This window comes from Labrys okinawensis (genome assembly GCF_002982075.1).
Taxonomy (GTDB): Bacteria; Pseudomonadota; Alphaproteobacteria; order Rhizobiales; family Labraceae; genus Labrys; species Labrys okinawensis_A.
Genome location: NZ_PUEJ01000002.1, coordinates 171,685 through 283,978 on the forward strand (window position 1 = coordinate 171,685; position 112,294 = coordinate 283,978).

A 112,294-nucleotide genomic window follows, 5' to 3' on the forward strand; every position below is an offset into this window, starting at 1 on the left:
GCCGAGGCCCTTGTAGCGCTGGAGCGACAGGCCCTTGCGGGCAGCGTTGGTCAGCGTCTCGAACAAGGCAACGGGGCCGTGGATCTCGGTCTCCTCGCCGCGGCGGGTAAGGCTGGCAGGAACCCCATAGACCTCGCGCTGCGCCGTTGCACGCTCATCGAGAAGGCGGGCATCGACGGTGGCGAGCAATTGGGCATCGAGCGTATGGGCTTCCTTGACGCCGCGCACCATGCGCTCGAAGACGTAGCCACCCTTGTCGACCCGGCCGGTCCAGCCGCGTTCGAATTCCTCGGCGATGGCATCGAGGCGCCGCGCCGTCTCCTCGGCGGCCTGCTGGGCCTGCTCGGGATCGGCGACCACTCCGATATTCAGTGCGCCGGCGATGGCTGCCTGTTCCACGACCACGCGATCATAGCGGCTGTGGAGCTGCCCCAGCAGCGTACGGATGGCGCGGGCATCGGTGATGACGGCGCGCAGGTCCTGGCCGGCGCGTTCCTCGCCGCCGCCGAGCCGGAGGACAGCACCCTCGACGCCGGTATCGATCAGATAGTCCTCGAGTGCCCGCTCGTCCTTGAGATATTGCTCGGACTTGCCACGCGATACCTTATAGAGCGGCGGCTGGGCGATATAGACGTGGCCGCGATCGATGATCTCGCGCATCTGGCGGAAGAAGAAGGTCAGCAACAGCGTGCGGATATGGCTGCCGTCGACGTCGGCGTCCGTCATGATAATGATCTTGTGGTAGCGCAGCTTGTCCGGATTGAACTCCTCCGAGCCGATGCCGGTGCCGAGCGCGGTGATCAGCGTGCCGATCTGTTCCGACGACAGCATCTTGTCGAAGCGGGCGCGCTCGACATTGAGGATCTTGCCGCGCAGCGGCAGCACGGCCTGGTATTCGCGGGCACGGCCCTGCTTGGCCGAGCCGCCGGCGGAGTCACCCTCGACGATGAAGAGCTCGGCCTTGGCCGGATCGCGCTCCTGGCAATCGGCGAGCTTGCCGGGCAGGGAGGCGACGTCGAGCACGCCCTTGCGGCGGGTGAGTTCGCGGGCGCGGCGCGCCGCTTCGCGGGCGGCGGCGGCTTCGGCCACCTTGCCCACGATGGTCTTGGCTTCGGCCGGATGCTCCTCGAACCAGGTCGACAGCGCTTCGTTCATGGCGCTCTCGACCACCGGGCGCACCTCGGAGGAGACCAGCTTGTCCTTGGTCTGCGACGAGAATTTCGGATCGGGCACCTTCACCGAGAGCACGCAAGTCAGGCCCTCGCGGCAATCGTCGCCCGTCATCTCCACCTTCTCCTTCTTGGAGATGCCGGAGGATTGGGCATAGGAGGTGACCTGGCGGGTCAGCGCGGCGCGCAGCCCGGCGAGATGGGTGCCGCCGTCGCGCTGGGGGATGTTGTTGGTGAAGCACAGCACCGTCTCGTGATAGCTGTCGTTCCACCACATCGCCGCCTCGACGCCGATGCCGTCGCGCTCGACCTTCACATAGATCGGCGCCGGCACCAGGGCGGTCTTGGAGCGGTCGAGATAGCGCACGAAGGCGTCGAGGCCGCCTTCATACATCAGCTCCTCGCTCTTCTCCCCGCCATGGCGGCGATCCGTCAGCACGATGCGCACGCCGGAATTGAGAAAGGCGAGCTCGCGCAGGCGCCGCTCCAGCGTGGCATAGTCGAATTCGGTCTTGGTGAAGGTTTCGGTCGACGGCAGGAAGGTCACCTCCGTGCCGCGCTTGTCGCCGGCCGGTCCCACCATCTTGAGCGGCGCATCGGCATCGCCATGGCTGAAACTCATGACGTGCTCGCCGCCGTCGCGCCAGATGCGCAAGGTGAGCTTGGAGGAGAGCGCGTTGACCACGGATACGCCGACGCCATGCAGGCCGCCCGAGACCTTGTAGGAATTCTGGTCGAACTTTCCGCCGGCATGAAGCTGGGTCATGATCACTTCGGCCGCCGACACCCCCTCTTCGGGATGGATGGCGGTGGGGATGCCGCGGCCATTGTCGGTGACGGTGACCGAGCCATCGGGGTTCAGCGTCACCGTGACGATGTCGGCATGGCCGGCCAGCGCCTCGTCGATGGCATTGTCGACGACCTCATAGACCATGTGATGCAGGCCCGAGCCGTCATCCGTGTCGCCGATATACATGCCGGGGCGCTTGCGCACGGCATCCAGGCCCTTGAGCACCTTGATGCTGTCGGCGCCGTAGTCATTTTCGGGCGTTTCGGACAAAGCGGGTTCAGCCATTGAGCAACTCATTCCTTGATTCGGAAGGAAATATAGGGATTCCCGTGCCGAATTTCATGCCAAAACGGCACATTTTTGTGATTTATCAGATATTTATCGGTGGATGACGGCGATCTTTCATCGCGTGGCGATCGTCACCGCCGTGCCGGCGATGATGGTGCCGCAACTCCTTGCCAGAAGCCGCATGGCACGCGGGCTGGTCAACAGGGAGCGAGCCCGGCCGGCCAGGACGATGTAGAAGCCGAACACGGAGGCGAGCACCGCTTCGGTGACGATGGCAAGCTCGACGAAGCTTGCCGGGGAGAGACGGCCGAGGTCGATCAGGTTGGGCAGAAGGGCGGTGTAGAACACCATCACCTTGGGATTGCCGAGCGTGATCGACAGGCCGCCGAGGAAACTGCGCCAGCCGCCTTCGCGGCTTGCATCGCGCTCGACGACCTGGGCGAGGTTCGCCGTCGTCCATAATTTCCAGGCCAGATAGAGCAGATAGGCAACGCCCGCATATTTGATCGCCAGGAAGACGCCCGAAAAGCTCTGCGCCAGCACGGCCAGGCCCGCCGCGGCGAAACCGAGCCAGACCAGATCGCCAAGGGCGATACCGACGGCAAAGCCCAGGCTCTCCCGCACGCCCCTGCCGAGCACGCGCGCCACCAGCGCCGCGACGCCCGGCCCCGGCAGAGCCGCGGCCACGAACAGCGCGCCGGCATAGACGGCGAGAGCGGCGGGATCGAGCATGGAAAGGCTCCGGTGGGAGGCCTTTATAGCCGGTCGCGGCCAGAGTGGGAAGCTTTGCGCGCACTGTCCCTGCATGCTGGCCTCGACAGGCTAATGGCCACAAGATTGCTTGAAAGGTACTATACGTCGTATATACGTTGTATAGTATCGTTTAGATATCGAGAGGTCCGGCATGTCGAAGGAGACCATGTTCACGCTGAAGCTGGAGCCCGAGCTTCGCAACGCCTTCATGGCCGAGGCTGAAGCCGCCCATCGTCCGGCCTCGCAGGTCGTTCGCGAATTGATGCGCGAGTTCATTGAGCGTCAGCAGCAGGCCCGAGAGCATGACGCTTGGTTTCGCTCCGAGGTGGCGCAAGCCATGCGAGAGGCGGACGACCCGAGCGTGGCACGCATCTCGCAGGACGAGGTATCGAACAACTGGCGGCGCCAGCGAGCGCAATTAGTCGAGCGCGCCGGTGGAAAATCCCGATGAGAATAGAATGGCTGCCGATTGCGGAGCAAAATCGAGAAAGCCAATTGGCTTTCATCGCCGAACGCAATCTTTGGGCCGCCATTGACATGGGCGATGCCATCGAAGTTGCTGTTCTGCGGCTCGCTGATCACCCTCGCCTGGGAAGGCCGGGTCGCGTCCCCGGTACTCGGGAATTGGTGGTGGGCGGCACGCCCTTTATCGCTGCCTACAGAATCGAAGGCGATGTCGTTGTCATTCTCCGCCTTCTCCATGGCGCGCAGCGCTGGCCTTCCGCTCTTTGACAGGATTGCCTTTACCCTGCGCGTTTTCCGGAATGGGCTTATTCGACCATCGACTGTGCGATCTTGGTTTCGGCTTCTCCCACCGCTTCAGGCGTGCCGACATGCAGCCAGATGCCGTCGAGGCGGCGGCCGAACAGCCGCCCCTTGGTCTCGGCCGCATCGAACAGGCGGTTCAGGGAGAAGATCTCGCGGGTCCCCTCGAACAATTCCGGCTTGATCAGCAGCACGCCGGCATAGGCGAAGGGCGCGGTCTCGTTCTCCCGCCGGCGGGAGAGCAGGCCGGCGCTGTCGAGATGATAATCGCCCCGCCCGTCGAAGCCGACGCTGGTGGCCGTCGCGGCCACCAGCATGAGGATGTCCATGCGTTCGGGATCCCAGGCCGCCTCGAGGGCCTCGAGATTGTTCTGCGGGCCCTCGATCCAGAAGCTGTCGCAATTGCAGACGATGAAGGGCGCCTTGCCGAGCAGGGGCAGGGCCTTGCGCGCGCCGCCGCCGGAATCCAGCAGGCCCGCCCGCTCGTCGGAGATCAGGATCTTCGGGTGCTGCCGACCGGCAAGATGGGCTTCCATCTGCTCGGCGAGATAGTGAACGTTCACCACGGCCTTTTCGACGCCGGACGCGGCAAGACGGTCGAGCACATGATCGATCAGCGGCTTGCCGGCGATCTCGATCAGCGGCTTGGGGCGGATATCCGTGAGGGGACGCATGCGCTTGCCAAGGCCGGCGGCCAGCAGCATGGCGGTCGAAAAGGGGCGGCTCATGATACTCTGGCTTCCATCGCGAAGACGAAGGTCTCGAACCATTCCCTGAGGTCGGCCAGGGTGGGATGGGCCAAAGCGCGATCGAGATAGGCGCGAATGCGCGGAATATGCTTGAGATAAGCAGGCTTGCCGTCGCGCTTGTCGAGCCGGGCGAACAGGCCGAGCAGCTTGGTGTTGCGCTGGGCCGCCATCACCGCATAGGCCCGCGCGAAGCCGGCGGGATCGAAGGCGGCATCGGCGCTGCGGCGGGCCTTCACATAGCGCGTCAGGAGCTGGAGTTCGAGTTCCTGATCCACCGTCACCCGCGCATCGAGGCAGAGCGAGGCCACGTCATAGGCCGGCGGACCGATCATCGCGTCCTGGAAGTCAAGCAGGCCGATGCGCTTGATGCCCTCGCGCTGGGGCAGCCACATCAGGTTCGGCGAGTGGACGTCACGCAGCAGCCAGCTCTGCTCACCCTTGACGACGGGCGCGAGCGCCGCGCGCCAGAGCGCGGTGAAATGGTCGCGATTGCGCTGCGACAGTTGAGGCGCGCCGATCATCGGCATGTACCATTCGATCAGCAGCTCGACCTCGATATCGAGGGCGCCATGGTCGAAGGGCGGGATCTTGTGATTGATGGCGGAAGCCACGGGCAGCGTATCCGGCAGATCCATGCCGTGCAGGCGGGCGAGCAGGTCGATGGCCACGCCGTAGCGCTCGGGCACCGGCTTGCCGCCCTCGGCGATGAAGTCCGTGCCGAAATCCTCCAGCAGCAGCAGGCCGTGCAGCAGATCTTCCTTGAGGATCTGCGGCGCCGAGAAGCCGCGTTCCGACAGGCCCTTCGCCATCGCCACGAAGGGCTTCACATCCTGGGAGATATGGGCGATCTGGCTGTAGGTCTTGCCGTAGCGCACCGGTGTGCGGTCGGTACGGGCCGGCGAATTCATCAGGATCACGGTGTTCTGCCCGCGCCTCAACCGGGCATAGGAGCGGGTCGAGGCATCGCCCTGGACATGCTCGCGCGATGCATCCTGCCAGCCGGCATGGCGCAGGAAATCGCCGGTCTGGGAAAAGCGGCGCAGGCGGGACGACCAGTCGCCCGTCCCCGTCAGCGTCGCACGCCGCGCGGTCTCGCTGCGGCCGGCATGCACGAAACGGATGTCGAGCCGGTCGGCCGGAAGCGTCTCGCCCGCCTTCTCCGGCCATTCGACCAGCACCAGCGCGCCGTCGGGCGCCTCGTCCCAGCCCAATTCGTCGAGCTCGCTGGCATGGCCGATGCGATAGAGATCGGCATGCACGATCGGAAAAGTCGGCGTGTCATAGAGCTGGATCAGCGTGAAGGTGGGGCTGGAGACTTCCAGCTCCGGATCCTCGGCGATCTCGCGGATCAGGGCGCGGGCAAAGGCGGTCTTGCCGGCACCGAGATCGCCCGAGAGGGTAACGAGATCACCGGCCCGCAGCGTAGCCGCCAAGTCACGGGCCAGCAGCTCGGTCGCCGCTTCGCTCGGCAGGTCGACGGTCCATTGGTGGGTCAGGAGATCGGTCAATGGGCTGGGCCTTCAGATCGTCGGAGCTTAATCTTGGGGGGCGGAGGGCGATCCATGCCGACAGGCAGGCTTTTCGTCATTCCGCCGCCTCCCTGTGAACGGATGCGTCGACCGGGAAGCGGCAGGTCACGATGGTGCCGCGGCCTTCCTCGGAGACCAGCTCGACCGTGCCGCCATGCAGTTCCACGAAGGAGCGCACGATGGACAGGCCGAGGCCGACGCCGCGGTGGCCGCTCGAGCCGCCATGCGATTCGAAACGGTCGAAGACGCGGTCGATCACGGCCTGGGAAATGCCGCGGCCGCGATCCTCGACGCGGAAGACGATCTCCTGGCCCTTGCGCAGGGCCGAGAGCGTCACGGTGCCGCCGGCCTGCGAGAAACCGATGGCGTTGGAGAGCAGGTTGAACAGCACCTGGCGCACGCGCTGGCCGTCGGCCTCGAAATTGCCGATCGCCTGGCTCGCCTTCATCTCCAGCCTGACGCCGGTCTCGGCCAGACGCGGCTGCACCGCCTCCGCCACGCCTTGCATGGCTTCGCGGATGTCGACCTTGCCGAGGTCCAGCGTCATGGCGCCGGCATCGATGGTGGCGAGATCGAGGATGTTGTTGATGATGGCATAGAGCGCATCGGACGAGGTCTTGATGTAGCCGGCATATTGGCGCTGCTTCTCGTTCAGCGGCCCGGCGGCGCCATCGGCCATCAGCTGCACGAAACCGATGATGTTGGTGAGGGGAGAACGCAGTTCGTAGGAGACGTGATGCACGAAGTCGTTCTTGAGGCGGGCAGCTTCCTCCAGCGCCTCGTTCTTCTCGACCAGGGCGTTCTCGAAATTCACCGAATCGGTGACGTCGGTGAAGGTGGCCAGCGTGCCGCCGTCCGGCAGCGGCACGGTGGCGACGTCGATGACGGTGCCGTCCACCCGCATCATGCGCTGGTCGGTGGAATGGCGGGCATCGCCGAAGGAGGTGATCACGCCCTTGAGCGCCTGCCACACCGCCTCGTCGCGGAACAGGATCGAGCAACGCGACACCACGTCGTCGATATGGGGGCGCTGCTCCAGCATCTCCTGCGGCAGCCGCCAGATCGCGGCGAAGGCGGGATTGGACAGGCGCAGCCTGCCATCGGATCCGAAGGCGGCGACGCCCTCCTTCAGGTTTTCCAGCGTCTCGCCCTGGACGCGCGACAAGGCCTTGTAGCGGGCCTCCAGATCGATGCGCTCGGTGACGTCCTCGAACAGATAGGTGACGCCGCCGGCCGGGTTGGGCGTGGTGACCACCCGCGAGGTGCGGCCGTCGGGCAAATGCCACCAATGTTCGGCGGGTTCGAAGGCCCGGTATGCCTCGTGCAGCTTCGATTTCCAGGCCCTGAAGTCGGCCTGCTCGGGCAGGCGGCGCTGGGCGCGCAGGCGGTCGAGGATCTCGCTGTCGGTGGGCTTGCCGTCGAGGAAGGCCGCGTCGAGCTGCCAGAGCGCGGCGAAGGCAGCATTATAGAAGGTCAGATGCTGGTCGGCGTCGAAGATCGCCACGGCGGTGGCGAGCTGATCGAGCGTGCGGACATGCGCCTCGATCTGGCGGCCGATATCGGCCCGCATCGTCTCGACTTCCGACACGTCGATCGCCATGCCGGCCGAACCGCGGGAGGAGGGAATGTCGATCACATCGAGCGTGCGCCTGGCACCGCCGACCACTGCCGGCACGCGCTTGAGGAAGGGCTTGCCTTCGAGACGCGCGGCATTGGCTTCCTCGCGGGCCGGCCGGTCGAGCAGCTCGACGTCGCCGCTGAGGACGTCGTTCTCGTCCTGGGCGTCGACCGCCCTGGCATAGGCCTTGTTGACCCAGACCAGCTTGCCATTGGCATTGCGCAGCCAGAGCGGCACCGGCGCCTCGTCGAGCAGTGAGCGAATCGCCTCGATCTCCTCGCTGGCGCGGCGATGCCGGTCAGCCAGACGGGCGAGTTCAAGGCGATCGCCGGTGACGTCGCGCAGTCTGAGCACCGCGCGTCCGCCAATGGCGCGGCCATCCGCCTCGACATAGCCGCCATGGCGCGAGCGCGCCACCATATGGAAGCTCTCACCGCGCCCGCGCAGTGCCGCGATATGCTCTTCCAGCGTGCGGGTATCGTGATAATCGAGCCAGCCGGTTCCGATCAGGCCGCGGCGGGAGGGCGAGATGGTGACCCCCGGCAACTCTCCGGAAAGCAGTGGCAGGTCCTCGGTGCCGGACCAGACCGCGATCAGCTGCGGTTCGGACATCAGCAGCGCTTCGGCGCGTTCGGCGCGCGCGGCAAGCGCCTGCGCTTCGGCCTTGGCCGCGCGGTCGCGCTTGAGCCAGGCATTGCGGGCGCGCAGATAGAACACGGCAAGACCCGTCGCCAGGATCAGCAGGCCGGCGAACAGGGCCAGCATGGCGAGGATGCGGCGGTCGGCGCTGGTGAGATTGCCGAACAGGCCCGATGCTGCCGGCACGGTGTCGGCGGCCAGTGCGGCGGAAACCGGCAGGACGACGGCCAGGAAAATGCCGACGTATAGGCGGGCCGGCAGCCGGGGCCACCTCGGCAATTCCCTTTCCTTGCGCCTGCCTTGCCGTCTGTCCTGTCGCATCTTGTTTCGACGAATCCCTTCGGTACCGGACAGGCGCCGGCGAATGACGTTCCGCTCACCCTGAAACGCAACGCGACGTTGGCAGGACCGCTGCGGCCTTCGCCCCTCCTCGGGATGGGCGGAAACCACCAGGCTGCTGCGACCCCGTCTGCCAGGGGCGCGAGCACCGACATGCCACGCCCTCGCACATCTGCGGGCAGCGCGGACCGAATGAAGACCGGTCCTGCCCGCAAAGGGTACCGGTCGTCACTGCGAATGACGTCCGGCCTTGCGCGGAAGCCCGGCTTCGCGGCCATGATGACCGTGAACCCGTCCTCCGAATCAGTTCACTTTACCCTCCCCTTGACTCCCGCCGGAAGAGGTCATTCGGCGGCATGCAAGGAAATTTGCGGGTGCAGGCTCCCCACAGGGGAGCCAGACATGACGAAGCGACCCGTCATCTTGGCACCGATCATGGTTACCACGGGCTTAACAAGCCTCGATTACCGGCGGAAATCGCCGAGGGAACAGGGATCGGCCCGCCAACAAAAAAGCCGCCCCGAGGAACGGGGCGGCGTGCCATATCGCTTCACTATGATGTGGTGGAAAAGAACCTCTTTTTACACCTTGGTGAATGAAATCCGGCGCGAACGGCCTCAATAGGCCTCGCTATTGCGCAGCCGGTGCGCCCCGTGCCGGACGGCATTCACCTTGCGGGGCCGGACTGCGCTATCGTTCTTGCCAGCCTGATGGTCATTCTCACCCATCTGCTGAGTTGTCGCGGGTGCGCCATAGAGTTCAGGCCCGGTAACCAGATGGCCATGGGCATTCGCGGCCGTAGTAGCAACAACAATACCAAACGCCGCAATCGTAGAAATCGTAAAGATCTTCATGATCATCTCCTTGAAAATTCACAGCAAGGTGAACAAGTAATGATCCTAATCTACGAGGCGATGTCCTGACGTGCAATTCACGAGAAGCATACGATGCGTGAATTATTCGTGATGGCGAATTGACGGATAGGGATAGACCAGAAACACGTCAGAAATACTTGTGGCAATTCCATGGTCAGCAGAAAGCCTTCGTTCTGGTAACGGCGGTTTCAGAAGTCGGAGGCGATGCCCTTCACTTCCCAGTCGCCATAGCGCACGGGTTCGGGACCGTCGCGGCCGTTGATCTCGCGCGGACGCTCGGCCGGCTTCTCCGACTTGCGGCGCTCGGCCGCCTCGATGAGGGCGCGCTTGGCCGCTTCGCTCAAGACCTTGCCGGGCGCAGCATGGGGAGGCGTATCGGATTCAGAAGCGGACATGGGTTCTCCATCGCAAATATGCTATGTTCGATCAAGCACTTCTGCGAAAATCGGCTCGATTTCGCCCGCGGCGTCGAACAATGCCCCGCCCGCTCACACCGGCCATGAGGCTTGACCTTCGGGAACCGAGGTCCACGATGCCGGGGAGGGCAAATGCGCACCGCAGGCTTCCATAGATGGGAGCGCGAATCAAAAAAACGAAGAGCCGACTTGTCATGGCGGCAGGTGAGATTATAGTCAGGAAATAAATATTATCCGCAGTGAAGTCTGCGGGGCTTGGAAGCATGCCGTAAAGCCTCTTTCATCCGGCGGATGCGAGCAAGCCCCATCAGGCCAAGGGCGGCCAATAGCGCTGCGCCGGCTTCGGAGGAGGCGGGCGCAGCGTCAACAAGTACGAAATCCAGACGCTCAAACCAACCGCCATAACGGCAGAGGGGAAGAATATATGACAAGAGTAGCCGTCATCGGTGCCGGTCCCTCGGGCTTGGCTCAGCTCCGCGCCTTCCAATCGGCGGCCCGCAAGGGTGCTGCCATTCCCGAAGTCGTCTGCTTCGAGAAGCAGTCGGACTGGGGCGGGCTGTGGAACTACACCTGGCGCACGGGCCTCGACGAATATGGCGAGCCGGTGCATGGCAGCATGTACCGTTATCTTTGGTCGAACGGCCCCAAGGAATGCCTGGAATTCGCCGACTACTCCTTCGAGGAGCATTTCGGCAAGCCGATCCCATCCTACCCGCCGCGCGCCGTGCTCTGGGACTACATCAAGGGCCGTGTCGAGAAGGCGGATGTGCGCAAATGGGTGCGCTTCAACACCCCGGTGCGCATGGTACGCTACGACAAGGCCACCAGGAAGTTCACGGTGACCGCGCATGAGCGCACCGAAGACCGCATGTATGACGAGGAGTTCGACTATGTCGTGGTGGCCTCCGGCCATTTCTCGACGCCGAACGTACCCTATTTCGAGGGTGTGAAGAGCTTCAACGGCCGCGTGCTGCATGCCCATGACTTCCGCGACGCTCTGGAGTTCAAGGGCAAGGACATCCTGATCGTCGGCCGAAGCTATTCGGCCGAAGACATCGGTTCGCAATGCTGGAAATACGGCGCGAAGTCGGTCACCACCAGCTACCGCTCCAAGCCGATGGGCTTCAAATGGCCCGAAAATTTCGAGGAGCGTCCGCTGCTGCAGCGCCTGGAGAACCGCACGGCCTATTTCGCCGACGGCTCCAGCAAGGAGGTCGACGCCCTCATCCTATGCACGGGCTATCAGCATCACTTCCCGTTCCTGCCCGACGACCTGCGCCTGAAGACCGCCAACAGGCTATGGGCCGACCATCTCTACAAGGGGGTGATCTTCGATCAGAATCCGCAGCTCTTCTATATCGGCATGCAGGACCAGTTCTACACCTTCAACATGTTCGACGTGCAAGCCTGGTGGGCCCGCGACGTGATGATGGGCCGCATCGAGCTGCCGCCTGAAGCCGAGCTCAAGGCCAATTTCGACAAATGGCGGGCCCGCGAGGAAAGCCTTGAGAATGCCGAGCAGATGATCTGGTACCAGGGCGACTATGTGAAGGAGCTGCTGGCCGAGACGGACTATCCGCAATTCGACATCGAGGCCACCAACAAGACCTTCATGGAGTGGGAGCACCACAAGATGGAGGACATCATGGGCTTCCGCGACCATGGCTACCGCTCGCTGATGACCGGCACCATGGCCCCCAAACACCATACGCGCTGGGTGGAGGCGCTCGACGACAGCCTGGAGACCTATCTGCGCACCGAGCCGGCGGAGGCCACCAAGGTAGCGTAAAGCATTCGTAGTTGAAATTCAGGACGCCGGCCCCGTCTCGTGCAGGGCCGGCGTCGTGTTTTCCGGGGGGCTGCCGGCTAAAAGCCGGCGATCCCAGGGGTTCAGTGCCCCGCTCCCCCGATTCTTTCAGCCAGGAAATCCACGAAGGCGCGGATACGGGCGGCCAGGTGATCGTGGCCGACGAACACGGCATGGATCAGCTCGACGTCGAGCGGGTTGTGGTCCTCCAGCAGCGGCACCAGCAGGCCGGCATCGATGTCGGGCTGGACATGAAACCGGCCGAGGCGCACCAGGCCGAGGCCGTCCAGGCAGAGCTTGCGCATGGTCGGCCCATTATTGGCCTTGAGATTGCCGGCAACCTGCACGTGTCGTACGGAAGCCGAACCGGGATCGCGGAAGGGCCAGCTGTCGAGGCCGCGCCGGAAGTTGAACAGCAGACAATTATGCCGCTCGAGATCCTCGGGCCTGGCGGGCATGCCGTGACGGGCGAGATAGCCGGGCGAAGCGGTGATCACTCGGCGGCTCTCCAGGATCTTGCGCGCCTTCAGCGTCGAATCGCGCAGGGGTCCTGAGCGGATGGCGATGTCGGCCTTCTCCTCGACGAGGTCGATGACTTCGTCGGTGAGGGAAAGGTCGAGCTCGACCTTGGGATAGCGCGCCAGGAAGTCGGGCAGCACCGGCACGACGCAACGCGCCCCGAAGCCCACCGAGGCGCTGACGCGCAGCCGCCCCGATGGCACGACCTGCCCCCCGCTCGAGATCATCCGTTCCGTTTCGGCGATGTCGGCCAGAATGGCCTGGGCGCGGCCAAGATAGGTTTCTCCCTCGGGGGTGAGCTGCAGGGTTCGCGTCGTGCGCACCAGCAGGCGGGCACCGAGCCGGTCCTCGATGCGGGTGACGAGTTTGCTGACTGCCGAGGGCGAGAGATGCAGCTTGCGCCCCGCCGCCGAGAAGCTGCGCAATTCGGCCGCGGTGACGAACACTTCCATTTCGCCGGCCCGGTTGTCCATGGCAGCCTCTTATGAATTTAATTCAAAGCTATTCACCCATTATGCCTGATTATCGTGGCAATGCGTAGCGATCATATTGGCCCGACAAGCATTCACCCTTTTCGGGACCATTTTCATGCCCCTCGCCCTCCTTGCCCTCACGATCGCCGCTTATGCGATCGGCACTACGGAATTCGTGATCGTCGGGCTGCTGCCGACGGTCGCCGCCGATCTCGGCATCACTCTGCCGCTCGCCGGCCTGATCGTCAGCGTCTACGCCCTCGGCGTGACCTTCGGCGCTCCCATCCTCACCGCCCTCACCGGGCGTCTCGGCCGCAAGGGCCTGCTGCTCGGCCTGATGGCGCTGTTCATCGCCGGCAACAGCGCCGCGGCGCTCAGCCCCAGCTATGAATTGCTGCTGGTCGCGCGCGTGCTCTCGGCCTTCGCCCATGGCGTGTTCTTCTCGGTCGGCGCTACCATCGCGGCCGATCTTGTCGCGCCCGATCGCCGCGCCTCGGCCATCGCCATGATGTTCATGGGCCTGACGGTGGCGATCGTCACCGGCGTGCCGCTCGGCACCTTCATCGGCCAGAGCTTCGGCTGGCGCGCCACCTTCTGGGGCGTCGCGGGCCTCGGCCTGGTCGCCTTCATCGCCATCGCCGTGCTGCTGCCGGCCACGCTCCGCAAGGCCCCCCCGGCCAGGCTGATCGACCAGGTCCGGGTTCTCGGCAGCGGCCGCCTGCTGCTGGTCTTCGCCATGACGGCCCTCGGCTATGGCGGCACCTTCGTCGCCTTCACCTATCTCGCCTCGATCCTGGAGAAGATCACCGGCTTTGCCGCCGGCAGCGTCAGCCTCATCCTGGTGCTCTATGGCGCGGCAATCGCCGTGGGCAACCTCGTGGGTGGCCGCATCGCCGACCGCAATCCCGCCAAGGCGCTGATCGGCCTGTTCGCCCTGCAGGCCGCGGTGCTGGCCGCCTTCGCCTTCACCGCGACCTCACCCGTGCTGACCCTGGTGACGCTGGCCGCCCTCGGCTTCCTGTCCTTCGCCAATGTGCCCGGCCTGCAACTCTATGTGGTGCAGCTCGCCAAGATCCATCGACCGGCCGCCGTCGACGTCGCCTCGGCCCTCAACATCGCCGCCTTCAATCTCGGCATCGCCCTGGGCGCCTGGGTCGGCGGGCTGGTGGTCGCCTCCCCGCTCGGCCTCGGGCTGACACCCCTGGTCGGCGCCGCCTTGGTCGTTGCAGCCCTCCTGCTGACGCTGTGGAGCGCCGCCCTCGACCGCCATCCGGAACCGATCGGCCAGTCGGTTTGATCCTGCTGCGTTTTTCGAAAGGACATCACCATGGACTATCGTCGTCTCGGCTTATCCGGCCTGAAAGTGCCGGTCCTCAGTTTCGGTGCCGGTACTTTCGGCGGTTCGGGGCCCCTGTTCGGCGCCTGGGGCAGCACGGATGAGAAGGAGGCGCGCCGCCTTCTCGACATCTGTCTGGAGGCTGGCGTGACCCTGTTCGACACCGCCGACGTCTATTCCAACGGCGCCTCCGAGGAAGTTCTCGGCGCCGCCATCAAGGGCCGGCGCAGCGAGGTGCTGATCTCGACCAAGACTGCCCTGCCGATGGGCGACGGGCCCGGCGACTACGGCACCTCGCGGGAACGCCTCATCCGTTCCGTCGAGGCGGCACTGCGCCGCCTCGGCACCGACCATATCGATCTCCTGCAGCTGCACGCCTTCGATGCGGGCACGCCGATCGAGGAGGTGCTCTCGACGCTGGACGGCCTCGTCCGTGCCGGCAAGGTGCGCTATCTCGGTGTTTCCAACTTTTCCGGCTGGCAGATCATGAAGTCGCTCGCCATCGCCGACCGGCATGGCTGGACGCGCTATGTCGCCAACCAGGCCTATTACTCCTTGATCGGCCGCGACTATGAGTGGGAGCTGATGCCCCTGGGCCTCGACCAGGGTGTCGGCGCCCTGGTCTGGAGCCCGCTCGGCTGGGGCCGCCTCACCGGCAAGCTCCAGCGCGGCCAGGCCCTGCCGGCAGGAAGCCGGCTGCACCAGACCGCCGATTTCGGCCCGCCGGTGGATGATGAACGCCTGTTCCGCGTCATCGACGCCCTGAACGAGGTGGCCGGGGAAACCGGCAAGAGCGTGCCGCAGATCGCCATCAATTGGCTCACCAGCCGACCCACCGTATCCTCGGTGATCATCGGCGCCCGCAACGAGGACCAGCTCAGGCAGAACCTCGGCGCCATCGGCTGGAGCCTGACGCCCGAGCAGCGGCAGAAGCTCGACGCCGCCAGCAGCGTGGAAGCGGCCTATCCCTACTTCCCCTATCGCCGCCAGGAAGGCTTCGCCCGCCTGAACCCGCCGGCGGTGTAAGGGGGCGCGTTACCGCCAATAACCGCAAGCACCTCGCTGTCCCGGCGAGGCGCTTTTCCTGGGATCGCCAGCATCCTGCTGGCTCTTCGTCGGCAGCGAATACCCGCAAAGGTCGCATTTGCGGGAAAGCAGAGCCAGCAGGATGCTGGCGGTCCCAGAGGACACCTCCCCTATCCCTTCACCCGCTCCATCCTGGGGTCATAAAGCGGCTCGAGGAACACCCGCGCCTTTACCCGCTCCGTCGCGACTTCGAGTTCGTAATTCCCGGAAAGCACATAGTCGGCATCGACGCCGGCGGGATCGCGGACATAGCCGTAGCCGATATTCTTGCCCACCGTGTAGCCATAGCCGGCGGAGGCCAGCCAGCCGCAGCGCTTGCCGTCGCGATAGATGGTCTCGCGCCCCAGCAGGATCACGGCGGGATCGTCGACGGTAAAACCCGCCAGCAGGCGGGGCAGCGGCTTGGCGGCCTGCTCGATCAGGGCCTCGCGACCGAGGAAGGGAATGTCCTTCTTCAGTTTCGCTGCCCAGCCGAGCCCGGCCACCAGGGGCGAATGGTCCGGCCCGATCTCGCCACCCCAGGCCCGGTAGCCTTTTTCCAGGCGCAGCGATTCGATGGCGCGATAACCGGCATTGACGAGGCCGAACGGGGCTCCGGCGGCCATCAGCGCGTCATAGACCGTCAGCGCGAATTCCATCGGCACATGCAGTTCCCAGCCGAGCTCGCCGACATAGGTCACCCGCAGGGCCAGAACGCGTGCCCCGGCGATGTGAAGCGGCCTTGCGCTGCCGAAGGGCGCGGCGGCATTGGAGAGATCCTCGCCGGTGAGCTGGCCGAGGATCTCGCGCGCCTTCGGGCCCATCAGCACCAGCACAGCAAATTGCGAGGTGACGTCCTCGACCTGGACATCGAGCCCGGCCGGGACATTGCGCCGGATCCAGTCGAGGTCATGGGTGGCAAAGCCGGTGCCGGTGACGAGGTAATAGCTGCCGTCGCCGAGCCTGGCCACAGTGAGATCGGTCTCGATGCCGCCCTTGCGGTTGAGCATCTGGGTATAGGTGAGGCTGCCCGGCTTCTTGACCACGTCGTTGGCGCAGAGCCAGGACAAAGCCTTGTCGGCATCGCGCCCCTTCACCGTGAACTTGGCGAAGGAGGTCTGGTCGAACACTACGGCGGCCTCGCGGCAGGCCCTGTGCTCGCGGCCGACGGCCTCGAACCAGTTCTGGCGGCCATAGCTATAGACGTCCTTGGCCTCCTCGCCTGCAGCAGCGAACCAGTTGGGCCGCTCCCAGCCGAGCTTTTCGCCGAACACCGCCCCCTGGGCTTTCAGCCGGTCATAGAGCGGCGAGCGGCGCAGGCGACGGCCGGACTGATACTCCTCGAAGGGCCAGGCCATGGTGTAGTGCTTGGCATAGGCCTCCATGGTGCGCTGGCGCACCCAGCCGGTATCGAGCGTATTCTTGCCGAAGCGGCGGATGTCGACCGCCCAGAGGTCATAGGGCGGTTCGCCCCTCGCCACCCATTCGGCCAGGGCCATGCCGGCGCCGCCGCCCGAGGCGATGCCGAAGGCGTTGAAGCCGCAGCCGACATAGATGCCCTTGGTCTCGGGCGCGGCGCCGAGGATGAAATTGCCGTCCGGCGTGAAGCTCTCGGGACCGTTGATGAACTGCTTGATGCCGGCATTTTCCATGGCGGGCACGCGGCCGATGGCGAGCTCCATCAGCGGCTCGAAATGGTCGAGATCGTTATCCAGGAGCTGGAACTCGAACTTTTCGGTCGCCCCGGTATTGGCCCACGGCTTGGGGTTGGGTTCGTAGCCGCCCATCACCAGGCCGCCGACCTCCTCCTTCCAGTAGGTCAGGCGATCGGGATCGCGCAAGGTCGGCAGATTGGAGGTGACGCCCTCGATCCGCTCGGTGATCAGATATTGATGCTGCATCGACACCAGGGGTATGTTGACCCCGGCCATGCGGCCGATCTCGCGCGACCATTGGCCGGCGCAAACAACGATTTTCTCGGCCTGGATGCGGCCCTGGTCGGTCAAGACAGCCTTGGCGACGCCGCCCTCGACCTCGATGCCGGAGACGGTGACGCCCTCGCGGAAGGTGACGCCGCCCATGCGCGCGCCCTTGGCGAGCGACTGGGTGATATCGGAGGGCGAGGCCTGCCCGTCCGTCGGCAGGAAGGCGGCGCCGACCACGTCGTCCACCTGCATCAGCGGCCACAGATCCTGGGCTTCCTTCGGGCTGAGCAGCTGCATTTCCAGGCCGAAGGAGGTCGCGGTGGTGGCCTGGCGCTTCACCTCGGTCCAGCGCTCCTGGTTACAGGCGAGTCTGAGGCCGCCATTGCGCTTCCAGCCGGTGGCAAGGCCCGTCTCCTGCTCCAGCCGGTCATAGAGGGCGACGGAATAGCCGAGCAGCTGGGTGATGTTGGCATTGGTCCTGAGCTGGCCCACCAGCCCGGCCGCATGCCAGGTCGAGCCGGAGGTGAGCTTGCCGCGTTCGAGCACCAGCACATCCGTCAGCCCCATCCTGGCGAGATGATAGGCGGTGGAGCAGCCGATGATGCCGCCACCGATGATGACGATTTTCGCGGAAGAGGGCAGGTCGGACATGGAGATCTCCTGGGAGCGCGGACCTACCTAGGTTCAGCGCACCAATCATGGTGTGCCGATCTCCAGATCGGCATTCTGGGAAACGCTTCGTTCGTCGTAAAAGGACACCGATCTGGAGATCGGCACGCCGGGCGGATCTTACCCATCCTGCCACGCCCGATACGCCGCCTCGTAGCGCCTGAGATTCTCGGCCGTATAGGCGGCGTAGTCGAAATCGAGGGTGGAGTGGATTTCCGACACCATGCTCCACATCGTCTCGCGCAGCAGCGAGGCCGCCGTCATGGCGGCCAGGCGGCGGCGCAACCCGTCGTCGAGCGGACGCTCGAAATAGGCCTCTGCCAGACTGTCCTGCGCGGCCACATCGAGCTCGGAATTGGAAGCGAGGCCGCCGAGATCGAACAAGGGCGAATTGAATCCGGCATAGTCCCAATCGACGAGCCAGAGCCTTTTGCCGTCGTCGAGGAAATTGGCGGCCAGCAGGTCGTTGTGGCCGAAGACGATGTCGACGGGACCGACGCCTTTCTCCAGGCGCTCGCTCTCGGCCAGCAGGCGCGGCAACAGCGCCAGGTGCCGGCTGGCCCCTTCCCTGAGCGTATGGCCATAGTCGCGCAGGACCTGGAACACCCAGAAGATCGCTGCCGGCCCCCGGAAGAAACGAGGCATTTCGCGGTGGCAGCGCCTGATGAGCTCGATCATGGCCTGATGGTTGCGGGGATCGCGCACGTCCTGCGGCGTGAAGGTACGCCCCTCGATGAAGCGCAGCACCAGCGCGCCCGGCTCGTGATGCACCACTTCCGGCGAGATGCCGGCGGCGAAAGCGGCCTTGCTGGCGGCCAGTTCGTTGGCGCGGCTGATCTGATGGAGAGGGATGTCGTCACCGATCCGCACGACATATTTGCCGTCGCCGTCCACCACGGTGAAATTGGTGTTGGTGATGCCGCCGCCGAGCGGCTGCGGCTCGACCTTGCCGCGCCAGCAGGCCAAGGCCGCCGCCTTCTCGCGGGGGCTGTGAAGCGGCACCGTGGGCATGGCGGCTCCGGATGGTTTATTCAATGTTACGGCAACCTAACCCGATCGGGATCAAATCGTCCAGACGGCATGCCCGAAATGGCCGGGGTGACGAAGCCCCGGCGGCGTCTTCCAAGCCGGCACCTGCCAATTCCAGGAACGTCTAAGCCTTGGCTTTTCGCGCCGTATGCGACAAAAGGGACCGGGGGCGACGTATTGCGGCAATGCAGTCGCCCGCTTGCGAATGTTTGGAAAGAGCCCTTCGGGTGCAAGACATCGGAGTTACGGTCGACCTGAAGGGAGACTTCAGGGAAGATTCGCAATCTCCATTGATGAAATGACGCTGCGGTAAGGCCGGAGTTCTTTTGTGATTCGAGTGCAACGGTAATATGGCGACCGGCCGGACAGATCGGGTGATCACCCCGACGACGCGAAGTGCCACCCAGATCATGGAGTGCCACGATTGCGGGCTGCTGCATGACGTGCCGCCGCTTCAGGACGGCATGCGGGCGCGCTGTTCCCGCTGCGGCGCCACGCTGGAACATTTCCGCGCCATCTCGCTGAGCCATGCCTATGCCTATAGCCTGGCCGGGGCCATCTGCTTCGCCATGGCCAATTTCCTGCCCTTCATCCGGCTGGAGATTTCCGGTCGCGCGCAGGTGGCCAGCCTCGTCACCGGCATCAAGGCGCTCTACGACCAGGGCCTTTGGGAACTGGCCATCGTCGTCGCCTTCACCATGCTGGTGGCGCCCGGCCTGCAGATCCTCGCCCGCCTCACCGTCCTGGCCGGTTTGAGGATGAGGCGCCCGCCGCGCTGGCTGCCGCTCGTTCATCGCGGCGCCTCTTTCGTCGGCCGCTGGGCGATGATCGAAGTCTACATGCTCGGCCTTCTCGTGGCCTATGTGAAGCTGATCGATCTCGCGCATGTCGATCTCGGCCCCGCCGTGTTCGCCGTGGTGGCACTCATGCTGGTCACGGTGGCGACCGGCGCGCTCCTGGACGACGAAACCATCTGGCGCAGCTTTGCGCGCAAGGGGCTGGCCCCGCCGCCGCCCAAAGTGGACCCCAGGCGGCCGACCGCCCTGTGCGAAGCCTGCTGGCTCGTTTCCAACCTGCCCGCTTCAGGGCATGGGACCTGTCCGCGTTGCTCGGCCCCCCTGCATCAACGCAAGCCCAACAGCCTGACCCGAACCTGGGCCCTGCTGATCACCGCCGCCATCCTCTACATCCCGGCCAATCTCTTCCCGATCATGACGGTGATCTCGCTCGGACATGGCGAGCCCGATACCATCATCAGCGGTGTCATCGCCCTGGCGGATGCCGGCTTGTGGCCGCTGGCCGCGCTGGTCTTCTTCGCCTCGATCCTGGTTCCCGTGCTCAAACTGGTGGGCCTGATGGTGCTGCTGATCACAACCCAGCGCGGCTCGACCTGGCGCCTGCAGGATCGGACGGTGCTCTACCGGATCATCGAGTTCGTCGGGCGCTGGTCCATGATCGACATCTTCATGATCTCGATCCTGGTGGCGCTGGTGCAACTGGGCGAGATCGCCACCATCGAGCCCGGCATCGGCGCAATCGCCTTTGCCAGCGTGGTCATCATCACCATGATCGCCTCCGAATCATTCGACCCACGGCTGATGTGGGATGTGTTGAACCGCCACGATGCGTCGGGCCGCGACACAGGAAAGAAGGGCCATTGACCGACTCTGACACCTCCAAGAACGGCAGCGACACGGCCACGCCGGATCTCGATCCGCCGCGCCGTCGCCGCCTGTCCGCGATCTGGCTCATCCCGATCGTGGCGGCCGCCATCGCGCTCTATCTGGGCTGGGTCACGCTGTCGGAGAAGGGGCCGGAGATCACCATCACCATGCGCACGGCCGAGGGGCTGGAGCCGGGCAAGACCCAGATCCGCTACAAGGCCATCGTCTTCGGCACGGTGAAGAGCATCGCCCTTGCGCCGGATGGCAGCCACGTCATCGTCACCGCCGACATGACCAAGCAGGCCGAACCGCTGATGCGCGAGGGCACGCTGTTCTGGGTCGTCAGGCCGCGCCTGTCGGCCAGTTCCGGCATTTCCGGCCTGTCGACCATCATCTCCGGCGTCTATATCGAGTTCGATCCGGGCAAAGCCGGCACGACGGCCGACACCTTCGCCGGCCTGGAGCTTCCCCCGGTCATTCCGACCGACGCGCCCGGCACCGAGTTTTCCCTGAAGACCACCCAGATCGGCTCGATCAGCGCGGGATCGCCGATCTTCCATCGTGGCCTCGAGGTCGGCCAGGTGCTCGGTTACGATTCCTCCAACCTCGCCGACGGCATCACGATCCGCGCCTTCGTGCGGGACCCCTACGACAAGGAAGTGCGCACCAGCACCAATTTCTGGAACGCATCCGGTGTCTCCCTCACCACGGGTCCCCAGGGCTTCCGGCTTCAGCTCGATTCCATCCAGGCCCTGCTGGCGGGCGGCATCGCCTTCGACACGCCCATCGACATGCCCTCGAACGAGCGCGCGCCTCCCAAGGCGACGTTCACGCTCTACCGGGACCAAGCGAGCGCCGACGAAGCCAAATATACCGTGCGTCTGCGCTACCTCGTCTACTTCGATTCCTCCGTGGGCGGGCTTGTCCCCGGCTCCAACGTGGAGTGGCACGGCCTCAAGATCGGGCAGGTCGTCAATGTCAGCCTGCAATATGACGTCGGCAAGAACGCTCCGCGCGCGCCGGTGCTGATCGAGATCGAGCCGCAGCGGATCCAGCTCGTCGGCGCGGACGGCCCGATCAATCCCGAAACCGTGCTGAAATCGCTGGTCGCCAAGGGTCTGCGCGCCGAGATCAAGACCAGCAACTATCTCACCGGGCAGAGCGTGGTGTCGCTCGACATCGACCCCAAGGCCGGACCGGCAGAACTGGGCACCGGCGATACCTATCCGGTCATCCCGACCAGCCCGAACCAGTTCGATTCCGCCCTGCGTTCGGTCAACGACATCCTCGACCGCATCTCGAAACTGCCCCTGGACAAGCTGGTGATCCAGGCCAACGACACCATGAAGTCGTTCCAGGATCTGGCCGCCGGGCCGGAGATCAAGGAATCGCTGCGCTCGCTCGCCGCGGCCCTCACCTCCGCGCGCGAGCTGATCGACAAGGCCAAGACCGATCTCGCGCCGGCGATGCAAAGGCTGCAGCCGGTGCTCGACACCGCCCAGCAGTCGATGAAGCGCATCAATTCCACGCTGGGCTCCTTCGACCAGGGCTATGGCGGTTCGTCCGCCTTCAAGCGCGACCTGACCCGCCTGATGTCGCAGGTCGACGATGCCGTGCGTTCCATCCGCGTGCTCACCGACTATATGCAGCAGCACCCCGAATCCCTGATCCGGGGCAAGACCAGAGGAAGCAACTGATGCCGTTCGTCTCCTCCCGCCGCCCTGGACGCGTCGCGGCCCTCGCGGGCCTCGGCCTGGCTCTCGCTCTGCTTGCGGCCTGCGCATCGCCGGAAGCCAAGATCTACACCCTGGCCGCCCAAAGCGGGCAAAGGGTGACGGGCCGGCCGGTCTCGCTGTCGATCGAGACGGTGGACGTCGCCAAATATCTCGACCGGCCGCAGCTGGTGCGGCGCTCCGGCGACGTGCAGCTCGGCGTCTCCGAATTCGAGCGCTGGGGTGAGCCGCTGGGTTCCATGGTGCAGCGCGTGCTGGCCGAGGATCTGCGCCGGCGCCTGCCCGCCGGCTCGCTGGTGACCACCAGCCAGACCCTGTCGGGCAAGGAATCGGCCACGCTGGAACTCTCGGTGAGCCGTTTCGACACCAATGCCCAGGGCGTGGTGGTGCTGCAGGCCCAATGGCGGCTGCATTACCGCAATGGGGGACGCAGTGCGGCGGCCCAGGCCAATATCGCCGTTCCCCCGGCCGATACCGGAGCGCCCGCCCAGGTCGAGGCGATGAGTTCGGCCCTCGACCAGCTCGCCGGACACATCGCCGCCAAGCTGCGCTGAGGCGCGCGCGGGTCGCACGCAAGAATCTTGCGTCGCCCATACACATCATTGTGAGCCGCCAAACTCCGGATCAGCGTAACGCTTGTTCTTTCCGAACGAAGTGCTTTGCGAGGAACGCGCATCTGCGTGCCCTCGCAATCAATATGCCTAAAAGGAAAGAAGTGACCCGCATGAATACATTCTTCCATATCTCTGAAAACGGAAGAGGTTCTTATCGTTTTCTGGCCATTCTGCGTTGGGTCATGGTCGTAATCTTCGTGTCGTTCGGCATGCAAAAATTCACGTTGCAGTCGGCTCAGGGCATTGCCCAGTTCATCAGCAACAGCCCCTTCATCTCATGGTTGTCGCTGCTGGGTCTGCGGGGCGAGGCGTATTTTCTCGGTGTTGCCGAGTTCGTCATTGCGGCGCTGCTTGCGGCGGGTGCTTTCAGCCCGATCCTGTCGGCCGCCGGTTCCCTGATGGGCATCGTCACCTTCGCGATCACATGGTCGTTCTTCTTCACGACGCCCGGGGTCGTGCAATGGAGCCTGTCGACCGACCCGATGGCCTGGAATCTGACCGGCGAATTCCTATTCAAGGATATCGTCCTGCTTTGTGTCTGCGTGGTTCTGTTTCTGGCCTCTTTGCCGCGGCCGCTCGCAGGGCCACCGACGGCTTGAATCACCTGCCGGAAGCACCAATCGGCTTTTCGGCCGAGACAGCGTTTCAAAACAAGCGGTTATAGCGGTTAGCGATCCGTCCGATCGCAACTTCCGGCGCGCAATGCGCTTGTTCGGAAGTCTGTCTCAAGAAAATTTAGCCGCCATGTCACAGCGGCGGAGGCTGGCTCGTCATGTCTGCGCAAACCGATCAGGAGGACATGATCATGAAAGCCAGATTGAACCCCTTCGCCGCCTCTCCCGCCATCATGAAGCAGTGGCTCGACTTCTCGACCGGCATCGACGGGCTGGAGGTGAGCCTGATGGAACTGGTCAAGATGCGCGCCTCGCAGATCAATGGCTGCGGCTTCTGCCTGCATATGCACGCCCTCGACGCCCGCAAGCTTGGCGAGAGCGAGGAACGGCTCTATCTGCTCGACGCCTGGCGCGAATCGCCGCTCTATAACGACCGCGAACGCGCGGCCCTGGCCTGGACCGAAGCCCTCACGCTGGTTGCCGACAAGCGCGCGCCCGACGATGTCTATGAGCAGGTGAAGGCGCAGTTCACCGAGGAGGAACAGGTGAAGCTGACTTTGCTGATCGTCGCCATCAATGGCTGGAACCGGGTCAATGTCGGTTTCAACGCCGTGCATCCGGTGCGCGCGAAAGCGGCGGCCTGATGCCGGGCGCCAGCCAGGCCGATGCGGCCGCGAGCTTCGATCCCTTGCGGCCGCGCCTGATCCGCATCGCCTATCGCATGCTGGGATCGGTCGCCGACGCCGAGGACGTGGTGCAGGATGCCTTCCTGCGCTGGCTCGACACCGACCGTGCCGAGGTGCGCGAGCCCCTGGCCTTCCTCACCCGCGTGGTCACGCGCCTGTGCCTGGACGTGCTCAAATCGGCCCGGCGCCAGCGCGAGACCTATGTCGGCCCCTGGCTGCCCGAGCCGGTGCTGGAGGAGGGCGAGGACGAGGTCGAGGACGTCACCTTGCCTCTCTTGCTGGCACTTGAGCGGCTCTCGCCGCTGGAGCGCGCCGCTTTCCTGCTGCACGACGTCTTCGGCGTCTCCTTCGACGAGATCGCCGAGACCATTGGGCGCGATGCCGCCGCCTGCCGCCAGCTCGCCAGCCGGGCACGCACCCATGTGCGTGCCTCCCGGCCGCGTTTCGACATGCCGAAGGAGCGGGGGCTGGAGATCGCCCACGCCTTTTTTGCGGCCTCGCGCAGCGGCGACATGACGGCCCTGCAGGCCCTGCTGGCCGCCGATGTCGCCGTGCATTCCGACGGTGGCGGCAAGAAGCCGGCTGCGATGAAGCCGATCTTCGGCATCGAGGACGTGATGAAGCTGCAGGCCGGCCTGGCGCATTACTTCGCCGAGACCATGTCGAAGCTGGTGCGTTTCGCCTATATCAACGGCCTCCCGGGCTTCATCACCATCGAGCGCGACGACACGCTGCAGACCACGGCCCTCGACATCCGCGACGGCCAGATCGTCGGCATCTACGTCACCCGCAATCCCGACAAGCTCAGGCATATCGAGGAGGCGTCCCTGCATTGAGGAAGAGGTGGCAGCCGGCTTGGTTTGAGTAGCGCTGCCCCTCACCCTTACCCTCTCCCCGTAAGGACGGGGCGAGGGGCGTCAGGCGTTGCGCCTCGATGCGAGACAGGGCGCCTGCTGGATAGGGCGGGACATGGAAGTCCCCCTCGCCCTGTCCTTACGGGGAGAGGGTAAGGGTGAGGGGCAGCACAATTCTCGAAAATCTACCCCCTACCCCCGCGTCGGGATCTTCAGCCCGCCGAACATCACGTTGCGTGTCAGCGGGCGATTGAGGAAGTCGTGCGGGAAGCCGAGTTCGATGGCGCTAGCCGCCTCCAGCCGGGCACGCTGCTCGTCCGAGAACGTCACCTCGAGCGCGCCGAGATTGTCCTCCAGTTGGGCCAGGGTGCGGGCGCCGATGAGGGGTGAGGCAACCGCTGGGTTAAGCAGCGTCCAGGCCAAAGCCACCTGCGAGGGCGTATGCCCGGTCTCGCCGGCGACGGCCTTGACCGCCTCGGCGATATCGAGACCGCGTTCGGTGAGCGCGCCATTCCCGAGCGCGACGTTGCGGCGGGTGCCGGAGGCTTCGGCCGAGCCACCGCTGTCGTCGAGATCCGCCCGGCTATATTTGCCGGCGAGCACGCCGCTGGCCAGCGGCGACCAGGGAATGACGCCGAGCCCCATTTCCCTTGCCATCGGCATCAGCTCACGCTCGATGGTGCGCTCGATCAGATTGTACTCGACCTGCAGGGCGATCAGCGGCGCCCAGCCGCGGAGATCGGCGATGGTCTGCATGCGGGCGATCTGCCAGGCCGGCGCATCCGAAATGCCGGCATAGACGATCTTGCCGGCCCGCACGAGATCGTCGAGGCCGCGCAGCACTTCCTCCACCGGCGTGGTGAAGTCCCAGGCATGCAGATAGAGCAGGTCGATATAGTCGGTGCCGAGCCGCTTCAGGCTCTCTTCCACCGAGCGCACCATGCTCCTGCGGTGGTTGCCGCCGGAATTGGGATCGCCGGGACGGGAGGGCAGCGTGTATTTGGTAGCGATCACCAGCCGGTCGCGGCGATCGGCGGCGAAGGCGCCGACAAAGCGCTCCGAGGTGCCGTTGGTGTATTGGTTGGCGGTGTCGATGAAATTGCCGCCGCGATCGACATAGGCGTCGAAGATGCGGCGGGCCTCGGCCTCGTCGGCACCCCAGCCCCAATCCGTCCCGAAGGTCATCGTGCCCAGCGACAGGGGCGATACCCGCAGGCCGGAGCGGCCGAGCAGGCGATAGTCGTCCAAAGCGAGAGTCATGGTCGTCATCCTTCGTTGCGATGCTGGGCGGAAGATGGCGGCTGACGACTGCTGCGTTAATGGTGTAGAATTCGCATGGGTTATGAAGAAGGGCCTGTATAATGCGCGGCAGCGACCATGCGGAACTGCGGGCTTTCGTCGCCGTGGTCGAGCATGGCAGCTTCGTGAAGGCGGCCGCTCATCTCGGGCTTTCTCCCTCCGCCCTCAGCCAGACCATCCGCTCGCTGGAGGAAAGGCTCGGCGTGCGCCTCCTCAACCGCACCACCCGCAGCGTGGCGCCGAGCCAGGCCGGCGAGCGCTTCCTCGCCCGGCTGCGTCCGGCCTTGTCCGATCTCGACGCCGCCGTCGCCGATCTCAGGAGCCTGCGCGACAGCCCTTCCGGCCTGCTGCGCATCAATGCCACGCGCATCGCCGCCATCCATGTCATCGGGCCGCTGATCGGCCCCTTCCTCGAAGCCTATCCCGACATCACGCTCGATCTCGTCAGCGAGGACAGGCTGATCGACATCGTGGCCAACCGCTTCGATGCCGGCGTGCGCCTCGGCGAGATGGTGGAGAAGGACATGATCGCCGTGCGGCTCGGCGGCGAGCTCCGGCTGATGGCCGTCGCCGCCCCGGCGTATCTGGCGCGCCACGGCACGCCCGCGACGCCGCACGATCTCGCCCGCCATCGCTGCATCAATTTCCGCTGGCCGACCGACCTCAGCCTCTATCACTGGGAATTCGAGCGCGAAGGGCGCCCGCTCGAAGCGGCCGTCGAAGGGCCCCTGATCGTCAACGAACCGGAGGTCGCCTGCCAAGCGGCGCTGGCCGGCGTCGGCATCGCCTATCTGTTCGAGCACCAGGTCCGCCCCGGGCTCGACTCGGGCCAACTCGTCCACCTGCTAGCGGACTGGTCGCCGCCCTTTCCAGGCTTCCACCTCTATTATCCCAGCCGCCGCCAGATGGCGCCGCCGCTGCGGGCCTTCCTCGACTTCGTTGCGGCGAGATCCAGACAAGCTTAATGTTGCACGATATCGTCGAGGAGTGACGTCATATGCATCTACGAGCGGATTCCGGTTCTGCGTCCAAGAATGATCCTCATCGATCCTATATTTATCTAAAAGATCAATCTGAGAATTATTGTTTCTCCCTTATGCGTTTTAAGGGACAGGACATGATTGAAATCATGGTTTCTGACCAGGTTAACTACAAAGTTATCGACTTAAATATAATATTATCTAATAATGAATTAACCGCAAATCTTGGAGCGGATCTCGCTTATAAACTCCACGGGCATGAAACTTATATTATTGATCTCGGTGAAGATAAAGAATTTATCCTGCATTTAATAACGGTTCTTCGAGAGATTTTTGATGGGAAACAAGGTTTAGTTATCGGAGAGGATTATAAAAATGTAAATTTCTTAACTGAACCAAAATGAAAACCACGAAGTAAGACTGCCTGCTCTAAACTAATCCAGGCGCATATGCAGCAGCGGATAAGGGCGTCCGTCGCCATCGAGCGCGGAGCGGCCTGTCTCGACGAAGCCGAGATGGCGGTAGAAGCCGACGGCCTGGGTGTTCTGCTCATTGACGTCGACGGTCAACGACCCCTCGCTTTGCTCCCTGGCATGGCGCACCAGCAAGGTGCCGATGCCCTGGCCACGCTTGGCGGGATCGATGAACAGCGAATCGATATGGCGATCGGACATGCCCATGAAGGCGAGCGGCCGGTCGTCGCCATCAACGGCAACATGCAGGGGAGCAGCCGGCAGGTAATCGTTGGCGACCAGCTTGTCGATCGCCTCGAAATCGCCGGGCAACAGGAAATCATGCGTCACCTTGACGGACCCGCGCCAGATCTCGAGCAGATGGGGCACGTCCGTAGGACGCGAGGAGCGAAGGGTGATCATGACAAGCAAGTCCAAATAAAGTGACATTCATGCCGGCAGGATGTCGAGCAGACGGCGGAGATCCGTGATGGTAGCGCCCTCTCGCCCCGCCCGGCCCACGCCGCAGCGATCGAGGTGTAGAGCCTGCAGACCCGCCCCTCTAGCGCCCTCATAGTCGCTTCGCCAGCTATCGCCAACCATCAGAATTTCTGCTGGCACACAGTCCAGCTGGAGGCATAGGGCCCGATAAAAAGCAGGATCGGGCTTTGCAGCGCCGATCTCGAATGAGAAGCAGGCACAGTCCAACAGATCAGCGAAGAGAGCCTCCAGCGGAGCTGCATAGGGTTGCGCAAGATTAGAGGCAAGGGCGACGCGATAGCCCGCCCGACGCAGTGCGATAAGAACCTCACGGCTTTCCGCAAAAGCGCGGATGGAGGCCAATTCCGCTTCGAGATCGGCCTTCCATTCGAGGCTCGGCTGCACGCCGCACAGATCGGCAAATGCGGCGAGATCGAGCGGCCGCGTGATTGACGAGGCCAAAACGCCAGCCCGCGGGCCCCGCGCGATCTGCACATAGGGCCGGCGCTCGTCTACGATCTCGACCACCGTGCCGAACGCGTCGAAAGCAACGGCCTTGATGGCACGAGTCCGGTTCATCTGGCGGCTCAGCTATCAGCCCTTATAGCCACCCATGGCGCAGACGATCTGCCATTCCTCGTCCGTCACCGGCTGCACGGACAGGCGCGACAGCTTCACCAGCGCCATGTTGGCGAGCTTGGGCTCGGCCTTGACGTCGGCCAAAGTCACCGGCTTGGGGAAGGGCGCCACCGCCTTGAAATCCACTAGCACCCAGGGCTGGCCGGGCGTGGCCGGGTCCGGATAGTGCTCGCGCACCACCTCGGCGACGCCGACCACGGCCTTGCCTTCATTGGAATGGTAGAAGAAGGCCTTGTCGCCCTTCTTCATCGCCATCAGGTTGAGTTTGGCGGCATGGTTGCGCACGCCGTCCCAGGGCGTACCCTTGTCGCCGGCGGCGACCTGCTGGTCCCAGCTCCACACTTCGGGTTCGGACTTGATCAGCCATTGGGCCATGTCGATTGCCCCGCCGCGATCAGAGGCCGGCCGGGGGCTTGATGCCCCAGCGCCAGCGGCGGATGCTCGTAGAGGCGAACAGGCCGGCCTTGGCGTAAGGATCGTTTTCGGCGAAGGTCCGGGCCTCGGCCTCGCTGGGGAAATCCACGATCAGCAGCGAGCCCACCATCTTCTCCTCGGCGTCCAGGAACGGGCCGGCGCCGAGGATATGAGCATCCTGCGTCTTCAGATAATCGAGGTGAGCCGGGCGCGTCGCCTGCCTGAGTTCGAGACCGTTGGGAATGTCCTCGCATTGGATGACGAATAGCATGGCGGCGCCTTTCCTGATGTCGGTGTCCTCGCGTAGCGATTCCGGGAGACGATGTCGAGAGGCATGCCAGGCTCGATTCCGGCCGGCGCCTACGCTTGCCGATCGCCATCGCCACGATCCCGGCCGCGCAGCATGCCGCCGAGGACTCCGTCGCGCAGCACGATCGCGTGGAACAAGGCCGCCAGCGCATGCAATGCGACGAGGGCGACGAGAGCCCAGGTCAGCAGGGCATGCAGGCTCAGCATCGTGCGCGGCGATATTCCCTCCAGCCCCGTCAGCACGGGCATGGGCAGCAGGCCAAAAGCGAGCGGGGGTGGCATGAACGGCGCGGGACGATAGCCAAGCCAGCCCGTCAGCGGCACGAGGAGGAGCAAAGCGTAGAGGCCCGCATGGCCGAGGGATGTCACGATTGCGACAAGCGGCAAGCGCAGGCGGCGTGGTGCGCGGTCGAATATCCGCGAGCCGAAGCGAAGCAGGGTCAGCGCGAGGATGACGAGGCCCAGCGACAGATGGATCGTCAGCCAGACATTGCCCGCCATGGCCATGCCGTCGAGGAGGAAAAGACCGATGGCCCATTGTGCGGTGATCGCGATGGCCGTGAGCCAGTGGAACAGCCGGGCCCTCAGGCTCCACCCCATCCCCGCCCCCGGCCTAGACGATGCGATAGGGCACGATTTCGCGCCGGTCGTGGTTCACCGCCAGATGGGCCTTCAAGGGCGGCATGGCGCGCTGGTGGCAATGCGGGCGCTCGCAGATGCGGCAGGAGATGCCGATCGGATCGAAATCCGCCCGATTGGAAAGATCCAGGCCGTCGGCGTAGACGAAGTCCCTGGCATAGGCGATTTCGCAGCCCAGCGTGATGGCATAGCGCCGCTGGGCTGCATTGAAGCCGCCGCCGCCCTTGGCGACCTCGGTGGCGACGCTGAGATAGCGCTCCCCGTCGGGCGTCTCGGCGAGCTGGCGGATGATGCGGCCCGGCGCCTCGAAGGCCTGGTGCACGTTCCAGAGCGGGCAGGCGGAACCGAAGCGGGCGAATTGCAGCTTGGCCGCGCTGTGGCGCTTGGTGATGTTGCCGGCCCGGTCGATGCGGGCGAAGAACACCGGCACACCCTTGAAGCCCGGCCGCTGCAGGGTGGAAAGGCGATGGGCCACCTGTTCCAGGCTTGCGCCGAAGCGCGCGGCCAGGAGTTCGAGGTCATGGCGCAGTTCCCGCGCGGCGGCATGGAAGGCCCGGTAGGGCAGGGTCAGCGCACCGGCGAAATAATTGGTGAGGCCGATGCGGGCAATTTCCACCGCCTCGGTGCTGCGCCAGTCTGCCCCGGCCAGGATGGCAGCGATCTCGGCTTCCGCCTCCAGGGCGGCGATCTGGAAGGCGAGCTGGAAATGCCGGGTGGCGGCGGGTGAATAGGGGTGCAGGCGCAGCACCCGCGCCTCCTTGTCGAAGCCGCGGATGATGCCTTCCTCGGCCGGCGCCTGCATCACCCTGACCTGATGGCGGCTTTCGAGATGAGCGGTGAAGGCGGCGCCGGGCTCGCGGCGGGGCAGCCCCAGGCGCTCGGCCAGGGCCTCGGCGGCGGTGTCGAGCTCATGCACGTAATTGTCGAGGAAGTGGAAGAAATCGCGCACCTCCTCATAGGGCGTCGGCTCCGACAGGCCTCCCGCCAGCCGCCCGTCCAGGCTGGCCAGCTGTTCGGAGTTGCGCCTGTAGGCCTGGTGCGCGGTGATCAGGGCATGGGCGAAGCTCGGCGCATTCTGGGTGACCAGCTTCAATTCCTGCAGGCTCGGCGCCAGCGCGTCGAAGAGCGGATCGGCCAGGGCCTCGTTCAGGGCCGAGAGCAGGCGGTCGCCGTCGCTCTGCGCGATGGTGGCGATGTCGATGTCGAAACGCTCGGCCAGGGCCAGCAGGACCGCGGCCGAAAGCGGGCGCTGATTGTTCTCCATCTGGTTGAGATAGGAGGTGGAGATGCCGAGCCGTTGGGCGAACGCCGCCTGGGTAGCATGGGCAGCCTCGCGAATGGCCCTGAGGCGGGCGCCGATGAAGAGTTTGCCGGCCATGTTCGCAATTTCGCAATTTGCAATTGCGGGTAGCATAAATCATGCATTCGCACTCTTTCAAGCAGGAAGGAGCGGCCGGGAAAAGCTAAGGGTCTGTCCATGAAAAGGATCGAATTGGCTCGACCTTGTCGTTGCCGGGCTTGACCCGGCAATCCAGCCCTTCTCGAGACACGAAGCGGGAGTTGCTGGATGCCCGGGTCAGGCCCGGGCATGACAAAGGCCGCGTTTTCATGCCGCCACGGGCACTGCCTGCAGCGGGGGATATCGATCCGAGCGATGTCGAACCGTATGGAGCAAACCCGATGCGCGCCGTCCTCGAACAATTGGAAAGCCGCCGCGAGGAGGCGAGGCTCGGCGGCGGCACCAGGCGTATCGAAGCCCAGCATGCCAAGGGCAAGCTGACGGCGCGCGAACGCCTGGAAGTGCTGCTCGACGAGGGCTCCTTCGAGGAGTTCGACATGTATGTCACCCATCGCGCCGTGGATTTCGGCATGGCGAACCAGAAGGTCGCCGGCGATGGCGTGGTCACCGGCTGGGGCACCATCAATGGCCGCCTCGTCTATGTGTTCAGCCAGGACTTCACCGTGCTCGGCGGCTCGCTGTCGGAGACCCACGCCCAGAAGATCTGCAAGATCATGGATATGGCCTTGCGCAACGGCGCGCCGGTGATCGGCCTCAACGATTCCGGCGGTGCCCGCATCCAGGAAGGCGTCGCCTCGCTGGCCGGCTATGCCGACGTCTTCAAGCGCAATGTCGAGGCTTCGGGCGTGGTGCCGCAGATCTCGGTGATCATGGGGCCCTGTGCCGGCGGCGCGGTCTATTCGCCGGCGATGACTGACTTCATCTTCATGGTGCGCGACACCTCCTACATGTTCGTCACCGGGCCCGACGTGGTGAAGACGGTCACCAACGAGGTGGTCAGCGCCGAGGAACTCGGCGGCGCCCGCACCCACACCCAGAAATCCTCGGTGGCGGACGGCGCCTTCGACAATGATGTCGAGGCCCTGGAGGAGATCCGGCGCCTGTTCGATTTCCTGCCGCTCAACAATCACGACAAGCCGCCGGTGCGCCCTTTCCACGACGATCCGTCCCGGCTGGAGATGCGCCTGGATACGCTGGTGCCCGACAGCTCCACCAAGCCCTACGACATGAAGGAGCTGATCCTGGCCGTCGCCGACGAAGGCGATTTCTTCGAGGTCGGCGAGGCCTTCGCCCGCAACCTCGTCACTGGCTTCATCCGCATCGAGGGCCGCACCGTCGGCGTGGTCGCCAACCAGCCTCTGGTGCTGGCCGGCTGCCTCGACATCGATTCCTCGCGCAAGGGCGCGCGCTTCGTGCGCTTCTGCGACGCCTTCTCGATCCCGATCCTGACTTTGGTCGACGTGCCCGGCTTCCTGCCGGGCACCGGCCAGGAATATGGCGGGGTGATCAAGCATGGCGCCAAGCTGCTCTTCGCCTATTCCCAGGCCACCGTGCCGATGGTGACGCTGATCACGCGCAAGGCCTATGGCGGCGCCTATGACGTCATGGCTTCCAAGCATATCGGCGCCGACGTCAATTATGCCTGGCCGACGGCCGAGATCGCGGTGATGGGCGCCAAGGGCGCGGCCGAGATCCTGCACCGGGCCGAACTCGGCGATCCCGACAAGATCGCCGAGCGCACCCGGGACTACGAGGCCCGTTTCGCCAATCCCTTCATCGCGGCCGAGCGCGGCTTCATCGATGAGGTGATCATGCCGCACACCTCGCGCAAGCGTATCGCCCGGGCCTTCGCGGCGCTGCGCCGCAAGGCGGCCGAGACGCGCTGGCGCAAGCACGACACCATGCCGCTATGAGGGTGGGATGAGGGTGATGGTGAGAACGACAAGGACGTATCGCTTTACCCTCCCCTCGATGGGGAGGGTCGGCCTGAAAGGCCGGGGTGGGGTGGGATGCACCCGTGGCGATGATGAATGTCATACGCTTCTGCGAGCGGGTCACCCCACCCCGACGCTTCGCGTCGACCCTCCCCATCGAGGGGAGCGTAAGGAACCGTGCTACGCAAACCCTGATTGGCGCCCATGAACACGAATCCCCCCCTGCTCAAGAAGATCCTGATCGCCAATCGCGGCGAGATCGCCTGCCGCGTCATCCGCAGCGCCCGCAGGCTCGGCATCGCCACCGTTGCGGTCTATTCCGATGCCGACCGTGACGCGGTGCATGTACGCGAGGCCGACGAAGCCGTGCGCATCGGCCCGCCGCCCTCTTCCCAATCCTATCTGGTGATCGACGCCATTCTCGCCGCGGTCCGCCAGACGGGTGCCGACGCGGTGCATCCGGGTTATGGCTTCCTGTCGGAGAACGCCGCCTTCGCCCAGGCGCTCGCCGAGGAGGGCGTCGCCTTCATCGGCCCGCCCCCCAGGGCGATCGAGGCGATGGGCGACAAGATCACGTCGAAGAAGCTGGCGGCCGAAGCCGGCGTGTCGACGGTGCCCGGCCATATGGGCCTGATCGAGGACGCCGCCGAAGCCGCCCGCATCGCAGCCGAGATCGGCTATCCCGTGATGATCAAGGCCTCCGCCGGCGGCGGCGGCAAGGGCATGCGCATCGCCTGGAACGACGCCGAGGCCCGCGAGGGCTTCCGCGCCTCGCGCTCGGAGGCCAAGTCCTCCTTCGGCGACGACCGCATCTTCATCGAGAAATTCGTCACCGAGCCGCGCCATATCGAGATCCAGGTACTGGGCGACCGCCACGGCAATCTGATCTATCTGGGCGAGCGCGAATGCTCGATCCAGCGCCGCAATCAGAAGGTCATCGAGGAAGCGCCCTCCTCCTTCCTCGACGAGGCAACGCGGCGCGCCATGGGCGAGCAGGCCGTGGCCCTCTCCCGGGCGGTCGGGTACCACTCCGCCGGCACGGTGGAATTCATCGTCGACAAGAACCGCAATTTCTACTTCCTGGAGATGAACACGCGCCTTCAGGTCGAGCATCCCGTGACCGAGCTGGTTACCGGCATCGACCTGGTGGAGGCGATGATCCGCGTCGCCGCCGGCGAGCGCCTGCCGATCCGCCAGGACGAGGTTCGCCTCTCCGGCTGGGCGATGGAAGCGCGCGTCTATGCCGAGGATCCCTATCGCAACTTCCTGCCCTCGATCGGGCGCCTGACCCGCTATCGTCCGCCGGCCGAAGGGCCGGATGGCGAAGGCGGCCTGGTGCGGGTGGATGCCGGCGTGCAGGAAGGCGGCGAGATCTCGATCCATTACGACCCGATGATCGCCAAGCTGTGCACCCATGCGCCGACCCGCCTGGAGGCCATAGACGCCCTTGCCCGCGCCCTCGACCGGGTCGAGCTGGAGGGTATCGGCCATAACCTGCCCTTCCTGGCGGCCCTCGCCGATCACGAGCGTTTCCGCGCCGGGCGGCTGACCACCGCCTTCATCGCGGAGGAATATGTGGGCGGGTTCACGGGTGTGACGCCGACGGAGGCCGACCTGCCGCGCCTGGCGGCCGTAGCCGCCGTGGTGAGCCATATCCGCCAGCACCGCGACAGCGCCATCTCCGGCGCCATGGACAATCACCGCCGCGCCATCGGCCGCGACTTCGTCGCCACCCTGGCGGGGCAGGCCCTGCCCTTCACCATCGATGCCGTCGATGGCGGCTACCATGTCGTCTTCGCCGACGGCCCGCTGCTCGCCGTCAGCAGCCGATGGACGCCGGGCCAGCCCCTTGGCCAGTTCAGCGTCGGCGGCGAGGCCATGGCCGTGAAGGTTGGCGTCACTCCCGGCGGGCTGCGCCTGCGCTGGCATGGCCGCGACGTCCTCGTGCAGGTGCGCAGCCCCCGCGTCGCCGAGCTCGCCCGCCTGATGCGCGAGAAAATTCCGCCCGATACCTCCAAGCTGCTGCTCTGCCCGATGCCCGGCGTGGTCGCCGCGATCACCGTCAGCGAGGGCGAGGCCGTGGAAGCGGGCCAGGCGCTCGCCACCATCGAGGCGATGAAGATGGAGAACGTGCTGCGCGCCGAGAAGGCCGGCACGATCCGCCGCATCGCCGTGGCCGAGGGCGCCAGCCTCGCCGTCGACGAACTCATCCTCGAATTCGAATGAGAGAACAATTCACCCTCCCCTGAAGGGGGAGGGTCGGACGAAGTCCGGGGTGGGGTGAAAAAACACAACGGTGGAGGAAATCACCCCACCCCGACGCTCCGCGTCGACCCTCCCCCTCCAGGGGAGGGTGAGCAATTACCGAGTATGAGGCAAATGATGTCAGACCCAGCGATGTCGAAATCCTCCACATCCCAAGCCACCGCACTCGAAGACTGGCGCAGGCTCGCGAAAAAGGAGGTCAAGGCCGATCCCGACAGCCTGACCTGGCAGACCCCGGAGGGCATCGCGGTCAAGCCGCTCTATACGCAGGCCGACCTCGCCGGCATCGCCCATCTCGGTTCCCTGCCGGGCCAGCAGCCTTTTCTGCGCGGGCCGCGCGCCACCATGTATGCCGGCCGGCCCTGGACCATCCGCCAATATGCCGGCTTCTCCACCGCCGAAGCCTCGAACGCCTTCTACCGCAAGGCGCTGGCGGCCGGGCAGAAAGGCCTTTCCGTCGCCTTCGACCTCGCCACCCATCGCGGCTATGATTCCGATCATCCCCGCGTGGAAGGCGATGTCGGCAAGGCAGGCGTCGCCATCGACAGCGTCGAGGACATGAAGATCCTGTTCGACGCCATCCCGCTCGAGGAGATGTCGGTCTCCATGACCATGAACGGGGCGGTGCTGCCGGTGCTGGCCTTCTTCATCGTGGCGGGCGAGGAACAGGGTGTATCGCACGCGAAACTATCGGGCACGATCCAGAATGACATTCTCAAGGAATTCATCACCCGCAACACCTATATCTACCCGCCGCAAGCCTCGATGCGTGTCGTCGCCGACATCATTGCCTACACCGCCCGGGAGATGCCGCGCTTCAACTCGATCTCGATCTCCGGCTACCACATGCAGGAAGCGGGGGCGACTTTGGTGCAGGAGCTCGCCTTCACCCTGGCCGACGGCCGCGACTATGTGCGGGCGGCGCTGGCCAAGGGGCTCGACGTCGACGCCTTCGCCGGCCGGCTCTCCTTCTTCTTCGCCATCGGCATGAATTTCTTCATGGAGGTGGCCAAGCTGCGCGCGGCCCGCCTCCTGTGGTCGCGCATCATGACCGAGTTCGGGCCGAAGGACCCGCAATCGCTGATGCTGCGCACGCATTGCCAGACCTCGGGCGTGTCGCTGGCCGAGCGCGACCCCTACAACAACATCGTGCGCACCGCCTATGAAGCGATGGCGGCGGCGCTCGGCGGCACACAGTCGCTGCACACCAATTCCTTCGACGAGGCCATCGCGCTGCCAACGGAATTCTCGGCCCGCATCGCCCGAAACACCCAGCTGATCCTGCAGCACGAGACCGGCGTGACCAAGGTTGTGGATCCCCTGGCCGGCTCCTATTACGTCGAAAGCCTCACCCATGACCTCGCCAGCCAGGCCTGGACGCTGATCGAGGAGGTCGAGGCGATGGGCGGCATGACGGCGGCGGTGGCGGCCGGCCTGCCCAAACGCCTGATCGAGGAGGCCGCGACCAGGCGGCAGGCGGCCATCGACCGCGGCGACGAGGTGGTGGTGGGCGTCAACCGCTACCAGCTCGAAGACGAGCCTGCGATCGACAGCCTCGACATCGACAATCACGCCGTACGGGCCGCGCAGATCCGGCGATTGGAGGATATCAGGCGCCGGCGCGACCCGCAGGCGGTCGCCAAGGCCCTCGCCGCCCTCGCCGAGGTGGCACGCACGGGCACCGGCAATCTCCTGGAGGCGGCCGTCGAAGCCGCCCGCCACCGCGCGACCGTGGGCGAGATCTCCGACGCGCTCAGGGCTGTGTTCGGGGACCACAGCGCCCGCCCCGAGGTGGTGACGGATATTTATCGCACCGCTTTCGGCGAGGGACCGGAAGTGGCTGTCCTCGCCGACCGCATCGCCGGTTTCACGGCGCGACGCGGCGCCAAGCCCCGCATCCTGGTGGCCAAGCTCGGCCAGGACGGCCATGACCGCGGCGCCCGTGTGGTGGCATCGGCCTTCACCGACATGGGTTTCGAGGTGGTTTCCGGCCCGCTGTTCCAGACGCCGGACGAGGCTGTCGACCTTGCTTTGGCCGAGAAGGTCGACGTCGTCGGCATCTCCTCGCTCGCGGCAGGTCACAAGACGCTGCTGCCCCAGCTGATCGAAAGGCTGAAGGCGCGCGGCCGCGCCGATATCGCCGTGGTCTGCGGCGGCGTCATTCCGCGCCAGGACTATGATTTCCTGCACGAGGCCGGCGTTGCGGCCGTGTTCGGCCCGGGCACGCCGGTGCTCGATGCGGCCCGCACCGTGCTCGATCTGCTGGAGGGCCGGCTGAGCAACGAGCGGCGCTAGAAACCTTCTCCCCTTGCGGGAGAAGGTGGCATTGCGAAGCAATGACGGATGAGGGGTGTTGGCGCCCCCCATCCATGTCGAGTTTCACCCCTCATCCGCCCCTTCGGGGCACCCAGTCCACTCCAAGTGGAGTGGACGATACCCGCAAGGGGGGAAGGCTGGTTGCGCTTTTACCCCTTCACCCTGGCTTCCGCAGCCACGATGGTGTTGTGCAGCAGGCAGGCCACGGTCATCTTGCCGACACCGCCGGGAACCGGGGTGATGTAGGAGGCCTTGCCCATGGCTTCGTTCGTGGCGACGTCGCCGACGATGCGGCCCTTGCCGTCCTCGGTGGGCACGCGGTTGATGCCGACATCGATGACCACGGCACCGTCCTTGATCCAGTCGCCCTTGACCATTTCGGGCCTGCCGACGGCGGCCACCAGGATATCGGCCTCGCGGCAGACGGCTGGCAGATCCTTGGTGCGCGAATGGGCGATGGTCACCGTGCAGTCATAGGCGAGCAACAACTGCGCCATCGGCTTGCCGACGATGTTGGAACGGCCGACGACCACCGCCTTCTTGCCGGAAAGCCCTTCCTTGCCAACGGTGTCGAGCAGCATCAGGAGCGAGCCGAGCGGGGTGCAGGGGATCAGCATCGCTTCCGGATCGATCCTGGACGCGGTGAAGAGCTTGCCGACATTCATCGGATGGAAGCCGTCGACATCCTTGGCCGGATGGATGGCGTCGATCATCATCTGGCCGTCGAGATGGTCGGGCAGCGGCAGCTGCACCAGGATGCCGTCAACGCCCGCATCGGCATTGAGGCCGGCGATCACACCGAGCAGTTCTTCCTTGGAAACCGTCTCCGGCAGTTCGATCAGACGGCCGTCGATCGCCGTCTCATGCGCCATCTTGGCCTTGGTGTTCACATAGGCCCGGCTCGCCGGGTTGTTGCCGACGATCACCACGTCGAGGCGCGGCTTGCGGCCATGGGCGGCGGCGAAGGCCTCGGCGCGAACCTTGGTGCGGGCGCGGACATTGGCCGCATGGACGTTGCCGTCGATCAAGTCGGTCATGGCAAGCTTTCGATTTGTTTACGGGTAGTGGAATTTTTTTCTTGAGAATAAATTATAGCGCAGACATGTCTCGCGCAACAAGCCTATCTCGCCCTGTTCTGTCTTGTTTTTCCCTCAGATGCGCGGCCAGCTCGGGGGCATGATGCGGACGAGACGTCCAGGCGGTAGGATAGGGTTGGGCGAGATGACCGGACGCCGAAAAGACTCAACACTTGCGCCCCCTCGCCCCGTTTACGGGGAGAGGATAGAGGTGAGGGGCTACGCAATGCCTTCAATTTAAGAGGTCGAGCTGCCCCTCATCCTTACCTCTAGTCAACTCAAGAGAGTTGACGATACCCCGTAAGAACGGGGCGAAGGGATGACCGGCGCCGCGTTCCTGGCCCCGAGCGTGCACTCTGCGTAGTTGGAATGTGTCATTCCGGAACCGTTGACAGGACCCGCTTTTGCCTCCGGAGTAGCGTCCTGACAAGGTCGACCGATGGCCCTGCGATTCGCGGGTATCGCCTATCGGCCGGCCAGCTTGAGGAGACAGGCCATGGCCGATGGCAGCACGCGCCAATTTTCGATCCCGCGCGAAAAGGATCTCCAGCTCAGGACCATCCGCAACACCGGCGGCCTCAGCGTCTCCTTCCTGGAGAACGGCACCGTCTTTTCAATCGACCATGACGACGGCAAGGACCGCATCACCCTCAACCAGGTGCTGGGATCGCCGGTCCATGGCGGCATCGGCCGGCTCTATCTGCGCGCCGGCGGCGCGAATCCCTTCGTGCAGGAACTGGTCGGCCCCGGCGCCAAGGGCCTTTTTGCGGCCGGTGGCTCCAGCGCGGTCTGGCAGGGCGAGGCCGGCGGCATCGCCTATCGGGTAAGGCTGGCGCTCCATCCCAGCGAGGCACTGTGGTTCTGGCAGGCCGAGCTGTCAGGCTCGGGGCCGGCCCGCTCCTGCGACCTCGTCCTCATCCAGGATGTCGGCCTGGGCAGCCGCGGCTTCCTGATGAACAGCGAAGCCTATGTCTCGCAATATCTCGACCATCATGTCGAGACGCACGAAACCCTCGGCCCGGTGCTGATGAGCCGGCAGAACCTGTCGCAGGGCGGCAAGTTCCCCTGGCTGGCGCAGGGCTGCGCCAGCGGCGCGAAAGGCTTCGCCACCGACGCGATCCAGGTCCTCGGCCCGGATTACCGCATGACCGGCGTGTTCGCCGTCCCCTTCGGCACCGATCTGCCCTCGCAGCGCCGCCAGCACGAGGTCGGCTGCATCGCCCTGCAGTCCAATGCCGCCACTGTCGGGCAGGACGCGAGGGCCGAGATCACCTTCTTCGGCCTGCTGTCGCGGGATCATCCGGCCGCTTCCGGCCCTGCCGACCTGCCCGTGGCCGCCGCCGCAGCCGTCCGTGCGGGTGAAGCCGGCACGGATATGCCCTCGCCCGCCGGGACGGCGCGCAGCCTGGTGCAGGATGCCGCTCCCCTGGCGGCCCTGCCGCTCGAGGCGGGCGAGATCGCCGCGCTCTATCCCGAACGCCGGGCGGAAGAGACCCGGAACGGCACCTTGCTCTCCTTCTTCGTGCCGGAGGGCGAGCAGAACCGGCATGTCGTGCTCGCCGCCAAGGAAGCCCAGGTGCCGCGCCGCCACGGCGCCCTCTTGCGCAGTGGCGCCAGCATGCGGCTCGACGACGCAACCCTGTGCTCCACCGCCTGGATGCATGGCGTGTTCGGAGCGCAGCTCACCATCGGCAACACCTCCTTCCACAAGCTGTTCTCGGTCTCGCGCGACCCCTACAACATCACGCGCGGCAGCGGCCTGCGCATCCTCGTCGACCTGGGTGGCGGCTGGGAGCTGCTGGCCGTGCCGAGCGCCTTCGACATCGGGTTGAGCGATGCCCGGTGGATCTATCGCCTGCCCGAACGCACGATCACCGTGCGCGCAGTGGCCGCCGGCGACGCGCCGGCCATGCAGTGGCGCGTCACCGTCGACGGGGCTCCCTGCCGCTTCCTGGTGTTCGGCCATGTGGTGATGGGCGAGCGCGACTATGAGCAGACCGGCACCGTCACCATCGATGTTTCAGCCAAGCGCATCAGCCTCACCCCCGGCTCGGATTGGCTGTGGGGCCAGACCTACAAGGAGGCGGCCTATCACCTCGTCACCTCCACGCCGGCTGCCGTCGAAGCCATGGGCGGCGACGAGCTCATCTACCAGGACGGCCGCCCCCGCGGCGGCGCCTATGTCGCCCTGCGCTCCCATGCCACCAATGAACTCGTCTTCGCGGTCACCGGCTCGATGACGTCGGCCGCCGAGGGCGAACGACTGGCCGCGCGTTTTGCCGCCGGCCCGGATGCCGAGAGCCTGCTTGCCCCGGCGCGCCGGTTTTGGAGCCTTCTCACCCGCGACCTCAGCCTGAAGGGCAGCGGCCCTGATGTCGAGGCCCAGAATCTCTTCCTGCCCTGGCTCGCCCACGACGCCATGATGCATCTCACCGTGCCGCACGGGCTGGAGCAATATACCGGCGCCGCCTGGGGCACCCGCGACGTCTGCCAGGGCCCGGTCGAGCTGATGCTGGCTCTCGAACATGACGCCGAGGTGCGCCACATTCTCCTCACTCTCTTCGGCGAGCAGTCGCAGAATCGGGGCGACTGGCCGCAATGGTTCATGCTCGATCCCTATCCCTATATCCGGGCGGGCGACAGCCATGGCGACGTCATCGTCTGGCCGCTGAAGGCGCTGTGCGACTATGTCGAGGCCACCGGCGACCTCACCGTGCTCGAGGCGCAGGCGCCGTGGCGCGACGACAAGAATGCGGCGACTGCGGCGCGGTCGACGCTCGCCGCCCATGTCGACAAGCTCCTCGCCACGGTTTCGGCCAGCTTCATCCCCGGCACCCATCTGGTGCGCTATGGCGAGGGCGACTGGAACGATTCGCTCCAGCCCGCCGATCCGCACTTGCGCGACTGGATGGTGTCCAGCTGGACCGTGGCGCTGCTCTATGAACAGATCGTGCGCTATTCTTCCATCCTCAAGCGCCGGGGCGAGACAGCCCGCAGCGTCGAATTGTCCGATCTCGCGGCCCGCATGCGCGGCGATTTCAACCAGCATCTCGTCCGCGACGGCGTGGTGGCCGGCTACGGCCTGTTCGATCCCGAGATCTTCGGCGCAGCGGAGGCGGCTCCCACCGGGACCGACATCGCCCCGGTCGATGCGAAGCAGGGCGGCGTCGAACTGCTGCTGCATCCCAGCGACACCAGGACGGGCCTGTCCTATTCGCTGATCTCGATGACGCAGCCGATCATCGGCGGCCTGTTCACGCATGATCAGGCACGCCGCCACCTCAAGCTGATCGAGGAGCATCTGCTGCTGCCCGACGGCGCCCATCTGATGAACCGTCCCGTCGTCTACAATGGCGGCCCGGAAAAACTGTTCCGCCGCGCCGAATCCTCGTCCTTCTTCGGGCGCGAAATCGGCCTGATGTATGTGCACGCCCATCTGCGTTATTGCGAGGCCCTGGCCAAGCATGGCGAGGCCCAGAAGGTCTGGGACGGCCTTGCCCTGATCAACCCGATCGCGGTGACGCAGCGCCTTCCCAACGCATCGCTGCGCCAGCGCAACACCTATTTCTCCTCCTCCGACGCCGCCTTCCCCGACCGCTATGTCGCCAGTGCAGAATGGGGCCGGGTCAGGGCGGGGACGGTCGATGTCGACGGTGGCTGGCGCATCTATTCGAGCGGCCCGGGGCTCTATACCCGCGCCATCGTCGAGCAGGTGCTGGGTAAGCGCCGGCATTTCGGTGTGAGGGAAGAGAACCCGCTGGCGGTGGCGGCGCTGGAGGGCAGCCGGTCGAATCTGGCGTAAATCTCTCCGGGTGCGGGACGTCTCGTCCGCTCTTGGAAACGCAGCGCCTGCGGCAAGGAAGATGCGGACGAGACGTCCATAGGCGCTAAGATAAGGGGTTGGGCGAGATGAGGCGGTTGGAGATGAAGCTCGACATATGAGCCCCCTCGCCCCGTTTACGGGGAGAGGATGGAGGTGAGGGGCTACGCAAGGCGTCAGTTTGTGAGGTCGCGCCGCCCCTCATCCTTACCTTCTCCCCGTAAGAACGGGGCGAAGGGGTGGCCGGCGTCGCGTCTCTGGCCTTATCTTAGCGCCTATGGACGAGACGTCCCGCACCCGGAACTCTACTCTTCCTTCTTGGCCTGACGCTTCTTGGTGCGGCGACGCAGCTTGCGCAGCTCCGTGCTCTCATGCACGCCGAAGGTGGAGACGGGCTTCCTCTTGCGCGAAGCCGCCCTCTTCTCGGCTCGCGCCTTGTCCGCCAGCAGCGCCTTCACCTGCTTGAGCTGCTCCTGCGTGAAGAAGACGTCCCGGCCCATGGCCGTGAAGAAGCCGTGCTGGCGCGCGACATTGGCAAGAGGCTTGGTCTCCATCCCGAGAAGCCGGGCCGCCTGGGCAAGCGATATCGGGGAGGAGGATTGCGGATCTTCGGTCACGGTCGGTTCCGGCATGATTGTCTCGATCCTCAATAATGCGGCGGCGGTGGTTCGGGCAAACCGGCGAGATCGGCGCGCTGCTCGCCGATCTCGACGCGATCCTGCAGCTGGGCGAGCAACCGGTTCAGCGCCTCGATCTGCTTCCATTGCGCGATGATGGCCTGGTTGAGATCCTCGATGGTCTCGTCCTGGAAGGCCACGCGCGTCTCCAGAGCGTCGATGCGAGAATTGAGCGTCTCGATCTCGGTCATGGCCCCTCACATCTTGCCGAAGAAATCACTGATATCGAAGCAGATCGCCTGCTTCGCGCTGCCCTTGGAAATATCCAGCACGTCGTAAAGGCGCCCGTTCCCGTTCAACAGGACCTGCCGGTCGCGCCGCCAGCCGGGCCTGTTCTTGCGCAACCAGGCATATTCGGAGGCAACGCCGTCGAGCTCGCCCCTGGCGCCCAGGACCTTGAACGCCGCATCGGCGGGGACCGGGCAGGTCGCCGGGCCGAACCGGATGCCCGCCTGCGCAACGGCAGGCAGGCTGCACAACAATGCCACCGCGATGATAACACGAATGATGCCGCCCACGCTTCGCCCCTTTTCGGCTTTCTCATCCAACTTCTTGGCAAGATATTTGCGCTAGAACCAGCCCATGTTTCGGGGATTCGGCATATTTCGCGCGTCGACATGGGTCAACCTGACCAAATTCGCGATCGTCTTCATCGTCGCGATGAATCTGGCGCGTCTCGACCGCCTCACGGGCATCGCCGCCGGCCTTGCCCTCGCCGCCCTCGTGCTGGTCTGGCTGCTGACGCGGCTCGGTCTCCTGCCGGTCGGCGGGGACAGCGCGGAATGGCGGCGCCTGATCCGCCGCCACGACCAGGCCCTGACCAGGCGCTATCGCCAGCTCGTGCGCGTCAACGCCTATGGCGCCGAAGAATTCGACAAATGGCACGAGGAGCTGGTGCGCTTCCGCGCCTCCACCAAGCTTTCCCTGGACGAGAAGGATGTCGCCCGCTTCGATGCCCTGGCCACCCGCATGGTGGGCAAATGGGCGGCCGTGGAGCCCGATGCCCGCATTCCCGACGCCATGGAGGAGATCTCGCCGCAGGATTACGAGCATCTGTGCGCCGACCTTCTGCGCAAGGCCGGCTGGGAAGCGGAGGTCACGGGGCAATCGGGCGATCAGGGCGTCGACATCCTGGCGCGGCGGGACGACCTCTCCGTCGCCCTGCAGTGCAAGCTCTATTTCGGCAATCCGGTCGGCAACAAGGCCGTGCAGGAAGCCCATGCCGCCGCAGGCTTCGTCGACGCCGACTATGCCGTGGTGGTCTCCAACCGGGATTTCACCAATGCCGCCGAGCAGCTCGCCCGCAAGCTCGGCGTGCTTCTCGTCCACCACAGCGAGTTGCCGGATCTCGAGACCATGCTGCAGCCGGTACGGTGAGGCGCGACAAGCCTTCTCCCCTTGCGGGAGAAGGTGGCATTGCGAATGCAATGACGGATGAGGGGTGACGGCGACCACCCTCCATCGTTGCGTATCTCCCCTCACCCGCCCTTCGGGCACCTTCTCCCGCAAGGGGAGAAGGCTTGTCGCGCCTCAATCCGGATAGCTCACCTGGAACTCGATCTGGCCGTAGTCCTGGAAGGTCCAGTGTCTCGCGGCCTGGCCGGGCCAGAGCAGGGTGACGGCGCCGGCGGCCGGACGGTAGCAGGCCGTGTAGACCGTGCCGAAGCCCTGCGCATAGCTGGTCGCCAGCAAGGGCGGGGTCAGGAAGGCTGCCGCCAGCCCGTTTCCGTCGAGCGTAGGATCCGCCAGAAGCTGTTCGAGGGATTCCGCCCGCTGGACGGTACGGGAGAGGCGGCCATGCCTCGGCCATTCCACCCCGAGCTGGTGATTGGTGGTGAAGGCCTTGCCGGAGACGATCGCCGGCCGGTCCGGCGAGAGATAGACCGTTTCCCAGCGGCCCTGGCGGTCGAGCACGGTGACGTTGTAGGCCATGTGGCAGGGCACCGAGCGCAGCGCCTCCACAGCCTGATGCGTATCGGAGCAGACCTCCAGGAGATAGCGCACGATCATGGGCGCGCCGAAGCCCCGGCCCGCCACCGCGCGGCCGCCAAAGGTGAGCGAGACGACGAGGCCGGCATCGTTCATGCCGTCGGCGAGGCCGGACAGCCCGTCCACCATGCCCATCACGTCCCGGCTGCGCCAGCGCGAGCGCAGGAGCGTACCCTCGTTCAATTCCGGCGCCAGGTCGTAATTGCGCACCAGGATGGGACCGTAGTCATCGACCAGCACGGCCTGGCTGCAATGGACGAGGTAGCGCGGCGGGGTCCAGAAACTCAGGAAACGGGCGACGTCCTCGTCCGATGGCACCGCCGCCACCAGTCTCGACCACAGCCCTTCCATTTCCGGCATGAAGCGGCGGACGGCTCGGGCGGCATCGACGAGGCTCGGCGCCTGCGCGCCGCCCCGTTCCAGAAACCATTGCCGCCATCCCGGCCAGCCGGCCTGGAACACCGCGTTCCAGGCCAGGCCGGGCTCCTGTTCCCGCAAGCTGCGGAAGCCTACGTTCATTTCTTTCCACTCATGCCGTCAGAGCCTGATTCGAAACTCGCGGCGCAATTATCGACAGCGCGGATCTTGTCATTGCCGGACTTGACCCGGCAATCCAGCCCTGGGTCCGACCGCACGCAGTGCCTCTGGATAGCCGGGTCGAGCCCTGCTACGACAAAGCTCGAGGTGCTTACGTTTCTTTCGGTCAAACCCATTAGATCCACTTGGCCGAGGCCATGTCCACCGGCGGCACGATAGCGGTCATGGCGGACAGCGGCACCGACTCGAATTGCGCCTTGATGCCGGCGTTCCATTTCTTGGCACGCGCCAGCAATTCGCGGCTGTCCGATTGCATCCGGCCTCGCGCCAGCAGACAGCCCATATCGGCGCCATGGTAGCAATATTCTCCCACGCCGTACACGCGCATGTAGAAGGCCTCGTTCTCGTCCCCGACGCTGGTGAGATCGAGGGCGGAGCGCTGATAGGCGATCTCGCCGCGGTCATTCATGCGCCAGATGCCCGATTGCGGTACGCGCGTGAGCATTTCCACCTTGTCCTCGGTCTGCTTGAGGATGAGCTGGGTCCAGTGGTCATATTCCTTCCAGCGGTTCTGCACCGCCTCGACGTCGAGGTCGTAATCGACGTCGAGGAATTCGAGCAGATGGAACAGGAAGAGCGGGCAGCCGCCATAGATGGTGGTGATCAGATTGGTCGGCGGCGAGGCGCCGGAAACGCGCGGATTGAGCTCACCCAGATAGACCTCATGCGTGTCGGTATCGAGCAGGAAGTCGCAGCAGAACACGCCGCGATAGCCCTCGGCATAGAGCCGGTCGCCGAGTTTGCGGGCCATTTCGCGCACCCGGTCCGGGGCATCGCCCGGCAGGATGGTGGGCGAGACGTCGTTGCCGCACCAGCCGCCCTTATAGGGCGTGATTTCGGCAAAGCCGGTGATGTCGGTCATGACGGGGCCGACCAGCGTGCCGTGGCGCGTGCAGCAGCCCTCGATGGTGCCGGGAAGGTGATTGATGCGCTTCATCACCTTCAGTTCCTGGCCGATGATCTTGGCGGCGTATTTGTCCCAGTCCGCCTGGCTCTTGACGAAGAAGGTGGTGCGCCCGCTGTCGCCATAGGGCGTCTGCACCACGAGGTCGCTGCCGAGCCCCGCCGCGGCCGCCAGGGCGCCGAGCTCCTCATAGCTGCCGGCAAAACCCATGGTGTTTGGGGCGCTGGCCACCCCAGCCTCGTTGCCCAGCCGCGTCGTCTCGATCTTGGAATCGAGGCGGGTGCGCAAAGCGGCCTTGGGCAGGGCGACGTCGACCCCGGCCTCGGCGCAGAGCTCCTCGGTCTCCTCGTCAAACATCACGAAGATCGCCTTGCCCCGCGGCTTCTTGCGGATGCGGGCCCGGAAGGCGGGATGGGCCACCAGGTAATTGGCGACGTCCTCCATCGACTTGAACTCGACCGGCCCGGTGCGCGGCGGCACGAAGACGCGCGGATGCCTGCCGTCGAAAATGTCGAAATAATTGATGAATTCCAGCCCGCCCACCCACTCGTCGAGCCCGAGCAGGTTGAAGGGTGTCGGCGTGACGACATAGATCGGCGTCTCGTTCATGCGCAGGAAACGATAGATATCGCTCAGGCTGCGCAGCTTCTCGCGTCCGCTCATGGTGGGGATCCCATTCTCTGCAGGGTTTGTCGTTGTGGCAGGGGCCTGTTGGGCCGAAGAGGCGAAGCGCGGGGCTCGAAGAGCGCACCATCGTCCCATGCGATAATGGCGAAGGAAAACCGGCGGGATGCCGGAAGGGCGCCTGTCTCAGGTGCCGTCGTCGCGCTCCGAACGGCCGCAACATGCGTGCGGCGGCTCAACCAGGCGACAACAGGCTCACCAGCCGGCATGAGGCTCCCTTCTATGGGGCGACGTCCTCTGTGCCAAATTTCTGACACACTTCCGGCAGGCCGGCAACCGGGCCGAAATGGGGATGAAGCAATCGTCTTTCATCCTGGCTGCGAGGCCGTGGTGGTTATATCGCGTCTCTCGGCTGCCCGCGCTCACGCCCTCGCGTGCGGCCCTTCCGCCCGCAAAGCCCCCGGCGGCATGCCCGTCACACGCTTGAAAGCGCGGCTGAAGGCAGCCTGCGAGGCATAGCCGAGGCGCTGGGCGGCGGTGTCGATCGACATGCGGTCACGCCCGATCCATTCGGCCGCCAGGCGCATGCGCAGCTCGGTGACATAGCGCAGCGGGGTCTGGCCGGTCACCGCCAGGAAGCGCTCGGCGAAGACCGAGCGCGAGGCCCCCATTTCCTGCGCAAGCTCCGCCACCGTCCAGTCCCGGCCGGGATCGCGGTGCATGGCGCCGATGGCGCGGCTCAGGCGCGGATCGCGCAGCGCATCAAGCCAGCCGCCGACCTCGCCGCAGCCGCATTCCACCCAGCCGCGCACGATCGAGGCCGAGACCACGTCGGCCAGCCGCGCCAGGATGCCCGCCGAGCCGACGCGCTCGGTCAGCACCTCGCGCTCCATCGCCCGCAGCATCGGCTCGATCTCGGGCTGACGTTCCAGGAGCGTGCCGACCAGCATCACCTCGGGCATCTGGGCGACCAGCGGACGCATGCCGCCGAGATCGAACTCCATGCAGCCGCTGAAGACATGGGCATGCTTGGTCGGGCAGGTCTCCTCGACGCAGGCCGAGACCGCGCTGACGCTCTTGCAGAGCGGAACCGCCTCATAGGCGCCGACATCCTGGCTCGGCAGGTCCGGCGCCGAAACGAGATCGTGCTCCCCGCCGCGCGGCAGCAATACGGCATCGCCCGGTCCGAGGCTGTGCACCGCCCCGGCCGCCATGCGCAGATAGACCGTGCCGCAGGCGACGAAATGGAACTGGGCCCGCCCTTCGGCCGTGCCGAAACGGACGCCGAACGGCGGCGCGGCATGCAGCCGCCGATATTGCACGCCGTTGAGCCGCATCCCGAGGAGCAGCTCGCTCATCAGGTCGGCTGGCGGGTTATCGCGGCGTGTACGCTCACGTCCGGACGAATGGTATAGCATTCCGGATTTGATGACATGGATCGTCCGAAATGTCCACCCTATGTTGCTGCAACGCAATAGCGTTTTGCGATTTGGCGGGACGCCAAGAATCGCAAAACGCGTCAAACCAAAGAACTGGAGCAAATCAGCGTTTCGCCTAAACGCGTTTTGCTCCAGATCAATTCGACAGGACAGACAGATGAGCGAAGCGTTGCAGAGCGCCTCGTCGCTTGAGGCGATCGAGGCCGATCGCGGCCCGCACCGGGCCTACAAGGACGACATCCCCACCGCAGCCGCGCCGGGCTCGCAGAACGCCTTATGGGGCGCCGTGGTCTCCATGATGCTCGGCGTTTTCGGCCTGGTGACGGCCGAGTTTCTGCCGGCCAGCCTGCTGACGCCGATGGCGCGCGATCTCGGCGTAACCGAAGGCGTGGCCGGCCAGGCCGTTACCGCCACCGCCACCGTGGCGCTGATCACCAGCCTGCTCGTGGCAACGGTGACCCGGCGCATCGACCGCCGTCTCGTGCTGCTGGCCTTCTCGATCCTGCTGGTTGCTTCCAACCTGCTGGTCGCCTCCGCTTCAAGCCTGCCGGCCCTGATCGCCGGACGGGTGCTGCTCGGCATCGCCCTCGGCGGCTTCTGGACCATGTCGGCGGCAACGGTGATGCGCCTGGTGCCGGAGGCACTGGTACCGCGCGCCCTGTCGATCCTGTTCAGCGGCGTCTCGGCGGCGACGGTGTTCGCCGCCCCCGTCGGCAGCTATGTCGGCGACATCGCCGGCTGGCGGGCTGTCTTTCTCATGGCGGCCGGTCTCGGCCTTCTCGCTTTGGTGGTGCAATTCGCCACCCTGCCGCGCCTGGAACCGCGCGGGCATGCCCGCCTGCGCACGCTGTGGGAGGTGCTGATGCGGCCGCAGATCGGCCTCGGCATGGTGGCGGTCACCCTGGTGTTCACCGGCCACTTCGCCTTCTTCACCTATATCCGGCCCTTCCTGGAGACGGTGACGGGGGTCGGCGTGAGCACCATGTCGGCCATCCTGCTGGGCTTCGGCATCGCCAATTTCCTCGGGACCTTCCTCGGCGGCTTCCTGCTTGAGCGCAGCCTCAGGCTGACCCTGGCCGCCATGCCTCTGGCAATGGGCGTGCTCGGCCTGGTGCTTGCCGGCCTCGGCAGCGCGCCAGTGGCCGATGCCGTGCTGATCGCCCTGTGGGGCCTCGCCTTCGGTGCCGTGCCGGTGGCCTGGACGGCCTGGATCACCCGCGCCGTGCCGGACGAAACCGAAAGCGGCACGGCCCTGATCGTGGCGGTAATCCAGCTAGCCATCGCCCTCGGCGCCGCCGGCGGCGGCACGATCTTCGACGTCAGCGGAGCGGGCGGCGTGTTCGTCGGGGCAGGCCTGGTTCTCCTGTTGGCGGTCCTGCTCATTCTCGCCGGCGTGGGCTCGCGCCTGGTAACGGCGGCGGCGTAGAACATCGTATCATCCCGGACCTGCGAAGCGGCACTCCGTGCCGCCTCGCGTCCGGGATGACGTGCGTCAGGCCGCCTGATCCGGCCGGGGGCCGACATAGCGGGACTGCGGGCGGATCAGCCGGCCATAGAGCACCTGCTCGCGGGCATGGCCGATCCACCCCGCCACACGCCCGGTGGCGAAGACGCTGGTGAAGCTCTCGCGGGGGAAGCCGAGGGCTTCGAGCAGCAATGCCGTATAGAATTCCACATTGATCTGCAGCGACCGGTCCGGCTTGCGGCGGGCCAGAATGCTGGTTGCCGCCGCCTCCACATGCTCGGCCAAGGCCAGGCGGCTCCTGTCGTTAGTGCCGGGCCCGAACAACGCCGCAACGGCCCGCTTGAGCGCCTCGGCCCGCGGATCGCGCACGCGGTAGACACGATGGCCGAAGCCCATCAGCCTGTCGCCGCGGTCGAGAGCCGCTTCCAGCCAGGCCTCGGCCGTCTGCGCCGCGGCGATGCCGTCGAGCATGTCGAGCACCGGGCCCGGCGCACCGCCATGCAAAGGCCCCTTCAGGGCACTGAGTGCCGCCAGCACCGCCGAGGTCAGGCCGGCCTGTGTCGAAGCGACGACCCGAGCGGTGAAAGTCGAGGCATTGAGGCCGTGGTCGCTGACCGTGACCAGATAGGTATCGAGGGCGGCGGCGGCCTCCCAGCGGGGCACCGTCCCGTGCAGCATGCGCAGCATGTCGGCGGCATGGCCGAGCGTCGGATCCGGCGCGATCGCCGCCTCGCCCCGACGCTGCCGGATGATGGCCGGGGTCAGTATGGCGGGCGCGGCGATCAGCCGAAGCGCCACGTCAAGGTCCTCGCCGTCCCCCAGCCGGGCCATGGCGGCGCGCAGCGCATCGGTGGCAGGCAGCTTCCTATCCGGCGCTCCCCCGGCGACGAGCATTTCGAACACGTCGCGGCGGGCCATGCCAAGGCGGGACGCCAGTGCCGCCGGGCCGGGCAGATCCTGGAAGAAGCCGTCCAGCAGGATGGCGACCAGGTCCTCATAGCCGACATGCCCGGCCAGATCGTCGAGCGAATGACCGCGAATGACGAGCCGGCCGGCAAGGCCGTCCACGTCGGACATCACGGTTTCCGTGGCAATGACATCATCCAATCCATTGTTCATCGCAATCTCCTTATCAAAGTTGCGACAAGCATTTGGGCGCTTTAGCATTGACGTCAATCTTGATCAAAATCGTCAATGTATCTGCCCGGTTGCGCCGATGTCCTGGATCACCTCTGAGGAAGCCCTCGCCCTGCTCAAGGTCCAGCCGCAGACGCTCTATGCCAATGTCAGCCGCGGCCGGATCCGCACCAGGCCGCATCCGCAGGACGTGCGGCGCAGCCTCTATCATGGCGAGGACGTCAAAAGGCTGGCGGGACGCCATGCCGGGCGCCGCAGTGTCGCCGACGTCGCCACGCAGACCATCTCCTTTGGCGAGCCCGTGCTGGCCTCCGGTCTCTCCACCATCGCCGACGGCCGCCTGTGGTATCGCGGCGAAGATGCCGCCGGCCTGGCGGAGCGGGCGAGCCTCGAAGAGATCGCGCGACTGCTCTGGCAGGTCGGCAGGGTCGATTTCGCCTTTCCGCCCACCGTCAAGGGCACCCCGGTCCCGGCCAATCCTTTCGAAGCCGCGCTGCTCGCATTGGCAAGACGGGCCAGCCATGACTTTCCCACCGGCGGGCGCTCGCATGCCGTGCTCTGCCGGGAAGCGGCGGGCCTGGTCGGCACCATGGCGGCCGCCATGCTCGGCGGGGGCGCCGATGGTGCCTTGCCGCTGCACCAGCAGGCCGCGCAGGCCTGGCAGGCGCCCGACGCCGCCGACCTCATACGGCGCGCCCTGGTGCTGCTGGCGGATCATGAGCTCAACGCCTCGACCTTCGCGGCCCGCACGGCCGCATCGACGGGCGCTCCGCTGGCCGCCGGCCTGCTGGCAGGGCTGGGTACCCTCGCCGGCCCGCTGCACGGGACCGCCGCCGTGAGCATGCAGGCCTTGGCGGAGACGGCCCGGCGCATCGGCGCCCGGCGCGCCGTGCATGACTGGCTTTCCCGGGGCCATCGCCTGCCGGCCTTCGGCCATCCGCTCTATCCCGGCGGAGATCCCCGCGCGACTGCCCTTCTGGCCTGCTTTCCCTGCAGCGAGATCTATGAGGAGATTCGTGAGGCCGTGGCCGAGCACGGCGACGAGCCTCCCAATGTCGACTTCGCCCTCGCCGCCCTCGCCGACCGCCATGGCCTGCCGGCGAGCACGCCCTTCACGCTCTTCGCCCTCGCACGCTCGGTCGGCTGGATCGCCCATATGCTCGAGCAGACCGCCAGGGGCAGCCTGATCCGCCCGCGCGCCCATTATGACGGGCCCCCGCTGACGACGGCGGCCAGCGTGGAGACGGCCTGACGCCCGCCAGCGACCGCCTGCGCAGGCAAGGGTATCCGGCCGTTGAACAAGCCAGGCCGTCAGTCCGAGTCCTTGAACTCGCTTTCCGCCAAGGCCCGGAGTTCGGCCTCATGGCCAGGATAGGCCGCGGCCGGCAGGTCCTGCAGCGTCAGCCGCAAGCTCGCCATTTGCAACAGATGCTGCTGCTTCGGCGTCGGGGTCTCCAGGTCGAAGAGCGAGGCGATCCTGTCGCGCAGCCAGCGGTCATGCTCGGTGGCGTCCCAGCCGCTATATCGGAGCCATTCCGCCTTGGGGTCCATGGGCAATCCTCCTTCTTCCGCGCCGGCTACCGCGTTTTGCGATTAGGCCGAACCACCAGGAATCGCAAAGACGGCTGGAAACAAGCAGTTAGGGCAAAGCGCGTTCACACTGGAGCGCGTTTTGCCCCTAGGAACCGCTCCCCTCACCGGCGCGTTGTCAACGGCAAGCCGCTTTTCGATCGTTACATGTTGCCAAAACAACAATCTGCGTCGAATATCTGACATAAAATGCGCCCGATTGGGCTATAGTGTCGAGCAATGTCCAGAAAAGACAAAAAGAAGCGCCCGGCCGATACGCAGCATCAAGTGGGTGCGCTTCCCGTGCGCGAGCGGGACGGACGCCTCGAAGTTTGCTTGATCACCACGCGCGAGACCAGCCGTTGGTCGATCCCGAAGGGATGGCCGATGAAGGGGCGCAACGATTGGGAGGCAGCGCGCATCGAGGCCGAGCAGGAAGCCGGCCTGGTCGGGACCGTCGGCAAGAAGCCCTGCGGCAGCTTCATCTATTGGAAACGCCGCGCCGAGCATTTCGATCTGGTTGAAGTCTGCGTGTACCCTTTGCGTGTGAATGCGACATTGCCGACCTGGAAGGAGATCGGCCAGCGTCAGGTGCGCTGGGTCCTGCCGGCGGATGCGGCTCTCGTGGTCGAGGAGCCGGGGCTATCCTCCCTGTTGCAGAGCATGAAACCCTGAGCGGCTTGGCGAAGGGCGATCGCAGGGAGCCTTCGGCCAGTTCGGCGCTTTTTTTTGAACTTCCTCAGCGCTTGCGGCCAGGCAGTGTCATGGCGATGACCCCGGCGACCACGCACGCCAGGCCGGCCCACGCCGTCGGAGACAGCGTTTCTCCCAGAAACAGCACACCGATCGCCACGCCGACCGGAACCCGAAGATAGGCCTGCGCAGTCGTGCCGACGGAACCGAGCGTTTGCACGAGTCGGAAATAGATCACGAAGGCCAGCGCCGTCGAAAAAACCGCAAGCGCAAGGAGCGCGAGCACGGATTGGGCACTCGGGGCCAAGGTCCAGGGGCGATCGAGGATGAGACTGACCGGCACGAGCACCGCCGCACCCGAAATCAGCGAGCCGGCGGCCGGCATCACCGGTTCGAGCCCCTTGAAGCTCCTGCCGAAGATCGCCGCGCCTGCATAGCACAGCGTGGCGCCGATGATGGCGAGCTGCGCCCAGATTTCACGTCCGAAGCCGTCAAGCGCCTCCATGCCGACGATCAGGCATGTTCCGATCAGCCCAGCCGCCACGCCGAACAGCTTGCGCCTGGTGACGGCCTCGTGGCGCGTGACCGCGGCGGTCAGCAGGAAGGCGAAGATGGGGGAGGTGGAATTCAGGATGGTCGCAAGGCCCGCATCGGTCGTCTGCTCGGCCCAGGCGATCAGGGTAAAGGGAACGACGCTGTTGAGGCAGGCCTGAAACGCGAAACGTCCCCATATCCGCCGATCTCTCGGCAGTCTCAGTCCGCGCAGCCGGAGAACGGCGACGAGCACGGCCCCGGCGATCAAGGTTCTGGCGGCGATCAGCGTGATCGGCGGAATGGTTTCGACGCCGACCTTGATGAAGGCGTAGGACGCGCCCCAGAGTGTGGAAAGGGCCACAAGCAGCGCCGATTGCGTAATCATGTTCGCCTTGGCGGCCATCCTGTTCCAGGCTCGTTTATTCGCTGCGGCCCTCCTGCCTAGCGGCTACCGAAACGGAATGTTTCGGTATCGGCCGAACTATCGAGCGTGGACATCGGCTTGTCCCCATTTGCCTGGGCGGTGGGCACGTCCCGCCAGCGCCAAGCGGGCCGGGGGGGGGGAAACGAGGCGGGTCTGCGCTTAGCGGAGAAAATCGCCGAGGGCGGCAAGCACGAGGTCCGGGCGCTCCTCTTGCAGGGTATGGCCGCATGCGATGGCGTGGCCGCGCACATCGGTGGCCTTCTCGCGCCAGGTCGCCAGCACGTCATAGGTTCGCCCGACCGTGCCCTTCGCGCCCCAGAGCGCCAGGAGCGGCACCTCGACCCGGCGATCCGCATCGGCAGCGTCGTGCTCCAGGTCGATGGTGGCCGCGGCGCGGTAATCCTCGCAGATGGCGTGGCGCGTCGCCGGATCGCTGTAGACCCGCAAATATTCGGCGAAGAGTTCGGGCCGCGGCACGCCGGGCGTCTTCGACTGCCCCTCGAGGTGCGTGCGCAGGAAGAACTCCGGGTCTGCGCCGATCAGGCGCTCCGGCAGCGGCTCGGGCTGAATCAAAAAGAACCACCAGAAATAGGCCGTGGCGAACGCCTTGTCGGTGTGGGCATACATCGTGGCGGTGGGCGCGATGTCGAATACGGCGAGGCGCGTCACCGCGCCGGGATGGTCGAGCGCCATGCGGTGGGCGACACGCCCACCGCGGTCGTGCCCGATCACTGCGAAGCGCCCGTGCCCGAGGCGGCGCATCACCGCGACCGCGTCGGCCGCCATGGCGCGCTTGGCGTAGTGCGCATGCCCCTCTCCGCCGCCCGGCTTCTCGGAATCGCCGTAGCCGCGCAGGTCCATCGCCACGACGCTGAAGCGCTCGGCCAGCCTCGGGGCAACCGCGTGCCAGGTCGCGTGGGTCTGCGGGTGTCCGTGCAGCAGCAGGAGAGGTGGTCCCGAGCCGCCAATAGCGGCCCGGATGCGGATTCCGTCGGCGTCGACGTCGCGAAGTTCAAAGCCCGCGAGGAACGGGTCCATCATCGCCATGTTCCGCTCCTCAGCAGGCGAGCCAGGGTTGCGCGGCGTGGTACCGCTCCTCGAAGGCGCGGATCGCCCCGGCCCGGCCGAGCGTCGTCCCGACGGCATCGAGCCCGCGGACCAGCGCATCCTTGCGCGCCGCCGAGAGCTCGAACGTCACGCGCACGCCACCGGCTGCGAGAATGGTCTGGCGAGGCAGGTCGACGGTGAGGCGGTTCCGCTCCGGGTCGGCGGCGAAGGCAGCGAGGGTGCTCACCTGCGCCGGGGCGAGGCTGACCAGGAGGAGCCCGTTATTGGCCGCGTTGTCGGCGAAGATGCCCGCGAAGCTCGTGCCGATGATGGCGCGGATACCGAGTTGCAGCAGCCCCCAGACAGCGTGCTCGCGCGAGGAGCCGCAGCCGAAGTTCGGGCCGACCACGAGGAAGCGCGCGCCCCGCCATTCCGGGCGGTTGAGTGCGAAGTCCGGGCGCGGCCTGCCCTGCGCGTCGAAGCGCAGGTCGTGGAGCGCACCCCGGGCGAGCCCGCTGCGGTCGATGCCCTTCAGGAATTGCTTGGGCATGATGACGTCGGTGTCCACATTGGCGGCCGGAAGGCATATGGCCGGGCCGGCCACGGTGTCGAAGGGCTGCATGGCTCAGTTCTCCCGGGCGAAGCGACGGACATCGGTGAGGTGGCCGGTCACGGCAGCGGCCGCAACCATGGCGGGGCTCATCAGGTGGGTGCGCCCGCCCGCCCCCTGACGGCCCTCGAAGTTGCGGTTGGTGCTCGACGCGCAGCGCTCGCCGGGGGCCAGCATGTCGTCGTTCATGGCAAGGCACAGCGAGCAGCCCGACTGGCGCCACTCGAACCCGGCCTCGATGAACACGCGGTCGAGCCCCTCGGCCTCGGCGGCACGCCGCACGCTCGAGGAGCCGGGCACCACCATACCACGCACACCGTCCGCGATGCGACGGCCGCGCAGGACGCCGGCTGCCTCGCGCAGGTCGGATAGACGGGCATTCGTGCAGGAGCCGATGAAGGCCCGCTGGATGCGTACCGTCTCGAGCGCGGTGCCGGGTGCGAGGTCCATATAGGCGAGCGCGCGCGCCATGTCGCGCCGACGGTCGGCATCGGGTTCCGCGCCAGGGTCGGGAACGCGCCCACCCACCGGAGCCGCCTGGTCCGGGCTGATGCCCCAGGTCACCAGGGGCTCGATCTCCGCAGCCTGCAGGCTCACTTCCCGGTCGAACACGGCATCCGGGTCGCTGTGCAAGGTCGACCAGTGTTGGATGGCGGCCTCCCAGACATTTCCCTTCGGCGCCCTCGGCTTGTCGGTGAGGTAGTTGAATACTGCCTCGTCAGGGGCCATGATGACGCCGCGGGCGCCACCCTCCACCGCCATGTTGCAGATGGTCATCCGGCCCTCGACAGGAAGGGCCGCGATGCCTTTGCCGGCGAATTCGACGGCATAGCCGGTCGCGCCCGAGGCGCCCATGGTGCGGATGAGCGCCATCACCACGTCCTTGGCGGTCACGCCCGGCGACAGGATGCCGTCGAGCATGATACGCATGGTTCGCATCCGGCGATAGCGCAGGGTTTGCGTGGCGAGATAGTGCTCGATGTCCGAGGTGCCGATGCCGAAGCCGAGCGCGCCCAGCGCGCCATAGGTCGTCGTGTGGCTGTCGCCCGCGCCCACGATCATGCCGGGCAGGATGAAGCCGAGCTCCGGCGCGACAACGTGCTCGATTCCCTGCAGCGGATGCAGCACGTCGAAGAGCTCGATGCCGAAGTCGCGGCAGTTCTCCCCTAAATAGCGAACCTGCTGCGCCCCGCCCGCATCCGGCATGGCGGCGCCGCGGTTCGGCGCGGTCGGATTGACGTGATCGACGACGGCGAGCGCGGCCCCCGGCCGCCAGACCCGGCGGCCTGCTTCGCGCAGCCCGCTGAAAGCCTGGGGGCTCGTGTACTCGTTCAGTACGGTGCGATCGATATAGAGGAGAATCTCGGAGCCCGGGCCGGTGCAATCGTCGAGGCGGGCCACCGTGTGGCTGTCGATGAGCTTGTCGTAGAGCGTTCGGGGTGACATCGTCTCAGTCCTGCGGAGATGGAGAGGCATGGCTCCGCCATGCCTCGGGTTCAGCGTCGGTCAGGTCGTCGTGTTGGCTGCGAGGGTGGCACGGGGCACCGCGTCCACATCGCCGCCGACCGGGTAGTCCTCGACCAGCCGGCCATCGAGCACGTCGCGCATGCGGGCCATGTCGAGCTCGCCCTCCATCTTCGCCATCACGACGGCCGCGACGGCGTTGCCGATGATGTTCACGATGGCCCGCCCCTCGCTCATGAAGCGATCGATGCCGAGAATCAGCGCCATGCCGGCGAGCGGAATCGCAGGGACGACCGAGAGTGTGCCGACAAGGGCGATGAAGCCGGCCCCGGTGATGCCGCTCGCGCCCTTGGAGGTCAGCAGGGACACGCCGAAGATCGCGAGTTGCTGGGTCAGAGTGAGATCGATATTGGTGGCCTGTGCGACGAACAGGGCAGCCAGCGTCATGTAGATGCAGGTGCCGTCGGCGTTGAAGATGTAGCCGGTCGGCACGACGAGGCCGACGACAGACTTCGAGCAGCCGAGGTGCTCCAGCTTCTCCATCAGCGAGGGCAGAGCCGCGTCCGACGAGCTTGCGCCCAGGGTGATGAGCAGCTCCTCCTTGAGGTAGCGCAGGAGCTTGAACAGGCTGAAGCCGGCCCAGATCGAAACGATGCCGAGGACGCCGAACACGAAGATCGCGCCGGTGAGATAGAAGGTGCCGATCAGGCCGATGAGCTGGCCGAGCGAGCCCAGGCCGAACTTGCCGATCGTGTAGGCCATCGCGCCGAACGCTCCGAAGGGCGCGAAGCGCATCAGCACGTTGACGACGCCGAAGATCCAGTGCGAGGCCGCATCGACGAGATCGCGCAACGGCCTGCCGCGCTCGCCCATCTTCGCCAGCACGATGCCGAACAGCACGGCGACGAAGACGACGGGCAGGATCTCGCCTTTGGTCAGCGCATCGAAGACGGTGTTGGGAATGAGGTTGAGCAGGAAGTCGACCGTGCCGTGCTCCTGGGCGGCACCGGCATATTTGGCGACCGCCCCGGTATCGAGCTTGCTCGGGTCGGCGTTCATGCCGGCGCCGGGCCGCACGAGGTTGCCGACCACGACCCCGATTACGAGGGCGAGCGTCGACAGCACCTCGAAGTAAAGCAGGGCCTTTCCGCCGAGCCGGCCCATCCTCTTCATATCGCTCATGCCGCTGATGCCGGCGACGACGGTGCAGAAGATCACCAGCCCGATGGCCATCTTGATCATCTTGATGAAGGCATCGCCCAGCGGCTTCATGTCGACGCCGAGGGTGGGCGCCGCGCACCCGACCGCGACGCCGAGTAAAATGCCGGCGATGACCTGGACGTAGAGGCTCTTGTAAAGCGGTTTCGCTTGCGCTTGATTGGCTCTCTGCACGGCGTTTCTCCCTGTAGCTTTTCTTGGGCCGTCATCCTGGCTGTCGGCCGCAGCGTTCCCCAGCAGAGAGCCAGAACCCGGCCGATGCCGCTAATGCCGTTATTGCATCAGGCAATGCCGGGCCGCCGTTGACCGCCATGCAGGGACTCGCGATCTTTCCCAACCCGGCTCGCGGGGGACCTGCGCCTTGAAGGGGCTGGACTCGGCAGAAGGGCTCGACGGATGGACGCCGCATGGCTCGAAGACTTCCTGGCACTGGTGGACCTGGGGCATTTCTCGCGCGCCGCGGAGCAGCGCTGCATCACCCAGCCCGCCTTCAGCCGACGCGTCCGCGCCCTCGAGGAATGGGTCGGCACGCCACTTTTCACGCGCGACGTCCTTCCGGTCACGTTGACGCCGGCGGGCGAACGCTTCCGGCCGGTGGCCGAGGAGACGCTTCGGCGCCTCTACCAGGGGCGGGAAGCGGCGCGCGAGGCCGCGCGCATAACGGCCGAGACCGTTCGGTTCGCTTCGACGCAGACGCTCTCCGTGAGCTTCTTCCCGAACTGGTTGAGGACGGTGGAAAGCTTCGAGAGCGTTCAGGGGACGATCCAGCTGACCGCCGCTCATATGGCCGCCTGCGAGCAGATGATGCTGCGCGGCGAGGCGCAGTTCCTGCTCTGCCACGACCATCCGGCCACCACGCATATGCTGGCCTCGGGCCAGTTTCGTTCGATCCATGTCGGGGCGGACGTGCTGCTTCCGGTGAGCGTCCCTCGCCCGGATGGGGCGGGAGCGCTCTTTGCCCTGCCGGGAGAACCGGAAGCGCCACTGCCATTGCTGTCCTACACACAAGAGTCCGGGCTCGGTCGCATTCTCGCCGGCGCACGGGCGCTGGAGCGCAGCGAAGCCGTGGTGAAACCGGTGTTCGCCTCGCATCTTACCTCGGTGCTCGTGGCCATGGCGCGCGAGGCCCGAGGCATCGCATGGGCCCCCCTGAGCGTGGTCGCCGACGACCTCGAGCGCGGACGGCTGGTGCGAGCCGCCAGTGCCGAGAACGACATCCCGATAGAGATTCGCCTCTACCGCCCCCGAGCGCGGCAAAGCCCGGCTGCGGAGCGCTTGTGGGCGCTCGTGGCCGGCCGTGACTGGGACGGGCCGGCCGGGGATGCTGTCGAGGAAGCAAGCCCGTCTGCGCTGGCGTCCAGCGAAAGAGGCGTCGAAGAATAATACCACCGGTCGCGTTGTTTGACTCACTTGTCATTGCGAGCGTAGCGAAGCAATCCAGGAGCTATGGCCAGCGCGTCTATGAGACTGGATTGCTTCGCTACGCTCGCAATGGCGGTGGAGCAGCTCAGCCGGGGATGACGGTCAGGGATTTCGCGACCTGGCATAACTCTTTGTTTTGACGCGTTTTCTTGTTCGACAGACCGGTCGGCTTTCCTGGAAAACGCTCAGGCCGCGCGTACGATCTCGGCCGCGAAGTCGCGATAGCTATGCAGCGGGCGGCCCAGGATTCCGGTCAACCGCTCGACGTCGCCGGCTTCGGGAAGCATGCCGTGGCTGACATAGCGCTCGGCCATCAGGCGCATCTCGTAAGCCGTCCACTTCGGCATGAAGCTGGCCATGTTCTGCTCGAACCCGCTGGGGTCGTCGCCACCATAAACGACCGGACGCCCGAGGAGCTCCGACCAGATCTTCGCCACGTCCGGACCGGTCAGGGTGTCGGGTCCGACCAGATTGATGGTTTCGATCGGCAGTTTGCCGGGGGCCTGGTCGCGGCGGATCAGCTCGATCGCGGCGACCTCCGCGATGTCGCGGGCATCGACCATGGCGACACCCTTGCTGCCGATCGGCATCGGATAGACGCCATGGCCCAGGATCGCGTCCTTGATCATCAGCTCATTGTCGATGAAGTAGGACGGACGCAGGATGGTGGCGCTGAAACCCATCTGCTGAAGCATGCGCTCGGCGCCCGACTTCACCGCGAAATGCGGCACGTTCACCGCGCCATCGGCATCGAACACCGACTGGTAGACGACCCGCTCCACGCCTGCCTCCCGAGCGATGTTGAGGGTGATGATCGCCTGGGTGAATTCATCGCCTGTCACGGCGTTGAGAAGGAAGAGGGTGCGCACGCCCTTGAAGGCGCTCCGCAGGGCGTCGATGTCGAGCAGGTCGCCTTGAGCGACTTCGACGCCGGCCGGAAAATCGGCCTTCGCCGGGTCCCGGGTCAGCACGCGCACCTTGGCGCCGCGCTGGAGGAGTTGATCGACGACATGGCGGCCGACGCGGCCCGTGGCGCCCGTAACGAGAATGGTCATGGTGGTTGCTCCGCTTGGGGTTCAATTGACATCCACCAATTTAGTGATCCAAATTAATACCGATAGGCGTCAAATTTAGACAGACCGTCTCGTGAGTGGAACATATGGATTTGCTTGCCCTCGCCGATTTCAACCTGGTCGCCCGCCACGGCGGGTTCGGCAAGGCCGCCCGCGCAGCGGGCCGTCCGAAGGCGACCTTGTCGCGCCGCGTAGCAGAGCTGGAGGCAAGCCTCGACCTGCGCCTGTTCGAGCGGGGCGCAAGAACGCTCAAGCTCACGCAGGAGGGCCGCGCCCTGTTCGAGCGAACGGGCCAATTGCTGACGGAGCTCGAGGAAACGTCGGCTGCGATCGCCTCGGGCGGGCACAGTCCGCGCGGGCGATTGCGGATCAGCGCGCCCCTGCTCTTTTCGCAGACCGCCATGGGGAAACTGGCCGCAGGCTTTGCGCGGAAATATCCGGAGGTCCGGCTTGAGGTCACAGCGGAAGACCGGCCGGTCGACATGATCGAGGAGGCCTATGACCTGGTGATCCGCGTCAATCCGCAGTCGGATGCGGGCCTCGTCGGCCGCGCCTTCCTTCATGACAGACAGGTCGTCGTGGCGGGTCCGGACCTCGCCCGGCCATCAGACCTCGAACCTGTTCCAGCGGTGGTGCGCGGCGCGATCAACCAGGCCGAAACATGGGAGCTGATCACGCCGGCCGGCACGGCGAGCGTTGCCGTCAAACCGGTGCTCGGCCTGTCATCGCTGCTGATGGTCCGCGACGCTGCCCGGATGGGCGTCGGGGCAGCGCGCCTGCCGCTCTCGCTGGTCAGCCCGGATCTGGCCGCCGGCAGGCTTGTACGGTGGGGGGATGTAGAAGGACCGGAAACCGCCCTGTGGGCGCTTTATCCCACACGAAGGCTGCTCAGCGCCCGGGTGTCGGCATTTTTGGACTATCTCAGGGAAGCCTTTCCTCGAGGGACTCCCGAGGAGCTCGCCGCCTATGTCGGGTGATGACGTTCCTCCAATTGATTGCGATCGATCGCAATATTTGCGGCTTACGGAACGAAATATCACGCTTGCCAGCAATCCCGGGCATTTGTAGAGGCATTGCACGATGAGAGAGTGACATGTCATGCGCAATCTGACCCTTCTACCGATCGCCGGCCTCGTTTGTCTGATCGGCTTCGCGACAGGCAGCGCAAGCGCAGACCAGATCTCGGAGAACAAGGCCCAGTGCGCCAGCTTCGGCTTTAGGGAAGGAACTGACGCCTTCGCCAAATGCGTCATGCAACTGTCGCTGCGGCAGGGACGCCGTCGCCCGCCGGATCGCGACACCCTTGTTCAACAATATCGCGACCTCAGCATGGCGCGGCGTGGGGATGGCCGCTATCCGGTCTGCAATGCCACCATGATGGAAAACGAGCTCGATACCTATAACAACAAATGGGTGGGCCCCAACTGTCAGATGGCGCCGGACTAGACATCCGAAGCCCAATGGAGCCCGTGCCGAACGCCGAAGCGGGCGTTCCGCACGTGCATCGGCTTTCTTCATGCCGGCTGCCAGGAGGGGTTATTCGTAAGCCCTCTTGTTTTCCTCGAAATAACTCCAGAGATCATCCAGATCCCGATCAAAACATAAGAGCGCGCGTCCTATCGTCGCCTTTTTGTCTTTAGCCTGTTTGATGACCCTGAAGTCGCCGCTGGTTGTGGCAGCATCCAATTCGTCCGCCGACTCCGCCAGGAAGACGCCGAGCCTGTTCTTCAGCGCCCAAACCGCTTCGTCGAAAGGCTGAAGCCTGGGCTTTGGTTCAGCGAATTGATCGAGCGTCTCTTGCAGCCGGGTAATCAGCTCGGGGTACGGTTGCAGGATTTCGCACAGCGTAGTCGGAACAAGCGGGGGATTTGATTTCGACATGCGTGTGCTTTCTCGAGGTTGCGATTCGATTGAATCAAGCTCGACTCGCCGGTCGCGATGAATACGCCCAGACGCAGGCGCGCTTGATTGGCTGCGGCGACTTCAATGTTGGCAGCCATGGCGATATGCGTAATGACCTCTGACGTCGAGCGCCGTTGGCTCTCAGCATACCGAAGACACATCGGGATGCGGCGTGTCGGATGCCCCGGCGGCGGCAAGCGCGCCATCAGGGCCCGCGTACCCCTGCAAGGCGGCTTGACGATACCAACCCGGGCGCGTACCCGTTTCAATTAGGCGGATTGAACCAAAACGGAACGGAAACGCACTCGATCGCAATGAATGTGCGCAAGGAACGCATCGCCATCGCCGATGATCATCCGGTATTCCGCGAGGGTATGCGGCGCATCGTGCAGCGCCTGTGCCCGGCAGCAGTGATCGAAGAAGCTGGAACGTTCGACGAGTTGCTCGGCTTGGCGCGGACAGAGCCCGCACCCGGCATGTTTTTCCTCGATTTGCTGTTCCCAGGCTTTTCGGTCGAGGTGTCGATCGCCGATCTGCGCGAGGAATTTCCCAACGCGTCGATCGTCGCGGTGTCGATGATCGATGATGACGAGGTCATCGAAAAGGTGATGGCCGGCGGAGCGGACGGCTTCATATGCAAAGCTGTGCCGCCGCAGGAGATTGGCGAGGCCATCAAGAGGGTCAGGGACGGCGATTTCGTCGTGCTGAAAGCCTCGTCGCACATGGCGTCGCCGGCGCGAGCCGAGCGCGATCCCATTCCGCCCCTGACACCACGGCAGGCGGAGGTCTTGCGGCTGCTCGCGGAAGGCATGTCGAACAAGGAAATAGGGCGCATGCTCGATATTTCGCCCTTCACCGTGCGTATCCATGTATCGGCGCTGCTTCGCCTTTTCGATGTGGAAACGCGAGCGGCGGCGGCGGCGAAGGCGGCCCTTGCCGGGCTGACCCATAGCGTTTTGCGATCAGACGGAGTCACCAGGGATCGCAAAGACGCGTCAGAACAATGAGCTAGAGCAAATAAGCGTTCACGCTTGAACGCGCTTTGCTCTAGGGCAAAGCGCCTTAGCCGCGCTCGCCCGGCATTCGCGCCAGCCGGTCCAGTTTGATCTTTTGCGCCATGAGATTTGAGCGCAGCTCGGCCGGCCGCACGGGCTTCGACAGGATTGGAATACGCGGATCGGCCAGCTCGGCGCGGATGCGGCTCGCATCATGCCCGGTGAGGACAATGGCGGGAACTTCGCGACCGAGCGCCCGTCGCACATGGCCCAGGCAATCGCTTCCGGTCACGCCGCCGCCCAGGTCGTAGTCGGTGACGACGAGATCGCAGGCTGCAACGGTCTTGGGTGGGGCAAGCTCGGCCTGAACGATGCAGCCCCATTTCTTCAGCAGGGTATGGGTTGCCTCCAATATGTCCGCATCGTCCTCGACGAGGAGAATGCGCAGGCCTTCCATTGCGGAACGCTGAAGCAGCAGGCGCTGCCGTGCTGTGGTGGCCGCCGTGGCGTTTGCCTTGGTGATTGGCACGCCCGTGATGGCCACGCTCGTGCCGCGTCCGCGCTCCGAGCGAATCGTCACGTTCAGGCCCATCAGGGCCGTCAAGCGCTTGACGATGGCAAGGCCGAGTCCGACACCGTCGACATCTTTGTCGCCGCGCTCGCGCACGCGATAGAACTCCGTGAACAGCAGCGGAAGGTGATGCGCGGCGATGCCGTCGCCGCGGTCATGCACGCAGATCGCGAGCGTTTCGCCGTGTCGCCGGCAGCCGACGAGTACAGGCTTGCCGGGTGCGTATTTCAAAGCGTTGGAAATCAGATTCTGGAGGACCGTGGTCAAAAGCGTTTGATCGGCGTGCACGTTGAGGCTGCACGGCATGAAGCGCAGATCGACACCGGCCCATTGGGCCGGCTGCTGGTTCTGCCGGCGGAGGTCATCGAAGAGCTCGGCCATCGCCATGCTCGCCGGCTTGGGCTCGACCGAACCGCTGTCGAGGGTGGAAATGTCCAGCAGCGAGCGAAACAACCGGCCGAGGCTTTCCAGGGAGCGGTCGATGTTATCGACCATCGAGCGCTGCTCCTCCGTCAACCCGGCATCGCGCAGAATCGCGGTGAAGAGGCTCATCGCGTGGATGGGTTGGCGCAGATCATGGCTTGCCTGGGCGAGAAATCGGGACTTGGCGAGATTCGCTTCCAAAGCCTCGGCATAGGCCTTCTGCAATCGTGTCAGCAGCGACAGGATATAGGCAGGTACGAGGATGGTGGTCAGTACGAGCGTCACCGTGATGTAGGGATTGGCCCGCCAATAGGGATTGAGCAGGGCCGTGACCGCAAGAGCGGCGAGCGCGACGAGTGTCGCCGCGACGAGATAGCGAGCGCCGTAGCGGATACCGTTGCCGACCGTCACCCATAGCAGAACGGCGTAGACCGGCAGCAGAATCTGATCTCCGACCGCGAGCGAGGCCGTGATGATGAGGTAGTCGGCCGACATCGCGGCGACGCGGCGCGCAAAATTGTAGCCGGGCGCGCGGACAATCCAGACAAAGAGCCCGGGCGCCGCGACCAGGTAGATGAAATACAGGGTCGTGAAGATCGGGCTGTCGTACAGCCCGAAGCCTTGAACGAACGTGACCCCGGCGAAATAGAGGCTGTAGAGCGGAACGAGGATCAGCCGAACGACGGCCTGGCCGTATTCGGCATCGTCATTCCCGGGCTTGCGGCGCAAGCGGTCGAAAAGCCGGCTGGGGGCGGTCATGATACGGCGCATCCTGCGGTTCTCCCGCATTTTTCTCAGGAAGTGAACTCGCACCGTCGGCACGCTTGCGTCCATGACAGGTCGAACGCCGTGGCGCCAAACCCCTGCTCGAGCGAAGACCCGTCGTCCCCACGCCATAAGCGCCCCCGTGCGAGCCACCCGCATGCCGGCCGACATCGTCAAAATGCTGAAAATCAGCCGCGGCCCCCCCTTTCCAGATACGGGCCAGCGCAAGGAGCGACTAGCACACCTGTCCTATGGTTCGATGCGGTGCCCACGCGTAATTTGGCCCCGGGCAACATAGGGGGATAGCTGCATGGCTAGACTGAATCCTGGTGTCGTGCAGCTTGGCACCGCCATCATCGCAACATTGCTTCTCACCGGCTGCGTGACGACGGCTCAGCAATCGAACCCGGTCCAGAAGGCCGCAAGCACGATGATCGGCAAGCCGATCTCCGTGGCGATCAATGCCTTTGGCCCGCCAACGCTGAACCTGCCGCCATGCTCCTATTGCACGGATGGCGGGACATATGCCTGGAACAACACGCGCATCTCAAGACAGTGGCAGAGCCGATGGGTGCAGACCGGCACATCGACCAGCCGGCAGGTCGTCGGCATGACACAGGGCGGAAACGGCCAGGCGGCGACGATCTACACGCAGGATGTCGAAACGCCGGTCGGCGAGAACCGCATGGTGCAGGTCGATAACGTCGATTACCTGTGCAACATCCAGGCCTTCACGGACATGAAGGACAACATCAAGTCGATCGATGTCGCCGGCTGCACGGCCGACAGCCGTTTTTAGGCGCGTCTCGTCATCATCAGCGCCCAGCCCGCCGAAGCGGGCTGGCCTATTTTTTCAAATGAATGCGACTCGATCGAATAGCTGCGAGCGGGCCCGACATGGTCGGTCGGTGCCTGCCGCGAGTTCAGTCCGTGTCAACGATGCCTGCCGCAGGAAGTCTCGCTAATTTGTCGGCAAATGGCTTCTCACAAGCCTGTATTCGCGCCAGACAAGCATCATCACTACGATATCCAACATCGTGAGAATGATCAGCCCCGGGCCATGCGTATAAGAAAAGCGATAAAGTTGATAGGCAATGAAGAGCCCAAGCACCACCAGTGAGACTGGATATGACCAAAGCTTTCCTTTCAGAAGGCAGATGACCAGAGCAATTTTCACCAGACCGTGGCTCAACAGGTAGAACGCATAGAAGTGCTTTGTCTCGACGTTGAAATTCTGCGCAAAGGCGAGCATATGGGTGGCGATGAAGTCTCCAGGATTTTCGATCAGCTCTTCCTGCGTGAAATGGTTGACGAAAGCCGAGATTGAATTCGTACTGACCAGAGCAAGCCCGATGCCTCCGGCGCATTCCAACACTGCATGCGCACCCTTCAGCAGAACGCCGATCTGGAAAGCTTTATGTATGCGATTCTCGTTCATCGGCAGACGCCCCGCTTCCTCGCGCCCATGAGCCTGCGGGCCGGCTGGAGAAAAAGACCCGAAGGCGGCACGCCAGCTTCAGTGGCGCCGTAGCGCTACAGCCGCAATTCCGGTCTCCGGATGATTTGTCCTATGTCATTGCGGCCCAGACGAAGCAATCCAGCAATACTGGCGACGATTGGCTGCGACCGGATTCGAGAGCGAACGAAATCGCTGCACCGCAATGAGTGAAAGCGCCTACAGCCGCTGCTCGTCCCGTCCAGGCGGCTGGCCGGCGAAGGACGGAGACCCGAGGCTCAGGGAGCATCATGCAATTGCAGACGGCCCATTTCCCTCCTATTTTACCCCTTCAAGGAAGAACTCGGCATGGTGCATATGGAAGACCTTTATCGCATTCTGCGCGCCGGCCACGTTCAGGCGCAGGGGATCGTCGATACCGTTCCAGATCCGTTGCTTGTGCTGGACGAGAGCCTCTGCGTGCAGACTGCCAGCCGTGCTTTTTTTGAAACATTCAAGGTGGATCGATACGAGACCATCGGCAAACCTCTCTATGAATTGGGCGGCGGCCAATGGAATATTCCGGCGCTGCGACAGTTGCTTGTAGAGGTGATCCCGAAAGCGACCGCCGTGATCGATTACCGAGTCGAGCATGACTTTCCCGGTCTCGGCCGGAAGATCATGCTCGTGACGGCCCGCAGGCTCCATCACCCTGACGATGTAAGTCACACCATGCTGGTATCCATCGTCGACGTAACCGATCGATACGACGAGGATGCGGCAAAGGACCTGAAGTTCGGCGAACTGCGGCATCGCATGAAAAACCTGCTTGCCGTTGCCGAAGCAATCGCCCGCCAAACCACGACGGAGGGACGTTCGGCCGAAGAATACCGCGATGACTTTCTGGGCCGGTTCGGCGCCTTGGTGGAATCGCAAGATCTTGCCTTCACCGAGGAAGGGGACACCGGCCTGGGGGCGCTGATCGAACGGATTCTCAGACCGTATGCCACCGCCCCCGAATCCCTCGTCATCGAGCCGGGTGCCGATATTCAACTCGGTTCTCGCGCGCTGATGTCGCTGAGCCTCGTCCTTCATGAACTTGCGACAAATGCCGCCAAGTATGGCGCTTTGTCTCTCGCCGGCGGTCGCATAACGATCACGTGGCAGGTCGAGGAAGGCGATAGCCGCCTCCGGCTGAAGTGGGTGGAGAGCGGCGGGCCACCCGTTGCGCCGCCAACAACGACCGGCTACGGAACGCGACTGATCCAGTCCACGACAACCTACAGTCTCGGCGGTGAGGTGGAACAACAATATGCGGCAGGCGGTTTGAGGGTCGAGATCGTCATTCCGCTCGGGGGTGCCTTTCTCGCGAGCTGAAAGCCGATCGCTTGCAGAAGACCATTCTAATCGTCGAGGATGAGTTCCTGATCGCATTGGACCTGGAGCTCCTGCTCCAGCGCCACGGGTGGCGCGTTATGGGCCCCGTGGCCACCGTGCGAGATGCGCTACGCCTGTTGGAGGAAGAGTTGCCCTTGGTCGCGCTCCTCGACGTCAATCTTGGGCGCGAACTCGTCACGCCGGTTGCAGAAACCTTGAAAGCGCGAGGTATACCCTTCATCCTGGCGAGTGCATATGAAAAGCCCGAAAAAATCGGCGGGGATGTTCTGGCTGGTGCCCCCAATGTGGGCAAGCCGACACGCGAACATCGCCTCCTGGCCGTGCTGGCGCAACTGCAGCATTCACCGCCATTTCTCGAATTGAAAGCGACTCGGCCGGATTAATTGCGACTCGCGGGACGAAATAGCTGCGACTCAATGGGAGAAGCGATCACACTCACTGCTGTTTGTCGAGGGTCCAGTAGAGCGCCCCGTTCGGCTAGTCCGGGGCGTTTACAGGAAGGGGGGCGAAATCGTACGCTAGCTGACAATCCGGTGAGCTATCAAAAAATGCGAGGGTTTGTGACCATTGATAAAGGAAGCGCAATCCATCGTCTAAACCCGCCGGACCTGGGGGCACCATCGGGCTATTCGCAGGTGGTAGATGTCAAGGCGAGCCGATTGATCTTCATAGCGGGTCAGACTGCGCTCGACCGAGACGGCGTATTGGTTGGCAAAGGCGACTTCATCGCCCAAGCTAATCAGGTTTTTCGCAATTTGAATGCAGCCCTTCAGGCTGTCGGCTGCGACGCAAGCCACCTTGTAAAAATGACAGTCTTTCTCCGCGACATGGGTAATCTCGGCGCATATCGCGAGAGCCGCAACCGTTTCTTCGCCACGACGACACCTCCGGCAGCGCCTGCTGTCACTCTGGTTGAGGTGTCAAAGCTCTACGGCGAAGACTTCTTGATCGAGATCGAAGGCATCGCCGTTGTGGTCTGATCTGCGGGCCATTTTCTCCGTGTCTCCCGTTCAGAGAGGTAGGGGTTTACGTTGAGGGTAATGGTCTGGCGCAATTTGGCTCTGTCAGATGAATTGACTATATTGCACCCAACAGGCCATCGGGGATAGGGCGTTCGTCTCCCTGTTAGCGCAGCGCTTTGCGACAATGTCCCGGCCGTCTGATCGGGGGAAGTATCGGCCGGGCCTGAAATGCTACCAGCTGTACCGGCGATATCCACCGTATCCGAGGTAAACTGGCCGCCGGTACGGATAATAGACTGGCGTATTGGGCACGCAGCGCCCCCAGATGTTCGGGCGCCAGCCTGGGCCGCAGCCTACGGGAGCTCCCACGACCACCGTCCGCGCGACTGGCGGGGCGCAGCTCGTCAGTAAAAGGCCGCCCAGGAAGGCGGCGGATATGGCTATCGATCGGATCAACGCAACACTCCATGATCGTGTACACACGCGAGGGCAGCGGTTCGCTCCCTCAACTACCTTCAACGTGGTGTGCAGTCGAATCCGTCGCTGTCTCGTGAATTTATGTTCGGCGGTAGCGGTCTCCCCGCCGGCCGGCGGGAGCGTCAGCTATGCGATCAGAACTTGTAGTTGACCCCGAGGCGCACAATCTGCCCGGTAACATCCTGAGAATACCGCTGAGAAAATGGTGGGTTGGCGGGGGAAGGGAGGGCGATACTCTTCACCTCACCGAGGTCAAAATAGAGATACTCGGCCTTGACCGTCCAGGCGTCCGTTACCGCATATTCAAGGCCCGCGCCAAGAGTCCAGCCTGCTTTTGTCGTGCTGGCAGAGCCCGCGTAGCGCGTGCCGAAGAATTGCTCGTCGTGTGCGACGTCGACTTTGCCGTAAGATAGACCGCCGGTGACGTATGGCAGGAAGCGATCGAACGCGTAACCGACACGTGTGCGGACGGTTCCAAACCACTTGATGGAGGACGACTGACGATAGGTGTAGGCACCGGCACGTCCGTTTGGATTCCGCATCGTGGATTTATCCGTCATGTCGGAATAGTTGAAGTCTGCTTCGACGCCGACGACAAACTGGCCAATCTGGCGATTGTATCCGGCTTGAGCGCCGCCAACAAAGCCGTCTACTGACAGGTCTTTCTTGCCGAGCGCATCCAAATAGTAAGGGTCCCACTCGGGACCGCCGAGGCCATCCAGGGTAGCGTCATCGTTATTCCAGCCATACCCGGCATTGGCGCCCACATAAAAACCCGTCCAACTGAACGGAACTGCTACCGGTGCAAGCGGCTCAACAGCAGCCGGGGCAAGATCGGCGGCCATAGCTGCGCCGGTGAGACAAAAAAACGAGGAAGCGGCAATGAGAAACTTACGCATAGCAAGATTCCAAATATGAACTTTCCTTATCAGTAGCCTCGATTTCATAGGAATCATGTTGCCAACGCGCAACAGTTCGAAAAAATTCTCTGTAACAAAACTTGAACAGCCGAAGTCCTCAGAGAAAAGCGCCTTCACATAAGAGGATATTCAAAAAAACTTCAATTAATCTGCAATTGAACAATATAACTTCAGTATGTCGCGCCTCACTCATGAGGAGAGCCCCCGGCCAAGAATGAAGAGCCCGGATAGGGCCTCGTGATTTTTTTCCACATCCATTGAGAGGTACGAATGGCGAAAGCCGGGAACCGTCCCGTTGCGGCCAACGACAACAATCCAGATGTCATTTCTCGAAATAGATGCGACTCGATCGAATAAATTGCGACTCGCCGATCGAAATAGCTGCGACTGAATGTGGAGCAGCGCGGCGGACCGCTCCGAAAGCTACGGCTGCAGAATTGACCGCAACAATGCGCCAACAGCACACAGAGCTGCACGATCCCGTTTGTCGTCTTTCGACCCAATGGCGCGTTCGCCATCGTAAAGCGATCGATCCCAGCTCGAAAAGCGAGTTGTGATAGGCGCGCCGCCTGTTCTATCCTGAGGTGCTGGCAAGGAGAAACAGATGCCCAGCAATCTTCCTCAAACTCATGCGAACTACCTCGAACGCGTCCGCAATGCGGTAGCGTCCGACAATCGACTAAGCGCCCTTCTGATAGGAGGATCGTACATTCATGGCGGCCTCGATGAGCATTCCGACCTGGACTTCGTCATTGTAGTCAACGACGAAAGTTATGCGGACGTCATGGCGACGCGACTGGCCTTCGCCAACGCCCTGCCTGATCTTGTCAACGCCTTCACGGGCGAGCACGTCGGCGAGCCGCGTCTTCTCATCTGCCTCTATGGCCCCCCGCTTCTGCATGTCGACCTGAAATTTGTTTTGAAATCTGATCTCGATCATCAGATCGAGAGGCGGGCAATCTTGTTTGCCAGGGAACCGGCGGACATCGAGGCCCGTGTTCAAGCCGGGACGGTAGCATGGCCCAATCATCCCTCGGAGTGGTTCGAAACGCGGACCTGGATCTGGCTGCACTATGCGGCCACCAAACTTGCTCGCGGCGAACTTTACGAGGCAATTGGTATGCTTGCCTTCTTCCGCGAGCAGGTTTTAGGGCCGTTATTGTATCGCCGCGCAGGCAAAAACCAGCGGGGTGTGAGACGCCTCGAAGCGCTCGGATTGGACAAACACGGGCGACTTCCTGCAACCATAGCCGAGAACAACCCCTCGTCCGTTCAGAGGGCCATCGAGGCATCCATCGACATCTATATGGACCTGAGGTCCGATGATCCGCCGTCGCAGCCAACAAAAGCAATGCCTGAACTTCTTCGCGACTTCATCCGGAACGTAACCTGCCAAACCCGCGTTGAACTGCATGACACGAGACGAGACAATAGCGCCGACGTTTGTCCGTAGTTTCGCTGCTGGTGCGCGAATTGCGCCTCGCCGATCGCAGCAGCTGTGCACGCGATCCGGACCATTCCACCCAGGAGCATTGCCGCACGACTGCCGCCCCGTGACGATTGCCCCGGGCGCCTGGTGAGAGCGGTTCCGCAGACAAAAATGGCCGCCCGATTCCCCGCCGGGCGGCTGCCGCGATCGCCATGGGGCTACGCGTCCCCAGAATCACGCTTTGTTCTCATTTCCGCTTGGCGATGCCGCGCTTCCTCGCTATCGTCGGGCAGGCTGACGGGGAAACGAGATGGTATCGCGCGTCGCGACGGTGGCATTCGAGGGCGTGGAAGCGCGCCAGGTCGACGTGCAGGTCCAGATCATGACCGGTTCGGTGGTGTTCACCATCGTCGGCCTGCCGGACAAGGCGGTGTCGGAGGCGCGCGAAAGGGTGCGCGCCGCCCTGACCGCGGCCGGCCTGGCCCTGCCGGCCAAGCGCATCACCGTCAATCTCGCCCCGGCCGACCTGCCCAAGGAAGGCTCGCATTTCGACCTGCCCATCGCCCTCGGGGTGATGGCGGCCATCGGCGCCATTCCGCATGATGCGCTGGAGGGCTATTGCGTGCTGGGCGAGCTCGGCCTCGACGGCACCATCACCAAGGTCGCCGGCGTGCTGCCATCGGCCGTCGCGGCCAACGGCCGCGGGCTCGGCCTGATCTGCCCGGCCGCCTGCGGGCCGGAAGCGGCCTGGGCGAGCCCCGAGATGGACATTCTCGCGCCGCGCTCGCTGATCCAGCTCGTCAATCATTTCAAGGGCACGCAATTGCTCTCCCGCCCGCAGCCGCGCATCGCCGCCGCGCCGGCCGCCCTGCCCGACCTCAAGGACATCAAGGGCCAGGAGACCGCCAAGCGTGCGCTGGAGGTGGCGGCGGCCGGCGCGCATAATCTCCTGATGATCGGTCCGGCCGGCTCCGGCAAATCGATGCTGGCGGCCAGGCTCCCCTCGATCCTGCCGCCGCTGATGCCCGCCGAGCTCCTGGAGATCTCGATGATCCATTCGGTGGCCGGCCAGCTCGCCGGCGGCGAGCTCACCAGCCGGCGGCCCTTCCGCGCCCCGCACCATTCGGCCTCGATGGCAGCCTTGATCGGCGGCGGCATCCATGCCCGGCCGGGCGAAGTCTCGCTCTCCCATCACGGCGTGCTCTTCCTGGACGAGATGCCGGAATTCGCGCCGCAGACCCTCGATGCCCTGCGCCAGCCGCTGGAATCGGGCGAGGCGGTGATCGCCAGGGCCAATGCCCGCGTCGCCTATCCGGCGCGGATCCAGCTCGTGGCGGCAATGAACCCCTGCCGCTGCGGCAAGGCCAACGATCCCGGCTTCGCCTGCCGGCGCGGGCCGGTGGAGCGCTGCGCCGCCGACTACCAGGCCCGCATCTCCGGCCCGCTGCTCGACCGCATCGACATCGTCGTCGAGGTGCCGGCTGTCTCGGCCGCCGACCTCATCCTGCCGCCGCCCGCCGAGGGTTCGGCCGAGGTCGCGGCCCGGGTGGCCGAGGCCCGGGACCGCGCCGCCCAGCGTTATCGCGCGCTCGGCCTGCCCGACGGCTCCACCAATGCCAGCGTGCCGGTCAGTGTGGTCGAGGAGGTCACCCGCCCCGATGCCGCGGCGACCAAACTCTTGCGCGACGCCTCGGAAGCCATGCGCCTGTCGGCCCGCGGCTTCCACCGCGTGCTCAGGGTCTCGCGTACTTTGGCCGATCTCGACGGCGAGGCCGATGTCGGCCGCATCCACATCGCCGAGGCGCTCAGCTACCGGGCGCGGACGGACAGGGCCACGGTGCTGGCATAGGTCCGACCTTCACCACTGCGGCATCGAGGGCAGCGACAGGCTGGCTTCGCGGCCGCGAAGCCGCTATCTGCAGGTACCCAGCCGAGTTCACCCGAGATATTTCATGCGCCATCCCGTCTTTCTCGCCTGCCTCGCCTTGCTCGCCGGCACCGTTGCCGCCCAGGCCGCTCCGCGCCCTCGCTGCGCCGATGCCGCCGTGAAGCAGGCCCAGAAGCTGCTCGCCTTCCATTCCGACAATGACGACCGCGCCACGGTCGACCCCGGCAGCGTCAAGGCGGTCGGCACCGTGGGCGCCCTGGCCGGCAAGGGTCGGTTCGACGTGATCGAGGTCGAGGGCTCGATCTACAAGGGCAATTACCGCATGCGCCTGATCTATGCCCAGATCCCCGGCGACTGCGTGCTGATGGGCCAGGAGATCCTCGAGCGCAGCGATCCCTATTGATCGCAGCGGGCTGGCCAGCCTCGGCCGATGCGGCTTAGACTGAGCTGCCAGCCGCAGCAGCGATCGAGGTGATTCATGACGGGCAGCCAGGCAACCGGACGCCTTTTCGTGGCGCTGATCGCCATCACCGCCTGGCTCGCCGTGGCCCTGCGCGCCTGGATCGTGGTCGGAGCGGTGATGGCGAGGGGCCGCACGGCGCTGGACGGCCTCGTCACCGTGTTCAGCTATTTCACGTTGCAGACCAATGTGATCCTGGCCGTGGTCGCCACCGCCTGCGCCCTGCGCGGCGAGGCAGCAGGCTTCCTGACCAAACCGTCGACCCGGGCGGCGGTCACCGTCTACATCATCATCGTCGGCGTGATCTATGCCGTGCTTCTCGCCGGATTGCGGCAGCTGACGGGCCTTGCCGTCCCCGTCGACATCGCTCTGCACCGGGTGGTGCCGGTGCTCTTCACGCTTTATTGGCTTCTCTTCGTGCCGAAGGGTCATCTGGCGTGGCGCGATCCGTTGGCCTGGCTGATCTTCCCGGCACTCTACGTCGTCTACTCCCTGGTCTATGGCGCGCTGACGGGCCGCTATCTCTACCCCTTCTCCAACGTGCCGGTGCTCGGCTATCCCCGGGCCCTCGGCAATGCCGCCCTCATCCTCCTTGCCTTCTATCTCGTCGGATTGGTGCTGGTGGCGATCGATCGCGCCCTGGCGAGGTCTGCCGTCCAGTTGCGCTCCTGACCGTCAGAGGTATCATGATGGCACCTCCTTCTGCCGGAGTACCGTCCGAAAAAGGGGCGCCGGTTTTCGGGAAAAACGATGCGGCAACAGGAACCGACAGCACCGGCCCGCTTCCGGCTGGAAAGAGGTGCGGCGTGACAGGCAATCCAAGGCTCGGCCGTCTCTTCGCCGGGATGATCGCCCTCCTTGCCGGCGGCGCCGTAGTGCTGCAGGTGCTGCTGGGCGTCGAGAGCGTGCAGGCGCAGGGACGCAGCGCTCTCGACGGCGTCGTCCTCGTCTTCAGCTATTTCACCGTCCTCACCAACACGCTGGTGGCGATCGTGGCCGGCGCCAGTGCCCTTCTCGGGGAGCGGAACGGCTTGCTGACCCGGGCGGGGACCCGGGCCGCCGCGGCCATCTACATCTTCGTGGTCGGCGCGATCTTCGCTGCCCTCCTCACCGGGCTGCGCGAGACTCATGGCCTGGATCGCCTGGCGGACGACACCCTGCATCGCGTCGTGCCGGTGCTTTTCGTGCTCTATTGGCTCCTCTTCGTGCCGAAGGGGCAATTGCGCTGGCGCGATCCCGTGGCGTGGATGCTCTACCCTCTGCTTTATGTCGCCTATTCGCTGCTCTACGGCGCGCTGAGCGGCCGCTATCTCTATCCCTTCGGTGACGTTTCGGTTCTCGGCTATGGCCGCGCGCTTGCCAATGGAGCGCTCATCCTGGCGGGCTTCCTGGTGCTGGGAATGATCGTGGTGGCGATCGACCGCGCCATGGCGCCGGCAAGGAGCACGTGACCGGGTAAGACGATACTGCGGCCAGTTGTCACAAATCCGTACGAAAATTGTGATGATGCTTCTTGGATGGGGATTTGGGCAGGGGCGCCATATGCCGAGCACGACGCCGAAAGGCTTGTTTGCAATGATCAATCCGCGCGGCTGGGGCAGCAAGCTGCCGGCCGGCATCGTGCCCTTGGCGCCGCGCCGGAGGCTGAAGCCCGCCTTGCGCCAGCGCCGCATCGAGAATATCGGTTTGCCGATGACTCTCGGACGCATCGGTTCCCTGGAAGTGCGGCTGGCTGAGACCGCAAGGGACGTGAAGAAGGCGCAGAAGCTGCGCTATCAGGTGTTCTACGAGGAGATGGCGGCCATTCCCGATGCGCTGTCCCTGATCTCCAGGCGTGACCGCGACGACTATGACACGCTGTGCGACCACCTGCTGGTCATCGACCATGACGCTCCCACCAAGCTGGGCAAACCGGGCGGCCGCGTCGTCGGCACCTATCGCCTGCTGCGCCAGGACGTGGCCGAACGCCATGGCGGCTTCTATTCGGCGGCCGAATACGCCATCGAGCCGCTGATATCGGCCCACCCCGGCCGCCGCTTCCTCGAACTCGGCCGCTCCTGCGTGCTGCCGGCCTATCGCAACAAGCGCACGGTGGAACTGCTCTGGCACGGCATCTGGACCTATGTGCTGCACCACAAGATCGACGTGATGCTGGGTTGCGCCAGCCTGGAGGGCACCGACCCGAGCCGCCTTGCCCTGCCGCTGGCCTTCCTGCACCACCATGCTGCCGCTGAGGGCGAATGGCGCGTCAAGGCCGTGCCGGAGCGCTATGTCTCGATGAACCGCATCGCCAAGGAGGGCATCGACGTCAAGCGGGCCCTGCATGCCTTGCCGCCGCTGATCAAGGGCTATCTGCGCCTGGGCGCCACCTTCGGCGACGGTGCGGTGGTCGACCACCAGTTCGGCACCACCGATGTGCTGGTGGTCCTGCCGGTCGAGAAGATCAGTGCCCGCTATGTCGATCATTTCGGCGCCGGCGCCGAGCGCCACGCAGCGTAGTGGTGTGCCGGTCTTCAGGCCGGCATCTCCAAGACGATCGACAAAGAGTTAAAAGCCGGTCTGAAGACCGGCACACCACTACGCCGCCAGCCCGCGCTTCTTCAGCAAGGCCTCGGGCTTGGGATCATGGCCGCGGAAGTCGCGATAGGCCTGCGCCGCATCCTGCCGGTTGCCGGCGGCATAGACGAACTCTCTGAGCCGGCGGGCCGTCTCGCCATCGAAGATGTCGCCGCTTTCGACGAAGGCGTCGAAGCCGTCGGCATCGAGCACCTCCGACCAGAGATAGGAATAATAGGCCGAGGAGTAGCCTTCCCCTGAAAAGACATGCTGGAAATGCGGCGGGCGGTGGCGCATCACCATGGCCCGGGGCATGTCGATCTCGGCCAGCACCTTGGCTTCGAAGGCGCCGACGTCGAAACCCTCGGCTTCCGCCAAAAGATGCATTTCCAGATCGACCAAGGCGGAAGAGACATATTCCACGGTGGCGAAGCCCTGGTTGAAGGTGCGGCTGGCGATCAGGCGATCGAGCAGCGCCTTCGGCATCGGCTCGCCCGTCTTGTAGTGCACGGCATAGCGCTGCAGCACTTCGGGCTGTTCGAGCCAGTGCTCGTAGAGCTGGGAGGGAAATTCGACGAAATCGCGCGGCACGCTGGTGCCCGAGAGCAGAGGGTAGGTCACGTCCGACAACAGGCCGTGCAGGCCGTGGCCGAGCTCGTGGAACAGGGTACGGGCATCATCGAAGGACAGCAGGGTCGGCTGCCCATCCGCTCCGCGGGCGAAATTCATCACATTGACGATGATCGGGCTGATGGCGCCGTTCAGCCGCTCCTGGCTGCGGAAGGCGCTCATCCAGGCGCCGCTGCGCTTGGAGGGCCGGGCGAAATAGTCGCCATAGAACAGGCCGATGCTTGCGCCGCCCGCATCCGTCACCTCGAAGGCCCTGACGTCGGGATGATAGACCGGCACGTCCTTGCGCTCGGTGAAGGTGATGCCGAACAGGCGCCGGGCCGTGTCGAAGGCCGCTTCGATGATCTTGTCGAGCTGCAGATAGGGCTTGAGCTCGGCCTCGTCCAGGTCGAATTCCTGGCGGCGCTTCTTCTCGGCATAATAGCGCCAGTCCCAGGCCTGAAGCGCGATATTGTCGCCTTCACCGGCCGCAAGGGCTTCGAGGCCTGCGCGCTCGCGTTCGGCTTGGGCACGCGCCGGCTGCCACACCGAGCGCAGGAGATCGAGCGCCGCCTCGGGCGTGCGAGCCATGGAATCGTCGAGCCGATAATGGGCGAAGGTCGGGTAGCCCAAGAGCTTGGCACGCTCGGCCCTCAGCGCCACCATCTCGGCGATCAAGGCACGATTGTCCGTCTCGCCGCCGCCTTCGCCACGGGCCAGCCAGGCCTTGAACGCCGTCTCGCGCAGGTCGCGGCGGGCGGAGAACTGCAGGAAAGGCTCGATCAGCGAACGCGACAGCGTGACGACATGGCCGCTCTCGCCGCGATCTGCGGCCGCGCTGGCGCTGGCGGCGCGCAGGAAATCGGGCAGGCCGGCAAGATCGGCCTCGCCGTCGAGCTTCATCGACCAGGCCTTCTCGTCCTTCAGCACGTTCTGCCCGAACTGGGTGCCGAGGCTGGCAAGGCGCTCGGAAATCGCGGCCAGGCGTTGCTTGACCGCTTCCGGCTTGCCGGCGCCGGCCCGGCGGAAGGCGGTGTGGTAGCGGTCGAGCACCCGGGCCTGCTCCGGCGACAGGCCGAGCTCGCCGCGCCTGGAGAAGACGGTGTCGATGCGGCGGAACAGGGCATCGTTCAGATAGATCGCGGTATGGTGGCGCGACAGGACCGGCGCCATCTCGCGCTCGATCGCCTGCAACTCGTCATTGGTATCGGAGCCCGCCAGGTTGAAGAACACCGAGGCGACCTGGTCGAGCGTCCGGCCCGATCGTTCCAGCGCCGCCAGCGTGTTGTCGAAGCTCGGCTCGGCGGCGTTGCCCGCGATCGCATCGATCTCGGCCCTGTTCTCGGCCAGCGCCGCCTCGAAGGCCGGGCGATAATGCTCGGTGCGGATCTCGGCGAAAGGCGGGGCGTCGAAGGCGGCGGACCAGCGGGCGAGCAGGGGATTGGTATCAGCGGACATGCAAGAGCCTCGATTCGGGTACGGCCCTTATAGCAGCCGACCTTCCCTCCATCGAAATATGCATTATCTTTTGATTTTGGAGGGCACCATGGCCGATGAAAACGACCCGGCGACGCCGGCCGATTCCAAGCTCACCCGCACCAAGCAGCTCTGGGCCCAGGCCGGCAAGTTCCTCACGGGCCGGCCTTCCCGGCCCGAGAGCGACCGCCTGCCGCCGGGCCAGCATCTGGTCAGGGACTGGCCGGTGCTCGATCTCGGCCTGCAGCCCAGCATCGACAAGGCGCGCTGGCAGCTCGACATCTTCGGGGCGGTCGAACATCCGGTCGTCTGGGACTTCGCCCAATTCTCGGCGCAGCCCCAGGTCACGCAGGTCTGCGACATCCACTGCGTCACCACCTGGTCGCGCTACGACAATCATTTCGAGGGCCTGCCTGCCTTGGCTCTCGCCAAAATCGTCCGCCCCAAGCCGGAGGCGAGCCATGTCGTGCTGCATTCGGCCGACGGCTACACCACCAACCTCTCGATGCAGGATTTTCTCGCCGAGGACGTCCTGATCGCCCATGCCTGGGAGGGCAAGCCGCTGACCTCGGACCATGGCGGCCCGGTGCGGCTCGTGGTGCCCCGGCTCTATTTCTGGAAGAGCGCCAAATGGTTGACCCGCATCGAATTCTCGAGCCACGACAAGCCGGGTTTCTGGGAAGTGCGCGGCTATCACAATCGCGGCGATCCCTGGCGGGAAGAGCGCTATAGCGAGTGAGCTGTGCTCCCTCTTCCTGGGACCGCCAGCATCCTGCTGGCCTTTCTGCCCTTGTCACCAACCTAGGCCTTCATGACAACTCGCCAAGCTGAATGGCATTCACGTGGCTATCTTCCACACTGGGAGGCTGGTGAGGTGCCGCAGTCGATCTGTTTTCGCTTGGCCGATTCCCTGCCCGGATCTGTTGTTCGACAGGCTTTAGCCGATCTTGCCGCGATGCCTGAGGAGAAAGCACGGATCGAACAACGCAAGCGCCTGGAAGACATACTCGATCGCGGACATGGCGAATCGTTCCTGACTTCGCCGGAGGTCGCGCACATCGTTCAAGCGGCTTTGCTCTTCTTCGACAGCGATCGATATCGACTCCATGCCTGGTGCATCATGCCCAACCACGTTCATGTCCTGATCACACCCATCAGCGAACACGCTCACGCTGCGATAGTCGGTTCCTGGAAGTCCTATACGGCACTCAGCGTCAATCGGCTTCTGCGAGGGGAGGGGAAGGTCTGGTTCCGGGAGTATTTTGACCGCAAGATCCGTGATGAGCGCCATTTCGAGGCCGCCCGCTACTATATCGAACAGAACACGGTGCAGGCTGGTTTGTGCAAAAAGGCTGAGGACTGGCGCTTTTCGAGTGCAACACTTCACGCGAAAGTCACTGCTCCATCCTGATTGGATGGAGGTTTAGAGTGCCAGCAAGATGCTGGCGGTCCCAGGGATGGCCAGACCTCCCGGAACCACTGTTGGCCCCCCTAGCCGTCCACCTTGAGCGCGGCGATGAAGGCTTCCTGCGGGATGTCGACCTTGCCGAACTGCCGCATCTTCTTCTTGCCTTCCTTCTGCTTCTCCAGAAGCTTGCGCTTGCGGGTGATGTCGCCGCCATAGCACTTGGCGGTGACGTCCTTGCGCAGGGCCCGGATGGTCTCTCGCGCAATGATCTTGGCGCCGATGGCCGCCTGGATCGGGATGACGAACATGTGCTGCGGGATCAGGTCCTTCAGCTTCTCGCACATGGCGCGGCCACGGCTTTCGGCCCGGTCGCGGTGCACCAGCATGGAGAGCGCATCCACCGGCTCGGCATTGACCAGGATCTGCATCTTGACGAGATCGCCCTCGCGATAGTCCGTGAGGTGATAATCGAAGGAGGCGTAGCCCTTCGACACCGACTTCAGGCGATCGTAGAAGTCGAACACCACCTCGTTCAGCGGCAGGTCGTACTGGACCATGGCACGCTTGCCGACATAGTTGAGATCGACCTGGATGCCCCGGCGCTCCTGGCAGAGCTTGAGGATGGAGCCGAGATAATCGTCCGGCGTCAGGATGGTGGCGCGGATCCAGGGCTCCTCGATCGAGGCGATCTTCACCACATCCGGCATGTCGACCGGATTATGCAGCTCGATCTGCGAGCCGTCGGTCATGTTGATCTTGTAGATCACCGAGGGGGCGGTGGCGATCAGGTCGAGATTGAACTCGCGCTCCAGGCGCTCCTGGATGATTTCCAGATGGAGCAGGCCGAGGAAGCCGCAGCGGAAGCCGAAGCCCAGCGCGGCGGAGGATTCCATCTCGAAGGAGAAGCTGGCGTCATTGAGGCGCAGCTTGCCCATGGCGGCGCGCAGATCCTCGAAATTGGCGGCATCGACCGGGAAGAGGCCGCAGAAGACCACCGGCTGCGCCGGCTTGAAGCCCGGCAACGGCTGTACGGAATTGTTCTTGCGGTCGTCGGTGATGGTATCGCCGACGCGGGTATCGGCGACTTCCTTGATCGAGGCGGTGATGAAGCCGATCTCGCCCGGGCCGAGTTCGGCGATGTTCTGCATCTTCGGCCTGAAGACACCGAGGCGGTCGACCTCATACTGGGCATTGGTGCCGATCATCTTGACCCGCTGGCCCTTCTTGAGGGTGCCGTCGAAGATGCGCACCAGCACGACCACGCCGAGATAGGCATCGTACCAGCTATCGACCAGCAGCGCCTTGAGCGGAGCGTTGCGGTCGCCCTTGGGCGGCGGCAGGCGGGTGACGATGGCTTCCAGCACCTGATCGATATTGAGGCCCGTCTTGGCCGAGATCGGCACGGCTTCGGAGGCGTCGATGCCGATCACGTCCTCGATCTGCTGCTTGATGCGGTCGGGCTCAGCCGCCGGCAGGTCGATCTTGTTGAGCACCGGCACCAGTTCGTGATTGGCGTCGATGGCATGATAGACATTGGCGAGCGTCTGCGCCTCGACCCCCTGGGATGCGTCGACCACCAGGAGCGAGCCTTCGCAGGCCGCGAGCGAGCGCGAGACCTCATAGGCGAAGTCGACATGGCCGGGCGTGTCCATCAGGTTGAGGACGTAGTCCTTGCCGTCCTGGGCGCGGTAGTTCAGGCGCACGGTCTGCGCCTTGATGGTGATGCCGCGCTCACGCTCGATATCCATGGAATCGAGCACCTGCTCGACCATTTCGCGGTCGGTCAGCGTGCCCGTGGCCTGGATCAGACGATCGGCAAGGGTGGACTTGCCGTGGTCGATATGGGCCACGATGGAGAAATTCCGGATATTTTCGATCAGTTCTTCGCTCATCCGCGCGCAATAGCAGGAAGGGATGAGCGCGCCAAGGGCAAATGGGGCATCAGGCCGCTGGAGGCCCCGTTTGCGGGGCCTGCCGGCTCTGTTGGCCTGCCAAACCCTGTTCTAGAACGGGCCGTGCGACGCGATGTTGCGGATGACCTCGTCCAGCGCGCCGATCCTCTCGCCATAGACCTTGTCGAGGCAGGCGGTATCGGCGCCGCAGGCTTCACGCGTCTTGATCCAGGCCTGCTGGGCCTCTCCGATATTGCCGCGCTGCCCCATGGCCACCAGGGACATCGAGATGCCATAGAGCGTGGCCATGCGGGCCTCGGCCTGGCCCAGGGCATAGTTGCCGCAGACGGCCTTTTCGGCGGGGGAAGCCGCCTTGGCGCAGTCGAGAGGTGCGTAGTCCCCCGCCTGCGCAACGCAGGGGAACAGCAGCGCGACCGTGGCGATGATGAGGAATCTGCCTTTCAAGGGTCATCCTTTCCGGTTTTGATGGCGGCGGGGCGCCGGCTGGAACCCCATGGCCTGCCATCGGTTTGAACCAAACAGATTAGGGAAACGCTCATGCTGCTGAAAGGATCCTGCCATTGCCGCGCCGTGACGTTCAGCGTCGAGGCGATGAGCCCCGCCCCCTTCATGCACTGCCATTGCTCGATCTGCCGCAAGACGGCGGGGTCGGGCGGCTATGCCATCAATCTCGGTGCCCATGCCAAGAGCCTGAAGGTCGAGGGGCGCGAACATCTGCGCATCTATCACGCCGTCCTGCGCGAGGAAGGACAGCCCGACCAGCGTTCGCCGGCCGAACGCAATTTCTGCGGGGAATGCGGCAGCGCGCTCTGGCTGTGGGATCCGCGCTGGCCGGAGCTGATCCATCCGCATGCCTCGGCGATCGACACCCCGCTCCCCAGGCCGCCCGAGGTGGTCGAGGCAGCCCTCGCCTATGCGCCTGACTGGGTCGACGTCCCCAGCGGCGCCGGCCATATCCATTGCCAGACCTGGCCAGCCGAATCGCTGGAGGAATGGCACAGGCGCCACGGCCTGCTGAGTGAATGAGGCCTCAGGACGGCAGGGAGCCGCCTTTCGGCGCCCTGTGCGGCAGCGACCAGCCGAAATAGACCTCTGCCTCGACCACCTGTCCGCCGCGCACCGTGAGGACTTCGGTATTACGGAAGCCTCCCTGGTTTCCACGGCCCTCATAGGTGACGAAGACCCGATCCCCGTCGGCGAGCAGATGGACGAAATCGAAACCGGTGATGGCCTGGCTATTTGGCCAACAGCGCTGGAAATAGGTGTCACGATCGAGCCGGTTGTCGCGTGGGCTGGAGAAATGGAAATCGGGCGCGATCAACGGCTCGATGGCAGCGCGGTTGCCGTCGACATAGGCCTTGTAGACCTTCCGCACGACCGTGATCGGATCGTGCTCGGCGGGCTTATGAGCAGAGAGGCTGGACATCATCGTCTCCCTGGTTAGAGTGATTGCGTTTCACAAGCAGTGCATCTTAGCCATCTGCTTTCATATTGCAATCAGATTTTGGGTCTGGCGGGAGCAAGGCATATGGAAGACGACGATCTCAGCCATTTTCACGTCCATGGCGCGCCACCCTTGCCAAAGGGTGACATCGAGGGATGGCTGGATCATGACGGTGTCCGCATCTGGCATGCTTCCTATGGTGACGGGCCGCCGGTGATCCTCCTGCATGGCGGCCTCGGCCATTCTGGCAATTGGGGCTACCAGCTGCGGGACCTGCGAGCCGCCGGCTATCGCGTCGTGCTGGCCGACAGCCGCGGCCATGGCCGCAGCACGCGTGACGACCGGCCCTATTCGTACGAGCTGATGGCCTCGGACGTGCTGGCCGTGATGGATCGGCTCGGCCTCGGCCAGGCCCGCTTCGTCGGCTGGAGCGATGGCGCCTGCATCGCCCTGGTCCTGGCCTCCGAGCATCCGGAGCGTGCGGCAGGCGTGTTCTTCTTCGCCTGTAACATGGACCCCAGCGGCACCAAGGAGATGGAGCCGAGCCAAGCGCTTGATCGCTGCTTTGCCCGGCACCGCCATGACTATGCCGCGCTCTCGGCCACGCCCGACAGTTTCGAGCCTTTCGTCGCCGCCGTCAGCGAGATGATGGCCAGCCAGCCGAATTATAGCGCGAACGATCTAGCCGCGATCGATGTGCCGGTCGAAATCGTGCTGGGCGAGCATGACGAGTTCATCCGCCCCGAGCATGCCGCCTATCTCGCCCGCACCATTCCCGGCGCGAGGCTGACCATTCTGCCGGGCGTGAGCCACTTCGCACCGCTGCAGCGGCCAGCGCTTTTCAACCGGGCGGTGCTCGACTTCCTCGGCAAGCTCCCTTCCTGACCGGCCCGATCAGGCGTTAAGGCGCGAAGCCCAGGCCGAAACGGCCGCCGCCAGGGTCGCAAGATGGTCGGCGGCCGAAAAGCCGGAGACCGCCTTGCGCGGCTTGAGGTCGTGGTCGCCATCCTCCAGCCAGAGAATTTCGATACGGGGCGACAGGGCATAGGTCGCGACCTCCTCCCGCGTGCCGAAAAGATCGCGCGTTCCCTGGGCGATCAAGGCCGGTGTGCGCATTTCCGCCAGATGAGCGGTGCGCAATTGCGCGGGCTTGCCGATGGGATGAAAGGGATAGCCGAGGCAGAGCAGGCCGGCGATGCGGCCCTTGGCATGGAGATCGTCGGCGATCATGCTGGCCACGCGGCCGCCCATCGATTTGCCGCCGATGACGAGAGGCCCTGCCGTCCCCAAGGCCTCGATGGCGGCGCGGTATTCGCCTTCCAACGTCTCGGCCCGCGGCGGCGGCTTGCGCGCGCCTGAATGGCGCCGGGCTGCCATATAGTCGAATTCAAACCGGGCAACCCGCAATCCGGCTGCAGCGAGCGCTCCGGCGCTGGCAGACATTGCGGCCGAGTCCATCGGTGCGCCGGCACCGTGCGCGAGCAGGAGGGTGATCCCCGCATCCTCGGGTCCATCCATGAGGAAGCGCTGTGCCATGTCGATACCTGGAGGCTGTTCGGGTGACGGCACGCCGACGGCGCGCCCTGCCACCATCAAAGGCCGGCACGGTGATTCATGCAATTGCCGTGGAGACGGGCTGGCTTGTGCCTTCGAGAAGGAAAGAAAACTTCGAATGCTCTTGCATTCAGGATACGCGCTCCTCCCGCAGCAATTGCCCGAGCAAGGAAGCCATGATCAAGGAAGATGAACAGTATAGGAGGATGCAAACCAACCAGGACATTATTTCCTCCAATTCCGCCTGGCACCGGCTTGCCCAGTTACCAATACGCCGCTTGTTCGATCGAGACGGTTGACACTTTGATCGATCCCGCCCGGGCCGTCGACACGCAACTACCTTCCGTCACTCATACCTTCATATTATCGAGACTGAAGGTCATGGCAATCAACAATAGGCTTAGGAGCTCGATTTGGAGCCATAATTATTATTCAAATTGTTTGAATTGCATATTTGCCGGCTGGAAGGGCAGGCCAGGACGCTTCGAAATCCTGGCAAGACCGCGGCCCTGCGGACAGGACGTCGTCTTCGGGCCGCCGGCCCGCCGCTCCCTGGCTGGGCGGGACTTCCATCCGGGCTGGAAACATCCTAAGCTCCGCTTCGGCGCTGCGAGACGCCACCGGACCCGCGGGAAGGGCTCAGCCCCCTCACCATCATCGACATCAGACGACCTGCCCCTGTGCAGCCGATTGCGGGTCTTCGGCCCTGCGCACATGGAGGCACCATGAAGACCCTTCCGGCTTCGCCGGCCCTTTCGCATCTCAAGAACCAGGCCAAGCAGCTCCTGCGCGCGGCCCGTAATGGCGAGGCCGAGGCCCTTCGCCATTTCGCCGCGATCCTGCCTTCGGCGCGCGGCGTCGACCCGGCAACGCTCGCCGTCCAGGAACTCGCCTTGCACGACGCGCAGTCGGTGGTCGCGCGCGACTACGGCTTCCGGTCCTGGAGCGAGCTCAAGCATTATGTCGAGTGGACGCGCAGCGCCACGGCGGAAAGGCTGCGAACCTGGCTCGCCTGGGTGCTGGAGGGCAATGCCGTTCAGCGTCAGCTGGCGCGCCGCACCCTCGCCGAACAGCCGGCCCTGTTCGCGCAGGATCCCTGGCTCGCCTGCATTACCGGCGACGAGGTCCGGCTCCGGGCCTCGATCGCCGAAGACCCGGCCTTCGTGAACCGCAGCGGCGGCCCCCTCGCCATGCCGCCGCTGATCGGCGTCACCCACTCCGGCCTGATCCGGGAACCGGGCTTCAGGGAGCCGCTACTCGCCTGCGCCCGCCTGCTGCTCGCCCATGGCGCCGACGTCAACGCCAGCTGGACGGATCCGCGCTGGCCGGATTCACCGCTTTCGGTGCTCTATGGCGCAGCCGGCCGCACCCATGACGAGGCGATGACCCGGCTGCTGCTCAAGGCCGGCGCCAACCCCGACGACAATGAATCGCTCTATCATTCTGTCGAAGACTCGAGCGACACCTGCACACGCCTGCTGCTCGCGGCCGGGGCGCGCGTCACCGGCACCAATGCCCTGGGCCGCGTGCTCGATTTCGACAAGCTCGACACGCTCCGGCTGCTGCTCGCCCATGGCGGCGACGCCAACGAACGGGCCTGGATCCACCATGCCATCCTGCGCGGACGCTCCAGCGCCCATGTCCGGGCCTTGCTGGACGCCGGCGCCGATCCCCGTGCCAAGGGACCTGGTGGGATCAGCCTCTATCGCTTTGCCCAGGAGCAGGGGCGCACTGACGTGGTCGAGATGCTCGAGGCGGTGGGTGTCGAGGAGGACCTCACGCAGGAAGAAGCCTTCGTCGCCGCCTGCACGAGGGCAGACCGGGCGGCCGCGGTTGAAATCCTTGCGGACGAGCCGGACATTTTCGCCCGCCTCAGCGAAAGGCAGCTGCAGGCCCTGCCTTTGCTGGCCGGAAACGGCGCGATCGAGGCGGTCTGTCTCATGCTCGCTTTGGGCTGGCCCCGCGAGGTGAAGGAGCATGAATGGTCGGCCACCGCCCTGAACAAGGCGATGTTCCAGGGCGATGCCGCCATGCTGCGCCTGCTCCTGGAGGAGGGAGCCGACTGGCGCACCGAGCATGGCTTCGGCGCCAACGTCATCGGCACGCTCTCCTATGCCAGCCAGGCGGAGGATATCGCCGGCACCGTACCGCAGGACTATGTCGGCTGCGCACGGGCCCTGGTCGAGCACGGCGTGCCGCTTCCCGCCTTCGACGGCTATGGTTTTTCAGACGCCGTCACTGCTTTTCTCAAGGACCAGGCCTCACCGGCGGCTTGACGGCGTTACTCCAGATTGGTGTGACGCGCCCGCATCGTCTCGGCGGTTTCGCCGAGACGATCGCGCAGCTTCAGCACGATGATCTCGAACACCAGCATCTGCGCCGTCTCAAATAGCGAGCCCATCGGCAGCACCGAAACCTCGCCGCCCCGGTCATCCGCCATGGTCTGGGCCGGAATGGTGAAGACGATGTCGGCGAGCTTGGGCGTGCGCGCCTCGGGCTGGGCCGTGACCACCGCAACCTTGGCGCCGGCCGTGCGGGCTACGCCGATCAAGGCATCGCCGATATTGGAAGCGCCGGGCCCGGACGACACGAAGAGGAGGTCGCCCGGACCGATCGGCGGCACGGTCATGTCGGCGACGACATGGACGTCGAGCCCGAGATGGAACAGGCGCATGGCGAGGCCGCGCATCTGCAGTCCCTCGCGGCCCGCGCCGTAGATGGCGATGCGCCCCGCCGTGGCGAGTGCTTCGATCAGGCCGTCGGCAGCCTCGGCAGGAAGGGCCTTCACAACGGCGGCAAGATCATCGAGCGCGCGCAGGCTAAGGGCGGGAATGGTCTCCGTCATGGCAGGCATGGCAGGTCCAATTTGTTGCTTAAGAAAACGAACGAAGTTTTAGGCGCCTCCCGGACGATCCGCAACAGGCTCTTCCGCCTTGACTCCACTATAATGGATAAATAATCTCACATTATGGAATCGAGCGATACCGCCATCGACAGGGAGCTGGGCGGCCGCATCAAGGCGTTGCGTGGCCGGATGCACCTGACCATCGATCAGCTCGCCGCGGCCAGCGGCGTCAGCCGTGCCATGATCTCGCGTATCGAGCGCGGCGAGTCGAGTGCCACCGCCCAATTGCTGGCCCGCCTCGCCGGCGGCCTCGGCGTGAGCCTGTCGACCCTGTTCGCGACAGCCCAGCCTGCCGCCTCGCCGCTGGCGCGCCGGGCCGAGCAGCCGCTCTGGCGCGATCCGGCCACCGGCTATCTGCGCCGCTCCGTTTCACCCGCCACGGCCAATGGCATCCTCGACCTTGTCGAGGTCGAGCTCCCCGCCGGTGCCCTGATTCCCTTCGAACCGCAGGCGACGCCCTTCGATCAGCTGGTCTGGCTGCAATCGGGCAGCCTCACCATGACGGTCGATGGCGAAACCTTTCCGCTCCAGCCGGGCGACTGTCTGCATATGCGCCTCGACAAGCTCGTGATGTTCCACAATCCGGGCGATGGGCCGGCGCATTACTGCGTCATGCTCTGCCCCTCGCGACAGGTTTCCCGATGACCGCCCTTCATATCGCCATCGCAACGCCCGAACAGGCCGAGGCGCTCGTTCCCGCCTTGGCGGAGATCCTGATCGACTGCGTCGAGGGGGAGGCCTCCATCGGCTTCATGCTGCCGCTCCCCCGTGAGGAAGCCGAGGCCTTCTGGCGCGGCGTCGCCGCACGGGTAGCCGAGGGCAGCACGCTGCTGCATGTCGCCTATCTCGACGGCCAGCCGGTCGGCACCGTGCTGCTGAGCCCGGAAAACCGCCCGAACCAGCCCCATCGCGCCGACGTGCAGAAACTGATGGTGCATCGGCGCGGCCGCAATCTCGGCATCGCCGGCGCACTGATGGCTGCCCTGGAGGAGAGCGCCCGGGCGAAAGGACGCATCGTGCTCTGCCTCGACACCGCCACCGGCTCTTCGGCCGAGCGGCTCTATCACAGGCTCGGCTGGCAGAAGGCCGGCGTCATCCCGCGCTATGCGCTCTGGCCGCAGGGCGGCTATTGCGACACCACCCTGTTCTGGAAAGATTTGGATCGATGATCATCCGCCCCGCCACCCCGGACGACCTGCCCGATATCCTCGCCATCTATAATGACGCCGTACTGAACTCGACGGCGATCTGGAACTGGAACACCGTCGACCTCGACAACCGCCGGGCCTGGTTCGAGATGCGCAGGAGCCAGGGCTATCCCATCCTCGTAGCCGACGCCGAGGGGACGGCGATCGGCTATGCCAGCTATGGCGACTGGCGACCTTTCGACGGCTATTGCCACACGGTCGAGCACTCGATCTATGTCGCCGGGGCGGCACGCCGCCAGGGCGCCGGAGCCGCTCTGCTGGACGCCCTGATCGGCACGGCCCGCGATGCCGGCAAGCATGTCATGCTGGGCGGCATCGAGGCCGGGAACGAGCCCTCGCTCGCCCTGCACCGGCGCTTCGGCTTCGCCGAAACGGCACGCATGCCCGAAGTCGGCCAGAAATTCGGGCGCTGGCTCGACCTCGTCTTCATGCAGAAGACGCTGAACGGCTGATGCCGGCAGACCTTGACAATCACGGCTCCAGCTTCATCTCCAAGGGCTGCGGCCGGGTGAGGTTCTCCGGCCGCAGCACCGCGTCGAGCCGTTCGCGCGGCATCAGCCCTTTCTCCAGCACGAGCTCGTAGACGCCGCGGCCGGTGGCATGCGCCTCCATCGCCACTTCGGTGGCATGGCGGTAGCCGATATAGGGATTGAGAGCCGTGACGATGCCGATCGACTGCTCGACGCTGGCACGCAGGCGCTCGCGATTGGCGGTAATGCCGGTAATGCAGTTCTTTTCCAGCGTCAGGCAGGCGGCACGCAGATGTTCGACACTGCGGAACAGGCTGTAGGCGATGATCGGCTCGAAGGCGTTGAGCTGGAGCTGCCCGGCCTCGGCCGCGAAGGAAATGGTGACGTCGTTGCCGATCACCTCGAAGGCGACTTGGTTGACCACTTCCGGAATCACCGGATTGACCTTGCCCGGCATGATCGAGGAGCCGGCCTGGCGCGCCGGCAGGTTGATCTCGTTGAGCCCGGCCCGGGGTCCGCTGGAGAGCAGGCGCAGATCGTTGCAGGTCTTGGAGAGCTTCACGGCGACGCGCTTGAGCACGCCCGAAAGCTGCACGAAGGCACCGCAGTCCTGCGTGGCCTCGACCAGATTGGGCGCGGTGATCAGGTCGATGCCGGTGATCTCGGCCAGGCGCCTGCAGACGATACCGGCATAGAGCGGGTGGGCGGTGATGCCGGTGCCGATCGCGGTGGCGCCCATGTTGATCTCGCGAATCAGGCCGGCCGCCTCGGCGAGCCGCGCCTCGTCCTCGGCCAGCATCAGCCCATAGGTGCCGAATTCCTGGCCCAGCGTCATCGGCACGGCGTCCTGTAGCTGCGTGCGGCCCATCTTGATGATGTCGGCGAATTCCTCCGCCTTGGCCTCGAAGGCGCGGCGCAGAACTCCCATCGTCTCGATCAGCCGGCCGATGCCGAACCAGGCCGCGATCTTCAGCGAGGTCGGATAGACGTCATTGGTGCTCTGCCCCATATTGACGTGCTCGTTGGGGTGCAGCCGGCCATAATCGCCGCGCCGATGGCCGAGGAGTTCGAGCGCCCGGTTGGCGATCACCTCATTGGCATTCATGTTGGTGGAAGTACCGGCACCGCCCTGGACGAGATCGACCACGAACTGGTCGTGCAGCGCCCCGGCCCTGATCTCCTCGCAGGCCGCCACGATGGCGGCGGTGCGCTTGTCGTCGAGCAGGCCGAGTTCGCGATTGGCCAGCGCCGCCGCCTGCTTGATCGAGGCCAGGGCCCGGATCAGGTCCGGGCAGGTCGCGAGCGTCTGGCCGCTGATCGGGAAATTCTCGACGGCCCGCAGGGTATGAACGCCATAATAGGCGTACGCAGGCACTTCGCGGTCTCCCAGCAGATCGTGCTCGAGGCGGAATGCGGTCTCGGACAAGGCAGGTTTCCTCCGGCCATGCGCCAGGGTCTCCCCAGGCGATGGCGAGTTGCAGCGCGGCGCGCAGGCGCGCGTCAGTGAATGGTGAAAGAGCGGAGCGGCACGAGGCAGATCTTGTCTTGCCGGCTCCGTTCCGCCGGGCAGGAAAGGCTCATACGCCTGAGCGGGACTCCCCGCCAATGCTATCGCGGCAAAGCCTATTCCAAATCTGCATAACCTTCAGCCGCGAGCCCCCGTTGCCGCACTCCAGACACGGTCGACGAACGGCCGGGAGCGGTCCGCGCTTCGGTAGAGCCGGATATCCATCGGCATTTCCGGCGCGATCACCGTCAGGGAACCCTCGGCGATCTCGTCGGCAACCAGGCTGCGCGGCAGCCAGGCCACACCATGGCCGTCCAGCGCCATGAACTTCAAGGCCTCGGCCATCGAGCCCTCATTGGTATGGGCGAGATAGGTCGCCGGTGCGCCCTCGCGGGCCTGGGCGATGGCGGCGAGCAGGCCCAGAAAAGAACCGCGCGAGTAGTGCAGGAGCGGCACCCGGTCGTCGCCGCCCGGCCAGCTGCGGCGTTCCGGGCGCGCCGCCACCGCGACCAGGCTGTCGCGCCCCACCGTGCGAAAGGCGAAGCGCTCCCGATCGAGCGGCACCGAGATATTGGGATGATGGAAGGTGAGCAGGACATCATAGCCCCCTTCCACCAGGGCCTGGATGCAGGTGTGGAAATTCTCCGGCAGCACCCGGCTCGTCAACGGGCCGACCTTGCGCCGGATTTCGGTGAGCCAGCCCGGCAGGAAGGTCAGGCAGAGGGCATGCAGCGCCGTGACGGCCAGAACCGGCAGGTTGCTGCCCTCCTGACGGCTGCGGAACTGCGAACGGCTGAGGGTGAGCAGGCGCACCGTTTCCTCCGCCGTCTCGCGGAACTGCCTGCCGTCGGCGGTCAGAGTGATCGGAAAGGTACTGCGGTCCAAGAGCTCTGTGCCGAGCCAGACCTCGAGCGCCCTTATGCGCCGGCTGAAGGCCGATTGGGTGATGTTGCGGTCCGCCGCCGAGCGCGAAAAGCTGCGCGTCTCGGCCAAGCTCAGGAAATCCTCAAGCCATTTCAGTTCCAAGGCCGTTCCTTCCTGTGTGACCAGTCGGGCAGGCGCCGAGGAGCCGGATGTTTGCCATGTTTGGCTTCCTCATGGCCCTGCCGCATTCCCGCTCTGGCATGCAGCGCGGAGTGATGCAATCATGCCGCCCTTTCGTCCAGCTGCGTGGCTCCGTTGTCGCTGCTTTCCGAACTGATCCTCGCCACGGTCCTCGCCGCCGTGATCATCCTCAACTGGCGGATCGGCTGGCAGCCAGCCTGGCTGCGTATCGGCGTCGCCGCGGGGCTGTTCTGCCTGTTCACCCTGCTGATCCTGCGGGTCGGCGGCATGCCGGCCGCACCGGTGCTCGACGCCGACACGCGCATCGCCACCTGGCAGCGCGGCCTGATTGCCCTGTGGTGGCTGCTGGGCGCACGGCTGACAGTCGGCATTCTGCCGCTGATCCTCTGGCAAAAGCGCGAATCGAGCCAGCCCAAGATCGCTTCCGACCTGCTGGCCGGCCTCACTTATGTCGCGGCCGTGCTGGCCACCGTCAATTTCGTGTTCGACCTGCCGGTCCGCGCCCTCCTGGCCACCTCCGGCATCATCGCCGTGGTGCTCGCCCTGGCGCTGCAGAACACCTTGGCCGATGTCTTCGCCGGCATCGCTGTCGGCATCGAGCACCCCTATGTGGTCGGCGACCGCATCACCATAGACGGCTCCTTCGAGGGCGTGATCGTCCAGATCAACTGGCGCTCCATCCATGTACGCACCGACGGCAACGACATCGTCACCATCCCCAACAGCCTGATCTCCAAGTCGCGCGTGATCAATCGCAGCCGGCCGAGCACCCGGCGCGACGATTCGATCCAGGTTGCCTGCGATTCCACGGCCCGGCCGGACCTCGTGCTGGAATATCTGCGCCATGCGGCCCTGCTGACGGCGCAGGTGCTCGCCAGTCCCGCTCCGGGAACTTCGCTGGCGCGGATCGGCGCCCGCACCAACAGCTACGACATCAGCTTTTCGGTGGCGCATACCGACCATCTCGGCAAGGTCAAGAGTGCCCTGCTCGGCCAGGTGCTGCGGCAATTTCATTATCACGGCATCCGGCTGGTCAATCCAGGCGCGATGTCGACCCCGATCGGGCCGGTCCAGGTCAATCTCGGTCCACTGGAGACCTTGCCGCCCGAACAGCTCCTTGGCGACATTCCGCTCTTCCGCGAACTCTCGCCGAAGCAGCGGACAGATCTGTCCACGAAAATGATCAAGCGCAATCTCGAAGCGATGGCGACGCTGGCATCGCAAGGCGGGTCCCTATCCTCCCTGATCGTGGTTGCCTCCGGCGTGCTGGAAGCGAGCCGCACCATCCGCGACCATTCGCATGTGGTGGGACGTCTGGGGCCGGGCGATCACTTCGGCGAGCTCGGCGTGATTACCGGCGCCCCCAATCCGGGCACGATTCTGGCGCTGACCCGCTGCATCGTCTTCGAACTTCGCAAGGAGGATCTCGATCCCGTTCTTGCCGCCGAACCCGGCCTGGCGGAGGCATTCGAGGCCGCCGTTCGCCGGGGCCAGGCCTTCCTCGCCCGCGACGAAGCGGCAGCCCTCTATGCGCAGCCGGGCCCGCCGGCACAGTTCCTGGCGCAGATCCGCGCCTTCTTCAAGACGTGACGGAAGAGCGGACTGGAAGTCCGCACTCCGATCATAGTATGGCCTTCCCGATCCCTCGGACTTGTCAGATGACCCCCGATTCGCGCCGCCTGCGCTTCGTTTATTTCCTGGTCGCCGGATCGGGCCTCGTCAATGTCGCCCGGGCGATGAGCCTGTCCTTCCTGGCGGTGAAACTGCAGCAATCCTTTGGGCTGGGGCCGGCCGCCATCGGCGTCCTGCTCGGCACCGGCCCGCTCCTCGGCGCCATCGCCGCTCCGGTCGCCGGATCGCTGTCGGATCGCGTCGGTCGGCAATTCATGCTGGTCCTGATGCTGGTGCTGACGGCCCTTTCGCTGATCGGCATGGGATTTGCGCAATCCGTCACCGCCTTCTGCGCCGCCCAGATCGTCGCCGCCATTTCCATCGCGGTCTATGAGCCGATCTCGCGCGCCTTGATGAGCGACATCTGCCCGCCGGAGCTGCGCCTCAAATATTTCTCCTGGCGCTATATGGCGGTGAATGCCGGCTGGGCCGTCGGCCCGCTGATCGGAGTGGCCGCCGGCACCGCCTTCAGCCTGCTGTTCACGCTGGCCGGCTGCATCTACGCCGCCTTCGCCTTCGCGCTGCATCTGGTCGGTGTGCCGGCGGAACCGAAAGCCGCCGGGAGCGAGGCAACGGAGGAACGCGTCTCCATCATCGCCAGCATCCGCGCCGCGATCCGCGATCCGCGCCTGACCTTCTTCGTCGGCGGCGGCACGCTGCTGATCGCCGTCTACGGCCAATGGTCAGCCACCCTGGCGCCCTATCTCAGCGCCACGCTGGAAGGCGGCGTGGATCTCTTCGCCTATCTCCTTTCGATCAACGGAATGGTGGTGCTCGCCGGCAATCTGTTCGCCCGCCGGTTGATAGAAAAGGTCGGCGCCCTCCACGCCATGGTGCTGGGCTGCGTCCTCATCCTGGCCAGCGAACTCGGCTTCCTGGCCTCCACCGGCTTCAGCGGTTTCGCGCTCTTCATGGTGCTGTTCACCATCGGCGAGATCCTGGTGGTGCCGTCCGAATATCTGCTGGTCGACGGTATCTGCAATGCCCGCAACCGGGGCAGCTATTTCGGCGCCCATTCCTTCTCGACCATCGGCAATTTCTTCGGTCCGGCGATCGGCGGCGTGATGCTCGGCGCCTTCGGGGGCGCCGGCATGTTCCTGACCTTCGCCGCCTTCGCCGCGGCCAGCGCCGTGATGTTCACCATCGGCACGCGCATGCCGCCGCCTCGGCCCCGCGCCGAGGGGGCCGTGGCGGCCACCGTCATCGAGATTTCAGGCCTCAGCTCGCGCCTGCGCCATGCTTGAGGGGTAAGCCGTCGCCAGCCGGTTTTCCCCGGGAGCGCGGACGTCCTCGTCCGCTCCCTCTGATCCCCAAGCGCGGCGTTTCCAAGAGCGGACGAGGACGTCCGCGCTCCCTGGAACCTATGCATAGCCGAAGCAGCACAGAGCCACCGGCCCGGTCATCACGGCGTACCCGTCCGGCAGCAGTTCGACGGAGAGGGCTCCGCCCGGCAGATGCACGGTGATGCTGTTGCCGTCGACGAGCCCACGCAGGCGCGCGGCATAGGCGGCGACGCAGGCGCCGGTGCCGCAGGCTTTCGTCAGGATGCCCGGCCGCTCCCAGACTTTCAGGCGCAGCGTGGCTGAATCCACCACCTCGGCCACGCCGACATTGACCCCCTCCGGAAACAGCGGATCGTTCTGGATCACCGGCGCCACCGCCCTGACATCGACGGCATCGAGGTCCCTAACCAAGAACACCGCGTGCGGATTGCCGATATTCAGGGCAAGGCCATCGCGGAGCGGCCCGCTGGCGAGCGGCAGATGGGCGGTGTCGGCCTCGCGGGCGAGCGGAATCTGCTCCCATTCCATCAGGATCGGCCCGAGCGTCACGGCCACGGCCATGGGGCCGGCCCGGCGACAAGCCAGCAGGCCCCCGCCCGTCTCCAGCACCAGTTCATCCCTCCCGCTTTCTTCCAGCAGGATATGGGCGACGCACCGGGTGGCGTTGCCGCAAGCCCCGGCCTCACGCCCGTCTATGTTGAAGATGCGCATGCGGGCATAGCTTCCCCCCGCCGTACCCGCCGGCGTCGGCGCCTCGATGGTGAGCACCTGCTCGGCCCCAACCCCGGCCTCGACGTCGCACAGCCGCACGATATCGGCCACCGGCAAGGCACGTGGATGCACGCGCTGGTCGAAAATGACGAAATGGTTCCTGAGGCCATGCATCTTGATGAAGGGTTTCAATCCCGGCAGGCCGGGCGGCACCGCTTGGGCGAGATAGTCGGACAGCAGCATCGGACGAGCCTCATGGCGGGGGCATTCACGGCCGGATTTGATTGTCCGGCAATTGACACATGCCTAGAGAAGATCCACCCTGAACGAAACAAATATTACTTCCAGGGAACAGCGTGGGGACATGATGGCAGGCCAGCAGCTTTCTGCACGCGACCGGCTGCGCCCCTGGTATCTGCTCTCCCCGACCCTGATCGTCCTCACCGTGCTGATGGTGGTCCCCATCGTCATCATGACGGTGTACAGCTTCTATGAGTTTGTCACGGCCGGGGTGGAGAAACAGGTCTTCACCACCGCGAACTGGCACGAATTCTTCACCGACAGCTTCTATCACCTCTTCCTGTGGAAGACGGTGAAGGTGGCGGCGATCACCGCCATCCTCTGCGCACTGCTCGGCTATCCGCCGGCCTATTTCATCGCGATGACGCGCACGCGGCACAAATGGCTGCTGCTGCTCCTGTTGATCGTGCCCTTCTGGATCAGCTTCACCATCCGGACCTTCTCCTGGATCCACATCCTGGGCGAACAGGGCATCATCAACGTGGTGCTGATGAAGCTCGGCCTGATCTCCGAGCCGCTGCGCATGCTCTACACCCAGGGCTCAGTGATCATGGGCATGATCCATTTCCTGCTGCCCTATATGATCCTCAACATCTATGTCAGCCTCGAGGGCATCGACCGCAATCTGATCTCGGCGGCGCGCACGCTCGGCTGCACCCAGGGCCAGGCCTTCCGGGAGGTGGTGCTGCCGCTGTCCCTGCCCGGCCTGATGGCCGGCCTCCTGCTCTGCTTCGTGCTGGCGGCGGGCAGCTACGTCACCCCGCAAGTTCTGGGTTCGACCCGCGACGCCCTGTTCGGCAATCTGATCTACGACACCATCATGACGCAGCTGAACTGGCCGCTCGGCTCGACGCTCTCCCTCGTGCTGCTGGTGCTGCTCGGCATCGTGGCCGCGATCTACAGCCGTTATATGGGCCTGTCGCGCATCTTCAAGGGGTTGAGCCAATGAGCGACCTGCCCGGCGCGGAAAAGGATTGGTCCTGGCGGGCGGTGAAAGTGTTCACCGTCCTGGTCTACATCTTCATGTTCGCGCCGATCCTGGTGGTGGTGATCCTTTCCTTCAACGATTCGCAGTTCGGCGGCTTCCCGATGACCGGCTTCAGCCTGCGCTGGTACGGCAAGCTGATGGAGAACGAGGCGGTGATCCGCGCCTTCAAGACCTCGCTCTGGGTCGCCCTGATCACCGCGGTGATCTGCACGGTGCTCGGCATCATGGGGGCGATGGCACTGGTGCGCTACGACTTTCCGGGCAAACAGTTCATCAACACGCTGCTGATCGCCCCGGCCCTGGTGCCGGAGACGGTGCTCGGCGTCGGCCTGCTGCTCCTGATGCGCTGGGCCCAGCAGCCGCGCACGCTTGTGCTGCTGGTGCTCGGCCACATCATGCTGGCGCTGCCCTATGTCATCCTGGTGGTGCAGTCGCGGCTGGTGGGTATCAGGCGGGTCTATGAGGAGGCGGCCCTGTCGCTCGGCGCCAACCGCTTCCACACCTTCCGCGAGATCACCCTGCCGCTCTTGATGCCGGCGGTGATCGCCAGCCTGCTGCTCGTCTTCACCATTTCCTTCGACAACGTCACCGCCAGCCTGTTCTGGCGCCCCTCGGGCGTCGAGACCATGCCGACTCAGATCCTGTCGATGCTGAAAGTGTCCATCAGCCCGGAGATCAACGCCCTCGGCGCGTTGATGATCCTGCTGACCGTGGGCGTGCCGCTGATCGGCGGCGGCCTTGCCCGCTATCTCGCCCGCGGCATCCGTTGAAACCACCATGAGGAGGGGAACCAGACCAATGAAAATGTCGCAGACCAGGCGCCTGGAGCGCCTTAAGGAGCGCTATCTCGATGGCGGCATGAGCCGGCGCACCTTCCTCGGCCTCACCGCGGCGGCGGCCGCCGCTGCCGGCATCAATCTGAAATGGGGCGGCTCGGCACTCGCCGCCGCCAAGGACGTGCGCTTCGACGGCTGGGGCGGCAGCGTGCAGGAGGCGATGGATAAATACGCCTTCAAGCCCTACACGGCCAAGACCGGCAACAATGTGGTGCAGGGCACCTTCGGCGACGAGAACGAGATCATCACCAAGGTCAAGACCGCTTCGCCCGGCGAGTTCCAGGTGATCCATTCCTCCGGGGTCGAATATTACAAGCGCTATGTCGATGCCGGGCTGACCACCAAGCTCAACGAAGCCAACATCCCCAATATGGCCAACATCATGCAGGTGATGTACGAGCCGTTCCGCAAGATCTCGCCGGACCTGTCCTGCGTCCCCTACGACTACGGCACCACCGGTATCGCCTACAACACCAAGGTGATCTCCGAGGCCGAAGCCAAGGAGAAGGGCGTTCAGCTGCTGTTCGATCCCAAATACAAGGACAAGATCGGCGGCTATGGCAACATGATCACCCGCGTCTGGTATGCGGCGCTCGCCCTGGGGCAGGACCCCAATGCCATCAAGGACATCGATGCCGTCTGGGACAAGGTCCGCGAGCAGCGCGACCTCGCCAAGAAATACTGGTCGTCGGGCGCCGAGCTGATGGACCTGCTCTCCAAGGGCGAGGTGGTGGTCACCGACGCCTGGTCGGGACGCGTCGCCGCCCTGCAGGCCCAGGGCGCGCCGATCGGCTATCTCGATCCGCCCGGCTCCTATGCCTGGATGGAGGACCTCTTGGTGCTCAAGGGCGCCCCGATGGCCGAATGCGAGGAACTGCTCAACTTCATGCTGCAGCCCGAGGTGATGATCGCCGTGGCGGAAGGACAGAGCTATCCGCCCGCGCTCGATCCCACCAAGGTGAAGCTGACCGACAAGGTCAAGGCGCTGCCGGCCTTCGACCCCACCGGCAAGATGGCCTCGCTGACCTTCGCCGACGCCGCCTATTGGGACAAGCACACCGACGAGTGGACCAAGACCTGGGACCGCATCGCCAAGGGTGCTTGATCGCCCTTTGAACTCCGGGCCGGCGAGCTTCGCCGGCCCGGCTGCATTCGCAGCCGGTGTCAAGAACGAGAGCGTAACTGATGACCAAGCCGACGGCCGTGGAACTCACCAATGTCAATCTGGCCTATGGCGATTTCGTTGCCGTCAAGAACGTCAACCTCTCCATTCGCAAGGGTGACTTCGTCACCCTGCTCGGCCCGTCCGGCTGCGGCAAGACCACGATCCTGCGTTCGATCGCCGGCCTGGTCCAGCCGACCGCCGGCGAGATCGTGGTGGCGGGCAAGCGCATCGACACCATGCCGATCCATAGGCGCAATATCGGCCTGGTGTTCCAGAACTACGCCCTGTTTCCGCACAAGAACGTGTACGACAATATCGCCTTCGGCCTGAAATATCGCGGCGTGGACAAATCCACCATCGCCGCCAAGGTCAAGCGTGCCCTCGACATGGTCCGCCTGCCCGGCGTCGAGCGCAAGCTGCCGTCCGAACTCTCCGGCGGCCAGCAGCAGCGCATCGCGCTCGCCCGCGCCATCGTGATCGAGCCGGACGTGCTGCTGCTCGACGAGCCGCTCTCGGCTCTCGATGCGCATCTGCGCGAGGAAATGCGCACGGAGCTCAAGATCATTCAGCGCGAGATCGGCATCACCTCGATCTTCGTCACCCACGACCAGGAGGAAGCCCTGGCGATGTCCGACCACATCGTGGTGATGAACAAGGGCGTGGTCGAGCAGCAGGGCACGCCCGAGGAGGTCTACAAGCGCCCCGATACCCGCTTCGTCGCCAGCTTCCTCGGCCAGTCGAACCTGATCGAGGGCAAAATCATGGGTGTGGCCGATGGCCGCCTTGCCTTGCACCTCGACAATGGCGTGCAACTGGTCGCCGTCGCGCCGGCAAGCGCCCGCGCCGGCACAAGGGCGACGGGCGTGGTGCGGGCCCAGCGCATCCGGCTCGGCCCGCCGAGCGGCCATGCCGGCGAGTTGCGCGCCACCATCGTCGCCGCTTCCTATCTCGGCGGCACGGCCGCCTATATCCTCGACCTCAACGGCCTGAGGCTGCAGGCCAATGCGACCATCGAGGACAGGGTCTGGCATGACGGCGAGGCCGTCGCGCTGACCATCGCGCCCCAGGACATCTTGCTGCTGGACGAGAACGGGCGCAGGCTCGGCTGACGGCGGGCCGCTCCAACCGAACCGCATGCGATACCAAAGTTCTTTTCAGCACAAACGGGGTTTTCCATGCGCCACGACGTCGTGGTTCTCGGCGCCGGCATCGTCGGCACTTCGATCGCCGCGCATCTGCAACAGCGCGGCCGCTCCGTCGTGCTGGTCGACCGGCGCGGCCCGGGCGAGGAAACCTCCTACGGCAATAGCGGTGTGGTCGAGCGCTCCGCCCTGCTGCCCGTCGCCTTCCCGCGCAGCCTTTCCGCCCTCGCTGATGTCGTGCTCAAGCGCTATCCCGGCGCCAACTATCATTGGTCGGCCCTGCCGGCCCTGGCACCCTGGCTGCTCGCCTATTGGCGCAACTCCGCACCCGACCGCCTCCTCGCCACCGCCCGACTCATGCAGCCTCTGCTCAGCGCCACCCTGGCCGAGCACCGCGCCCTGGCGGCCAAGGCCGGCGCCGATGGCCTGTTCCGCGACACGGGCTGGCTCAAAGTCTATCGGAGCGAGAAGGCTTTTGAAGCCGAGAAACGGGAATTTCCCCTCGCCGCCGAGTTCGGCTACCAGGTGAAGGCGCTGACACCTGGTGAAGCTTCGGCGCTCGAACCCAATCTTCGGGCCGATTTCACCGCGGCGGTGCATTGGCAGGATCCGCACAGCGTCTCCGATCCCGGCGGCGTCACCAAGGCCTATGCCGGTTATTTCGAGGCGCTCGGGGGGCAGGTCCTGACCGAGGACGCCCGAAGCCTGCGTCCGGGACCTTCCGGCTGGAGCCTCGCCACGGCAGACGGTCCGGTCGAGGCGCGCGAGGCCGTCGTCGCGCTCGGTCCCTGGTCGATGGACCTGCTTTCCCCGCTCGGCTATCGCCTCCCGCTCGCGGTGAAGCGCGGCTACCACATGCATTACCGCGCCGAGGGCAATGCCGGCCTCAGCCGCCCTGTGCTGGACGAACAGGGCGGCTTCGTCATCACCCCGATGGCGCGCGGCATCCGCCTGACCACCGGCGTCGAATTCGCGCGGCGCGATGCCCCGCGCACGCCCGTGCAGGTCGAGCGCACGGAAAAACTCGCCCGCAAGCTCTTCCCGCTCGGCGAACGCGCCGAGGCCGAGCCCTGGATGGGCGCGCGGCCGATCTTCCCCGATTCGCGCCCGATCATCGGCAAGGCACCACGCCACGACAACCTCTGGCTGGCCTTCGGCCACCAGCATCTCGGCTTCACCCTCGGGCCCGCCACGGGCCGGCTCCTGGCCGAGATCATGACTGGCGAAGAACCCTTCATCGACCCGTCGCCCTACCGCGCGGAACGCTTCGGTGCTTAGGGCCATAGCGTTTTGCGATCTGGCGGAATCGCCAGGAAACGCAAAGACGCGTCGAGCCAAGGAGTGAGGGCAAATCAGTGTTTCCGTCTCAACGCGCTTTGCTCCAGGGGCCGTCCTTCATCCAGAAAGGCGACTCTTTGCACCAAAAGGACATGGCCATTTCCCTTTGCAGCGCCACGATTTGGTGGTTAGACGGTGCATGATAAGATTGCGGAGCCCCCGATGAACCCCTCTTTTGCTGCCGATCTGATGGAACGTGCCCGCGACAAGGGCCCCGTTACCATCGGCCTGGTCGGGGCCGGCCAGATGGGCACCGACCTCATCGTGCAGATCGCGCTGATGCAGGGCATCCGCATCGGCGCCGTCGCCGTGCGTTCGCGCCCGCAGAACGCCATCTCGGCTGCCCTGAGCGCCGGCCACCGGCCCGACGAGCTCGTCGAGGTCGCCAATGCCTCGGCGATCGACCGGGCCATCGAGACCGGGCGCATCGCCATCACCACCGATTTGGAGGCACTGGCTGCCGCCGGCCGCATCGAGGTGATCATCGACGCCACCGGCCATCCCGAATCCGGGGCGATCGTGGCGGAGGCCGCCATCCGACACGGCAAGCATATCGTCATGCTCAATGTCGAGGCCGACATCACCATCGGCCGCCATTTCAAGGCCGAGGCGGAGAAGGCCGGCGTCATCTATACCGGCGCCGCCGGGGACGAGCCGGCCGCCGCGCTCGAACTGGTCTGTTTTGCCCGGGCGCTGGGCATGACTGTGGTCGCCGCCGGCAAGGGCAAGAACAACGCCCTGAATTTTGACGCCGTGCCCGACGACTATGTTGCCGAGGCCACGGCGCGCGACATGAACCCGCGCGTGCTGGTGGAATTCGTCGACGGCTCCAAGACCATGGTGGAAATGGTGGCCCTCGCCAATGCCACCGGCCTCGAGCCGGACAAGCCCGGCCTGCATGGGCCGCGGGCCAGCAAGGAAGAACTCGCCGAGGTGCTGATCCCGGTCAGCCATGGCGGCGTGCTCTCCAAGCGCGGCTGCGTCGACTACACCATCGGCAAGGGCGTGGCACCGGGTGTGTTCTGCGTGGTCGAGCCCAATCATCAGCGCGTGCTCGAGCGCATGACCGACCTGCATGTCGGCAAGGGCCCCTTCTTCACCCTGCACCGGCCCTACCATCTCACCAGCCTGGAGACACCGCTCACCGCCGCCCGCGCCGTGCTCTACGGCACCGCCGACCTACAGCCGCTCGACCATCCCGTGGCCGAGACCGCGGCGGTGGCTAAGCGCGACCTCGCTCCCGGCACCGTGCTCGGCCGCATCGGCGAATATGATTATCGCGGCTGGTCGATGCGCTGGGCGGATGCCAGGCGGGAGCGGCTGCTGCCGCTGGGCCTGGCCGAGCGGGCCCGCGTCACCAAGCCGATCCGCAAGGGCGAACTGCTCAGCCATGACAATTGCGCCGTCGACGACAGCCTCACCATCGTGCGCCTGCGCCGTCAGCTCGATCTCGCCGACCAGCGCTTCCTGAAGGCCGATGCGGCGTAAGGGAGCGCCAGCCTGCCACCCTGACATCGCTTCCCATGTTCTATTATCTCGCCAAGACCCTGGGCTTCCTGATCCTGCCCTCAAACGCGGCCCTGGTGCTCGGCCTTCTCGGTCTGCTCCTGAGTTTCATCCGCCGCGCGCAGCGCTTCGGCCGCTTCCTGATGGGCTTTGCGCTTATTGCCTTTGCAGTGATGGGCTGGTCTCCCCTCGGCAACTGGCTGATCCAGCCGCTGGAGGAGCGTTTCCCGCAGGCTGCGATCGCGCCGCAGACCAGGATCGCCGGCATCATCGTGCTGGGCGGCGCGGTCGACACCCACATCTCCACCACGCGGCATGAGACCGCCCTCACCGATTCGGCCGAGCGGATGACCGCCGTTGCCAGCCTCTCGCGCCAGTTTCCCGATGCCCGCATCATTTTCACCGGCGGCGTCGGCTCGCTCGCCGGCCAGATCTGGGGCGACATCACCGAGGCGGACGCCTCACGGCAGCTTTTCCGCAGCTTCGGCATTCCAGACGAGCGCATGCTGTTCGAGAACCGTTCGCGCGACACCTATGAGAATGCCGTCTTTACCTACGACCTTCTCAAGCCCAGGCCGGGCGAGACCTATCTGCTGGTCACCTCCGGCTACCACATGCCGCGCTCGATGGCCTTGTTTCGCAAGGCCGGCTTCGATGTAATGGCCTATCCCGTCAATTATCGCACGGCGGGCCCGCAGGATGGCCTGCGGCCCTTCTATGCGATGAGCGACGGGCTGCGCCAGGTGAACCTCGCCGTGCGCGAGTGGATCGGCCTCCTCTCCTACCGGCTGAGCGGGCGCATCGACGAGATCTTCCCCGAACCGTGAAAGTTCCATCATGTCCGAGCATCTGGTTGCCGCCGCCGAAGAGGCTGTTCCGATCTGGTTCGCCACCAAGGAGACCGCCGGCGCGGTGCTGGAGCGCCTGCCGCAGGCACAGCGGGACTGGATCGCCGCCAATGGCTTCGAGGCAAGCCCCGGCCGCCACCTCGTTCTGCCGGGGCCTGACGGCAGCCTCTCCGGGGTGATTTTCGGCCTCGAGGGCGAATCGGCCCGCCATCGCGACGGCTTCCTGCCCGGCAAGCTCGCCACTGTGCTGCCGGTCGGCACCTATCGATTCGCCAATGCCAGCCATGACGACCGGCTCGCCGCCCTCGGCTGGGTGTTGAGCCTCTACCGTTTCGCCCGCTACAAGCGCAATGATATAAAGGCTGTACGGCTGATCGCGCCCGATGGTATCGACCGCGAGGAGATCCTGTCGATCGCCGAGGCCGTGGCGCTCGGGCGCGATCTCGTCAACACGCCGGCCAATGATCTCGGGCCGGCGGAACTGGCCGAGGCGGCACGCGCCCTGGCCGAGCGGCATGGCGCGGCGTTCCGGGTCGTGATCGGCGAGGCACTGCTGGCCGAGAATTTCCCGATGATCCATGCCGTCGGCCGGGCCTCCTCGCGTGCGCCCAGGCTGATCGACCTGACCTGGGGCGACGCCGCCCATCCCAAGGTGACGCTGGTCGGCAAGGGCGTGATCTTCGACACCGGCGGCCTCGACATCAAGCCATCGGCCAGCATGCTCCTGATGAAGAAGGACATGGGCGGGGCGGCCTCGGTGCTCGCCTGCGCCAGCATGATCATGGCCGCCGGCCTCAAGCTGCGCCTACGCGTGCTGATCCCGGCCGTCGAGAATTCGATTTCCGGCGATGCCTTCCGCCCCAGCGACATTCTGGCCTCGCGCAAGGGGCTGAGCGTGGAGATCGGCAATACCGACGCCGAGGGCCGTCTCGTGCTGGCCGACGCCCTTGCCTTGGCCGACGAGGAAGCACCGGAGCTGATCGTCGATATGGCCACACTGACGGGCGCCGCCCGCGTCGCCCTCGGCCCCGACCTGCCGCCCCTGTTCTGCCGTGAAGAAAAGGTGGCAACCGATCTCCTGGCCCACGCCGCCAGCGAGAACGATCCGCTCTGGCGCCTGCCGCTCTGGCCGCCCTATGACGCCATGCTGGATTCGAAAGTGGCCGATCTCAACAACGCCCCCGGGGGCGGCTTTGCCGGCGCGATCACCGCCGCCCTCTTCCTCAACCGCTTCGTCGAGAAGGCCGGGGCCTATGTGCACCTCGACATCTTCGCCTGGACGCCCTCTGCCAAGCCCGGCCGACCAGAGGGAGCCGAGGTGATGGGCGCCCGCGCGCTTTATGCCTATCTCAAGGCGCGGTTCGGCTGAAGCCAGCCGACAGACCGACCGGAGCCGGCAGCATAGCCGGCTCGAACCAAAGCCAGTCCAGCCCTTCGGGAACTTGTGCCATGAGCAATGCCGACGACCTGATTCGCCTCACCGCCTGCGAGGTCGTCGAGCGCCTCAAGCGGCGCGAAGTCAGCCCGCTCGATCTCGTCGAGGCCTCGCTCGCCCGCATTGAGGCGGTGGACGGCAAGGTCAACGCCATGGTCACGCTCTGCCCCGAGCGGGCGCGTGACCAAGCCCGCCGCCTGATGGCCACCCCGGCCAGCGAAGACCCGCACTGGCTCGGCGGCCTGCCGCTCGCCGTCAAGGACCTCAACGACGTCGCCGGCGTGCGCACGACCTATGGCTCGCAGATCTACAGGGATCACGTACCCGAGCGTTCCGACATCATGGTCGAACGCCTGGAGGCTCGCGGCGGCATCACCATCGGCAAGAGCAACACGCCCGAATTCGGCGCCGGCGCCAATACGTTCAATGCCGTGTTCGGCGACACCCTCAACCCCTGGAACACCAGTCTCAACGCGGGCGGCTCCTCAGGCGGATCGGCGGTGGCACTCGCCACCGGCCAGGTCTGGCTGGCGACCGGCTCGGATCTCGGCGGCTCGCTGCGCACCCCCGCCAGCTTCTGCTCGGTGGTCGGGCTGCGCCCCTCGCCCGGCCGGGTTGCCAGCGGCCCGGACGGCATCAAGTTCGAGACCCTGCCGGTCAACGGCCCGATGGCGCGCACGGTCGAGGATGTCGGCCTGATGCTCGACGCCATGGCCGGCTGGCACATCGAGGACCCGCTGTCGCTGGAGGAACCGGCCGTCGGCTTTCGCGAGAGCGCCCGCCGCCGGCAGGCGCCCAGGCGCGTCGCCTTCTCGCCCGAGCTCGGCGTCACCCCGGTGCATCGCGAGGCGCGGGCGATCGCCGAGGCTGCTGCAAGACGCCTGGAGGAAGCCGGCTCGATCGTCGAGGAGGCCTGTCCCGACTTTGCCGGCGTGCCGGAAGCCTTCCAGACGCTGCGCGCCCTCTCCTACGCCGCCGGCATGCGCGACCTGCTCGAGACGCGCCGCAGCGAGCTCAAGCCCGACGTGATCTGGAACATCGAAAAGGGCCGCGCCCTCGATGCCGATACGATCGGCGCCGCCATGCTCCGCCGCAGCAGGCTCTATGACGATATCGCCGCCTTCTTCTCACGCTATGACGTGCTGATCGCTCCGGCCGCCTGCACCCCGCCGCTCGCCATCGAGCAGCGCTGGGTCCGCGAAGTGGAAGGCACGGTGTTCGAGAACTATGTCGACTGGCTCAAGATCGCCAGTGTCGTCACCATGACCTCCTGCCCTTCTCTCGCTTTGCCTGCCGGCTTCACCACTGACGGCCGCCCCGTGGGCGTCCAGCTCATCGGCCGGCCACGGGGCGAGGCAGCGCTGCTGAGTGCAGGAGCGGTGCTGGAGGATCTGCTGGGGTTGAGCAGGCTGGTGCCGATTGAGCCGAGGACAATAACTTGATCTTAATAGGACTAAGCCAACTAAAGCATTTTCCAGAAAGCCGACAGACTTCCTGATTAAGAAGACGCGTCAAAACAAAGAGATGAAGCAAAATGACGTTTCTGTCTAAACGCGCTTTGCTCCGGCTTTCTCAAAGCTATAAAAATACTAAATTAGCCAGTTCTTCACTAAGTGCCTTCGGGTCAAAAATTAAATAATCAGAGAAAATGCTGTCTAGAACTTTCTTTTCTGAGGCCCGTAATATATCGGCTGAAACCTTGTATATTTCTGTCTTATTTTCACCTATTGCATCCGTAAGAAAATAGTTATGAAAAAAATCTCCTTCAAGATGATTTATCGCAATCATTCTTGAAGAATTTTGTGCAAACACCGAAGTGTGGAATGCAGATCCAATAAACCCACATACGGATTTATATCTTCTAAAAATTGACACTTGCTCTCTAAAGGAAAGTTCTTGCGGATGAACTATATCGAAACCTAAAGTATGTAGGGCCGCCTCAAGTTCTGATTCTCCAATAATCCCGTTAGATGGCTTCGCAACTTTGCTTCTGGATAGATAAACAGGCCTATCAATTTTCGATGCATCGGATTCGATAAGAAACTCTCCGATTTTTCTGTAGAGAGGCTTCGCTGCTTCCAAAGTCACGGCATAATTCAGCTGAACGCATGGCCCAGGAATCCAGATATCGCGAAGGCGCTCTGGCTTCCGGCACTCATAAATATCTTTTTCAGTTATTCCCAGAGCGTTCATTATTTCAAAAATATATGGAATATTATACCATTGAGCGGTGTCAGAAAATTCAGATTGAAAGACAATCCTCCTCCCATTTAATCCATGTCTCACAATAGGCCAAAGGTGACATAGGCTCTCAAGTATTACGTGACCATAACTTCTTTCAGGGTCTGGATATATCTTGCCGCCATAGATAAATCCAGACTGAGCGTTATCCTCGACCTCCTCAAGCGAACAAGAAAGTTCAGCTTTCTGGAACGGCATATGTTTTTTAAACCAATAGTCAATTGTTGATTCTATAGGTTTTCCTTGCGCATCAAATACACCCCAGGCCCCCCGTTTGACCAGGGGGGTTATAATAGCTTCCGGGAAGAACTCATAGCTGGGCAACCCGTCTCTAAACACCAGCGAATTCCTGATGTGCTCCGCCGGGAATGGATCTAAACTACGGAACTGACTCATCTTAACTCATCCCCCAGGAGGTGTGATTTGAGGAAGGTCGTAAAAGTTGCTGCCTAGGAAATTACGGGCACATTTTGCGCTTTAACATGTCAATATGGCAATAAAGTAGATTTCCACATCTCTAACTTCCTTGCGCTATTTTCAAATGAAGTAATTAAATAAGATTATATCTAAATTGAATTTTTGACATAATAATACCGAAAATAAATTTAACTATCGAACACTGAATTCTCAGCTACCTCAATATCAGCAAGCCAATACACTGCGAGCCAGCTTATGAAGAACGGCTGCTCATCGCATGGATAAAACATGGCCCCTCAAAAGGCGCTCCAATATGAGACCAACCGCGAGGGCTACAACACCGAAGCCAATCGTATAAGTCCGATCAAGCAAATGCTCGCCGTACCCCTCGTAATATGCAGCACGCATCCATTCAACGACCTGAAGAGCGGGGTTATAGGACAACCAGGTTCGGAATGGATCGGGTATCGCACTTGGTACAAACATGACGCCAGACGACGCCCAGACGGCCACATTCAAAAGCATATAGCCCGTCATCCACATCTGAAACACCATCATGATGACGCTGTTTAGTACACCCACGCCCAATCCGAGCAGAATCGCCGCAAGAATAGCGCCAAATGCCTCAGCCATATCCTGCGGAGCCAACGGAACACCGAAAAACCATCCCAAAATAATCATGATTATAGCGACCGTAAAAGCCGATAAGATCTCCAGCACGGCGCTAGCAATTAGAACATCCAGCAACTTCACTTCCGGCAGTCCCAACAGTGGCCTGTTCGCCAACAGATCCACCATCATGAAACGCGATAGATAGGAAAAAACCATAAAAGGCACGGAGCCGGTTGCAACAAACAGCACGGCGCTTTCGCCGAACGGTGCCGATCGTCCTCCAATGGTAAATATCGCAATCAGCAGCAGGATATGTGCAACAGGCCATCCGACGGCCACCAGATAGCCTGTACCATGGCCAAAAAATCGAGTTCTAATCGTGCGCAAAAGGATCGCGGCGAGCACCTGCCTTTGTCGTCGCATCGCGCCCCAAAAACTCGGCACCTGATATCCAAGCATTGTCACCATACTCATCCCGATATGTCAGCTATTGGACAAACATGGCAGAAGGTAGGTAATGTATCTGCCAGCCCAGAGGTCGGTTAAAAACACCTGAATCACACGAGACAGAGCATAGTCCTCCGGAATGCAATTATGACAAACCGGCACTTTGATCTCGATATGGTGTAGATACAAATTCAAAACCACCACCATGGAGCCTTAGATATAAGCCTCTTATAGCCAAAATAATTTTCTCATTTTTGAAGCTGTATTGACGGATGACGTTGAAATAATATTGCATTCGTCAAAATATCGAGCAACTCCGTATTCTTTCAATTCGATATTAGACCATTCCTTCCAAATTTTATAATAGTTATCAGATAGCTCTCTTGACTCGGGGTCCAGATTTGTAATTGCCACAAGACCTGTTGGAGCCGCATCAAATACATATATATCTAAGCCTGGTCTGTTTTTCCTTAGAATTGGAAGTACCTTCCAGACATCCCCTGTCCACGGAACAGCGCCTCCCGGATATTCCCGGATCGTCATTTCGCCATTGAAGGGCAACATATCATGAAGAAATATAATAGAATTTCTTTTGCAATGCCGTTCCGTATTATAAAAGTCTCGAAGTAAGGTCTCCGCCTCGTGCAATCCATCCAGAAAAGCAATATCAATTTTTTTTGACAATAAGGAGGTCGGGTTATACTCCGCGAAAAACAGATCGCTAGGCATGGAAAATAACATCGTTACCGGCCTCTTATTATTTATAGAGTCAGGAGATACGGTAAACATCGGATCAATTGCAATAGAATTACATCTAGAATTGGCAAGAGAGGCGCCGGTGGCGGTTCCAATTTCCAAATAACCTTTTGGATTAAGAAAATCGTGAAATTTTTTTAAAAAGCTGTAATATATCTCTCCGTTTAACTTTACGTAATCTTTGTGATTGGAGTCATCCTGTTTATATAGATCAGACATTTTGCAGGCCTTTATTATGCATGATGGCAACAAACTTCAAATATACGTAGGTAGCTTCACGAGATCATTATAAATGATCTCCAGCATTTATCATGTATACCCGAAGTTCCACTCCATCTTCAAATCACAGAATTTATTCCAAATTGCAAGTCGGAAATAGTTCCTCGTTTCCGACAATAAGTTCTCATCAATCGCCGATTTCGATATATCTGAATTAGATGCCGAGAGATAAAGCGCCCTCGTCATTGTTTTCGATGCATGCAACGAAGCATACCTAACGCACTCTTATTTCTGATGAAAAACCGGCGATTCCGGGAGTTATGATCCTTTTGGATTCGACTCTCGTTAACCCAATCTGCGTGATTGCGCTCCTATCCTCGTTTCTCCAATTTCCAGCAGCGGGGAGGCACAGAGGGCGATGGCGGTGGAGATGCGGCCGGCGCAGGCGTTGCGGCTCTGGCATGACGTCATGCTGACTTTGGTGCGCGATGCCCAGCCCGACCTGTCGAGCCGGCAGCTCGCCATCCTGCTCACCGTCTATCTCGAAGCACCGCCGCACACCGTGCGCGGTCTCGCGGCCAAGCTTGATGTCACCAAGCCGGTGATCACCCGTGCCCTCGACAGCCTTGCCAAGCTCAAGCTCACCGCGCGGCGACGCGACGAGTTCGACCGGCGCAATGTCATCATCCAGCGCACGGTGGACGGCGCGCTCTATGTCGAGAAACTGGGTGATATTCTGGTTGCTCTCGGCCGGGACCTGCCGCGGTGAAGGAGGCGGCCCGCCCGGCGTGCCGGGTCGAATGATGGTGATCCGCGTTTTCGCCCGGCGCGAGACGGCTTGGGGGCAAGGCCTCGGCCTCGGCCCTCCAATTCGGCCCTATCCGATCTGAGACCACCGAGGAGCCGCGGCGA

Annotated in this window: 103 protein-coding genes (1 of these 103 cut by a window edge); 55 read left to right on the plus strand and 48 right to left on the minus strand. The window is 64.4% G+C overall.

Annotation, left to right across the window (positions count from 1 at the left end; all coding sequences use genetic code 11):
* Both gyrB and C5L14_RS04365 read right to left on the minus strand, forming a co-directional pair.
* Positions 1–2,244, minus strand: partial view of a DNA topoisomerase (ATP-hydrolyzing) subunit B gene (gyrB, locus tag C5L14_RS04360; protein WP_105860834.1) — the 5' portion only. Its footprint begins 183 nt before the window's first position; 2,244 of the gene's 2,427 nt are visible here — the first part of the coding sequence; the start codon lies at positions 2,242–2,244; its stop codon lies off the left edge, out of view.
* Positions 2,245–2,361: 117 nt separating this feature from the next.
* Positions 2,362–2,979, minus strand: coding sequence for a LysE family translocator (locus C5L14_RS04365; protein ID WP_105860835.1), 618 nt, complete (start codon positions 2,977–2,979; stop codon positions 2,362–2,364).
* 172 nt (positions 2,980–3,151) lie between these two features.
* On the opposite strand from C5L14_RS04365, the gene C5L14_RS04370 reads away from it, so the two are divergent.
* The gene (locus C5L14_RS04370; protein WP_105860836.1) at positions 3,152–3,451 is read left to right on the plus strand and encodes an antitoxin of toxin-antitoxin stability system; all 300 of its coding nucleotides are present in this window, start codon (positions 3,152–3,154) and stop codon (positions 3,449–3,451) included.
* Positions 3,448–3,732, plus strand: a complete 285-nt coding sequence (locus tag C5L14_RS04375) for a type II toxin-antitoxin system RelE/ParE family toxin (RefSeq protein ID WP_105860837.1) — start codon at positions 3,448–3,450, stop codon at positions 3,730–3,732. The genes C5L14_RS04370 and C5L14_RS04375 overlap by 4 nt, the downstream gene beginning before the upstream one ends.
* Before the next feature lie 38 nt (positions 3,733–3,770).
* Here the strand turns inward: C5L14_RS04375 and C5L14_RS04380 are convergent, their stop codons facing one another.
* From C5L14_RS04380 to C5L14_RS04400, 5 genes are all read right to left on the minus strand, one after another.
* Positions 3,771–4,493, minus strand: coding sequence for a nucleotidyltransferase family protein (locus C5L14_RS04380; protein ID WP_105860838.1), 723 nt, complete (start codon positions 4,491–4,493; stop codon positions 3,771–3,773).
* Positions 4,490–6,022 (minus strand): tRNA (adenosine(37)-N6)-threonylcarbamoyltransferase complex ATPase subunit type 1 TsaE, encoded by a 1,533-nt coding sequence (tsaE, locus tag C5L14_RS04385; protein WP_105860839.1) that lies wholly within the window; start codon positions 6,020–6,022, stop codon positions 4,490–4,492. The genes C5L14_RS04380 and tsaE overlap by 4 nt, the downstream gene beginning before the upstream one ends.
* A gap of 76 nt (positions 6,023–6,098) precedes the next feature.
* Complete coding sequence (locus C5L14_RS04390) at positions 6,099–8,579, minus strand: PAS domain-containing sensor histidine kinase (protein ID WP_245196814.1); 2,481 nt, start codon at positions 8,577–8,579, stop codon at positions 6,099–6,101.
* 677 nt (positions 8,580–9,256) lie between these two features.
* On the minus strand, positions 9,257–9,493 hold the full coding sequence (locus C5L14_RS04395) for a hypothetical protein (RefSeq protein WP_105860840.1): 237 nt from the start codon (positions 9,491–9,493) through the stop codon (positions 9,257–9,259).
* A 209-nt stretch (positions 9,494–9,702) separates the two neighbouring features.
* Entirely contained in the window at positions 9,703–9,909 is a 207-nt protein-coding gene (locus C5L14_RS04400; RefSeq protein WP_105860841.1) for a DUF1674 domain-containing protein, read from the minus strand.
* A 445-nt stretch (positions 9,910–10,354) separates the two neighbouring features.
* Here C5L14_RS04400 and C5L14_RS04405 point away from each other — a divergent pair, with 445 nt between their 5' ends.
* Entirely contained in the window at positions 10,355–11,719 is a 1,365-nt protein-coding gene (locus tag C5L14_RS04405; RefSeq protein ID WP_105860842.1) for an NAD(P)-binding domain-containing protein, read from the plus strand.
* A gap of 101 nt (positions 11,720–11,820) precedes the next feature.
* On the opposite strand, the gene C5L14_RS04410 is transcribed toward C5L14_RS04405, so the two are convergent.
* A complete protein-coding gene (locus tag C5L14_RS04410; RefSeq protein ID WP_105860843.1) occupies positions 11,821–12,729 on the minus strand; it encodes a LysR family transcriptional regulator in 909 nt (302 codons plus the stop codon).
* A gap of 115 nt (positions 12,730–12,844) precedes the next feature.
* Here C5L14_RS04410 and C5L14_RS04415 point away from each other — a divergent pair, with 115 nt between their 5' ends.
* Both C5L14_RS04415 and C5L14_RS04420 read left to right on the plus strand, forming a co-directional pair.
* Entirely contained in the window at positions 12,845–14,026 is a 1,182-nt protein-coding gene (locus C5L14_RS04415) for an MFS transporter (RefSeq protein ID WP_105860844.1), read from the plus strand.
* 30 nt (positions 14,027–14,056) lie between these two features.
* On the plus strand, positions 14,057–15,091 hold the full coding sequence (locus C5L14_RS04420) for an aldo/keto reductase (RefSeq protein WP_105860845.1): 1,035 nt from the start codon (positions 14,057–14,059) through the stop codon (positions 15,089–15,091).
* Between the two features lie 170 nt (positions 15,092–15,261).
* On the opposite strand, the gene C5L14_RS04425 is transcribed toward C5L14_RS04420, so the two are convergent.
* Both C5L14_RS04425 and C5L14_RS04430 read right to left on the minus strand, forming a co-directional pair.
* A complete protein-coding gene (locus tag C5L14_RS04425; protein WP_105860846.1) occupies positions 15,262–17,706 on the minus strand; it encodes a GcvT family protein in 2,445 nt (814 codons plus the stop codon).
* A gap of 138 nt (positions 17,707–17,844) precedes the next feature.
* Positions 17,845–18,735 (minus strand): choline kinase family protein, encoded by an 891-nt coding sequence (locus tag C5L14_RS04430; RefSeq protein ID WP_105860847.1) that lies wholly within the window; start codon positions 18,733–18,735, stop codon positions 17,845–17,847.
* 392 nt (positions 18,736–19,127) lie between these two features.
* Here C5L14_RS04430 and C5L14_RS04435 point away from each other — a divergent pair, with 392 nt between their 5' ends.
* From C5L14_RS04435 to C5L14_RS04460, 6 genes are all read left to right on the plus strand, one after another.
* On the plus strand, positions 19,128–20,414 hold the full coding sequence (locus C5L14_RS04435) for a paraquat-inducible protein A (protein ID WP_181161025.1): 1,287 nt from the start codon (positions 19,128–19,130) through the stop codon (positions 20,412–20,414).
* Complete coding sequence (locus C5L14_RS04440) at positions 20,411–22,114, plus strand: intermembrane transport protein PqiB (protein WP_105860849.1); 1,704 nt, start codon at positions 20,411–20,413, stop codon at positions 22,112–22,114. The genes C5L14_RS04435 and C5L14_RS04440 overlap by 4 nt, the downstream gene beginning before the upstream one ends.
* Positions 22,114–22,704 carry a PqiC family protein gene (locus C5L14_RS04445; protein ID WP_105860850.1) on the plus strand — a complete coding sequence of 197 codons (591 nt, stop codon included), beginning with the start codon at positions 22,114–22,116 and terminating at the stop codon, positions 22,702–22,704. Before C5L14_RS04440 ends, C5L14_RS04445 begins: the two co-directional genes overlap by 1 nt.
* A gap of 170 nt (positions 22,705–22,874) precedes the next feature.
* The gene (locus C5L14_RS04450) at positions 22,875–23,363 is read left to right on the plus strand and encodes a YkgB family protein (RefSeq protein WP_105860851.1); all 489 of its coding nucleotides are present in this window, start codon (positions 22,875–22,877) and stop codon (positions 23,361–23,363) included.
* Positions 23,364–23,569: 206 nt separating this feature from the next.
* Positions 23,570–24,022: a carboxymuconolactone decarboxylase family protein gene (locus tag C5L14_RS04455; RefSeq protein ID WP_105861313.1), complete on the plus strand. Its 453-nt coding sequence runs from the start codon at positions 23,570–23,572 to the stop codon at positions 24,020–24,022.
* The gene (locus tag C5L14_RS04460) at positions 24,022–24,900 is read left to right on the plus strand and encodes a sigma-70 family RNA polymerase sigma factor (RefSeq protein ID WP_105860852.1); all 879 of its coding nucleotides are present in this window, start codon (positions 24,022–24,024) and stop codon (positions 24,898–24,900) included. The genes C5L14_RS04455 and C5L14_RS04460 overlap by 1 nt, the downstream gene beginning before the upstream one ends.
* Before the next feature lie 210 nt (positions 24,901–25,110).
* Here C5L14_RS04460 and C5L14_RS04465 read toward each other — a convergent pair whose 3' ends face one another.
* Positions 25,111–26,178, minus strand: a complete 1,068-nt coding sequence (locus tag C5L14_RS04465) for an aldo/keto reductase (RefSeq protein ID WP_245443245.1) — start codon at positions 26,176–26,178, stop codon at positions 25,111–25,113.
* Between the two features lie 101 nt (positions 26,179–26,279).
* Here C5L14_RS04465 and C5L14_RS04470 point away from each other — a divergent pair, with 101 nt between their 5' ends.
* A complete protein-coding gene (locus C5L14_RS04470) occupies positions 26,280–27,182 on the plus strand; it encodes a LysR family transcriptional regulator (protein ID WP_105860854.1) in 903 nt (300 codons plus the stop codon).
* A gap of 152 nt (positions 27,183–27,334) precedes the next feature.
* Positions 27,335–27,601 (plus strand): hypothetical protein, encoded by a 267-nt coding sequence (locus C5L14_RS29910; RefSeq protein ID WP_146126832.1) that lies wholly within the window; start codon positions 27,335–27,337, stop codon positions 27,599–27,601.
* A gap of 30 nt (positions 27,602–27,631) precedes the next feature.
* On the opposite strand, the gene C5L14_RS04475 is transcribed toward C5L14_RS29910, so the two are convergent.
* The 6 genes from C5L14_RS04475 to C5L14_RS04500 all read right to left on the minus strand — a co-directional run bounded on the left by C5L14_RS04475 (position 27,632) and on the right by C5L14_RS04500 (position 31,508).
* Positions 27,632–28,072, minus strand: a complete 441-nt coding sequence (locus C5L14_RS04475; RefSeq protein ID WP_105860855.1) for an acetyltransferase — start codon at positions 28,070–28,072, stop codon at positions 27,632–27,634.
* Between the two features lie 27 nt (positions 28,073–28,099).
* Positions 28,100–28,708: an HAD family hydrolase gene (locus tag C5L14_RS04480; RefSeq protein WP_105860856.1), complete on the minus strand. Its 609-nt coding sequence runs from the start codon at positions 28,706–28,708 to the stop codon at positions 28,100–28,102.
* Between the two features lie 15 nt (positions 28,709–28,723).
* A complete protein-coding gene (locus tag C5L14_RS04485; protein WP_105860857.1) occupies positions 28,724–29,143 on the minus strand; it encodes an EVE domain-containing protein in 420 nt (139 codons plus the stop codon).
* Between the two features lie 19 nt (positions 29,144–29,162).
* On the minus strand, positions 29,163–29,453 hold the full coding sequence (locus C5L14_RS04490) for a YciI family protein (protein ID WP_105860858.1): 291 nt from the start codon (positions 29,451–29,453) through the stop codon (positions 29,163–29,165).
* Between the two features lie 89 nt (positions 29,454–29,542).
* Positions 29,543–30,091, minus strand: a complete 549-nt coding sequence (locus tag C5L14_RS04495) for a cytochrome b (protein ID WP_105860859.1) — start codon at positions 30,089–30,091, stop codon at positions 29,543–29,545.
* Positions 30,092–30,104: 13 nt separating this feature from the next.
* Positions 30,105–31,508, minus strand: a complete 1,404-nt coding sequence (locus C5L14_RS04500; protein WP_105860860.1) for a helix-turn-helix domain-containing protein — start codon at positions 31,506–31,508, stop codon at positions 30,105–30,107.
* Positions 31,509–31,810: 302 nt separating this feature from the next.
* Here C5L14_RS04500 and C5L14_RS04505 point away from each other — a divergent pair, with 302 nt between their 5' ends.
* From C5L14_RS04505 to scpA, 3 genes are all read left to right on the plus strand, one after another.
* Positions 31,811–33,343: an acyl-CoA carboxylase subunit beta gene (locus C5L14_RS04505; RefSeq protein WP_105860861.1), complete on the plus strand. Its 1,533-nt coding sequence runs from the start codon at positions 31,811–31,813 to the stop codon at positions 33,341–33,343.
* A 225-nt stretch (positions 33,344–33,568) separates the two neighbouring features.
* Positions 33,569–35,590, plus strand: coding sequence for an acetyl-CoA carboxylase biotin carboxylase subunit (locus C5L14_RS04510; protein WP_105860862.1), 2,022 nt, complete (start codon positions 33,569–33,571; stop codon positions 35,588–35,590).
* Between the two features lie 156 nt (positions 35,591–35,746).
* Complete coding sequence (scpA, locus tag C5L14_RS04515) at positions 35,747–37,924, plus strand: methylmalonyl-CoA mutase (protein WP_428832606.1); 2,178 nt, start codon at positions 35,747–35,749, stop codon at positions 37,922–37,924.
* 170 nt (positions 37,925–38,094) lie between these two features.
* On the opposite strand, the gene C5L14_RS04520 is transcribed toward scpA, so the two are convergent.
* Positions 38,095–38,982 (minus strand): bifunctional 5,10-methylenetetrahydrofolate dehydrogenase/5,10-methenyltetrahydrofolate cyclohydrolase, encoded by an 888-nt coding sequence (locus C5L14_RS04520; RefSeq protein WP_105860864.1) that lies wholly within the window; start codon positions 38,980–38,982, stop codon positions 38,095–38,097.
* Positions 38,983–39,517: 535 nt separating this feature from the next.
* Between C5L14_RS04520 and C5L14_RS04525 the strand changes: the two genes are divergently transcribed.
* Complete coding sequence (locus C5L14_RS04525; RefSeq protein ID WP_105860865.1) at positions 39,518–42,823, plus strand: GH36-type glycosyl hydrolase domain-containing protein; 3,306 nt, start codon at positions 39,518–39,520, stop codon at positions 42,821–42,823.
* Positions 42,824–43,146: 323 nt separating this feature from the next.
* Here the strand turns inward: C5L14_RS04525 and C5L14_RS04530 are convergent, their stop codons facing one another.
* From C5L14_RS04530 to C5L14_RS04540, 3 genes are read right to left on the minus strand one after another with little or no spacing between them, the layout of a single operon-like run.
* Positions 43,147–43,473, minus strand: coding sequence for a hypothetical protein (locus tag C5L14_RS04530; RefSeq protein ID WP_105860866.1), 327 nt, complete (start codon positions 43,471–43,473; stop codon positions 43,147–43,149).
* A 14-nt stretch (positions 43,474–43,487) separates the two neighbouring features.
* Positions 43,488–43,709, minus strand: coding sequence for a SlyX family protein (locus tag C5L14_RS04535; RefSeq protein ID WP_105860867.1), 222 nt, complete (start codon positions 43,707–43,709; stop codon positions 43,488–43,490).
* Between the two features lie 6 nt (positions 43,710–43,715).
* Positions 43,716–44,036: a hypothetical protein gene (locus C5L14_RS04540; RefSeq protein WP_105860868.1), complete on the minus strand. Its 321-nt coding sequence runs from the start codon at positions 44,034–44,036 to the stop codon at positions 43,716–43,718.
* Positions 44,037–44,100: 64 nt separating this feature from the next.
* Here C5L14_RS04540 and C5L14_RS04545 point away from each other — a divergent pair, with 64 nt between their 5' ends.
* A complete protein-coding gene (locus tag C5L14_RS04545; protein WP_105860869.1) occupies positions 44,101–44,895 on the plus strand; it encodes a restriction endonuclease in 795 nt (264 codons plus the stop codon).
* 153 nt (positions 44,896–45,048) lie between these two features.
* Here C5L14_RS04545 and C5L14_RS04550 read toward each other — a convergent pair whose 3' ends face one another.
* From C5L14_RS04550 to C5L14_RS04560, 3 genes are all read right to left on the minus strand, one after another.
* Positions 45,049–46,026, minus strand: a complete 978-nt coding sequence (locus tag C5L14_RS04550) for a C45 family autoproteolytic acyltransferase/hydolase (protein WP_105860870.1) — start codon at positions 46,024–46,026, stop codon at positions 45,049–45,051.
* Positions 46,027–46,219: 193 nt separating this feature from the next.
* Positions 46,220–47,671 (minus strand): biotin carboxylase, encoded by a 1,452-nt coding sequence (locus C5L14_RS04555; protein ID WP_105860871.1) that lies wholly within the window; start codon positions 47,669–47,671, stop codon positions 46,220–46,222.
* A 383-nt stretch (positions 47,672–48,054) separates the two neighbouring features.
* The gene (locus C5L14_RS04560) at positions 48,055–49,050 is read right to left on the minus strand and encodes an AraC family transcriptional regulator (protein WP_105860872.1); all 996 of its coding nucleotides are present in this window, start codon (positions 49,048–49,050) and stop codon (positions 48,055–48,057) included.
* A 178-nt stretch (positions 49,051–49,228) separates the two neighbouring features.
* Between C5L14_RS04560 and C5L14_RS04565 the strand changes: the two genes are divergently transcribed.
* Complete coding sequence (locus tag C5L14_RS04565; protein WP_105860873.1) at positions 49,229–50,497, plus strand: MFS transporter; 1,269 nt, start codon at positions 49,229–49,231, stop codon at positions 50,495–50,497.
* Between the two features lie 66 nt (positions 50,498–50,563).
* Here C5L14_RS04565 and C5L14_RS04570 read toward each other — a convergent pair whose 3' ends face one another.
* Positions 50,564–51,655, minus strand: a complete 1,092-nt coding sequence (locus C5L14_RS04570; protein WP_105860874.1) for a citrate synthase/methylcitrate synthase — start codon at positions 51,653–51,655, stop codon at positions 50,564–50,566.
* 97 nt (positions 51,656–51,752) lie between these two features.
* Between C5L14_RS04570 and C5L14_RS04575 the strand changes: the two genes are divergently transcribed.
* Entirely contained in the window at positions 51,753–52,925 is a 1,173-nt protein-coding gene (locus tag C5L14_RS04575) for a citrate synthase (protein WP_105860875.1), read from the plus strand.
* A gap of 59 nt (positions 52,926–52,984) precedes the next feature.
* Here the strand turns inward: C5L14_RS04575 and C5L14_RS04580 are convergent, their stop codons facing one another.
* Positions 52,985–53,224, minus strand: coding sequence for a hypothetical protein (locus tag C5L14_RS04580; RefSeq protein ID WP_105860876.1), 240 nt, complete (start codon positions 53,222–53,224; stop codon positions 52,985–52,987).
* Positions 53,225–53,530: 306 nt separating this feature from the next.
* On the opposite strand from C5L14_RS04580, the gene C5L14_RS04585 reads away from it, so the two are divergent.
* Entirely contained in the window at positions 53,531–53,917 is a 387-nt protein-coding gene (locus C5L14_RS04585; RefSeq protein ID WP_245443248.1) for an NUDIX hydrolase, read from the plus strand.
* Between the two features lie 64 nt (positions 53,918–53,981).
* Here the strand turns inward: C5L14_RS04585 and C5L14_RS04590 are convergent, their stop codons facing one another.
* The 5 genes from C5L14_RS04590 to C5L14_RS04610 all read right to left on the minus strand — a co-directional run bounded on the left by C5L14_RS04590 (position 53,982) and on the right by C5L14_RS04610 (position 59,406).
* Positions 53,982–54,854 (minus strand): DMT family transporter, encoded by an 873-nt coding sequence (locus C5L14_RS04590; protein ID WP_342588394.1) that lies wholly within the window; start codon positions 54,852–54,854, stop codon positions 53,982–53,984.
* Between the two features lie 198 nt (positions 54,855–55,052).
* Entirely contained in the window at positions 55,053–55,934 is an 882-nt protein-coding gene (locus C5L14_RS04595; protein WP_105861314.1) for an alpha/beta fold hydrolase, read from the minus strand.
* Between the two features lie 16 nt (positions 55,935–55,950).
* Positions 55,951–56,562 carry a 3-isopropylmalate dehydratase small subunit gene (gene leuD, locus C5L14_RS04600; RefSeq protein WP_105860879.1) on the minus strand — a complete coding sequence of 204 codons (612 nt, stop codon included), beginning with the start codon at positions 56,560–56,562 and terminating at the stop codon, positions 55,951–55,953.
* A gap of 3 nt (positions 56,563–56,565) precedes the next feature.
* The gene (gene leuC / locus C5L14_RS04605; protein ID WP_105860880.1) at positions 56,566–57,996 is read right to left on the minus strand and encodes a 3-isopropylmalate dehydratase large subunit; all 1,431 of its coding nucleotides are present in this window, start codon (positions 57,994–57,996) and stop codon (positions 56,566–56,568) included.
* A 60-nt stretch (positions 57,997–58,056) separates the two neighbouring features.
* Complete coding sequence (locus C5L14_RS04610; protein WP_105860881.1) at positions 58,057–59,406, minus strand: dicarboxylate/amino acid:cation symporter; 1,350 nt, start codon at positions 59,404–59,406, stop codon at positions 58,057–58,059.
* Positions 59,407–59,628: 222 nt separating this feature from the next.
* On the opposite strand from C5L14_RS04610, the gene C5L14_RS04615 reads away from it, so the two are divergent.
* Positions 59,629–60,615 carry a LysR family transcriptional regulator gene (locus C5L14_RS04615; protein WP_105860882.1) on the plus strand — a complete coding sequence of 329 codons (987 nt, stop codon included), beginning with the start codon at positions 59,629–59,631 and terminating at the stop codon, positions 60,613–60,615.
* Positions 60,616–60,839: 224 nt separating this feature from the next.
* Here the strand turns inward: C5L14_RS04615 and C5L14_RS04620 are convergent, their stop codons facing one another.
* Positions 60,840–61,709 carry an SDR family oxidoreductase gene (locus C5L14_RS04620; RefSeq protein ID WP_105860883.1) on the minus strand — a complete coding sequence of 290 codons (870 nt, stop codon included), beginning with the start codon at positions 61,707–61,709 and terminating at the stop codon, positions 60,840–60,842.
* Between the two features lie 104 nt (positions 61,710–61,813).
* Here C5L14_RS04620 and C5L14_RS04625 point away from each other — a divergent pair, with 104 nt between their 5' ends.
* Together C5L14_RS04625 and C5L14_RS04630 are read left to right on the plus strand one after the other, a co-directional pair.
* Positions 61,814–62,704, plus strand: coding sequence for a LysR family transcriptional regulator (locus tag C5L14_RS04625; RefSeq protein ID WP_105860884.1), 891 nt, complete (start codon positions 61,814–61,816; stop codon positions 62,702–62,704).
* A gap of 121 nt (positions 62,705–62,825) precedes the next feature.
* Positions 62,826–63,173, plus strand: a complete 348-nt coding sequence (locus C5L14_RS04630; protein WP_105860885.1) for a hypothetical protein — start codon at positions 62,826–62,828, stop codon at positions 63,171–63,173.
* A gap of 90 nt (positions 63,174–63,263) precedes the next feature.
* Here the strand turns inward: C5L14_RS04630 and C5L14_RS04635 are convergent, their stop codons facing one another.
* Positions 63,264–63,608 carry a hypothetical protein gene (locus C5L14_RS04635; protein WP_105860886.1) on the minus strand — a complete coding sequence of 115 codons (345 nt, stop codon included), beginning with the start codon at positions 63,606–63,608 and terminating at the stop codon, positions 63,264–63,266.
* A gap of 335 nt (positions 63,609–63,943) precedes the next feature.
* On the opposite strand from C5L14_RS04635, the gene C5L14_RS04640 reads away from it, so the two are divergent.
* A complete protein-coding gene (locus tag C5L14_RS04640; protein ID WP_105860887.1) occupies positions 63,944–64,636 on the plus strand; it encodes a LuxR C-terminal-related transcriptional regulator in 693 nt (230 codons plus the stop codon).
* Between the two features lie 55 nt (positions 64,637–64,691).
* Here the strand turns inward: C5L14_RS04640 and C5L14_RS04645 are convergent, their stop codons facing one another.
* Positions 64,692–66,377: an ATP-binding response regulator gene (locus C5L14_RS04645; protein WP_105861315.1), complete on the minus strand. Its 1,686-nt coding sequence runs from the start codon at positions 66,375–66,377 to the stop codon at positions 64,692–64,694.
* Positions 66,378–66,693: 316 nt separating this feature from the next.
* On the opposite strand from C5L14_RS04645, the gene C5L14_RS04650 reads away from it, so the two are divergent.
* Complete coding sequence (locus tag C5L14_RS04650) at positions 66,694–67,182, plus strand: hypothetical protein (RefSeq protein WP_146126833.1); 489 nt, start codon at positions 66,694–66,696, stop codon at positions 67,180–67,182.
* A gap of 162 nt (positions 67,183–67,344) precedes the next feature.
* Here C5L14_RS04650 and C5L14_RS04655 read toward each other — a convergent pair whose 3' ends face one another.
* On the minus strand, positions 67,345–67,821 hold the full coding sequence (locus C5L14_RS04655; protein ID WP_105860889.1) for a DUF2127 domain-containing protein: 477 nt from the start codon (positions 67,819–67,821) through the stop codon (positions 67,345–67,347).
* A 369-nt stretch (positions 67,822–68,190) separates the two neighbouring features.
* Here C5L14_RS04655 and C5L14_RS04660 point away from each other — a divergent pair, with 369 nt between their 5' ends.
* From C5L14_RS04660 to C5L14_RS04670, 3 genes are all read left to right on the plus strand, one after another.
* Positions 68,191–69,195 carry an HWE histidine kinase domain-containing protein gene (locus C5L14_RS04660; protein WP_105861316.1) on the plus strand — a complete coding sequence of 335 codons (1,005 nt, stop codon included), beginning with the start codon at positions 68,191–68,193 and terminating at the stop codon, positions 69,193–69,195.
* An 11-nt stretch (positions 69,196–69,206) separates the two neighbouring features.
* A complete protein-coding gene (locus tag C5L14_RS04665) occupies positions 69,207–69,599 on the plus strand; it encodes a response regulator (RefSeq protein WP_105860890.1) in 393 nt (130 codons plus the stop codon).
* Positions 69,600–69,749: 150 nt separating this feature from the next.
* Positions 69,750–70,196, plus strand: coding sequence for a RidA family protein (locus tag C5L14_RS04670; RefSeq protein WP_209431379.1), 447 nt, complete (start codon positions 69,750–69,752; stop codon positions 70,194–70,196).
* Between the two features lie 593 nt (positions 70,197–70,789).
* Here C5L14_RS04670 and C5L14_RS04680 read toward each other — a convergent pair.
* Positions 70,790–71,692 carry an outer membrane protein gene (locus C5L14_RS04680; protein WP_245443250.1) on the minus strand — a complete coding sequence of 301 codons (903 nt, stop codon included), beginning with the start codon at positions 71,690–71,692 and terminating at the stop codon, positions 70,790–70,792.
* 487 nt (positions 71,693–72,179) lie between these two features.
* Between C5L14_RS04680 and C5L14_RS04685 the strand changes: the two genes are divergently transcribed.
* The 6 genes from C5L14_RS04685 to C5L14_RS04710 all read left to right on the plus strand — a co-directional run bounded on the left by C5L14_RS04685 (position 72,180) and on the right by C5L14_RS04710 (position 77,851).
* Entirely contained in the window at positions 72,180–73,028 is an 849-nt protein-coding gene (locus C5L14_RS04685; RefSeq protein ID WP_146126834.1) for a nucleotidyltransferase domain-containing protein, read from the plus strand.
* A 286-nt stretch (positions 73,029–73,314) separates the two neighbouring features.
* Positions 73,315–74,853, plus strand: coding sequence for a YifB family Mg chelatase-like AAA ATPase (locus tag C5L14_RS04690; protein WP_105860893.1), 1,539 nt, complete (start codon positions 73,315–73,317; stop codon positions 74,851–74,853).
* Between the two features lie 103 nt (positions 74,854–74,956).
* Positions 74,957–75,295 (plus strand): hypothetical protein, encoded by a 339-nt coding sequence (locus tag C5L14_RS04695; RefSeq protein ID WP_105860894.1) that lies wholly within the window; start codon positions 74,957–74,959, stop codon positions 75,293–75,295.
* Positions 75,296–75,370: 75 nt separating this feature from the next.
* Positions 75,371–76,024, plus strand: a complete 654-nt coding sequence (locus C5L14_RS04700; protein WP_105860895.1) for a Pr6Pr family membrane protein — start codon at positions 75,371–75,373, stop codon at positions 76,022–76,024.
* Positions 76,025–76,158: 134 nt separating this feature from the next.
* Positions 76,159–76,803, plus strand: coding sequence for a Pr6Pr family membrane protein (locus C5L14_RS04705; protein WP_105860896.1), 645 nt, complete (start codon positions 76,159–76,161; stop codon positions 76,801–76,803).
* A gap of 124 nt (positions 76,804–76,927) precedes the next feature.
* The gene (locus C5L14_RS04710) at positions 76,928–77,851 is read left to right on the plus strand and encodes a GNAT family N-acetyltransferase (protein ID WP_428832607.1); all 924 of its coding nucleotides are present in this window, start codon (positions 76,928–76,930) and stop codon (positions 77,849–77,851) included.
* A gap of 78 nt (positions 77,852–77,929) precedes the next feature.
* On the opposite strand, the gene C5L14_RS04715 is transcribed toward C5L14_RS04710, so the two are convergent.
* The gene (locus C5L14_RS04715) at positions 77,930–79,975 is read right to left on the minus strand and encodes a M3 family metallopeptidase (protein WP_105860897.1); all 2,046 of its coding nucleotides are present in this window, start codon (positions 79,973–79,975) and stop codon (positions 77,930–77,932) included.
* Positions 79,976–80,063: 88 nt separating this feature from the next.
* On the opposite strand from C5L14_RS04715, the gene C5L14_RS04720 reads away from it, so the two are divergent.
* Positions 80,064–80,732, plus strand: a complete 669-nt coding sequence (locus C5L14_RS04720) for a sulfite oxidase-like oxidoreductase (protein ID WP_105861319.1) — start codon at positions 80,064–80,066, stop codon at positions 80,730–80,732.
* A gap of 135 nt (positions 80,733–80,867) precedes the next feature.
* A complete protein-coding gene (locus tag C5L14_RS04725) occupies positions 80,868–81,404 on the plus strand; it encodes an REP-associated tyrosine transposase (RefSeq protein ID WP_210203206.1) in 537 nt (178 codons plus the stop codon).
* 80 nt (positions 81,405–81,484) lie between these two features.
* Here C5L14_RS04725 and lepA read toward each other — a convergent pair whose 3' ends face one another.
* Positions 81,485–83,293, minus strand: coding sequence for a translation elongation factor 4 (gene lepA / locus C5L14_RS04730; RefSeq protein WP_105860899.1), 1,809 nt, complete (start codon positions 83,291–83,293; stop codon positions 81,485–81,487).
* A gap of 111 nt (positions 83,294–83,404) precedes the next feature.
* Complete coding sequence (locus C5L14_RS04735; protein ID WP_105860900.1) at positions 83,405–83,758, minus strand: lysozyme inhibitor LprI family protein; 354 nt, start codon at positions 83,756–83,758, stop codon at positions 83,405–83,407.
* A 93-nt stretch (positions 83,759–83,851) separates the two neighbouring features.
* On the opposite strand from C5L14_RS04735, the gene C5L14_RS04740 reads away from it, so the two are divergent.
* On the plus strand, positions 83,852–84,340 hold the full coding sequence (locus C5L14_RS04740; protein WP_105860901.1) for a GFA family protein: 489 nt from the start codon (positions 83,852–83,854) through the stop codon (positions 84,338–84,340).
* 4 nt (positions 84,341–84,344) lie between these two features.
* Here the strand turns inward: C5L14_RS04740 and C5L14_RS04745 are convergent, their stop codons facing one another.
* The gene (locus C5L14_RS04745) at positions 84,345–84,740 is read right to left on the minus strand and encodes a nuclear transport factor 2 family protein (protein WP_105860902.1); all 396 of its coding nucleotides are present in this window, start codon (positions 84,738–84,740) and stop codon (positions 84,345–84,347) included.
* Positions 84,741–84,842: 102 nt separating this feature from the next.
* Between C5L14_RS04745 and C5L14_RS04750 the strand changes: the two genes are divergently transcribed.
* Positions 84,843–85,643, plus strand: coding sequence for an alpha/beta fold hydrolase (locus tag C5L14_RS04750; RefSeq protein WP_105860903.1), 801 nt, complete (start codon positions 84,843–84,845; stop codon positions 85,641–85,643).
* Positions 85,644–85,652: 9 nt separating this feature from the next.
* Here the strand turns inward: C5L14_RS04750 and C5L14_RS04755 are convergent, their stop codons facing one another.
* Positions 85,653–86,294 carry an alpha/beta hydrolase family protein gene (locus C5L14_RS04755; RefSeq protein WP_105861320.1) on the minus strand — a complete coding sequence of 214 codons (642 nt, stop codon included), beginning with the start codon at positions 86,292–86,294 and terminating at the stop codon, positions 85,653–85,655.
* Between the two features lie 743 nt (positions 86,295–87,037).
* On the opposite strand from C5L14_RS04755, the gene C5L14_RS04760 reads away from it, so the two are divergent.
* Positions 87,038–88,588 (plus strand): ankyrin repeat domain-containing protein, encoded by a 1,551-nt coding sequence (locus C5L14_RS04760; RefSeq protein ID WP_105860904.1) that lies wholly within the window; start codon positions 87,038–87,040, stop codon positions 88,586–88,588.
* A gap of 5 nt (positions 88,589–88,593) precedes the next feature.
* Here the strand turns inward: C5L14_RS04760 and C5L14_RS04765 are convergent, their stop codons facing one another.
* On the minus strand, positions 88,594–89,166 hold the full coding sequence (locus C5L14_RS04765; protein WP_245443251.1) for an SIS domain-containing protein: 573 nt from the start codon (positions 89,164–89,166) through the stop codon (positions 88,594–88,596).
* A gap of 114 nt (positions 89,167–89,280) precedes the next feature.
* Here C5L14_RS04765 and C5L14_RS04770 point away from each other — a divergent pair, with 114 nt between their 5' ends.
* Genes C5L14_RS04770 through C5L14_RS04780 form a run of 3 tightly spaced genes read left to right on the plus strand, consistent with a single transcriptional unit; the run spans position 89,281 to position 90,877 of the window.
* Positions 89,281–89,862: a helix-turn-helix domain-containing protein gene (locus C5L14_RS04770; protein WP_105860905.1), complete on the plus strand. Its 582-nt coding sequence runs from the start codon at positions 89,281–89,283 to the stop codon at positions 89,860–89,862.
* Positions 89,859–90,386: a GNAT family N-acetyltransferase gene (locus C5L14_RS04775; protein WP_105860906.1), complete on the plus strand. Its 528-nt coding sequence runs from the start codon at positions 89,859–89,861 to the stop codon at positions 90,384–90,386. Before C5L14_RS04770 ends, C5L14_RS04775 begins: the two co-directional genes overlap by 4 nt.
* Positions 90,383–90,877 carry a GNAT family N-acetyltransferase gene (locus tag C5L14_RS04780; protein WP_105860907.1) on the plus strand — a complete coding sequence of 165 codons (495 nt, stop codon included), beginning with the start codon at positions 90,383–90,385 and terminating at the stop codon, positions 90,875–90,877. The genes C5L14_RS04775 and C5L14_RS04780 overlap by 4 nt, the downstream gene beginning before the upstream one ends.
* 19 nt (positions 90,878–90,896) lie before the next feature.
* Here C5L14_RS04780 and aspA read toward each other — a convergent pair whose 3' ends face one another.
* Both aspA and C5L14_RS04790 read right to left on the minus strand, forming a co-directional pair.
* On the minus strand, positions 90,897–92,321 hold the full coding sequence (gene aspA / locus C5L14_RS04785; RefSeq protein WP_105860908.1) for an aspartate ammonia-lyase: 1,425 nt from the start codon (positions 92,319–92,321) through the stop codon (positions 90,897–90,899).
* A gap of 219 nt (positions 92,322–92,540) precedes the next feature.
* Positions 92,541–93,428: a LysR family transcriptional regulator gene (locus C5L14_RS04790; RefSeq protein ID WP_181161026.1), complete on the minus strand. Its 888-nt coding sequence runs from the start codon at positions 93,426–93,428 to the stop codon at positions 92,541–92,543.
* Between the two features lie 153 nt (positions 93,429–93,581).
* On the opposite strand from C5L14_RS04790, the gene C5L14_RS04795 reads away from it, so the two are divergent.
* Both C5L14_RS04795 and C5L14_RS04800 read left to right on the plus strand, forming a co-directional pair.
* Positions 93,582–95,057, plus strand: a complete 1,476-nt coding sequence (locus C5L14_RS04795) for a mechanosensitive ion channel family protein (RefSeq protein WP_105860909.1) — start codon at positions 93,582–93,584, stop codon at positions 95,055–95,057.
* 68 nt (positions 95,058–95,125) lie between these two features.
* On the plus strand, positions 95,126–96,382 hold the full coding sequence (locus C5L14_RS04800) for an MFS transporter (protein WP_105860910.1): 1,257 nt from the start codon (positions 95,126–95,128) through the stop codon (positions 96,380–96,382).
* 117 nt (positions 96,383–96,499) lie between these two features.
* On the opposite strand, the gene dapF is transcribed toward C5L14_RS04800, so the two are convergent.
* Positions 96,500–97,375 (minus strand): diaminopimelate epimerase, encoded by an 876-nt coding sequence (gene dapF, locus C5L14_RS04805; protein WP_105860911.1) that lies wholly within the window; start codon positions 97,373–97,375, stop codon positions 96,500–96,502.
* Between the two features lie 124 nt (positions 97,376–97,499).
* On the opposite strand from dapF, the gene C5L14_RS04810 reads away from it, so the two are divergent.
* The 9 genes from C5L14_RS04810 to C5L14_RS04850 all read left to right on the plus strand — a co-directional run bounded on the left by C5L14_RS04810 (position 97,500) and on the right by C5L14_RS04850 (position 108,132).
* Positions 97,500–98,381, plus strand: a complete 882-nt coding sequence (locus C5L14_RS04810; RefSeq protein WP_105861322.1) for an ABC transporter permease — start codon at positions 97,500–97,502, stop codon at positions 98,379–98,381.
* Positions 98,378–99,190, plus strand: coding sequence for an ABC transporter permease (locus C5L14_RS04815; RefSeq protein ID WP_105860912.1), 813 nt, complete (start codon positions 98,378–98,380; stop codon positions 99,188–99,190). Before C5L14_RS04810 ends, C5L14_RS04815 begins: the two co-directional genes overlap by 4 nt.
* 28 nt (positions 99,191–99,218) lie before the next feature.
* Positions 99,219–100,361: an extracellular solute-binding protein gene (locus C5L14_RS04820; RefSeq protein WP_105860913.1), complete on the plus strand. Its 1,143-nt coding sequence runs from the start codon at positions 99,219–99,221 to the stop codon at positions 100,359–100,361.
* An 80-nt stretch (positions 100,362–100,441) separates the two neighbouring features.
* Positions 100,442–101,530, plus strand: a complete 1,089-nt coding sequence (locus tag C5L14_RS04825; RefSeq protein ID WP_105860914.1) for an ABC transporter ATP-binding protein — start codon at positions 100,442–100,444, stop codon at positions 101,528–101,530.
* A 66-nt stretch (positions 101,531–101,596) separates the two neighbouring features.
* The gene (locus C5L14_RS04830) at positions 101,597–102,841 is read left to right on the plus strand and encodes an NAD(P)/FAD-dependent oxidoreductase (RefSeq protein WP_105860915.1); all 1,245 of its coding nucleotides are present in this window, start codon (positions 101,597–101,599) and stop codon (positions 102,839–102,841) included.
* A gap of 222 nt (positions 102,842–103,063) precedes the next feature.
* Positions 103,064–104,389 (plus strand): NAD(P)H-dependent oxidoreductase, encoded by a 1,326-nt coding sequence (locus tag C5L14_RS04835; protein WP_105860916.1) that lies wholly within the window; start codon positions 103,064–103,066, stop codon positions 104,387–104,389.
* A 35-nt stretch (positions 104,390–104,424) separates the two neighbouring features.
* Positions 104,425–105,234, plus strand: coding sequence for a YdcF family protein (locus C5L14_RS04840; RefSeq protein WP_105860917.1), 810 nt, complete (start codon positions 104,425–104,427; stop codon positions 105,232–105,234).
* Positions 105,235–105,244: 10 nt separating this feature from the next.
* Positions 105,245–106,624: a leucyl aminopeptidase family protein gene (locus C5L14_RS04845; RefSeq protein ID WP_105860918.1), complete on the plus strand. Its 1,380-nt coding sequence runs from the start codon at positions 105,245–105,247 to the stop codon at positions 106,622–106,624.
* Between the two features lie 80 nt (positions 106,625–106,704).
* Positions 106,705–108,132, plus strand: a complete 1,428-nt coding sequence (locus C5L14_RS04850) for an amidase (protein ID WP_105860919.1) — start codon at positions 106,705–106,707, stop codon at positions 108,130–108,132.
* A gap of 136 nt (positions 108,133–108,268) precedes the next feature.
* On the opposite strand, the gene C5L14_RS04855 is transcribed toward C5L14_RS04850, so the two are convergent.
* The 3 genes from C5L14_RS04855 to C5L14_RS29915 form a co-directional block, all read right to left on the minus strand.
* A complete protein-coding gene (locus C5L14_RS04855) occupies positions 108,269–109,327 on the minus strand; it encodes a glycosyltransferase family 61 protein (RefSeq protein WP_105860920.1) in 1,059 nt (352 codons plus the stop codon).
* Positions 109,328–109,618: 291 nt separating this feature from the next.
* Positions 109,619–110,428 (minus strand): ABC transporter permease, encoded by an 810-nt coding sequence (locus C5L14_RS04860; RefSeq protein ID WP_245443255.1) that lies wholly within the window; start codon positions 110,426–110,428, stop codon positions 109,619–109,621.
* Positions 110,429–110,635: 207 nt separating this feature from the next.
* Complete coding sequence (locus tag C5L14_RS29915; RefSeq protein WP_146126835.1) at positions 110,636–111,382, minus strand: class I SAM-dependent methyltransferase; 747 nt, start codon at positions 111,380–111,382, stop codon at positions 110,636–110,638.
* A gap of 418 nt (positions 111,383–111,800) precedes the next feature.
* Here C5L14_RS29915 and C5L14_RS04865 point away from each other — a divergent pair, with 418 nt between their 5' ends.
* Positions 111,801–112,151 carry a MarR family transcriptional regulator gene (locus C5L14_RS04865; RefSeq protein ID WP_105860922.1) on the plus strand — a complete coding sequence of 117 codons (351 nt, stop codon included), beginning with the start codon at positions 111,801–111,803 and terminating at the stop codon, positions 112,149–112,151.
* Positions 112,152–112,294 lie beyond the last annotated feature (143 nt).

What these genes read in the sequence shown, in the direction of transcription:
- C5L14_RS04750 (WP_105860903.1), top strand. Translation starts at nt 84,843, where the DNA reads ATGGAAGACGACGATCTCAGCCATTTTCACGTCCATGGCGCGCCACCC.
- C5L14_RS04560 (WP_105860872.1), bottom strand. Translation starts at nt 49,050, where the DNA reads ATGCTATACCATTCGTCCGGACGTGAGCGTACACGCCGCGATAACCCG.
- C5L14_RS04595 (WP_105861314.1), bottom strand. Translation starts at nt 55,934, where the DNA reads ATGATGGACCCGTTCCTCGCGGGCTTTGAACTTCGCGACGTCGACGCC.
- C5L14_RS04415 (WP_105860844.1), top strand. Translation starts at nt 12,845, where the DNA reads ATGCCCCTCGCCCTCCTTGCCCTCACGATCGCCGCTTATGCGATCGGC.
- C5L14_RS04765 (WP_245443251.1), bottom strand. Translation starts at nt 89,166, where the DNA reads ATGCCTGCCATGACGGAGACCATTCCCGCCCTTAGCCTGCGCGCGCTC.
- C5L14_RS04640 (WP_105860887.1), top strand. Translation starts at nt 63,944, where the DNA reads ATGAATGTGCGCAAGGAACGCATCGCCATCGCCGATGATCATCCGGTA.
- C5L14_RS04475 (WP_105860855.1), bottom strand. Translation starts at nt 28,072, where the DNA reads ATGATCACCCTTCGCTCCTCGCGTCCTACGGACGTGCCCCATCTGCTC.
- C5L14_RS04820 (WP_105860913.1), top strand. Translation starts at nt 99,219, where the DNA reads ATGAAAATGTCGCAGACCAGGCGCCTGGAGCGCCTTAAGGAGCGCTAT.
- C5L14_RS04500 (WP_105860860.1), bottom strand. Translation starts at nt 31,508, where the DNA reads ATGGCCGGCAAACTCTTCATCGGCGCCCGCCTCAGGGCCATTCGCGAG.
- C5L14_RS04645 (WP_105861315.1), bottom strand. Translation starts at nt 66,377, where the DNA reads ATGACCGCCCCCAGCCGGCTTTTCGACCGCTTGCGCCGCAAGCCCGGG.
- C5L14_RS04370 (WP_105860836.1), top strand. Translation starts at nt 3,152, where the DNA reads ATGTCGAAGGAGACCATGTTCACGCTGAAGCTGGAGCCCGAGCTTCGC.
- C5L14_RS04570 (WP_105860874.1), bottom strand. Translation starts at nt 51,655, where the DNA reads ATGAACAATGGATTGGATGATGTCATTGCCACGGAAACCGTGATGTCC.
- leuD (WP_105860879.1), bottom strand. Translation starts at nt 56,562, where the DNA reads ATGCAGCCCTTCGACACCGTGGCCGGCCCGGCCATATGCCTTCCGGCC.
- C5L14_RS04365 (WP_105860835.1), bottom strand. Translation starts at nt 2,979, where the DNA reads ATGCTCGATCCCGCCGCTCTCGCCGTCTATGCCGGCGCGCTGTTCGTG.
- C5L14_RS29910 (WP_146126832.1), top strand. Translation starts at nt 27,335, where the DNA reads ATGATTGAAATCATGGTTTCTGACCAGGTTAACTACAAAGTTATCGAC.
- C5L14_RS04700 (WP_105860895.1), top strand. Translation starts at nt 75,371, where the DNA reads ATGACGGGCAGCCAGGCAACCGGACGCCTTTTCGTGGCGCTGATCGCC.
- C5L14_RS04405 (WP_105860842.1), top strand. Translation starts at nt 10,355, where the DNA reads ATGACAAGAGTAGCCGTCATCGGTGCCGGTCCCTCGGGCTTGGCTCAG.
- C5L14_RS04810 (WP_105861322.1), top strand. Translation starts at nt 97,500, where the DNA reads ATGGCAGGCCAGCAGCTTTCTGCACGCGACCGGCTGCGCCCCTGGTAT.
- C5L14_RS04745 (WP_105860902.1), bottom strand. Translation starts at nt 84,740, where the DNA reads ATGTCCAGCCTCTCTGCTCATAAGCCCGCCGAGCACGATCCGATCACG.
- C5L14_RS04845 (WP_105860918.1), top strand. Translation starts at nt 105,245, where the DNA reads ATGTCCGAGCATCTGGTTGCCGCCGCCGAAGAGGCTGTTCCGATCTGG.
- C5L14_RS04465 (WP_245443245.1), bottom strand. Translation starts at nt 26,178, where the DNA reads ATGACTCTCGCTTTGGACGACTATCGCCTGCTCGGCCGCTCCGGCCTG.
- dapF (WP_105860911.1), bottom strand. Translation starts at nt 97,375, where the DNA reads ATGCTGCTGTCCGACTATCTCGCCCAAGCGGTGCCGCCCGGCCTGCCG.
- C5L14_RS04690 (WP_105860893.1), top strand. Translation starts at nt 73,315, where the DNA reads ATGGTATCGCGCGTCGCGACGGTGGCATTCGAGGGCGTGGAAGCGCGC.
- C5L14_RS04755 (WP_105861320.1), bottom strand. Translation starts at nt 86,294, where the DNA reads ATGGCACAGCGCTTCCTCATGGATGGACCCGAGGATGCGGGGATCACC.
- C5L14_RS04565 (WP_105860873.1), top strand. Translation starts at nt 49,229, where the DNA reads ATGAGCGAAGCGTTGCAGAGCGCCTCGTCGCTTGAGGCGATCGAGGCC.
- C5L14_RS04445 (WP_105860850.1), top strand. Translation starts at nt 22,114, where the DNA reads ATGCCGTTCGTCTCCTCCCGCCGCCCTGGACGCGTCGCGGCCCTCGCG.
- C5L14_RS04535 (WP_105860867.1), bottom strand. Translation starts at nt 43,709, where the DNA reads ATGACCGAGATCGAGACGCTCAATTCTCGCATCGACGCTCTGGAGACG.
- C5L14_RS04850 (WP_105860919.1), top strand. Translation starts at nt 106,705, where the DNA reads ATGAGCAATGCCGACGACCTGATTCGCCTCACCGCCTGCGAGGTCGTC.
- C5L14_RS04830 (WP_105860915.1), top strand. Translation starts at nt 101,597, where the DNA reads ATGCGCCACGACGTCGTGGTTCTCGGCGCCGGCATCGTCGGCACTTCG.
- C5L14_RS04380 (WP_105860838.1), bottom strand. Translation starts at nt 4,493, where the DNA reads ATGAGCCGCCCCTTTTCGACCGCCATGCTGCTGGCCGCCGGCCTTGGC.
- C5L14_RS04420 (WP_105860845.1), top strand. Translation starts at nt 14,057, where the DNA reads ATGGACTATCGTCGTCTCGGCTTATCCGGCCTGAAAGTGCCGGTCCTC.
- C5L14_RS04460 (WP_105860852.1), top strand. Translation starts at nt 24,022, where the DNA reads ATGCCGGGCGCCAGCCAGGCCGATGCGGCCGCGAGCTTCGATCCCTTG.
- C5L14_RS04770 (WP_105860905.1), top strand. Translation starts at nt 89,281, where the DNA reads ATGGAATCGAGCGATACCGCCATCGACAGGGAGCTGGGCGGCCGCATC.
- C5L14_RS04835 (WP_105860916.1), top strand. Translation starts at nt 103,064, where the DNA reads ATGAACCCCTCTTTTGCTGCCGATCTGATGGAACGTGCCCGCGACAAG.
- C5L14_RS04580 (WP_105860876.1), bottom strand. Translation starts at nt 53,224, where the DNA reads ATGGACCCCAAGGCGGAATGGCTCCGATATAGCGGCTGGGACGCCACC.
- C5L14_RS04525 (WP_105860865.1), top strand. Translation starts at nt 39,518, where the DNA reads ATGGCCGATGGCAGCACGCGCCAATTTTCGATCCCGCGCGAAAAGGAT.
- C5L14_RS04530 (WP_105860866.1), bottom strand. Translation starts at nt 43,473, where the DNA reads ATGCCGGAACCGACCGTGACCGAAGATCCGCAATCCTCCTCCCCGATA.
- C5L14_RS04395 (WP_105860840.1), bottom strand. Translation starts at nt 9,493, where the DNA reads ATGAAGATCTTTACGATTTCTACGATTGCGGCGTTTGGTATTGTTGTT.
- C5L14_RS04720 (WP_105861319.1), top strand. Translation starts at nt 80,064, where the DNA reads ATGGCCGATGAAAACGACCCGGCGACGCCGGCCGATTCCAAGCTCACC.
- C5L14_RS04855 (WP_105860920.1), bottom strand. Translation starts at nt 109,327, where the DNA reads ATGAGTCAGTTCCGTAGTTTAGATCCATTCCCGGCGGAGCACATCAGG.
- C5L14_RS04400 (WP_105860841.1), bottom strand. Translation starts at nt 9,909, where the DNA reads ATGTCCGCTTCTGAATCCGATACGCCTCCCCATGCTGCGCCCGGCAAG.
- C5L14_RS04490 (WP_105860858.1), bottom strand. Translation starts at nt 29,453, where the DNA reads ATGCTATTCGTCATCCAATGCGAGGACATTCCCAACGGTCTCGAACTC.
- C5L14_RS04715 (WP_105860897.1), bottom strand. Translation starts at nt 79,975, where the DNA reads ATGTCCGCTGATACCAATCCCCTGCTCGCCCGCTGGTCCGCCGCCTTC.
- C5L14_RS04775 (WP_105860906.1), top strand. Translation starts at nt 89,859, where the DNA reads ATGACCGCCCTTCATATCGCCATCGCAACGCCCGAACAGGCCGAGGCG.
- C5L14_RS04480 (WP_105860856.1), bottom strand. Translation starts at nt 28,708, where the DNA reads ATGAACCGGACTCGTGCCATCAAGGCCGTTGCTTTCGACGCGTTCGGC.
- C5L14_RS04860 (WP_245443255.1), bottom strand. Translation starts at nt 110,428, where the DNA reads ATGGTGACAATGCTTGGATATCAGGTGCCGAGTTTTTGGGGCGCGATG.
- C5L14_RS04635 (WP_105860886.1), bottom strand. Translation starts at nt 63,608, where the DNA reads ATGTCGAAATCAAATCCCCCGCTTGTTCCGACTACGCTGTGCGAAATC.
- C5L14_RS04410 (WP_105860843.1), bottom strand. Translation starts at nt 12,729, where the DNA reads ATGGACAACCGGGCCGGCGAAATGGAAGTGTTCGTCACCGCGGCCGAA.
- C5L14_RS04545 (WP_105860869.1), top strand. Translation starts at nt 44,101, where the DNA reads ATGTTTCGGGGATTCGGCATATTTCGCGCGTCGACATGGGTCAACCTG.
- C5L14_RS04430 (WP_105860847.1), bottom strand. Translation starts at nt 18,735, where the DNA reads ATGCCCACGGTGCCGCTTCACAGCCCCCGCGAGAAGGCGGCGGCCTTG.
- C5L14_RS04760 (WP_105860904.1), top strand. Translation starts at nt 87,038, where the DNA reads ATGAAGACCCTTCCGGCTTCGCCGGCCCTTTCGCATCTCAAGAACCAG.
- C5L14_RS04375 (WP_105860837.1), top strand. Translation starts at nt 3,448, where the DNA reads ATGAGAATAGAATGGCTGCCGATTGCGGAGCAAAATCGAGAAAGCCAA.
- C5L14_RS04450 (WP_105860851.1), top strand. Translation starts at nt 22,875, where the DNA reads ATGAATACATTCTTCCATATCTCTGAAAACGGAAGAGGTTCTTATCGT.
- C5L14_RS04590 (WP_342588394.1), bottom strand. Translation starts at nt 54,854, where the DNA reads ATGATTACGCAATCGGCGCTGCTTGTGGCCCTTTCCACACTCTGGGGC.
- C5L14_RS04625 (WP_105860884.1), top strand. Translation starts at nt 61,814, where the DNA reads ATGGATTTGCTTGCCCTCGCCGATTTCAACCTGGTCGCCCGCCACGGC.
- C5L14_RS04710 (WP_428832607.1), top strand. Translation starts at nt 76,928, where the DNA reads ATGATCAATCCGCGCGGCTGGGGCAGCAAGCTGCCGGCCGGCATCGTG.
- C5L14_RS04505 (WP_105860861.1), top strand. Translation starts at nt 31,811, where the DNA reads ATGCGCGCCGTCCTCGAACAATTGGAAAGCCGCCGCGAGGAGGCGAGG.
- C5L14_RS04865 (WP_105860922.1), top strand. Translation starts at nt 111,801, where the DNA reads ATGGCGGTGGAGATGCGGCCGGCGCAGGCGTTGCGGCTCTGGCATGAC.
- C5L14_RS04825 (WP_105860914.1), top strand. Translation starts at nt 100,442, where the DNA reads ATGACCAAGCCGACGGCCGTGGAACTCACCAATGTCAATCTGGCCTAT.
- C5L14_RS04840 (WP_105860917.1), top strand. Translation starts at nt 104,425, where the DNA reads ATGTTCTATTATCTCGCCAAGACCCTGGGCTTCCTGATCCTGCCCTCA.
- C5L14_RS29915 (WP_146126835.1), bottom strand. Translation starts at nt 111,382, where the DNA reads ATGTCTGATCTATATAAACAGGATGACTCCAATCACAAAGATTACGTA.
- C5L14_RS04485 (WP_105860857.1), bottom strand. Translation starts at nt 29,143, where the DNA reads ATGGCCCAATGGCTGATCAAGTCCGAACCCGAAGTGTGGAGCTGGGAC.
- C5L14_RS04800 (WP_105860910.1), top strand. Translation starts at nt 95,126, where the DNA reads ATGACCCCCGATTCGCGCCGCCTGCGCTTCGTTTATTTCCTGGTCGCC.
- scpA (WP_428832606.1), top strand. Translation starts at nt 35,747, where the DNA reads ATGTCAGACCCAGCGATGTCGAAATCCTCCACATCCCAAGCCACCGCA.
- C5L14_RS04695 (WP_105860894.1), top strand. Translation starts at nt 74,957, where the DNA reads ATGCGCCATCCCGTCTTTCTCGCCTGCCTCGCCTTGCTCGCCGGCACC.
- C5L14_RS04425 (WP_105860846.1), bottom strand. Translation starts at nt 17,706, where the DNA reads ATGTCCGACCTGCCCTCTTCCGCGAAAATCGTCATCATCGGTGGCGGC.
- C5L14_RS04575 (WP_105860875.1), top strand. Translation starts at nt 51,753, where the DNA reads ATGTCCTGGATCACCTCTGAGGAAGCCCTCGCCCTGCTCAAGGTCCAG.
- C5L14_RS04740 (WP_105860901.1), top strand. Translation starts at nt 83,852, where the DNA reads ATGCTGCTGAAAGGATCCTGCCATTGCCGCGCCGTGACGTTCAGCGTC.
- leuC (WP_105860880.1), bottom strand. Translation starts at nt 57,996, where the DNA reads ATGTCACCCCGAACGCTCTACGACAAGCTCATCGACAGCCACACGGTG.
- C5L14_RS04495 (WP_105860859.1), bottom strand. Translation starts at nt 30,091, where the DNA reads ATGGGGTGGAGCCTGAGGGCCCGGCTGTTCCACTGGCTCACGGCCATC.
- C5L14_RS04630 (WP_105860885.1), top strand. Translation starts at nt 62,826, where the DNA reads ATGCGCAATCTGACCCTTCTACCGATCGCCGGCCTCGTTTGTCTGATC.
- C5L14_RS04520 (WP_105860864.1), bottom strand. Translation starts at nt 38,982, where the DNA reads ATGACCGACTTGATCGACGGCAACGTCCATGCGGCCAATGTCCGCGCC.
- C5L14_RS04550 (WP_105860870.1), bottom strand. Translation starts at nt 46,026, where the DNA reads ATGAACGTAGGCTTCCGCAGCTTGCGGGAACAGGAGCCCGGCCTGGCC.
- C5L14_RS04555 (WP_105860871.1), bottom strand. Translation starts at nt 47,671, where the DNA reads ATGAGCGGACGCGAGAAGCTGCGCAGCCTGAGCGATATCTATCGTTTC.
- C5L14_RS04455 (WP_105861313.1), top strand. Translation starts at nt 23,570, where the DNA reads ATGAAAGCCAGATTGAACCCCTTCGCCGCCTCTCCCGCCATCATGAAG.
- C5L14_RS04685 (WP_146126834.1), top strand. Translation starts at nt 72,180, where the DNA reads ATGCCCAGCAATCTTCCTCAAACTCATGCGAACTACCTCGAACGCGTC.
- C5L14_RS04815 (WP_105860912.1), top strand. Translation starts at nt 98,378, where the DNA reads ATGAGCGACCTGCCCGGCGCGGAAAAGGATTGGTCCTGGCGGGCGGTG.
- C5L14_RS04470 (WP_105860854.1), top strand. Translation starts at nt 26,280, where the DNA reads ATGCGCGGCAGCGACCATGCGGAACTGCGGGCTTTCGTCGCCGTGGTC.
- C5L14_RS04650 (WP_146126833.1), top strand. Translation starts at nt 66,694, where the DNA reads ATGGCTAGACTGAATCCTGGTGTCGTGCAGCTTGGCACCGCCATCATC.
- lepA (WP_105860899.1), bottom strand. Translation starts at nt 83,293, where the DNA reads ATGAGCGAAGAACTGATCGAAAATATCCGGAATTTCTCCATCGTGGCC.
- C5L14_RS04620 (WP_105860883.1), bottom strand. Translation starts at nt 61,709, where the DNA reads ATGACCATTCTCGTTACGGGCGCCACGGGCCGCGTCGGCCGCCATGTC.
- C5L14_RS04655 (WP_105860889.1), bottom strand. Translation starts at nt 67,821, where the DNA reads ATGAACGAGAATCGCATACATAAAGCTTTCCAGATCGGCGTTCTGCTG.
- C5L14_RS04780 (WP_105860907.1), top strand. Translation starts at nt 90,383, where the DNA reads ATGATCATCCGCCCCGCCACCCCGGACGACCTGCCCGATATCCTCGCC.
- C5L14_RS04615 (WP_105860882.1), top strand. Translation starts at nt 59,629, where the DNA reads ATGGACGCCGCATGGCTCGAAGACTTCCTGGCACTGGTGGACCTGGGG.
- C5L14_RS04510 (WP_105860862.1), top strand. Translation starts at nt 33,569, where the DNA reads ATGAACACGAATCCCCCCCTGCTCAAGAAGATCCTGATCGCCAATCGC.